General features: G+C 66.6%; 107 protein-coding genes (2 of these 107 only partly in view). 53 read left to right on the forward strand and 54 right to left on the reverse strand.

What is annotated here, in order from left to right; translation table 11 throughout:
* Both HAV18_RS26150 and HAV18_RS26155 read right to left on the reverse strand, forming a co-directional pair.
* Positions 1-240, reverse strand: the start of a protein-coding gene (locus tag HAV18_RS26150; protein WP_166961828.1) for a helix-turn-helix transcriptional regulator. Its footprint begins 327 nt before the window's first position; 240 of the gene's 567 nt are visible here — the first part of the coding sequence; the start codon lies at positions 238-240; its stop codon lies beyond the left edge, outside the window.
* 84 nt (positions 241-324) lie between these two features.
* A complete protein-coding gene (locus tag HAV18_RS26155; RefSeq protein WP_166961831.1) occupies positions 325-963 on the reverse strand; it encodes a hypothetical protein in 639 nt (212 codons plus the stop codon).
* Positions 964-1323: 360 nt separating this feature from the next.
* Here HAV18_RS26155 and HAV18_RS26160 point away from each other — a divergent pair, with 360 nt between their 5' ends.
* The 3 genes from HAV18_RS26160 to HAV18_RS26170 all read left to right on the forward strand — a co-directional run bounded on the left by HAV18_RS26160 (position 1324) and on the right by HAV18_RS26170 (position 4331).
* Positions 1324-2727, forward strand: coding sequence for an HdeD family acid-resistance protein (locus HAV18_RS26160; RefSeq protein ID WP_166961833.1), 1404 nt, complete (start codon positions 1324-1326; stop codon positions 2725-2727).
* Positions 2728-2823: 96 nt separating this feature from the next.
* Entirely contained in the window at positions 2824-3402 is a 579-nt protein-coding gene (locus HAV18_RS26165; RefSeq protein ID WP_166961836.1) for a hypothetical protein, read from the forward strand.
* Between the two features lie 197 nt (positions 3403-3599).
* Positions 3600-4331, forward strand: coding sequence for a ribonuclease T2 (locus HAV18_RS26170; protein ID WP_166961839.1), 732 nt, complete (start codon positions 3600-3602; stop codon positions 4329-4331).
* Between the two features lie 141 nt (positions 4332-4472).
* Here the strand turns inward: HAV18_RS26170 and HAV18_RS26175 are convergent, their stop codons facing one another.
* Together HAV18_RS26175 and HAV18_RS39725 are read right to left on the reverse strand one after the other, a co-directional pair.
* A complete protein-coding gene (locus tag HAV18_RS26175; RefSeq protein ID WP_166961842.1) occupies positions 4473-5108 on the reverse strand; it encodes an isochorismatase family cysteine hydrolase in 636 nt (211 codons plus the stop codon).
* A 59-nt stretch (positions 5109-5167) separates the two neighbouring features.
* Entirely contained in the window at positions 5168-5497 is a 330-nt protein-coding gene (locus HAV18_RS39725; protein ID WP_208102131.1) for a hypothetical protein, read from the reverse strand.
* A 107-nt stretch (positions 5498-5604) separates the two neighbouring features.
* On the opposite strand from HAV18_RS39725, the gene HAV18_RS26185 reads away from it, so the two are divergent.
* Together HAV18_RS26185 and HAV18_RS26190 are read left to right on the forward strand one after the other, a co-directional pair.
* Positions 5605-5991: a VOC family protein gene (locus tag HAV18_RS26185; RefSeq protein WP_166962229.1), complete on the forward strand. Its 387-nt coding sequence runs from the start codon at positions 5605-5607 to the stop codon at positions 5989-5991.
* A gap of 241 nt (positions 5992-6232) precedes the next feature.
* Positions 6233-6742, forward strand: coding sequence for an ATP-binding protein (locus HAV18_RS26190; RefSeq protein ID WP_166961845.1), 510 nt, complete (start codon positions 6233-6235; stop codon positions 6740-6742).
* Between the two features lie 175 nt (positions 6743-6917).
* Here HAV18_RS26190 and HAV18_RS26195 read toward each other — a convergent pair whose 3' ends face one another.
* The 3 genes from HAV18_RS26195 to HAV18_RS26205 form a co-directional block, all read right to left on the reverse strand.
* Positions 6918-7448, reverse strand: coding sequence for a hypothetical protein (locus HAV18_RS26195; protein WP_208102132.1), 531 nt, complete (start codon positions 7446-7448; stop codon positions 6918-6920).
* 222 nt (positions 7449-7670) lie between these two features.
* A complete protein-coding gene (locus HAV18_RS26200; RefSeq protein ID WP_166961848.1) occupies positions 7671-8486 on the reverse strand; it encodes a hypothetical protein in 816 nt (271 codons plus the stop codon).
* A 159-nt stretch (positions 8487-8645) separates the two neighbouring features.
* Positions 8646-9776: a DegT/DnrJ/EryC1/StrS aminotransferase family protein gene (locus HAV18_RS26205; protein ID WP_166961851.1), complete on the reverse strand. Its 1131-nt coding sequence runs from the start codon at positions 9774-9776 to the stop codon at positions 8646-8648.
* 154 nt (positions 9777-9930) lie between these two features.
* Between HAV18_RS26205 and HAV18_RS26210 the strand changes: the two genes are divergently transcribed.
* On the forward strand, positions 9931-10104 hold the full coding sequence (locus HAV18_RS26210; RefSeq protein WP_166961854.1) for a hypothetical protein: 174 nt from the start codon (positions 9931-9933) through the stop codon (positions 10102-10104).
* 229 nt (positions 10105-10333) lie between these two features.
* Here HAV18_RS26210 and HAV18_RS26215 read toward each other — a convergent pair whose 3' ends face one another.
* Entirely contained in the window at positions 10334-11140 is an 807-nt protein-coding gene (locus HAV18_RS26215) for a hypothetical protein (protein WP_166961856.1), read from the reverse strand.
* A 303-nt stretch (positions 11141-11443) separates the two neighbouring features.
* The gene (locus tag HAV18_RS26220; protein WP_166961860.1) at positions 11444-12358 is read right to left on the reverse strand and encodes a glutaminase; all 915 of its coding nucleotides are present in this window, start codon (positions 12356-12358) and stop codon (positions 11444-11446) included.
* Between the two features lie 218 nt (positions 12359-12576).
* Here HAV18_RS26220 and HAV18_RS26225 point away from each other — a divergent pair, with 218 nt between their 5' ends.
* The 3 genes from HAV18_RS26225 to HAV18_RS26235 all read left to right on the forward strand — a co-directional run bounded on the left by HAV18_RS26225 (position 12577) and on the right by HAV18_RS26235 (position 15426).
* Positions 12577-13287 carry a response regulator gene (locus tag HAV18_RS26225; RefSeq protein WP_166961862.1) on the forward strand — a complete coding sequence of 237 codons (711 nt, stop codon included), beginning with the start codon at positions 12577-12579 and terminating at the stop codon, positions 13285-13287.
* Between the two features lie 64 nt (positions 13288-13351).
* Positions 13352-14482: an ATP-binding protein gene (locus tag HAV18_RS26230; RefSeq protein ID WP_166961864.1), complete on the forward strand. Its 1131-nt coding sequence runs from the start codon at positions 13352-13354 to the stop codon at positions 14480-14482.
* Between the two features lie 308 nt (positions 14483-14790).
* Entirely contained in the window at positions 14791-15426 is a 636-nt protein-coding gene (locus HAV18_RS26235) for an FMN-dependent NADH-azoreductase (RefSeq protein WP_166961867.1), read from the forward strand.
* A gap of 57 nt (positions 15427-15483) precedes the next feature.
* Here the strand turns inward: HAV18_RS26235 and HAV18_RS26240 are convergent, their stop codons facing one another.
* Positions 15484-17877, reverse strand: a complete 2394-nt coding sequence (locus HAV18_RS26240) for a patatin-like phospholipase family protein (RefSeq protein ID WP_166961869.1) — start codon at positions 17875-17877, stop codon at positions 15484-15486.
* 271 nt (positions 17878-18148) lie between these two features.
* Here HAV18_RS26240 and HAV18_RS26245 point away from each other — a divergent pair, with 271 nt between their 5' ends.
* The 3 genes from HAV18_RS26245 to HAV18_RS26255 all read left to right on the forward strand — a co-directional run bounded on the left by HAV18_RS26245 (position 18149) and on the right by HAV18_RS26255 (position 20432).
* Complete coding sequence (locus HAV18_RS26245; RefSeq protein WP_166961872.1) at positions 18149-19183, forward strand: rod shape-determining protein; 1035 nt, start codon at positions 18149-18151, stop codon at positions 19181-19183.
* Between the two features lie 259 nt (positions 19184-19442).
* Positions 19443-20102, forward strand: a complete 660-nt coding sequence (locus tag HAV18_RS26250) for a YdcF family protein (RefSeq protein WP_166961874.1) — start codon at positions 19443-19445, stop codon at positions 20100-20102.
* Positions 20103-20267: 165 nt separating this feature from the next.
* Positions 20268-20432, forward strand: a complete 165-nt coding sequence (locus HAV18_RS26255) for a hypothetical protein (protein ID WP_166961877.1) — start codon at positions 20268-20270, stop codon at positions 20430-20432.
* 160 nt (positions 20433-20592) lie between these two features.
* Here the strand turns inward: HAV18_RS26255 and HAV18_RS26260 are convergent, their stop codons facing one another.
* A complete protein-coding gene (locus HAV18_RS26260; RefSeq protein WP_166961413.1) occupies positions 20593-20784 on the reverse strand; it encodes a hypothetical protein in 192 nt (63 codons plus the stop codon).
* On the opposite strand from HAV18_RS26260, the gene HAV18_RS26265 reads away from it, so the two are divergent.
* From HAV18_RS26265 to HAV18_RS26275, 3 genes are all read left to right on the forward strand, one after another.
* Positions 20726-28492, forward strand: a complete 7767-nt coding sequence (locus tag HAV18_RS26265; protein WP_166961879.1) for an autotransporter-associated beta strand repeat-containing protein — start codon at positions 20726-20728, stop codon at positions 28490-28492. The two genes, HAV18_RS26260 and HAV18_RS26265, sit on opposite strands and share 59 nt — an antisense overlap.
* Before the next feature lie 156 nt (positions 28493-28648).
* Entirely contained in the window at positions 28649-30871 is a 2223-nt protein-coding gene (locus HAV18_RS26270) for an amylo-alpha-1,6-glucosidase (RefSeq protein WP_166961881.1), read from the forward strand.
* A 96-nt stretch (positions 30872-30967) separates the two neighbouring features.
* Complete coding sequence (locus HAV18_RS26275) at positions 30968-31219, forward strand: hypothetical protein (protein WP_006482135.1); 252 nt, start codon at positions 30968-30970, stop codon at positions 31217-31219.
* Between the two features lie 498 nt (positions 31220-31717).
* Here the strand turns inward: HAV18_RS26275 and penR are convergent, their stop codons facing one another.
* Entirely contained in the window at positions 31718-32608 is an 891-nt protein-coding gene (gene penR / locus HAV18_RS26280) for a beta-lactamase transcriptional regulator PenR (protein ID WP_166961884.1), read from the reverse strand.
* A gap of 128 nt (positions 32609-32736) precedes the next feature.
* Between penR and blaPEN-bcc the strand changes: the two genes are divergently transcribed.
* Positions 32737-33675, forward strand: a complete 939-nt coding sequence (blaPEN-bcc, locus tag HAV18_RS26285; protein ID WP_166961886.1) for a PEN family class A beta-lactamase, Bcc-type — start codon at positions 32737-32739, stop codon at positions 33673-33675.
* Between the two features lie 479 nt (positions 33676-34154).
* Here the strand turns inward: blaPEN-bcc and HAV18_RS26290 are convergent, their stop codons facing one another.
* The 3 genes from HAV18_RS26290 to HAV18_RS26300 form a co-directional block, all read right to left on the reverse strand.
* Complete coding sequence (locus HAV18_RS26290) at positions 34155-34355, reverse strand: DUF805 domain-containing protein (RefSeq protein WP_166961889.1); 201 nt, start codon at positions 34353-34355, stop codon at positions 34155-34157.
* A 560-nt stretch (positions 34356-34915) separates the two neighbouring features.
* A complete protein-coding gene (locus tag HAV18_RS26295; protein ID WP_166961891.1) occupies positions 34916-35284 on the reverse strand; it encodes an antibiotic biosynthesis monooxygenase in 369 nt (122 codons plus the stop codon).
* A 40-nt stretch (positions 35285-35324) separates the two neighbouring features.
* Positions 35325-35771 carry a MarR family winged helix-turn-helix transcriptional regulator gene (locus HAV18_RS26300; protein WP_166961894.1) on the reverse strand — a complete coding sequence of 149 codons (447 nt, stop codon included), beginning with the start codon at positions 35769-35771 and terminating at the stop codon, positions 35325-35327.
* Positions 35772-35836: 65 nt separating this feature from the next.
* On the opposite strand from HAV18_RS26300, the gene HAV18_RS26305 reads away from it, so the two are divergent.
* Positions 35837-36454, forward strand: coding sequence for a hypothetical protein (locus HAV18_RS26305; RefSeq protein WP_166961896.1), 618 nt, complete (start codon positions 35837-35839; stop codon positions 36452-36454).
* A gap of 193 nt (positions 36455-36647) precedes the next feature.
* Here HAV18_RS26305 and HAV18_RS26310 read toward each other — a convergent pair whose 3' ends face one another.
* Entirely contained in the window at positions 36648-38024 is a 1377-nt protein-coding gene (locus tag HAV18_RS26310; RefSeq protein WP_166961899.1) for an ATP-binding protein, read from the reverse strand.
* Entirely contained in the window at positions 38021-38683 is a 663-nt protein-coding gene (locus HAV18_RS26315; RefSeq protein ID WP_021159887.1) for a response regulator, read from the reverse strand. Before HAV18_RS26315 ends, HAV18_RS26310 begins: the two co-directional genes overlap by 4 nt.
* Positions 38684-38915: 232 nt before the next feature.
* On the opposite strand from HAV18_RS26315, the gene HAV18_RS26320 reads away from it, so the two are divergent.
* The 7 genes from HAV18_RS26320 to HAV18_RS26350 all read left to right on the forward strand — a co-directional run bounded on the left by HAV18_RS26320 (position 38916) and on the right by HAV18_RS26350 (position 45440).
* Positions 38916-39269 (forward strand): YgiW/YdeI family stress tolerance OB fold protein, encoded by a 354-nt coding sequence (locus HAV18_RS26320; protein ID WP_166961901.1) that lies wholly within the window; start codon positions 38916-38918, stop codon positions 39267-39269.
* 55 nt (positions 39270-39324) lie between these two features.
* Entirely contained in the window at positions 39325-40185 is an 861-nt protein-coding gene (locus HAV18_RS26325; RefSeq protein ID WP_166961904.1) for a MurR/RpiR family transcriptional regulator, read from the forward strand.
* A 55-nt stretch (positions 40186-40240) separates the two neighbouring features.
* A complete protein-coding gene (locus tag HAV18_RS26330; RefSeq protein WP_166961906.1) occupies positions 40241-40666 on the forward strand; it encodes an N-acetyltransferase in 426 nt (141 codons plus the stop codon).
* 189 nt (positions 40667-40855) lie between these two features.
* Positions 40856-42523, forward strand: coding sequence for an ankyrin repeat domain-containing protein (locus HAV18_RS26335; protein WP_166961908.1), 1668 nt, complete (start codon positions 40856-40858; stop codon positions 42521-42523).
* 171 nt (positions 42524-42694) lie between these two features.
* Entirely contained in the window at positions 42695-43555 is an 861-nt protein-coding gene (locus HAV18_RS26340; protein ID WP_166961911.1) for an isocitrate lyase/phosphoenolpyruvate mutase family protein, read from the forward strand.
* A gap of 335 nt (positions 43556-43890) precedes the next feature.
* Entirely contained in the window at positions 43891-44157 is a 267-nt protein-coding gene (locus HAV18_RS26345; RefSeq protein ID WP_011354382.1) for a YodC family protein, read from the forward strand.
* Positions 44158-44258: 101 nt separating this feature from the next.
* A complete protein-coding gene (locus tag HAV18_RS26350) occupies positions 44259-45440 on the forward strand; it encodes a cytochrome P450 (protein WP_166961914.1) in 1182 nt (393 codons plus the stop codon).
* Between the two features lie 15 nt (positions 45441-45455).
* On the opposite strand, the gene HAV18_RS26355 is transcribed toward HAV18_RS26350, so the two are convergent.
* Entirely contained in the window at positions 45456-45782 is a 327-nt protein-coding gene (locus tag HAV18_RS26355; protein ID WP_166961917.1) for a superinfection immunity protein, read from the reverse strand.
* Positions 45783-45883: 101 nt separating this feature from the next.
* A complete protein-coding gene (locus HAV18_RS26360; RefSeq protein WP_166961920.1) occupies positions 45884-46303 on the reverse strand; it encodes a rhodanese-like domain-containing protein in 420 nt (139 codons plus the stop codon).
* Positions 46304-46414: 111 nt separating this feature from the next.
* On the opposite strand from HAV18_RS26360, the gene ftrA reads away from it, so the two are divergent.
* Together ftrA and HAV18_RS26370 are read left to right on the forward strand one after the other, a co-directional pair.
* On the forward strand, positions 46415-47389 hold the full coding sequence (ftrA, locus tag HAV18_RS26365; protein ID WP_166961923.1) for a transcriptional regulator FtrA: 975 nt from the start codon (positions 46415-46417) through the stop codon (positions 47387-47389).
* Between the two features lie 91 nt (positions 47390-47480).
* Positions 47481-49907: a DKNYY domain-containing protein gene (locus HAV18_RS26370; protein WP_166961926.1), complete on the forward strand. Its 2427-nt coding sequence runs from the start codon at positions 47481-47483 to the stop codon at positions 49905-49907.
* 201 nt (positions 49908-50108) lie between these two features.
* Here the strand turns inward: HAV18_RS26370 and HAV18_RS26375 are convergent, their stop codons facing one another.
* Positions 50109-52448 carry an Orn/Lys/Arg decarboxylase N-terminal domain-containing protein gene (locus HAV18_RS26375; RefSeq protein ID WP_166961928.1) on the reverse strand — a complete coding sequence of 780 codons (2340 nt, stop codon included), beginning with the start codon at positions 52446-52448 and terminating at the stop codon, positions 50109-50111.
* Between the two features lie 3 nt (positions 52449-52451).
* On the reverse strand, positions 52452-53984 hold the full coding sequence (gene adiC, locus HAV18_RS26380) for an arginine/agmatine antiporter (protein ID WP_166961931.1): 1533 nt from the start codon (positions 53982-53984) through the stop codon (positions 52452-52454).
* A gap of 435 nt (positions 53985-54419) precedes the next feature.
* On the opposite strand from adiC, the gene HAV18_RS26385 reads away from it, so the two are divergent.
* The 5 genes from HAV18_RS26385 (at position 54420) to HAV18_RS26405 (ending at position 59731) form a co-directional block, all read left to right on the forward strand.
* The gene (locus tag HAV18_RS26385) at positions 54420-55490 is read left to right on the forward strand and encodes a nitronate monooxygenase family protein (RefSeq protein ID WP_166961934.1); all 1071 of its coding nucleotides are present in this window, start codon (positions 54420-54422) and stop codon (positions 55488-55490) included.
* An 80-nt stretch (positions 55491-55570) separates the two neighbouring features.
* Positions 55571-57025, forward strand: coding sequence for a M20 family metallopeptidase (locus tag HAV18_RS26390; protein WP_166961937.1), 1455 nt, complete (start codon positions 55571-55573; stop codon positions 57023-57025).
* 40 nt (positions 57026-57065) lie between these two features.
* On the forward strand, positions 57066-58175 hold the full coding sequence (locus tag HAV18_RS26395) for a malate/lactate/ureidoglycolate dehydrogenase (protein WP_166961940.1): 1110 nt from the start codon (positions 57066-57068) through the stop codon (positions 58173-58175).
* Positions 58172-58843 (forward strand): TfoX/Sxy family protein, encoded by a 672-nt coding sequence (locus HAV18_RS26400; RefSeq protein ID WP_166961943.1) that lies wholly within the window; start codon positions 58172-58174, stop codon positions 58841-58843. The genes HAV18_RS26395 and HAV18_RS26400 overlap by 4 nt, the downstream gene beginning before the upstream one ends.
* Positions 58844-59152: 309 nt before the next feature.
* A complete protein-coding gene (locus tag HAV18_RS26405; protein WP_166961946.1) occupies positions 59153-59731 on the forward strand; it encodes an NnrU family protein in 579 nt (192 codons plus the stop codon).
* A 284-nt stretch (positions 59732-60015) separates the two neighbouring features.
* Here HAV18_RS26405 and HAV18_RS26410 read toward each other — a convergent pair whose 3' ends face one another.
* Together HAV18_RS26410 and HAV18_RS26415 are read right to left on the reverse strand one after the other, a co-directional pair.
* Positions 60016-61395 (reverse strand): amino acid permease, encoded by a 1380-nt coding sequence (locus tag HAV18_RS26410; protein WP_166961949.1) that lies wholly within the window; start codon positions 61393-61395, stop codon positions 60016-60018.
* Positions 61396-61686: 291 nt separating this feature from the next.
* Positions 61687-62424: a sulfite exporter TauE/SafE family protein gene (locus tag HAV18_RS26415; RefSeq protein ID WP_166961951.1), complete on the reverse strand. Its 738-nt coding sequence runs from the start codon at positions 62422-62424 to the stop codon at positions 61687-61689.
* Between the two features lie 324 nt (positions 62425-62748).
* On the opposite strand from HAV18_RS26415, the gene HAV18_RS26420 reads away from it, so the two are divergent.
* Entirely contained in the window at positions 62749-63186 is a 438-nt protein-coding gene (locus HAV18_RS26420) for a hypothetical protein (RefSeq protein ID WP_166961953.1), read from the forward strand.
* 150 nt (positions 63187-63336) lie between these two features.
* Here the strand turns inward: HAV18_RS26420 and HAV18_RS26425 are convergent, their stop codons facing one another.
* The 3 genes from HAV18_RS26425 to codB are packed head-to-tail and all read right to left on the reverse strand — an operon-like array spanning position 63337 to position 66651.
* Complete coding sequence (locus HAV18_RS26425) at positions 63337-64011, reverse strand: TetR family transcriptional regulator C-terminal domain-containing protein (protein ID WP_166961955.1); 675 nt, start codon at positions 64009-64011, stop codon at positions 63337-63339.
* Positions 64012-64055: 44 nt separating this feature from the next.
* Complete coding sequence (codA, locus tag HAV18_RS26430) at positions 64056-65309, reverse strand: cytosine deaminase (protein WP_166961958.1); 1254 nt, start codon at positions 65307-65309, stop codon at positions 64056-64058.
* Between the two features lie 46 nt (positions 65310-65355).
* A complete protein-coding gene (gene codB / locus HAV18_RS26435) occupies positions 65356-66651 on the reverse strand; it encodes a cytosine permease (protein WP_166961960.1) in 1296 nt (431 codons plus the stop codon).
* Between the two features lie 555 nt (positions 66652-67206).
* On the opposite strand from codB, the gene HAV18_RS26440 reads away from it, so the two are divergent.
* From HAV18_RS26440 to HAV18_RS26460, 4 genes are all read left to right on the forward strand, one after another.
* Complete coding sequence (locus HAV18_RS26440; RefSeq protein WP_166961963.1) at positions 67207-68898, forward strand: AMP-binding protein; 1692 nt, start codon at positions 67207-67209, stop codon at positions 68896-68898.
* Positions 68899-69382: 484 nt separating this feature from the next.
* Complete coding sequence (locus HAV18_RS26450) at positions 69383-70672, forward strand: FAD-binding oxidoreductase (protein WP_166961966.1); 1290 nt, start codon at positions 69383-69385, stop codon at positions 70670-70672.
* Between the two features lie 17 nt (positions 70673-70689).
* Complete coding sequence (locus tag HAV18_RS26455) at positions 70690-71247, forward strand: helix-turn-helix domain-containing protein (protein ID WP_089427004.1); 558 nt, start codon at positions 70690-70692, stop codon at positions 71245-71247.
* Positions 71248-71399: 152 nt separating this feature from the next.
* Positions 71400-72746, forward strand: a complete 1347-nt coding sequence (locus tag HAV18_RS26460; RefSeq protein ID WP_166961969.1) for a glutamine synthetase family protein — start codon at positions 71400-71402, stop codon at positions 72744-72746.
* A gap of 23 nt (positions 72747-72769) precedes the next feature.
* Here HAV18_RS26460 and HAV18_RS26465 read toward each other — a convergent pair whose 3' ends face one another.
* Complete coding sequence (locus tag HAV18_RS26465) at positions 72770-73948, reverse strand: FAD-dependent oxidoreductase (RefSeq protein WP_166961971.1); 1179 nt, start codon at positions 73946-73948, stop codon at positions 72770-72772.
* Between the two features lie 149 nt (positions 73949-74097).
* On the opposite strand from HAV18_RS26465, the gene HAV18_RS26470 reads away from it, so the two are divergent.
* Positions 74098-75018, forward strand: a complete 921-nt coding sequence (locus HAV18_RS26470) for a LysR family transcriptional regulator (protein ID WP_166962235.1) — start codon at positions 74098-74100, stop codon at positions 75016-75018.
* Between the two features lie 76 nt (positions 75019-75094).
* Here the strand turns inward: HAV18_RS26470 and HAV18_RS26475 are convergent, their stop codons facing one another.
* The 7 genes from HAV18_RS26475 to HAV18_RS26505 form a co-directional block, all read right to left on the reverse strand.
* Entirely contained in the window at positions 75095-76060 is a 966-nt protein-coding gene (locus tag HAV18_RS26475; RefSeq protein ID WP_166961974.1) for a hypothetical protein, read from the reverse strand.
* Entirely contained in the window at positions 76060-76623 is a 564-nt protein-coding gene (locus HAV18_RS26480; RefSeq protein ID WP_166961976.1) for a GNAT family N-acetyltransferase, read from the reverse strand. Before HAV18_RS26480 ends, HAV18_RS26475 begins: the two co-directional genes overlap by 1 nt.
* Before the next feature lie 50 nt (positions 76624-76673).
* Positions 76674-77297 (reverse strand): hypothetical protein, encoded by a 624-nt coding sequence (locus tag HAV18_RS26485; RefSeq protein ID WP_243771768.1) that lies wholly within the window; start codon positions 77295-77297, stop codon positions 76674-76676.
* Between the two features lie 48 nt (positions 77298-77345).
* Positions 77346-77735 carry a lysozyme inhibitor LprI family protein gene (locus HAV18_RS26490; protein ID WP_166961978.1) on the reverse strand — a complete coding sequence of 130 codons (390 nt, stop codon included), beginning with the start codon at positions 77733-77735 and terminating at the stop codon, positions 77346-77348.
* 54 nt (positions 77736-77789) lie between these two features.
* Complete coding sequence (locus HAV18_RS26495; protein ID WP_166961981.1) at positions 77790-78554, reverse strand: N-acetylmuramoyl-L-alanine amidase; 765 nt, start codon at positions 78552-78554, stop codon at positions 77790-77792.
* A gap of 124 nt (positions 78555-78678) precedes the next feature.
* On the reverse strand, positions 78679-80298 hold the full coding sequence (locus HAV18_RS26500; RefSeq protein ID WP_166961984.1) for an NAD(P)/FAD-dependent oxidoreductase: 1620 nt from the start codon (positions 80296-80298) through the stop codon (positions 78679-78681).
* Positions 80298-81812: a polyamine aminopropyltransferase gene (locus HAV18_RS26505; RefSeq protein ID WP_166961987.1), complete on the reverse strand. Its 1515-nt coding sequence runs from the start codon at positions 81810-81812 to the stop codon at positions 80298-80300. The genes HAV18_RS26500 and HAV18_RS26505 overlap by 1 nt, the downstream gene beginning before the upstream one ends.
* Before the next feature lie 121 nt (positions 81813-81933).
* On the opposite strand from HAV18_RS26505, the gene HAV18_RS26510 reads away from it, so the two are divergent.
* The 7 genes from HAV18_RS26510 to HAV18_RS26540 all read left to right on the forward strand — a co-directional run bounded on the left by HAV18_RS26510 (position 81934) and on the right by HAV18_RS26540 (position 86448).
* Complete coding sequence (locus HAV18_RS26510; protein WP_166961990.1) at positions 81934-82320, forward strand: DUF350 domain-containing protein; 387 nt, start codon at positions 81934-81936, stop codon at positions 82318-82320.
* A 27-nt stretch (positions 82321-82347) separates the two neighbouring features.
* Positions 82348-83406 (forward strand): SPFH domain-containing protein, encoded by a 1059-nt coding sequence (locus HAV18_RS26515; RefSeq protein WP_166961993.1) that lies wholly within the window; start codon positions 82348-82350, stop codon positions 83404-83406.
* 9 nt (positions 83407-83415) lie between these two features.
* Entirely contained in the window at positions 83416-84933 is a 1518-nt protein-coding gene (locus HAV18_RS26520; protein ID WP_166961996.1) for a DUF4178 domain-containing protein, read from the forward strand.
* A complete protein-coding gene (locus HAV18_RS26525) occupies positions 84930-85079 on the forward strand; it encodes a hypothetical protein (protein ID WP_155291822.1) in 150 nt (49 codons plus the stop codon). Before HAV18_RS26520 ends, HAV18_RS26525 begins: the two co-directional genes overlap by 4 nt.
* Complete coding sequence (speD, locus tag HAV18_RS26530) at positions 85076-85459, forward strand: adenosylmethionine decarboxylase (RefSeq protein WP_166961999.1); 384 nt, start codon at positions 85076-85078, stop codon at positions 85457-85459. Before HAV18_RS26525 ends, speD begins: the two co-directional genes overlap by 4 nt.
* A gap of 54 nt (positions 85460-85513) precedes the next feature.
* The gene (locus HAV18_RS26535; RefSeq protein WP_243771769.1) at positions 85514-85873 is read left to right on the forward strand and encodes a hypothetical protein; all 360 of its coding nucleotides are present in this window, start codon (positions 85514-85516) and stop codon (positions 85871-85873) included.
* A 167-nt stretch (positions 85874-86040) separates the two neighbouring features.
* Complete coding sequence (locus HAV18_RS26540) at positions 86041-86448, forward strand: RidA family protein (RefSeq protein ID WP_166962006.1); 408 nt, start codon at positions 86041-86043, stop codon at positions 86446-86448.
* A gap of 31 nt (positions 86449-86479) precedes the next feature.
* Here the strand turns inward: HAV18_RS26540 and HAV18_RS26545 are convergent, their stop codons facing one another.
* The 3 genes from HAV18_RS26545 to HAV18_RS26555 form a co-directional block, all read right to left on the reverse strand.
* Positions 86480-87268, reverse strand: coding sequence for a lysozyme inhibitor LprI family protein (locus HAV18_RS26545; protein WP_166962009.1), 789 nt, complete (start codon positions 87266-87268; stop codon positions 86480-86482).
* Positions 87269-87389: 121 nt separating this feature from the next.
* Positions 87390-88277: a DUF4261 domain-containing protein gene (locus tag HAV18_RS26550; RefSeq protein WP_166962012.1), complete on the reverse strand. Its 888-nt coding sequence runs from the start codon at positions 88275-88277 to the stop codon at positions 87390-87392.
* Positions 88278-88491: 214 nt separating this feature from the next.
* Positions 88492-88944: a type II toxin-antitoxin system RatA family toxin gene (locus HAV18_RS26555; protein ID WP_166962015.1), complete on the reverse strand. Its 453-nt coding sequence runs from the start codon at positions 88942-88944 to the stop codon at positions 88492-88494.
* A gap of 181 nt (positions 88945-89125) precedes the next feature.
* Between HAV18_RS26555 and HAV18_RS26560 the strand changes: the two genes are divergently transcribed.
* Both HAV18_RS26560 and HAV18_RS26565 read left to right on the forward strand, forming a co-directional pair.
* A complete protein-coding gene (locus tag HAV18_RS26560; protein ID WP_060229300.1) occupies positions 89126-90166 on the forward strand; it encodes a bifunctional nicotinamide-nucleotide adenylyltransferase/Nudix hydroxylase in 1041 nt (346 codons plus the stop codon).
* A gap of 74 nt (positions 90167-90240) precedes the next feature.
* Positions 90241-91674, forward strand: a complete 1434-nt coding sequence (locus HAV18_RS26565; protein ID WP_166962018.1) for a nicotinate phosphoribosyltransferase — start codon at positions 90241-90243, stop codon at positions 91672-91674.
* A 78-nt stretch (positions 91675-91752) separates the two neighbouring features.
* Here the strand turns inward: HAV18_RS26565 and HAV18_RS26570 are convergent, their stop codons facing one another.
* The 3 genes from HAV18_RS26570 to HAV18_RS26580 form a co-directional block, all read right to left on the reverse strand.
* Positions 91753-92214 (reverse strand): hypothetical protein, encoded by a 462-nt coding sequence (locus HAV18_RS26570; RefSeq protein WP_166962021.1) that lies wholly within the window; start codon positions 92212-92214, stop codon positions 91753-91755.
* A 17-nt stretch (positions 92215-92231) separates the two neighbouring features.
* Entirely contained in the window at positions 92232-92933 is a 702-nt protein-coding gene (locus HAV18_RS26575; protein ID WP_166962025.1) for a M35 family metallo-endopeptidase, read from the reverse strand.
* Positions 92934-93110: 177 nt separating this feature from the next.
* Entirely contained in the window at positions 93111-94589 is a 1479-nt protein-coding gene (locus tag HAV18_RS26580; RefSeq protein WP_166962028.1) for a PLP-dependent aminotransferase family protein, read from the reverse strand.
* A 126-nt stretch (positions 94590-94715) separates the two neighbouring features.
* Here HAV18_RS26580 and HAV18_RS26585 point away from each other — a divergent pair, with 126 nt between their 5' ends.
* Positions 94716-95603, forward strand: coding sequence for a DMT family transporter (locus tag HAV18_RS26585; protein ID WP_166962031.1), 888 nt, complete (start codon positions 94716-94718; stop codon positions 95601-95603).
* Between the two features lie 47 nt (positions 95604-95650).
* Here the strand turns inward: HAV18_RS26585 and HAV18_RS26590 are convergent, their stop codons facing one another.
* From HAV18_RS26590 to lysA, 6 genes are all read right to left on the reverse strand, one after another.
* Positions 95651-95995: a DUF3088 domain-containing protein gene (locus HAV18_RS26590; protein WP_166962034.1), complete on the reverse strand. Its 345-nt coding sequence runs from the start codon at positions 95993-95995 to the stop codon at positions 95651-95653.
* A gap of 76 nt (positions 95996-96071) precedes the next feature.
* Complete coding sequence (gene metC, locus HAV18_RS26595) at positions 96072-97253, reverse strand: cystathionine beta-lyase (protein WP_166962037.1); 1182 nt, start codon at positions 97251-97253, stop codon at positions 96072-96074.
* Between the two features lie 55 nt (positions 97254-97308).
* Positions 97309-98034: an amino acid ABC transporter ATP-binding protein gene (locus HAV18_RS26600; protein WP_166962040.1), complete on the reverse strand. Its 726-nt coding sequence runs from the start codon at positions 98032-98034 to the stop codon at positions 97309-97311.
* Between the two features lie 43 nt (positions 98035-98077).
* Positions 98078-98737: an amino acid ABC transporter permease gene (locus HAV18_RS26605; protein WP_166962042.1), complete on the reverse strand. Its 660-nt coding sequence runs from the start codon at positions 98735-98737 to the stop codon at positions 98078-98080.
* 67 nt (positions 98738-98804) lie between these two features.
* Positions 98805-99605, reverse strand: coding sequence for a transporter substrate-binding domain-containing protein (locus tag HAV18_RS26610; protein WP_166962045.1), 801 nt, complete (start codon positions 99603-99605; stop codon positions 98805-98807).
* Between the two features lie 629 nt (positions 99606-100234).
* On the reverse strand, positions 100235-101473 hold the full coding sequence (gene lysA, locus HAV18_RS26615) for a diaminopimelate decarboxylase (RefSeq protein ID WP_166962048.1): 1239 nt from the start codon (positions 101471-101473) through the stop codon (positions 100235-100237).
* A gap of 109 nt (positions 101474-101582) precedes the next feature.
* On the opposite strand from lysA, the gene HAV18_RS26620 reads away from it, so the two are divergent.
* Both HAV18_RS26620 and HAV18_RS26625 read left to right on the forward strand, forming a co-directional pair.
* Complete coding sequence (locus tag HAV18_RS26620) at positions 101583-102497, forward strand: LysR family transcriptional regulator (protein ID WP_166962050.1); 915 nt, start codon at positions 101583-101585, stop codon at positions 102495-102497.
* A 55-nt stretch (positions 102498-102552) separates the two neighbouring features.
* On the forward strand, positions 102553-103152 hold the full coding sequence (locus HAV18_RS26625) for a GNAT family N-acetyltransferase (RefSeq protein ID WP_166962052.1): 600 nt from the start codon (positions 102553-102555) through the stop codon (positions 103150-103152).
* 134 nt (positions 103153-103286) lie between these two features.
* On the opposite strand, the gene HAV18_RS26630 is transcribed toward HAV18_RS26625, so the two are convergent.
* From HAV18_RS26630 to HAV18_RS26650, 5 genes are all read right to left on the reverse strand, one after another.
* Positions 103287-103856, reverse strand: coding sequence for a DUF4142 domain-containing protein (locus HAV18_RS26630; protein WP_166962055.1), 570 nt, complete (start codon positions 103854-103856; stop codon positions 103287-103289).
* Positions 103857-104293: 437 nt separating this feature from the next.
* Positions 104294-104917, reverse strand: a complete 624-nt coding sequence (locus HAV18_RS26635; protein ID WP_166962057.1) for an HAD hydrolase-like protein — start codon at positions 104915-104917, stop codon at positions 104294-104296.
* 17 nt (positions 104918-104934) lie between these two features.
* Complete coding sequence (locus HAV18_RS26640; RefSeq protein WP_243771770.1) at positions 104935-105765, reverse strand: substrate-binding domain-containing protein; 831 nt, start codon at positions 105763-105765, stop codon at positions 104935-104937.
* Between the two features lie 244 nt (positions 105766-106009).
* Entirely contained in the window at positions 106010-106276 is a 267-nt protein-coding gene (locus HAV18_RS26645; RefSeq protein ID WP_166962060.1) for a Txe/YoeB family addiction module toxin, read from the reverse strand.
* The gene (locus HAV18_RS26650; protein WP_166962063.1) at positions 106273-106533 is read right to left on the reverse strand and encodes a type II toxin-antitoxin system Phd/YefM family antitoxin; all 261 of its coding nucleotides are present in this window, start codon (positions 106531-106533) and stop codon (positions 106273-106275) included. Before HAV18_RS26650 ends, HAV18_RS26645 begins: the two co-directional genes overlap by 4 nt.
* A gap of 225 nt (positions 106534-106758) precedes the next feature.
* Between HAV18_RS26650 and HAV18_RS26655 the strand changes: the two genes are divergently transcribed.
* Entirely contained in the window at positions 106759-107202 is a 444-nt protein-coding gene (locus HAV18_RS26655) for a GNAT family N-acetyltransferase (protein ID WP_166962066.1), read from the forward strand.
* A 56-nt stretch (positions 107203-107258) separates the two neighbouring features.
* The gene (locus HAV18_RS26660) at positions 107259-107477 is read left to right on the forward strand and encodes a DUF1653 domain-containing protein (protein ID WP_166962069.1); all 219 of its coding nucleotides are present in this window, start codon (positions 107259-107261) and stop codon (positions 107475-107477) included.
* Between the two features lie 61 nt (positions 107478-107538).
* On the opposite strand, the gene HAV18_RS26665 is transcribed toward HAV18_RS26660, so the two are convergent.
* The 3 genes from HAV18_RS26665 to HAV18_RS26675 form a co-directional block, all read right to left on the reverse strand.
* On the reverse strand, positions 107539-108750 hold the full coding sequence (locus tag HAV18_RS26665) for a winged helix-turn-helix domain-containing protein (protein WP_166962072.1): 1212 nt from the start codon (positions 108748-108750) through the stop codon (positions 107539-107541).
* 384 nt (positions 108751-109134) lie between these two features.
* Positions 109135-110523 (reverse strand): MFS transporter, encoded by a 1389-nt coding sequence (locus tag HAV18_RS26670; protein ID WP_166962075.1) that lies wholly within the window; start codon positions 110521-110523, stop codon positions 109135-109137.
* A gap of 26 nt (positions 110524-110549) precedes the next feature.
* Positions 110550-111056, reverse strand: coding sequence for a darcynin family protein (locus HAV18_RS26675; protein WP_166962078.1), 507 nt, complete (start codon positions 111054-111056; stop codon positions 110550-110552).
* A gap of 78 nt (positions 111057-111134) precedes the next feature.
* On the opposite strand from HAV18_RS26675, the gene HAV18_RS26680 reads away from it, so the two are divergent.
* Both HAV18_RS26680 and treA read left to right on the forward strand, forming a co-directional pair.
* Positions 111135-111764 carry a TetR/AcrR family transcriptional regulator gene (locus HAV18_RS26680; RefSeq protein ID WP_166962081.1) on the forward strand — a complete coding sequence of 210 codons (630 nt, stop codon included), beginning with the start codon at positions 111135-111137 and terminating at the stop codon, positions 111762-111764.
* Between the two features lie 136 nt (positions 111765-111900).
* Positions 111901-113354 carry the 5' portion of an alpha,alpha-trehalase TreA gene (gene treA, locus HAV18_RS26685; RefSeq protein WP_166962084.1) on the forward strand. 322 nt of this gene lie beyond the right edge of the window, so the window shows 1454 of its 1776 coding nt (coding positions 1-1454); the start codon lies at positions 111901-111903; its stop codon lies beyond the right edge, outside the window.

Below are 113354 nucleotides of genomic sequence, written 5' to 3' on the forward strand. Positions count from 1 at the left end.
GCCCGCGACGAGCCGCGCGAGCGCATGGTCGCCAGCGGAATCGAGGCGCGCGGCGAGCAGCCGCTCGGCCGTCACGCGTTCCTCGGGCGACATCTGCTGCAGGCCGGCTTCCCAGCGCGAGATCGTCGATTGCGCCACGCCGAACAGTTCCGCCGCGTGGCTCTGCTTCACGCGGTGCAGCGCCCGCCAGCGCTTGAGCTGCGGGCCGAGCGGCGGCGTGTGTAGCGGTGACGCGGTCATGGCGATGCTCCGGTTGCGGTCGTCGGGTGCGCTCGCGTGCGGCGGTCTGCCGTCACCGGCGCAACGGCGGCGATGAACGTGCCATTACATGATCCTGAGGCCGCCGTTTGCCTCGAGCGCGATGGCCGCGAACGGCACGAGCACGATGCCGCCCAGCACGAGCACGCCGTCGGCGGCCACCGTGATCGGCGTGGCGAGGATCCGCAGGCCCATGCCGACGACGGACGGCGATTCCCTGATGTACACCGAGTACCGCTGGTTGAACGGTTGCGCGGTGCCTTTGTCCTTCTCGGCGAAACCTTCCGTCGAATAGCGCTTGCCGTCGATGTCGCCTTCGAGCACGAGGCCGGCCGGCTCGGCGATGAATCCGTCGGCGCTCGCGGCCTGCCGGGCGTCGTCCGGCGCGTCCTTCGGCAATACGATCCGGTAGTGCCCGGTGATGCTGCCGCCGCGCGCATGAAAGTCGGCAAACGTCGTATGCAGCGATTTCCGGTAGCCGGACAGCAGCACCGGCCGCAATTGCGCCGGCAGATCGAAGATGTAATGGTAGTCCGTGCCGAGGACGACCAGCTTCTTGCCGTCCTGGGTGATCATGAAGCCCGAGACGTATTCGCTGTATGCGTTGTCCTTGTACAGCTTCGGCGTGAAGCAGCCCGACAGCGCGAGGCTGCTCGCGGCCACGCCGGCGGCCAGCAGGCGCCGGCGCGTGATCGATGTTTTCATGGATTGTTGTCCCGTCTGGTGCGGTTCGGCGGCTTGCGCCCTCGGAAGCCGGATTCTCGCGTATCCGCCGCGCGTTGTCGAACGGGAAATCTGCCTGGGCAGCGCTGCCGATCCCGCCGTATCCCGTGCATGCCGGCCCGCCGGGGCCTGCCGACAACGTTTCCGTCACGCTTTCAACCGCCTCCGCCATATCTTATTATTCGGCCAGTGCGGAGGCGTGCCGGCCGCCAACGGTCATGTCGAGGCATGACGCGCCGGTATGAGTTACCGCCTTTCGGCCGGTGCGTCGCACGGCGCACGGTCGAAACGACAGGAAACGCATGGCCAGCGCGTTTCCCGAAAAAATCACGAGAGGGCGCGATGGTACGACTGGTCTTGCTGCTGCTGGGTATCGAATACTTGCGCACCCGCTGGCGCGGGCTGACCGTGCTCGGCTGGGTGTGGGTCGTCGCGGGCGTCGTGATCTTCGTCGATGCGCTCGACGGCGCGCTGCACTTTCCGATCCAGATCTTTGCGTGGCTGTTTCTGATCGAGGGGCTCGCGACGCTCGCGGTGGCCGGCAGCGGCGTCGGCGGGCAGCGCATCCTGCGCTACGTGAAGGGGATCGTGGTCGTGGTGGCAGCCGGGCTCGTGTTCGCCGGGCATCACCACGGCCATTTCCTGCTGTCGATGATCTTCGGCACGCTGTTCCTGATCGACGGGCTGCTGCAGTGCACCGCCGCGTGGATGGTGCGCTATCGCCGCTGGAACGTCGCCTTCGCATGGGGCGTCGTCGAGATCCTGCTGGCGATCTTCTTCTACCAGCCGTACCCGACCCACTACGTGGGCACCGTGCCGTACTGCCTCGGCCTGCTGCTGATGTTCGGCGGGATGCACATGCTGAGCCTCGCCGCACGCGTGCGGCGACTGACGCGCAATCCGGCGTTCGCGACGTCGCCGGCACCGGCGATCGCGCCGGACCTCGACGATGCGCGCGACCTGCCGCATTTCGCCCAATCCGAATGGGACGGCCCGCCGGCCGACGGCGAGCATGCGCTCACCGTGCACGTGTGGACGCCGACCGGCACGTCGAAGGCCGAAGCGCAGCGCTACCCCGTGATCGACCGCTATATCGCGGCGGTGGACGTCAACGGCGTGATCTCGACCGGGCACGCGGCGCTGGAGTCGCCGGAGGGCATCTATATCAGCCTGTATCCGGGCGTCGAAATCGATCGTTCTCCGGACGAATTCACGCGCATCCTGCGTGCAACCCGCGAAAACGACGTGCCGGGCCTGTTTCAGCCCGACTACGCGACCGAGTCGAAGGCGTGGTGCCCGTCGACCGTGCGCGTGCGGATCCGCAACTACGATCCGGCGAAGCTGGACGCCTTCTGGTTGTCGTACCGGCAGAACGTGACGTACAACCTCACGCACCGCAACTGCTCGAGCACCGTGTCGAACGCACTCGAAGCCGCGCTCGACGGCGCGGTGTGGCGGCTGAAGGGCGCGCGTGCCGGGTGGGGCGCGTTCGTGCGGCTGCTGCTCACGCCCGAGCTGTGGGTTGCCGCGCAGATCCGCAAGCGCGCGGTGACGATGGCGTGGACGCCCGGGCTCACGCTCGACTATGCGCGTGCGCTCAGCATGCTGGCCGACCCGCGGCCGTTCGCGTGGTGGAAGGTCGCGCGCTCGGCCGTTAAAGCGATCATGGTGTCGCGCCGAACGTGGCGCGAGCAGGACAACGCGGCGCTGTCGCCGGGCGGATCGGAGGCTGCGTCGTTGAAGTGATCGCGTGCCGCCGGATGAGGGCCCGGCGTCACAGAGGCCGCGATCGTGCGGCCCGGCGATGTTGCCCGCCACAAGAACCCACAGATACAAACAACAATGAACAAGACGAGAGCATTCCGCATCCTGATTCCCGCCGCGCTGGCGTTGACGAGCGCCGGCTTCGCGCAGGCGAGCGCGGACGAAGTGCCGCGCATGAGCAACGACGTGTACCGCACCTCGGTGTCGTTCTGCTCGAACGTCGCGGCTGCCGAGAAGATCGAGTGCCAGGGCGACATGATCGCCGCGGGCAGCCGGATCGTCGCGGCGATCGGCGGCCTGCCGCCGGCCTCCGCCACGTCGATCGACGAAGGCGCGCGCAACAAGCTGCCGGCGGCGGAGCGCAAGGGGCTCGCGCCTGTCGAGCCGGGCGCGATCGACAAGGACGACGACCTCGCCGGTCTCGCGGGCATGGTGCGCCTGTGCGACGTGTATGAATCCGAACCGGCATCGCGCGCGCGGCATCACGCGGCGTTGAAGCAGCAGGCGCCGGATGCGGCACCGCGCGTCGAGGCGTTGCTGGCCGATGCGTCGACGGCGGCGCGCCAGCGCGTCAGCATCGGCGTGTGGCAGATCCTCGCGCTCGAAGGCCCCGCATCGGCCGCGCGCGCGTGCACGCAGCTGGGCGCCGGATCGTGAGCGGCGGCGTGCCGCCGGCATCGCGGCACGCATCGACCGTGTGACGCAGCGCGGCGGCGCGTGCCCGCACCCGCGCCACGGGAAATCATTCGTCCACCTTCACATTCGTGCCATGTTGCGTCGGCAACAATCGCGGGCAGACATTCGACAATCTTGCGGCGCATCCCGCGACCGCAAGCCTTTTCCGAGGAAACGCCATGCTCAAGACGCTCGCCCGCGCCGCTGCCGCACTCGCCGTCGCTTCCGCTTCACTGCACGCCACCGCGCAGACCAGCTACGACTACCTGTTGCTCGCCGCGTCGTGGGAGCCCGGCTTCTGCGCATCGCACGACACGCCCGAATGCACGAACCTCGCCGGCACGTATGCGGCGACGAGCCTGTCGCTGCATGGCCTGTGGCCGAACAACTACGACGGCAACCAGCCGTTCTACTGCGGCGTGCCGCAGAACGATATCGACCTCGACAACGCGCACCAGTGGTGCAGCATGGACGCCTACCCGATCAGCAGCGCGACCCGCAACACGCTGTCGACGTACATGCCGGGCGTTGCGTCGTGCCTCGACAAGCACGAATGGTTCAAGCACGGCACCTGCTCGAACTCGGCGTCGCCCGATGCCTACTGGAACCAGGCGTCCGGCATGATCAGCCGGCTCGGCAATACGTCGTTCAACACGTTCCTGCAGGCGAACGCGGGTAAGACGGTCACGCGCAACCAGTTGCTGTCGGCGTTTGAAGGTGCGTTCGGCAGCAATACGCGCAGCGCGGTGTCGCTGAAGTGCACGAAGACGAATGGCGTCAGCTATTTCACCGAGGCGTGGATCGCGGTGAAGACCACTGCGGCCGCGCAGTTCCCGAGCGCCGCGTCGCTCGTGACGGACGGCAATACGCAGGGCACGTGCCCGACGTCGGGTGTGTATATCGCGAAGTAACGAGGAAGGGGCGGCGCGCGCGCCATCGCGCACGCCGTCGCCCGTTACGCCTTCGACGGGATGCCCGGCCACAGCGGCCGGGCCAGTTCCGGTACGTCGCGCTGCGGCTCGGCTCGTATGCGCATACGCGTACACGTGCGCTTACGCGAGCAGCCGCAACGCGTCCTCGAGCGACAGCACCGTCGTACGCGATTCGAAGGCGGTGGAGAACAGGTGGTCGTGCACCACAGGGTCCGGGTCGTAGCAGCAATCCTTGACCGTATACAGGCGGAAGTCCGCGTCGCTCGCGTGGGCGATCGACGACAGCATCACGCCCGTCGACGCGATGCCGACCATGATCAGCGAATCGACGCCTTGTTCAACCAGACGCGCTTGAAGATCGGTGCCGAAGAACACGCTGGCGCGATGCGCGACGATCAGCGGCTCGTCGGCTTGCCGGCCGAGCTCCGGGCATGAGCCGTCGTTGATGAAGAGGCCGAGCTGCTTGATCCCCTGACCGTTCTTGTTGCGCGGGCTGACTTCCGGATAGCCGGGGCTGAACCGGAGGTTCGCGAACCAGATGCCGATGCCGCTTGCCCGCGCGGCATCGCAGAGCCGGCGCGTATTGGCGAGCAGCCCGGGCGCGACCGTCGGAAAGAGGCCGAGGATGTCGGTCTGGTAATGCATGACGAGCAGCGCCGTGCTTGACGGCACGATGGCGGGAATCGGCGCGGATGGGTTGTCGCCGGGGTTCGTGCGGGGTGTCGTTGCGATATCCGGTGCGTTTTGCCGAGTCATGAGTGAGGGTCTCCGATAGCCCGCGGGGAATTTCAGCGTCCCCGATTTGTACCGGAAAATCAGGTCGGCTGCCGATGCGATTTTCGTAGGGGCATGTTGCCGCGTCGCGCGGCAGTTTTCGTCACAGAGACGCCACGTTTGCGCGCGGCCGCAATATACTGGCGAGCGCTTGATCGACCAACGGTCGGTCGCGGCAGGGCGATGCCGATGCCGATGCCGATGCCGATGCCGATGCCGATGCCGATGCCGATGTCGATGCCGATGCCGATGCCGATGCCGATGCCGATGCCGATGTCGATGCCGATGCCGATGTCGATGTCGATGTCGATGTCGATGCCGATGCCGATGTCGATGTCGATGTCGATGTCGATGTCGATGGTCGGCTGCAACCGTTCGCCGCTGTCGGTTCGCTGTTTTCGAGTGGATCGTGTCCGAAGCGGCAAGGCCCGGCGCGATGCCATTTCATGTCACGTTGCGCCAACACGAGCTACACGTCATGCCAGTTACCGGATTCAATCACTACAATCTGCGGGCGGATCGATCGACACTCGATGTGCTCCGCGATTTCTATGTCGACATCGTCGGCTTGCAGCAAGGGTTTCGTCCGCCGTTCAAGAGCTTCGGGTATTGGTTGTATGCGGGCACGCAGGACGTGCTGCATCTGACGGAAGCGCGGCCGGACGAGTCGCGCCCGTCGAACGTTGCCAATACGTTCGATCACGTTGCGTTTTCCTGCGCGGATGCCCGTGCAATGGAGCGTCACCTGACCGACGCCAACGTGGAATTCACACGCGAGTACGTTCCGCTCACGGGCCAGGTGCAGATTTTCTTCAACGACCCGTGCGGCAACGGCGTCGAGTTGAACTTCGCGCAAGCTGAATGAGTGCGCAGGGCGTTTGCGTTCAAGCGACGCATGCCTCATTGGGTTTGCGTCGGGGCTGATCGTTTCGGAAGACCGATCGCTTCGCCATTTTCGGCGGCGGCTCGAATCCGGAGTCGATGCGGATGGTCAGACGGCGGCATCGAAATCAATGACATCCGGCGGTCGGGTCGCGCTGCCTCGACAACGCCGGACACAATAACCAGACGCCACTTTGGCGCTCGACTTGGAGGAAGGGGATTTCATGGGAGTGGTACATATCGTTTTTGGGCCGCAAGGTGCCGGAAAGTCGACTTACGCGCGTACGCTCGCAGCCTCGTCCGGCGCGACGCGTTTCTCGATCGATGAGTGGATGGCACAGCTGTACGGGCCGGATCTTCCGGAACCGCTTCAATTGAGCTGGCTCATGGAGCGAGTGCAGCGCTGCGAGAGTCAAATCTGGCGCACTGCCGAGCAGATCGCGAAAAATGGCGGGAACGTCATTCTCGATCTCGGTTTCATGAAGGCGCGAAATCGTTCGGCGTTTGCCGATCGAGCCAGGGACGCCGGTATTGCGAGTGAACTGCACTTTGTCACCGCACCGCATGACATCCGCCGCGGCCGTGTTCTGACGAGGAATTCAGAAAAGGGCGAGACGTTTTCGTTCGAGGTTTCGCCTGCGATGTTCGACTTCATGGAAAAGGAATTCGAAGCGCCGACGTCGCTCGAACTCGCATCGGCAACCGTGTTCGATTCTCATGTTCCGGCTGCGTGATCGTGTGATCGGGTTGGCGCTTGATTGTCGGCACAGTTAGTGGGGCGGCAGGAGCTGGAGCGCTCGGCTCCTGCGCTTGAAGGCGGTGCTTGAGTTTTCGAGTGCCCGATTCACGGAAGGTCGGCAGTTCGATCGTATTGCAGAACGTTTGCGATGGTGCCGACGATCATCTCCGCTAGTGCACCAGATCACAATGAATCTGCAGGCTTTCCGTTGCGTTGCGGTGAATCTGAAACCCGTGCTGCATCAGCGCGGCCTGGATCTGCGCGAGGGCCGACGCACATCGCCGCACGCGGCGCCGCTGCCAGAAAGGTGGCGTGAATACGCCCAGCGGCAACATTCGGACGCGGCGACCGTTCAGGCTGAATGAAACGTCGATATGCGTTCCGTCGACATCGTGTCCGTTGCTGCCGAAAATATCGGCCAGTTCGTCGCGGCGGGCGGGGTAGAGCAGGCGGAACGCGCCGATTCCCAGCGCGCGAAACTGACGACGGGCAAAACCGAGGCCGGACGCTCGCGGCTCGTAGCCGCGCGTCAGGATCAGGCTGATCCCGGCGGGCAACGCGGACTGGATCGCCTGCAGTTTGCCCAAGACGCGGGCTTCCACGTGGACGTGTCGTGCTGGCCAGCGCGGCTGGATCCGTACGCCGGCGTGGATGCCGGGAGTCAGGGTCAGCAGGTTCGAATGCGTGTTCAGGCTATCCATGGGTGCGATGCGGCATAAGAGCGGGCGATTGACGGGCAATGCCCGCATTGAGCATGTCGGTACATGCCGATATCGGTTGGTTGCCGTTGCCTCGGGGCAGTCGTGCGTAGCGCCGATGCGTCGGAAAATCGACCGCCCCGAATAGGTCGTCAACCATTCCGGTGCGAACGTGCTGGCACACCGGCAATATGAACCGACGTGCGAGTACCGCTCACCGATTTCTCAATACGTCCCAAAGAGCCTGAGACTGCCGTCCTGCTCCCTCAATACCGTAATCTCTTTCCCGCGGGGTAGCTCGTAACCACCCACATGTTGATCTACGGCGGAGATACAGGTCAACCGTTCGTATGTGTCGAATTCAAATGCCCCTGCGGCACACTCAATGCCGAAAACTTTCCACGAGTGAGGTAGTTCTCCTGAAATCGAGTCTGCGACGATGCCGTCGAAAGCGAACGCCTTGACGTGGGTTCCAGCAGGGAGATCGAGTTCGTGGTCTTGAAACTCGGAGGCAAGCGTGCAGTCCACTGTGTCCAAATGCTTTTGGTAGTCGAAGGGGGCACGCTCCTTGTGGTGTGTAAATGGGCCGGGTGCACACTCGATCCCGCCGATCGATGCCGGCTTCGCAAGCGTCCCGTAAGCAACGTAACTCGTATTGTCGTCGGAACGAAACACTCCGAAGTCTCCGCTCACGTTCAGCCCCAGAAGCGGCGTGTTCGACGGGACGGTGCCGCTTTTGACCGAATGTGGTGAATACACTTCGAGGACAACCGTCGAGCCAGGCGGAAACGTCATTCCGTCAAATACCGTTGACCGTGTGACGTGGTGGGTGTACCAGGCGCTTATTGCTTGGTCATAGCTGTCAGCAATTGAACGATTGTTGAGAAGTGCGAGAGCCTGCACGAACACCAGACAGCAGAGAAAGACGACGCCGCGTCTCCAGGCCTTATGCGCGCGGACGCTACCGATCAACCCGAAGGCCGCGACGATCAGCGTAAGCGGTATGGTGACGGCAAGCGTCAACAAAAGCAGGATCGCCAAATCCGATATTCCATACAACGCCATTATCGAGTCTCCGTTTGATCAGTTTCCGCCGCGATCCACGTTGAACTGCTGTCGATACCGCCCAGGCATTGGTGTCGGACAGATGTGCCGCGAGCATTGCTTATGCGTCGGGGAGGTAAGGCGGCATGTGAAGCATTAAAGCGTGTGCCAGACCTCGGCTACGGTACGGCAGACGCGATCGACATTTTCCTCAGTCATCCCGACGTGTAGCGGCAAGGTAACAGTCTCGCGTGCGATGCGCTCGGCATTGGGGAACTGGCCTCCGGCATAACCCAGTTTCCGGCCAAGCGAAGTCGTATGAAGCGCCTCGTATGAAACGCCGGACAAGATGCCGCGGCGCTCCAGTTCGTTGCGGAACGCATGGCGGCTGAATCGCGTTGCGGAAAATGGGAACAGCACGCAGAACATGTTCCAGCTTTGCCGCGGTACCGCCCGAGGGGGCAGGACCGCCCCCGCGATTTCCGGAAATTTCTGAAAATATCGCGAAACAAGGGTCTCCCGCTTTTCCAGAAATCCTTCGAGCTGCTGTAGCTGTCGCAGGCCAATGGCCGCCGATACGTCCGACATGTTGAATTTGCCGGCGGCACTTTCCACATCCCGGGTGCCGTCAGGCAAGCGACGTATGCCGTGGAACCGGAGGGCGTCGATGCGTTTCGCTTCCTCCTCCGAATTGACGACAATCGCACCGCCTTCGATGGTCGTCATGTTCTTGTTCGGATGGAAACTGAACGTGGTCACGTCGCCAAAGCTACCGATCGGTCGTCCCTGCCAATGCGAACCCTGGACCAGCGCCGCATCTTCGACGACTCGCAAGCCGTACTTGCTGGCGAGCGCCATAAGCGCATCCATGTCCACGAGAGAGCCGGGGAAGTGCGTCGGCATGATCGCCTTGGTTCGCGCAGTGATCGCGCGCTCCACCTGTTCCAGATCGATCGCGCGCGACTCGAGATCGCAGTCGACAAATGTCGGAACCGCTCCGCATTTGACGATCATGTTCATCGTGGAGAAGAAGCTTTGGGCCGAGGTAATGACCTCGTCGCCGGGACCGACACCACAAATCTGCAATGCCAGCTCAATTGCCGCCGTCGCCGATGTGACAACGCGCGTCGGTCGTCCTCCGAAAGTCGCGGAGAGTGCGTCTTCAAAGGCTTGTGTTTTGGGGCCGCTCGTCAGATGGCGTGACCGAAGCACGTCAGCGACAGCTTCAATGGTGAGCTCATCAAGCTCCGGCTGTGCAAATTTAATGGGAGTGAGGGAATCGGTCATGAATTCGATGAGGATAATGAGCGACGCGTAAGGGCACGCGTCCGCCGTTAATATGCGATGGATTATCGCATCACGGCGTCCATTTTCCTGTCGTCGGCCCTTCAGGCCCACGGTGTAATTGTGGGTAGCAGAATCGCCACGGCGGCGACGAGACATGACGATTGGAGAATCGCTTCGGGTGATGCCTATGTCCGTTGCGGGTCGATTGCCTCCGATGGCCGAATTTCCCATCGAGCGCGCCGGCGCATGCCGATATGAATTGGCCGCTGTTGCGCCAGATGAGATGCGCTTAATTCCGACGCTTCAAAAAATCGACCTTCCCGAATAAGTCGTCCACCACTCCAGTGCCAGCGTGCCGGCACTCCGGCAATACAAACTGACAGGTAATCGCTCCGGGACAGGCTGCACGGGCAAGTGCCGTGACGCATTCGACCACCGCGTTCGGCCAGAAGCTGCCGCTGGCAGGACGAAGAAGCGGTCATATGAGTGGTGACTGTAAGCAGCCGAATTTCTCTGAGGGGATTCCTTCGATGAAAAGGCCGGGCCGCCGACATCTGCTACATAGCTTTCATTGAAAACCGATCGTCATAGGGAAAGTGATCGACGCTATCCTTGGTAACGGTAACAAAACAGCGGTTCGCGAGGAGTTCCATGCGCTCCTTCGGCGACAGTCCTTTTTCGTTGCGCGATTCTGCATGAAGTTCCAAAAGATCAACCGTGCCGTCGACATTAAAGTGGAAGGTGTCGCCCAGGTGGTAATCGCGCCTGAAAGAAGTTCGCCATGATGAGTTGTGCCCCCACCCGTGGGCGAGGTCGTGGTGCGGTCGTGTCTTTCTGCGAAAAGCCCAATAAAGAGTAGAAGCGTCAGCGACCTCTGGGCGCATGACACTGGCGTTTGCAGATAGAGTGACGCCTGCCCGCATCAAGAGAAGAGGACCGAGCATCAGGCATGGCCAGTGATATTTGGCAATTTGAGGTAATTGAGCCGCTTCGGCAGAGCAAGATAGAGCGGCGATCTCGTGATGGAAAGGCGAATATCGATCGGGACGCACGACATCCAAGCCGATGCGTTCGGAGAAGCACACAAGCTCATCCTCCGAGATGGCGGGGCCACGCCACTCAGTTCCATCGGCTCGTCCACTCTGGAAACGAAGCACCAGAAGCTCGAAAACGCGGCTAGCTGCGTAAAGCAACCAGCGTTCGTCGTCGGGTACATTCGGGATAGGCCTACCGCTTCTTAGGCGCATGGATCGGAGCCGTTCGATTTCGGCAGGATTTTCCTCTATCCAAGGAATCAGCACATCGACGAAAGCCGCCTGGCCTTGGTATGCGAGCAGCTCGTCATGAAGGGCTCGAAATGACATATAGAAATACTCGCATCAAGAGGCTCGACGTAATCAGGGCCGCGACAACTCAGAGAACATACCTGGGCGCTGCTTTGCAAGACCGATACTGGACAAAGCTGTCAGCACGGTTGCTACAAACATTGTAGCTGGGGACCGCACGGCCCTATCGCATGAGCGTGGAGGCGCTGAATGACTGCTTTTCGGTCCATTTCTGGAGGGCTGCTTCGGGTCGATTGCCGCCAAATGACGAATTCTCCGTTGAGTGCGCCGATATTCGCCTGCCGCCGTTGCACCAGATGAGGCACGCTCAACTTCGCCCCCTCAAAAAATCGACCGCCCCGAATAAGTCGTCAACCACTCCAGCGCCAGCGTCCCCGCCAACGAGTTCCCGTTCGCATCCAACCCCGGCGCCCACACACAAACGGCCATCTCCCCAGGCAGCACCGCGACGATCCCGCCGCCAACCCCGCTTTTCGCCGGCAACCCGACGCGATACACAAAATCCCCAGCCGCATCATAAGTACCGCAGGTCAGCATCAACGCCGACAGCCGCTTGGCGGAACTCGAATCGACGATCCGCTCGCCGGTCACCGGCGCGACGCCGCCGTTCGCAAGAAACAGCGCCGCGCTGGCAAGCTCGACACAGTTCATCGTGATCGCGCACTGGCGGCAATACGCATCGATCACCGTGTCGGGCGGCATCTGCATGTTGCCGAAGCTCGCCATGAAGTGCGCCATCGCGCGGTTGCGCTCCGCGTGCTGCAGCTCCGACTGCGCGACGCGCGAATCGTAGTCGATGTCGTTCGTGCCGATCATTCGCCGCACGAATTCGACGAGCGCCGTCTCGGCTTTCACGAAACGGCGGCACAGCACGTCGGTGACGACCAGCGCCCCCGCATTGATGAACGGGTTACGCGGCTTGCCGCGCTCGCTCTCGAGCTGGACAAGCGAATTGAAAGCGTTGCCGGACGGCTCGCGGCCGACCCGTTCCCACAGTGCGTCGCCCAGCAGCTGGAACGCGAGCGTGCACGCGAACAGCTTCGAGATGCTCTGGATCGAGAAGCGCTCGTGCGCATCCCCGACCGTGCAAACGTTTCCGTCGAGCGTGACGACGGCCATCCCGAACTTGTCGGCGGGCACTTTCGCGAGCTCGGGAATGTAATCGGCAACCCGCCCCTGGCCGATCCAGGGGGCGAGTTCGGTGTGGATGCGTTCGAGGATCGATTGGTAATTCATCAAGTCAGGCGGGCAGGGCATGGCCCGGATTCAGGCGAGCCCGTATGGAACCGTCCCGGCGCCGATTCGTCAAGCGCGGTCGATATCGCTCCCTTATTTTCAAGACCTCTAAACAGGCAATCGGCTGGCGCAGTATCATGCGGTACGTTTCGGCCGATGGCCGGCGTCCGGCACCGGCCGGCGCCGCCGCGGCCATCCTGATGATCCGACCGCTGCCCATGTCTTTTCGCATCCTGCTCGTCGAAGACGACACCCGCCTGTCCACGCTGATCGCCGGCTACCTGCGCAAGAACGACTATGAAGTCGACACTGTGCTGCATGGCGACGCCGCGGTGCCGGCGATCCTGTCCATTCGTCCCGATCTCGTCATTCTCGACGTGAACCTGCCGGGCAAGGACGGCTTCGAAATCTGCCGGGAGGCGCGCAAGCAGTACGACGGCGTGATCATCATGGTGACGGCCCGCGACGAGCCGTTCGACGAACTGCTCGGCCTGGAATTCGGCGCGGACGACTACGTGCACAAGCCGGTCGAGCCGCGCATCCTGCTCGCACGGATCAAGGCCCAGCTGCGCCGCGCGCCCGCGCGTGCGGCCGAGAGCACCGCGCCGCAGCCCGAGCGCTACGCGTTCGGCAAATTCTCGATCGACCGCACCGACCGCTCGGTCGTGCTTCCCGACGGCAGCACGCCCGACCTGACGTCGGCCGAATTCGACCTGCTGTGGGCGCTCGTGTGCCATGCGGGCGAAGTCGTCAGCCGCGACGACCTGATGCTGCAGTTGCGCGGCGTCGAATTCGACGGCCTCGACCGCACGATCGACGGGCGCATCTCGAAGCTGCGCCGCAAGCTGCGCGACGACGCGAGCAACCCGCAGCGGATCAAGACGATCCGCAGCAAGGGTTATCAATTCAGCAAGCACGCGTGGGAATGACGCGGCCTTCGTGCGACGCCGTCACGTCCCGCGCGGGCAATCCACCTGCCGGCCGGGAGCCGAGATGATCCGACGAACCCGTTCGCACCCCGATGCACCGCCGCTGCCGACGCTGCGCTACGTCAAATGGCGTTGGCTGCATTTCCGCCGCGCCTGGACCGATACGCGAGCCGACCGCATTCCGAGCTGGTCGCGCCTTTATGTGCGCACCTACTTGCATCTGCTCGGCCTCGTGCTGCTGACCGCGCTCGTGCCGGCGCTGGCGCTGTGCGTCGAATTGTCGCCGCAGGTCGTGTGGCATGCGTTCGACTCGCTGCCCGGCGACATCTGGATCGTGCTCGCGTTCGTGTTCGCCGCACCCGCGCTCGCGGCGTACCGGTGGATGCGTCCGGTGTGGTCGGATCTCGTGATGGTGCGCGAGCGCGCGATCGACTTCACGGGCGGGCGCTTCAACACGCGCGCGCGCGAATCGCACAGCGTGATCATCGGCCCGCTCGCACGGACGCTGAATGCGCTCGCGATGCGGATGGAAAGGTTGATCGCCGCGCAGCGCGACCTGACGAACGGCATCTCGCACGAGCTGCGCACGCCGCTCGCGCGCGTGCGTTTCGCACTCGAAATGCTGCGCGAGCCGAGTTCCGCGGCCGAATACCAGAGCGCGCTCGAGAGCATCGCGCAGGACGTGACCGAGCTCGAGGAATTGATCGACATGAGCCTGACGTTCGCGCGGCTCGAATACAGCTCGCTGCAGTCGAACCTCGAGATGACGGCCCCCGTCGCGTGGTTCGAACATCAGGTCAGCGATGCGCAGCTGCTGTATCCGGAGCGCGCGATCGAGTCGCGCATCGCGATCGCGTCGGACCTGCGGGTGAAGATGGACCGGCGGCTGATGTCGTACGCAATGCGAAACCTGTTGCGCAATGCGAGCAAGTACGCGAAGTCGCAGATCGTCGTCGGGATCTCGCTCGTGCACGGCAACATCGGGATCTTCGTCGAGGACGACGGCCCCGGCGTGCCGGAGAGCGAGCGTGAGCGGATCTTCGACGCATTCGTGCGCCTCGACCGCCGCACCGGCGGCTATGGCCTCGGCCTGTCGATCACGCGGCAGGTGCTCCATGCGCACAACGGCCGGATCGCGGTCGTCGATCCGGTCGAACTCGGCGGCGCACGCTTCGAGATCAGCTGGCCGGTCTAGCGATCCGCAACCCGGGCCCCGGGCCTCGACAGCAACCCAACACGACCCAACGACAGCCGCGCGCGCCGGATTCGAGCGCGTCGCCGGCTTTTCACGCCGTACCTTTCCCGTTTCGATGCCTCCCCGCACCGCAATCGCATGACGATTCGTTTGCCGCGCTTGCGCGCTTTGCATTACGATTGCAATTGCAACTATGCGGCGGGTCGAGTCGTGACAGCGGAGTCGGGCGGCCCGCGACGCAGCAGTGAAGTCGGGGCAGCCGCGATGGCGGCCCCCTTGTTCATGCATTCCTGTCCGGGTCATACAACATGCGGCTTTTGAATATCGTGTCTTCTCCCCGCGGCGCGAGGTCGGCGTCGATCGCGGTCGCCAATGCCTTTGTCGATGCGCTCCGGGATTCGGGCGTAACTTCGGGCGTAACGATCGACGTCGATACGCTGAATGTCTGGGAAGAAGACTTGCCGGACTTCGGCAGCGACGCGATTGGCGCGAAGTACAAAGGCGTCGCGAACGCGCCGATGGATGACGCGGAGCAGTCGGTCTGGCGGCGCATCCAGTCGCTCGTGAAGCGCTTTCAGGACGCGGACCGGATCGTCGTAGGCGTGCCGATGTGGAATTTCGGCTATCCGTACAAGCTCAAGCAACTGATCGATCTCGTCAGCCAGCGGAACATGCTGTTCACGTTCGACGGGAAGGCCTACGCCCCGTTGCTGGAGATTCCTCGCGCGCTGGTCATCCATGTTCGCGGACAGAGCCGGGAAACCGGCGCGGGCGCCGACAATCCGGGGTTCCGGCATCAGGCCGACTACCTCGAATTCTGGTTGCGGTTCATTGGCGTGAGCGAGGTCAGGAGCCTGACCGTCGAACACACGTGGGGTGCGCGGGCGAGCGACAGCATCGAGCGGGCGCAAGCCCGGGCGGTCGCGATGGCCGCGGCGTTCTGATCCGGGCGTGCGGCGCGACGGAGTCGCGGATGCCGCCGAAGCGGCACCCGCGCACGCTCAGTAGGTGCGGCCGAGCTGCAGGTAGAAGTTGCGACGGCCGCTGGGCGCGAGCGCCACGCCGATGTAGACGGGCCCGAACGCGGTCGACAGGCTCGTGAAGAACGTATAGCTCTGCTTGAGCGCGCCGCCACCGATCTGCTGCCCGCTCGACCAGACGTTGCCGACTTCCGCGCTGGCACCCACCGACAGCGCCTTGATCGGCGACGCGTTGAACGTCATCAACTGGTTCATATAGGTCACCTGCGCGTACGCGAGCTCGTTGCCGTTCAACTGGTCGGCCGCATACGCGGACAGGTGCTGGAAGCCGCCGAGCGTGAAGTTGAACGCGTTGATCAGGTTGGTGCCACCGATGCTCTTGCCGCCTTCGATCGTCGCGCTGATGCTGTGGCGGCCGAACTGCTGCGCCACCATCGCCTTGCCGTAGATCTCGGTGTAGGGCGCGTTGTTGATGCTGTCGTCGAATTGGTTCGCCGAGCCCCCGTTGCGCGATACCAGCGAGCGCTCGACGCGCAACTCGGTGAAATAGCCCTTGCGCGGGAACAGCGGATCGTCGAGCTGGTCGATGACGAGCCGCGCACGCGCGATCAGCGCCTGCGACGTGAAGCTCGACCACAGCAGCGTCTGGCCGCTGCCGTCGTCGAACGGCAGGTTGTAGGTCGGCGAGCCGTGCCCGGTCACGTACCCGACGCCGATCCGGAAATCGCCGAGCCGCGCGATCGGCAGGCCGAGATCGAGCCCGGCGCGTGCGGTCTGCATCAGGTACTGCGTGATCTTCACGTCGCCGCTGTCGTCGTACAGGTTCGCGTAGCGGCGCTGGTATTCCGCGTAGGGCGACAGATAGACGCCGTAAGCCATCGACAGCGGCTGGCGGAACTCGATGCGCGCCGATTGCAGGTCGCTGCCGATCGTCGTGTCCGCGCGGAATTCGAGCCCCGATTCGGTGAGCCACGGCCGCCGGTAGCCGACGTGCAGGCGGAAGCCGCCCTCGTCGGTCGAACTGCTCGACATGCCGAGCCCGAACAGCAGGAAGTTCGGACCCCAGTATTTCTCGCGCGCGTCGATCTCGAGCACGTTCTCGTCGCCGTGGCTCACGATCTGCTGCGTGACGCTCTCGAAGTTGCCGCCCGTCGTGAGGCCGAGCAGATCCTGGCTGACGGTATTCGGATCGTACGTGTCGCCGGGCTTCACGTGCAGCGCGTTGCTGACGACCCGCTTCGGCACGCCGCCGGAGGTCTTGATGTCGATGCGCGTGATCCGGATCGGCGGCGGCAGCGGCTGTGCGTGCGCAGACCGGTAGGCCTCATATTGTTCCGGCGTGAGCGCGAAGCGCTGCAGTTTCGGCAGCGCCGCGGTCGCGGCGGCCGCGCCGGCGGCGATCGCCTTCTTCGCGTTCTGGAAATCGGTAAACGCGAGCGAGCCGAGATCCGGCGTGAGCAGCACGTCCTGCGCGTCGAGCTGCTTGCGCTGGGCGGTCACGTTCTGGCGGATCAGGATGCCGACCATCTGCTGCATCACGTCGGCGGGCGACGCGAGCGCGTCGAGCGGGCGCAGTTGCGAGCCGATGTCGACCGCGATCACGACGTTCGCACCCATCTGCCGCGCGGTGTCGACGGGCAGGTTGCTGACGAGCCCGCCGTCCACCAGCGCGCGCCCGTTGATCTCGGCCGGCGCGAACAGGCCCGGCATCGCCATGCTCGCGCGGATCGCGAGCGGCAGCGAGCCGTGGTCGAGCACCACCATCTGGCCCGTCTGCAGGTCGGTCGCGACCGCGCGGTACGGGATCGGCAGGCGGTCGAACGGCTGGTTGGTCGGCACGGCGGCCGTCCAGTTCGCGAGCAGCGCCTGCAGCCGGTTGCCCTGCACGAGGCCGACCGGCGCCTTCACGCCTTTCTTGCCGAAGCCGAGCGTCAGCCCGTTGATGTACAGGCGTTCGTCCTCCCGGCTGGTTTGCGGCAGGTCCGCGCGGTCCGTCACGTCGAATGCGATGTCCGCGAGGTCGACCTCCGACAGCCGCTTCTGCATCTCGCCGGCGGCCATGCCGCTCGCATACAGGCCGCCGACCACGGCACCCATGCTGGTGCCCGCAATGCAGTCGATCGGGATGCGGTTGTCCTCCAGCACCTTCAGGACCCCGAGGTGTGCGTAGCCGCGCGCGCCGCCGCCGGACAGCACGAGGCCGATCGACGGGCGGCCTGCCGGGCCGCCGTCGGCCTCGCAGGTGTGCCCGGAAGCGGCGGGCGTGGCCGCCGGCGCGCTGGCGGCGGGTGCCTGGGCGGTAGCGGATTCGGGGGCCGGCAGCGGTTGCGCGGCGACCGTGCAGCACCAGAAGGCGACGAGCGTCGTGCAAAGCGGGCGCACCCGCGCCCAGCGGAAGGAAACGGTCGCTGTCATGGTGGAAATACCTGGCGTGATCGGGCGTCTGAGGCCTGCCGGGAGCAGGCAAGACCGAGAGATTACCGTGTTTTACAGAGGCAATGCGAGAGGCTGTTGCGTAGCCGGATGTGTCCGGAACGGCACATTTGACAATTGCGTCGCGAAAAAATCATCGGAATTGCCTAAAGTATCGGAACGATTTGCCGCTAAGTTTGTGATGGGGCGGCATGGACGCGCGGCGGAAATGCGGCGCGGCTGCCCCGCGCCCGTTCGATTACAAAGGTTTGATATGTCGACACCGCTGTTCGGAAAGTTGTTTGCGCAACCCGTTGCGATCGACCCTGGAACGGCGAGTACGCGGATTTATACGCACGAACGCGGCGTGGTGCTGAACCAGCCGTCGGTCGTCTGCTTCCGCAAGGCCGGCGCGACCGACGCGCGGCCGACGCTCGAGGCCGTCGGCGAGCTCGCGAAGGCGCTGCTTGGCCGCGAACCGGGGCATCTCGAAGCCGTGCGGCCGATGCGGCACGGCGTGATCGCCGATGCGCACGCGGCCGAGCAGATGATCCGCAGCTTCATCGACATGTCGCGCACGCGTTCGCGTTTCGGCCGCCGCGTCGAGGTCACGCTGTGCGTGCCGTCCGATGCGACGGCCGTCGAGCGCCGCGCGCTGCGCGAGGCCGCGTTCGCGGCCGGTGTATCGGAGGTCGAACTGATCGAGGAATCGCTGGCGGCCGGGCTCGGCGCGGGGCTGCCGGTGACCGAGCCGGTCGGCTCGATGGTCGTCGATATCGGCGGCGGGACGACGGAAGTCGCGGTGATCGCGCTTGGCGGCATCGTCTATCGCGAGGCGATTCGCGTCGGCGGCAGCCAGTTCGACGCGGCGATCGTCAACCATGTCCGCAACCTGTATGGCGTGCTGCTCGGCGAGCAGACGGCCGAACACGTGAAGCAGTCGATCGGCTCGGCCACCAGCGCGGTGCCGCGCCGGTCGACGCGCGCGGTCGGGCGCAGTGTCGGCGACGGGCTGCCGCGCTCGATCGAGCTGTCCAACCACGATGTGGCGGACGCGCTGGCCGCGCCGCTCAAGCAGGTGATCGGCGCGGTGAAGTCGGTACTGGAGAATGCGCCGGCCGAACTCGTAACCGACATCGCGAATCGCGGCGTGGTGCTGACGGGCGGCGGCGCGCTGCTCGCGGATCTCGAACGCCTGCTGTACGACGAGACGGGCCTCGTCGCCCGGATCGCCGACGAACCGGCCACCTGCGCGGTGCGCGGCGCCGGCGAGGCGATGGGGCGGCTCGCAATGTGCCCGGTCGACTGATTCGGGCCGTGCCGGGCCGTGCATCGCGGCGCGGCCATTCAGATTCTTTCGATCTCCGTAGATCTCTGTAGACCTCCGCATTGCCTGCCCGCTTCGCCGGGCAAGCGTCTCCTGTCGACTTGCCGGACGGCCGGCTGCCGTTCGGCATGGGTTCGTCGCGTGGACACCCGAACGCGCACCGTGCTAGCGTTACGCGCCCGTGCGGGGCCGGGCAAGCCGATATGCCCGGCGAGCTCGACGACCTGAGAGACCGAAAACCTTGAAAAACCACACCAAACGGGGCTTCCTTGCCCGAACGGGCCGCCTGCTGGCCTTCGTTGCCTGCCTCTGGATCGTCGCAGCCGTTGCGCTCGTCGCGTACGGGATGCGGATGCCGAGCGAGCCGGCTGATGTCGCCGTGATCTTCGGCAACGCGCTCGACGAGACAGGCGCGCCGAAGCCGGTGCTCGCCGCCAGGCTCGATGTCGGCGTGCGCTGCTACCGCACGGGGCAGTGCCCGGCGTTCCTGGTCAGCGGCGCGATCGACGGCCCCGGGCTGAACGAGGCGACCGCGATGCGCGACTATCTCGTGGCGCACGGCGTGCCGGCCGACCGGATCGCCGTCGACGACCAGGGCGACAACACGCTCGCGACTGCGCAGCACACGCTGGCTTACCTGCAGGCGCACGGCCTGTCGCGCGTGCTGATCGTCAGCCAGTACTACCACCTCGCGCGAGCGCGCCTCGCCTTCGAGCGCGTCGGCATCGCGCGGGCGAACATCTCCGCCGCGTATCCGGGCCGTTTCCAGTTGCGCGACGTTTATTCGAGCTGGCGCGAAGTGCCGGCCTACGCGGTGTATGCGGTGCGGTTGTGGGTGAACCCCGATGCGCGGCCCGTCTCGTTCCGGCCGATGCTTTATCTGATGAGCCTGTTTTCGTAAAACGGCCGTCGGTGCGGCGCACGCGATGGCGATCCGGATTGCGTGATTGGTGCAACGCGGAAGTTGACGCGATTGACGTAACGCCTGAAACCCCCGCTTTTATCGGTCGATTAACCGGGCACAGATTATCTGCGTCAGCGATTCGCAAGAAAAAATATAGTGCACATGGAATCCGTGTGGCGCCAATCGTGGCCGTGTATCGGTGTTTTCGCGGATGCGGTGATTCCGGTGTTTTTTGAGAAAAATCAAAAGAGCCGCGCGGGAAACATGCTGGATGCGGTCGGCGAGCATGCCTCGGCGGGTAAAAAATACACGATCCCGGGCCCCTGATCCGATGGGTAAACATCGACTGGAAAATGGCGTGAGTTTGATATAGCCTTGTCTGACAAAAAGCAGGGCAGTAATCAAACCAACCAGAAAGTCGCTGCAGAAAAACAAGGGGCTACCGTCATGTCATTCGACTAGTTTCGCGTTCGCAATCCAGGGCCGATTAAAAATTCATCCACGAATAAGCCGACGTCGCATTGCGACCGCCGGGGCGGATTATTTTGTCCGCGATTTTCTGCTGTTGGCCGCCCGGTGCGGCCGAGATACCAATACCAAAGCCAATAACGAGGGAAAGCATGAATCTTGCGCGTTCGAAAAAAGCCGGCGAGCCGTTTCCGAGACTGCTGTTGCCCACGGGCGTTTTCCTGGCGCTGTCCGGCGCAGGCATTGTTCCCGCCTATGCGACCTGCAGCACGGCAGGCACGACAGTGACCTGTTCCGGGATCGCGAACCCGCTGCAGCCGAGCTATTCGAACGCCGCCAACAACGTGCACGCGACGGTCAACCCCGGCGCGAGCGTCGGCGTACTGCTCGGCGTCGGCGGCACCGCGATGTCGCTGACCGGCAACGGCGTCACGCTGACCAACAACGGCACGATCGACCCGTCCGCACTCGGCTCGGGCCTCGGCGTGCTGTCGAGCGGGGCCGTGGTCGGCAACGCGTCCGCGAGCGCGAACACCACCGTCGTCAACAACGGCACGATGAACGGCTCGACCGGCGTGGCGATCAGCGGCGTGACGGGCATGGCGTTATCGGTCCAGAACGGTACCGGCGGCACGTCGAACATTACAAACACCGGCACGATCGGGTCCAACCCGCTGGTCGGCGCGACCCTCGTCGGCGCGGACGCCCCCGTGGTCACCGCATACGGCGGCGGCACGGTCAACATGAACAACAGCGGCACGATCAACGGCCGTGTATCGTTCGGCTCGAACGGCACGCCCGGGCAGGGCAATACGTTTACCAACTCGGGCACGATCAACGGCAGCGTGTCGTTGGGCGCGAACAGCAACAACACGTTCAATGCCATGACGGGCTCGTCGGTCAACTCGGCGGGCGGCACCGGCAGCGCGTTCAACATCACGGTCGGCCCGAACACGATGAACGTCGCGGCGACGGGCGTCGTCGACGGCGGCGCGGGCGGCAACAACACGCTCAACCTGCAGCAGCAGGGCGGCGGGCCGGCGACCGGCTCGATCAACAGCAGCAACTACATCAATTTCCAGCACCTGGACGTCGGCAGCGGTACGTGGACGCTGAGCGGTGCATCCACCGCGCAGGACGCGACGCTGAGCGGCGGCGTCGCGATCGTCGACAACAACGCGGGGCTAGGGACCGGCACGATCACGGGCAACGGCGGGGCGATCCAGAGCGCCAACTCGGCCGTCAACCTCAACAACAACGTGACGCTCGGCGCGGGCGGTCTCACGGTGCAGGGCGGCAACAATCTCGGGCTGTCCGGCTCGATCAACGGTAGCGGCAGCTTGACGCAGAACGGCACGGGGACGCTGACGCTCAGCGGCGCGAATACCTACTCGGGCGGCACCAACCTCAACAGCGGCGGCATCGTGCTCGGCAACGGCAGCGCGCTCGGCACGGGCACGCTGACCGTCGGCGGGTCAGGCACGCTCGACACCAACACCGGCATGACGGTCGGCAACAACATCGCGATCAACACCGGTGCGACCCTCACGCTGGGCGGCAGCAACAACCTCGCGCTGTCGGGGCAGGTGTCCGGGGCCGGTGGCCTGACCAAGAACGGGGCCGCCACCACGACGCTGACGGGCGCGAACACGTATACGGGTGGCACGACGGTCAATGCGGGCACGCTGGCGTTGGGCGCGGGCGGCTCGCTTGCGGCGACGGGCGCCGTGAACCTCGCCGGTGCGGGCGCCAGCTTCGATATCAGCGCGTCGGGGGCGAACCAGACGGTCGGCGCGCTGAGCGGCGTGGCCGGCACGACCGTCGCGCTCGGCGGCAACACGCTGACGATGGGCGATGCGACGAACCAGACGTTCGGCGGCACGATCGGCGGCACGGGCGCGATCGTGAAGCAGGGCACCGGCACCGAAACGCTGACCGGTGCGAATACGTACACGGGCGGGACGACGATCGCGGGCGGTACGCTGGCGCTGGGCGCAGGCGGCAGTCTTGCGGCGGGCGGCGCCGTCAACCTGAGCGGCGCGGGCGCCAGCTTCGATATCAGCGCATCGGGTGCGAACCAGACGGTCGGCGCGCTGAGCGGCGTGGCCGGCACGACCGTATCACTCGGCGGCAACGGATTGACGTTTGGCGACGGCACGAACCAGACGTTCGGCGGTTCGATCACCGGTACGGCCGGCGTCACGAAGCAAGGTAGCGGCACCGAAACGCTGACCGGCGCGAACACGTACACCGGCGGTACGACGGTCAACGCGGGCACGCTGGCGATCGGCGCAGGCGGTTCGCTTGCGTCGACGGGCACGGTAAATCTGGCGAATGCGGGCACGACGCTCGACGTCAGCGCGTCGACCACGCCGCAGGCGATCGGCGGTCTCGCGGGCGCGGCTGGCTCGACGGTCAATCTCGGCTCGAAAAACCTGACGCTGGGCGACGCCGGCAATCACACGTTCGGCGGCACGATCGGCGGCACGGGCGCGATCACGAAGTCAGGCACGGGCACGGAGACGCTGACGGGTACGAACACGTACACGGGCGGTACGACGATCGCGGGCGGCACGCTGGCGCTGGGCGCTGGCGGCAGCCTTGCGGCGGGTGGCGCGGTGAACCTGAGCGGCGCTGGCGCAACGTTCGACGTCAGCGGTTCAGGCGCGGCTCAGACGATCGGCGCACTGAGCGGCGTGGCCGGTTCGACGGTTGCGTTGGGCGGCAACGGATTGACGTTCGGCGACGGCACGAATCAGATGTTCGGCGGTGCGATCACGGGTACGGCCAGCGTTACAAAGCAAGGCAGCGGTACCGAAACGCTGACCGGCACGAACACGTACACGGGTGGCACGACGATCGCGAACGGCACGCTTGCGCTGGGCGCGGGCGGCTCGCTCGCGGCGGGCGGTGCCGTGAGCCTCACCGGTACGGGTGCCGGCTTCGACATCAGCGCATCGGGCGCGAACCAGACGGTCGGTGCACTGAGCGGCGTGACCGGTTCGAACATCGCACTCGGCGGCAACACGCTGACCTTCGGCACCGCGACGAACCAGACGTTCGGCGGTTCGATCGCCGGCACGGGTGGGATCGTGAAGCAAGGCACCGGCACCGAAACGTTGACCGGCGCGAATACGTATACGGGTGGCACGACGGTCAACGCGGGCACGCTGGCGATCGGCGCGGGCGGTTCGCTTGCGGCGACGGGCACGGTAAATCTGGCGAATGCGGGTACGACGCTCGACGTCAGCGCGTCGACCACGCCGCAGGCGATCGGCGGACTCTCGGGCGCGGCCGGCTCGGCGGTCAATCTGGGCTCGAAAAACCTGACGCTGGGCGACGCCGGCAATCACACGTTCGGCGGCACGATCGGTGGCACGGGCGCGATCACGAAGTCAGGCACGGGCACGGAGACGCTGACGGGTGCGAACACGTACACGGGCGGGACGACGATCGCGGGCGGCACGCTGGCGCTGGGTGCAGGCGGCTCGCTTGCGACGGGCGGCGCCGTGAGTCTCACCGGGGCGGGTGCCAGCTTCGACATCAGCGGCTCAGGCGCGGCTCAAACGATCGGCGCGCTGAGCGGCGTGGCTGGCGCGACGGTTGCGCTGGGCGGCAACGGATTGACCTTCGGTGACGGGACGAATCAGACGTTCGGCGGCGCGATCACGGGCACGGGCGGAATCACGAAGGCCGGCGCGGGCACGGAAACGCTGACGGGCACGAACACGTACACGGGCGGCACGACGGTCAATGCGGGCACGCTGGCGATCGGCGCGGGCGGGAGCCTGGCATCGACGGGTACGGTGAACCTCGCGAATACGGGCACGGCACTCGACATCAGCGCGGCGGGTGCGCCGCAGACGATCGGCACGCTGACCGGCGCGGCTGGCTCGACCGTGAACCTGGGCGGCAACACGCTGACGGCGGGCGGCAGCGCCAACGGCACGTTTGGCGGGGCGATTACGGGCACGGGCGGTTTCACGAAGGCCGGCACCGGGACCGAGACGCTGACGGGCGCCAATACGTATACGGGTGGCACGACGGTCAACGCGGGCACGCTGGCGATCGGCGCGGGCGGCAGCCTGGCATCGACGGGTACGGTTAACCTCGCGAACACGGGTACGACGCTTGACGTGAGTGGTGCGACCACGCCGCAGGCGATTGGCGCGCTTGCGGGCGCGGCTGGTGCGACAGTCAATCTTGGCGCAAACGGCCTGACGCTCGGTAACGGCGGCGGCAGCGCGACGTTCGGCGGCACGATCGCGGGTACGGGCGGGATCACGAAGGCCGGCGCGGGCACGGAAACGCTGACGGGTGCGAACACGTACACGGGCGGCACGACGGTCGCGGGCGGCACGCTGGCGCTGGGCGCGGGCGGGAGCCTCGCGACGGGCGGCGCGGTGAGCCTGACGGGTACGGGGGCGACGCTCGATCTCAGCGCGGCGAGCACACCACAGACGTTCGGCGCGCTGAGCGGCGTGGGCGGGTCGACGATCGCGTTGGGCGGCAACGGCCTGACGTTCGGTGACGGGACGAATCAGACGTTCGGCGGCGCGATCACGGGCACGGGCGGAATCACGAAGGCCGGCGCGGGTACGGAAACGCTGACGGGCACGAACACGTACACGGGCGGCACGACGGTCAACGCGGGCACGTTGGCGCTCGGCGCGAGCGGCAGCCTGGCGGCGACGGGCGCGGTGAACCTTGCGGGTACGGGCGCGACGCTGGACCTGAGCGCGCTGAACGGCGTCCAGATGATCGGCGCGCTGTCCGGCGTGGGCAACACGACGGTCACGCTCGGCGCGAGCGCGCTGATGCTCGGCAACGGCGGCGGCAGTGCCACCTTCGCCGGCGCGCTGACGGGCAGCGGCTCGCTGACGAAAATCGGCAGCGGCACCGAGACGCTGACAGGCACGAACACCTACACCGGCGGCACCACGATCAATGCCGGCAAGCTGGTGATCGGCGCGGGCGGCAGCCTCGCGGCGACGGGCGCGGTCAACCTGACCACCTCGGGCGCGTCGCTCGACATCGGCGCGTCGGGTACGAACCAGACGATCGGTTCGCTGTCCGGTGTCGGCGGCACGAGCGTCACGCTCGGCGGCGGCACGCTCACGTTCGGCGATAGCTCGAACCAGACCTTCAGCGGCGCGCTCAGCGGCACGGGCGGGATCACGAAGGCGGGCAGCGGCACGGAAACGCTGACCGGCCAGAACACCTACAGCGGCGCGACGACGATCAACGCGGGCAATCTCGTGATCGGCGCGGGCGGCGGGCTGTCCGGCTCGACCACCGTCAATCTCGGCGCGTCGGGCACGGGCTTCACGCTGGGCGCGGGCGCGGGATCGCAGACGATCGGCGGGCTGGCCGGGGTCGCGGGCAGCACGGTGTCGCTGGGCACGAATCCGCTGACGCTGTCCGGCTCGGCGAACACGTCGTTTGCCGGCACGCTCGGCGGCGCAGGCGGGCTCGTGAAGAGCGGCACCGGCACGCAGACGCTGTCGGGCAACAACACCTACACGGGCGGTACGACGGTCACGGGCGGCGCGCTCGTGCTCGGCAGCAACGGCGCGCTCGGCACCGGCGCGCTGACGGTCAGCGCACCGAGCACGATCGACACGACGACTGCGGTGAATCTCGCCAATTCCGTGACGGTGAACGCCAGCACGACGATCGGCGGCTCCGCGAATCTGACGCTGTCGGGCGTGGTGTCGGGCTCGGGCGGATTTGTCAAGAATGGCCAGAGCACGCTGACGCTGAACAACAGCAACACGTTCCAGGGCGGCACGGTGCTGAACAGCGGCTCGCTCGTGATCGGCAACAGCGGCGCACTCGGCACGGGCGGCCTGACGCTGAACGGCGGCAATGTCGCGCTCGGCGGCACCCAGCTGACGCTCGGCGGGCTCAGCGGCGCGAGCGGCGGCACGCTCGACACTGGCACCGGCGGTCTCACGGTCGAGGGCGGCGGTGCCTACGGCGGCACGCTGGCGGGTAACGGCTCGCTGACGAAGAGCGGCAGCAGCACGCTGATCCTGTCCGGCGCGAACAGCTACGCCGGCGGCACGACCATCAGCGCCGGCACGCTGCAGATCGGCAACGGCGGCACGTCGGGCAGCATCGCCGGCAACGTCGCCGATGCCGGCGCACTGGTCTTCAACCGCTCGGACAACCTGTCGTTCGGCGGCGCGATCTCCGGCGCGGGCTCGCTGACGCAGGCCGGCAGCGGTCAACTGACGCTGACGGGCACGAACACGCTGAGCGGCCCGACCACGGTCAGCGCGGGCACGCTCGCCGTCAACGGTTCGCTCGGCCAGTCGACGGTGACCGTGCAGAACGGTGCGACGGTCACGGGCACTGGCACGATCGGCGGCCTCGTGGTGCAGGGCGGCGCGACGGCGGCCGCGTCACAACCGGGCGCGGCGCTGAACGTGGGCGGCAACGTCACGTTCCAGCCGGGTTCGACGTTCCAGGTCGCGGCCACGCCGCAGCAAAGCGGCAGCCTCGCGGCCAGCGGCACGGCGACGCTGAACGGCGGCACCGTGCAGGTGCTCGCGAACCAGAGCGGCTACCAGCCGAGCACGACCTACACGATCGTGACCGCGGCGTCGGGCGTGCAGGGCGCGTTCAGCCAGGTGAATGCGAACTACGCGTTCCTGATGCCGACGCTCAGCTACGACCCGAATCACGTGTACCTGCGACTGGTCCAGAACGGCACGTCGCTGCCGGACGTCGCGACGACGCCCAACCAGCGTTCGGTCGCGACCGCGCTTGGCGGGCTCGGCGCCGGCAACCCGCTGTACGACGCGGTGCTGACGACCGACGCGCCCACCGCACGCCGCGCATACGGGTTGCTCGACGGCGAACTGCAGGCGAGCCTGAAGAGCATGCTGCTGCTCGACAGCCGCTATGTGCGCGACGCGGTGACCGATCGCGTCCGCCAGGGCCTCGCGCCCGGATCGGGCCCGCTTGCCGCGCTGTCGTCGGGCGGCGCCGCGCTGTGCGGCGACAACACGGCCGGCGCGGTCGACCCGACGCTGCCGCCGGAACGCCGGATCGGCTCGCGTGAAGGCTGCTACGGCGGCACGCCTTATCAACCGGTTGTCTGGGGGCAGGCGTTCGGCGGCCGCAGCCGACTCACCGGCGACGGCAACGCGTCGACGATCAACCGCAGCATGACGGGCTTCATCGCCGGTGCCGACATGGCGCTCAACGACAAGTGGCGTGCGGGTCTGGCCGCGGGTGTCACGCACAGCTCGCTCGACAACGACCAGAGTTCGTCGGCGTCGGTGAACAGCTACTACCTGTCGCTGTACGGCGGCGCGCAGTACGGTGCGCTCGGCGTGCGCGGCGGCGCGTCGTACACGTGGTACCGGATCAACAGCGATCGCAATCCGGGCTTCGCGGGCTTCTCGGATCACGATTCGGCCGGCTACGACGCGAATTCGGCGCAGGTGTTCGGGGAAGTCGGCTACGCGCTGCCGGTTGGCCCCGTGGCGATCGAACCGTTCGCGGGCCTCGCGTATGTGAACCTGCATACCGACGGCTATACGGAAACAGGTGGCGCGGCCGCGCTGCGTGCCGGCGGCGAGACGACCCACGTCGGCTTCTCGACCCTCGGTTTGCGCGCGGCGTCGCAACTCGGCTCGATCGCGAGCGGCACGTTCACCGCGCGCGGGACGGTCGGCTGGCGGCATGCGTTCGGCAACGCGAGTCCGTCGTCGTCGTTCACGTTCGCGAACGGCGGCACGTCGTTCCAGGTGTCGGGCGTGCCGATTGCTCGCGACAGCGCCGTGCTCGAGGCCGGTATCGACGCGAACATCACGAAGCGCCTGACGCTCGGCCTCACGTACAGCGGCCAGTACGGCAGCCGCGTGCGTGACAACGCGATCCTCGGCAACATCCTGTGGAAGTTCTGACCGGCACTTGAGATGCCTGTGCGCGATGCCGGGCGGCGATGACAACGTCGCCTGGCGTCGCGTCTTTTTCGTCGCTGCGCACCTCCCCCGTTCTGTCCTATCCTGTGCGAACCACGCGGCGCGCGACGCGCGTTGCGCCTCGACACAGGAGCATCGATGCCGAATCACGCCGAAGCCACGACGACCCAGGCGCCGCAAGTCGCGCCTGCTGCCCCGACCCCAGCGTCGGGCCCCGCATTCATCGCACCCGAAGCCGATCCGCAGGCACTGGCGCGCAACAACCAGTACGTGCTGAAATCCGGCAACGCGTTCGTGGTCGGCGACGCGCTCGGCGACATCGGCGGTCATGACGACGGCCTGTTCGTCGACGACATGCGCGTGCTGTCGAAATGGCGCCTGACGTTCGGCGGCCGCGCGCCGTCGCTGCTGTCGGGCGCGACGAGCGCCGATAACGCGTCGTTCACCGCCCACCTGACGAACCGCCCGCTGCCGCCGCTCGGCGGCCACGAGACGCCCGAGGGCGTGATCCACATCGAGCGGATGCGCGTGCTCGCGGGTGACGTGCTTTACGAAGCGCTGACGCTGACGAACTACGGCTCGAGCGAAGCCGAAGTGCCGCTGTCGGTGTCGTTCGCGGCCGATTTCAAGGACATGTTCGAGGTGCGCGGCACGCAGCGCCCGAAGCGCGGCACCGTGGCGGCGCCGCGCGTCGACGCGGGCGCGGTGCGGCTGCGCTATGACGGCCTCGACAGCGTCGAGCGCAACGTGACCGTGTATTTCTCGCCGGCGCCCGATGCGCTGTCGGTCGATCGTGCCGATTACACGCTGACGATCGCCGCACAGGCATGCGTGTCGATCTACCTGACCGTCGATGCGACGCTCGGCCCGGTGCGTGAAGAGGAGCCGGGATGCGGCCGCGTCGCGCTGCGCACCGCGCTCGTCGGCGTGCACCGCGAAATGCGCGCGCGGCGTGAATCGATGGCGCGCGTGAACACCGGCAATCCGCTGTTCGACGCGTGGCTCGACCGCTCGCTCGCGGATCTCGGGCTGCTCACGACACAGCTCGACACGGGGCCGTACCCGTATGCGGGCATTCCGTGGTTCTCGACGCCGTTCGGCCGCGACGCGGTCATCACGTCGTTGCAGATGCTCTGGCTGCAGCCGGCGCTCGCGCGTGGTGTGCTGCGGTTCCTGGCCGAGCACCAGGCGCGCGAGACCTCCGCGTTCCGCGATGCGGAGCCCGGCAAGATCATGCACGAGTTCCGCCGCAGCGAGATGGCCGCGACGGGCGAGGTGCCGTTCGCGCTGTACTACGGCGGTGTCGATACGACGCCGCTGTTCATCGTGCTCGCGGGCGCGTATGTCGAACGCACCGGCGACGATGCGCTGATCGACGAACTGTGGCCCGCGCTCGAGCGCGCCGCGCAATGGGTGATCGACAAGTGCGACCGCAATCCTTACGGACTGCTCGATTACCAGCGCACGTCGGAGCGTGGTCTGGCGAACCAGGGCTGGAAGGACAGCCACGATTCGGTGTTCCATGCGGACGGCCGCTTTCCGGACGGGCCGATCGCGCTCGTCGAAGTGCAGGCGTATGCGTGCGCGGCGCTCGATGCGATGTCGACGTGCTCGCACCGGCGCGGCCACGCGGCCGACGCCACGCGCTACGCGTTGCGCGCGAAGACGCTGCGCGAGCAGGTCGACGCGCTGTTCTGGATGCCGGAAGGCGATTTCTACGGCATCGCGCTCGACGGTCATGGCGACCTGTGCCGCGTGTTCGCGTCGAACGCGGGCCACCTGCTCGCGTTCGGGCTGCCCGACGCCGAGCGCGGCGCGGCGGTCGCCGGCGTGCTCGGCTCGGCGCTGTTCCAGACGGGCTGGGGCATCCGCACGCTCGCGGCCGGCCAGCCGCGCTTCAACCCGATGGCGTATCACAACGGCTCGGTATGGCCGCACGACAATGCGCTGATTGCACGCGGCCTCGCGCGCTACGGCGACAAGACGGCCGCGGTGAACCTGCTGCGCGCGCTGTTCGAGGCGGCGGTGAGTTTCGAGATGCGCTTGCCCGAGCTGTTCTGCGGGTTCCCGCGCCGGCGCGGCGAGCCGCCGACCGCGTATCCGGTCGCCTGCCTGCCGCAAGCGTGGGCTGCCGGCGCGCCGTTCATGATGCTGCAGGCCTGCCTCGGCGTGAGCATCGATGCGTCGCGCCACGAGGTGCGCGTCGAGCGCCCGACGCTGCCGGAAGGTGTCGACTGGCTGCGGATCGACGCGTTGCACGTCGGTGACGAAACCGTGTCGCTCACCTTCCGCCGCGTCGACGGCCAGGTCGTCGCGTCGGCGGAGCAGCCGGGCCGCGTGAAGGTGGTCGCGGTGCTGTAGTGCGGCGCCGCACGAACGTTGCGCGATGTCGCGCCACGTTCGCGCGACGCGGCATAGAATCGTGACATGACCCTTGAACGATGGCGGAGGTAGACGATGACGACCGACAACCGGCCCGACGACGGCGAGCACAAGCTCGAGAACCTGGAAGCGGCGGTCGACCACCTGCACAAGTCGATCGAATCGCAGAGCATCGCGGTCGGCGCGGCGAAGGGCATCCTGTTCAGCCTGATCGAAACGCTCGGCGCGCTGATCGGCGATCCCGACCTGCCCGAGCACGCGCGCTCGGGTTACGAGGCGCTGCGCGACAAGGCGAGCGAGCTGCGCGGCGGGCTTGACCGGCATTGATGCGCGGATGGCGCCGGCGCTGGCCTTACGGGCTGCACCGGCGCTGCCCGATTCCGCAGACGAAGCACAAAACCCCGTGCGCTCAACGAGTTAGGTGTCCGATGCGCAGGATATCCACAAGCTTGCCAACACAATCTGTGGAGAACCGGCCGGCCCCGGGCCGGGTGTGCGGCGCGTGCCGTGCGAAAGCGCGTGCGCTGCCACGCGGTTGACCGCGCAAGGTCCGCGTAATGAATCCCCTTTTGGATCAGCGTGTTACGCGTCGCATTGGAGGGATATCCACAGGCTTGCCAACATATTCTGTGGATAACTTGCAATCGATTGCGTCGCGACAGTTGAGGATCGGGCCGCCGGGGGACCGGCTCGCGAAGCCCGTGCACACGGGCTGCCCGATGTCTGCGTCGGCGCGCTAATTCGTGCGCGATCAAGGGCTTAGGCCCCGGGTACCCAGGATATCCACATCCTTGCCAACATTTTCTGTGGACAAGCAGGGCCGTGTCATTCGGCCTGCGCCGTGGCGGCCGCTTCGGCCACGATCCAGTCGCGAAAGAGCGTCATTGCCGGCGTGAGCGGCTTCGACTTCAGCGAGGTGAGCCAGTAGCCGCCGGCGCGCACGTCGATGTCGAGCGGCCGTGCGAGCAGCCCGAGCTGCAGTTCGCGCGCGAACATGCACGCCGGCGCGAGTGCGACGCCCGCGCCCTGCATCGCGGCCTCGACCATCAGCCGCGACGAATCGAACACGGGCCCGTTGACCGCCCACGGTGCGAGCTGCGCGGCATCGAACCAGCCGAGCCATTCGTCGGTGCGGTACGAGCGCAGCAGCGTTTCGTTCGCGAGATCGGCCGGTTGCGCGAGGCGCCGTGCGATGTCCGGCGCGCACAGCGCGGTGAGCGGTGCGTCGAGCAGGCGCTCGTTGCGCGTCGCCGGCCAGCTGCCTTCCCCGAAGCGGATCGCGAAGTCGAGGCCCTCGGCGGCGAGATCGACGACGTTGTTGTTGGTCCGCAGCCGCAGTTCGACGAACGGGTGCGTATCGCCGAACTGCTTCAATCGCGGCATTAGCCAGCCTAGGGCAAAGGTGCCGACGACGCCGAGCGTCAGCACCTCGCGGAAGCGCCCGCCGTCGAACTGCTTGAGCACCGTCTCGATGCGGCTGAACGCGTCGCTCAGTACGGGTAGCAGCGCGCGCCCCTCGTCGGTGAGCCCGAGCCCGCGCGGCAGTCGTGTGAACAGCGTGCAGCCGAGCCGCTCCTCGAGCGAGCGCACCTGCTGGCTGACCGCGGCCTGGGTCACGCTCAGCTCAAGGCCGGCGCGCGTGAAGTTCAGGTGGCGCGCCGACGATTCGAACGCGCGCAGGGCATTGAGCGGAAGATGAGGGCGGAGCTTGGTCATAAGAATTTCTTTTGTCAGCGCTCAATTATCGTTGCTTGTCAGGCAACCGTAAAGTCACGATAGTGCTGTCTCGGCGGCCGGCCGTTTTCAACATCGATTCGCCTCCATTCCATCACGAGACAACCGACATGACCTACTCATCGAAACGTCGAACCCTGTTGCTGGCCGTCGCGACGGCGCCGCTGGTTCTCACCGTCACCGCGTGCGCGTCGCGGCAGGCCGCCGCGCCGGACGAGGCAACCGCCGCGGCCGCGGCTGCGGCGGCGGCCGTGGCGCCCGCTGCCGCCGGGCAAATGCTGGCCGAGCTCGAAAGCAGCGTGGGCGGCCGCCTCGGCGTGTGCGCGATCGACATCGCGAGCGGCCGGGTCGTCGAGCATCGCGCGGACGAACGCTTCCCGTTCTGCAGCACGTTCAAGGCGATGCTGAGTGCGGCGGTGCTCGCGCAGAGCGTCGAGCGCCCGGCGTTGCTGCAACAGCGCGTGACATATACCAGGGCCGACCTCGTCAACTATTCGCCGGTGTCGGAGAAGCATGTCGACGAAGGCATGACGGTCGCCGCGCTGTGCGAGGCCGCGATCCAGTACAGCGACAACTCGGCCGCGAACCTGCTGATGAAGCTGCTCGGCGGCCCGTCGGCGGTGACGGCCTACGCGCGCTCGATCGGCGACGACACGTTCAGGCTCGATCGATGGGAGACCGAACTGAATACCGCACTGCCGGGCGATCTGCGCGACACGACGACACCGGCCGCGATGGCCGCGAGCGTGCGCGTGCTGATGCTCGGCGATGCGCTGCCGGCCGCGCAGCGTGCGCAGCTCGTGACGTGGATGCGGGGCAACAAGGTTGGCGACAAGCGGCTCCGTGCGGGCGTGCCGGCCGGGTGGACGGTCGGCGACAAGACGGGCACCGGCGACTACGGGACGACCAACGACGCGGGTGTCGTGTGGTCGCCGTCGCGTGCGCCGATCGCAGTGGCCGTGTACTACACGCAGGCGCGTGCCGATGCGCGCGCGAAGGACGACGTGATCGCATCGGTCGCGCGCATCGTGGTCCAGGCACTCGGTTGAGACGTGCGGTGCGGCGTGCGTGACGCGATGCGCATGCACGCCGTGCCGCACTCGTGACCCGCGCGATCAAACGTTGTGCGATCAACGACTTAGGTCACGCATGCTCAGGATATCCACATGCTTGCCAACAAAAATTGTGGACAAGCCCGTGCGCGGCCGCGCACGGCGTGGCGCGGGCCACCGTGCCGCATTTGAAGCGGGGCGGACAAAGTCTTTCGGATCAAGCGCTTGCCCGTGGTATGCGCAGGCTATCCACACGCTTGCCAACACAATCTGTGGACAAACCGCCTTGCCCGCGCGGAAGGCGGCCCGTCATGTGGCGAGACGGCGTGCGGGCGGCACTTTGCGGGCCGCGTGCCGCATTTGAGGCAGCGCGGACAAAGTCTTTCGGATCAAGCGCTTGGTCGCGGTATGCGCAGGCTATCCACATGCTTGCCAACACAATCTGTGGACAAGCCTGGCGGCCGCGATGGCGATGGTCAGGGCTGCCGATCGTCGACCGTGGGCCAGCGCACGAACGCGAACACCCACAACATGACGAAGTTCAGGACCGGGACGAACATCGTCAGGATCCACCAGCCCGAATGCCCGGTGCGCCGGACGATGCGGACGTACGGATAAATGACGACGGCGACGAGCACGAGTGAGACGACCAACTGCCACGCGGTGAAGTGTTCCATGACCTTCCTCGGAGTGAAGTGTCGGGCGGAGCGGCCGGCCCGTTGAGCCGTCGCGCGGAGCCGGCGATGCGCGGCCGCGTGCGGCTCGCGTGATCTTGACGCGTGGCTGGCGCGAGCGTCAAGGCGAGGGCGGTGCGCGTCTGTCGCACGGGAGCGTCCGCATGCACGCCTGTCCGGGCTGCACGTTGCCGCAACCGTGACGCGGCGCATGAACCGCAGGCCGATCAACGAGTTAGCGCAGCCTTGCGCAGGATATCCACAAGCTTGCCAACAAAATCTGTGGGTAAGTGGCGCAGCGCATGGCTGGCGCGTGTGCGCAGGCTGCGACGTGCGTCGTCGTGGCGTCGTGATGCGAAGTGCGGCGCAGCGGTGTGTACGGCGGCCGTCACCGGGGCCTCGTCTGCATCACGCGTGCCAAAGTCCATCGGATCAAGGGTTTAGCGTTGCGGTGCGCAGGATATCCACAAGCTTGCCAACATTTTCTGTGGAGAAGTCGGGGTGCGCCCGCGACGCACGGGACACCCGCGAATGCCACGTGTTGCCGCGATTCGGGCGTGCACTCACGCAGTGCAGATACCGGCCACGCCGACTTTCTGGAACAGGTGCGGGCTCGCGACGGCGGACGACGGATAGGCCGACAGCTTGGCGACGAACTCGGGATGCGTGAAGGCCGCGCGAAACGCTTCGGTCGATTCCCAGATCGCGTAGTTCAGGTAAGTCGGGCTGTCGCCGAGCGCCCGATGAAGCTGGGTCGAGATGAATCCCGGCTGCTGCTTCATGAATTCGGCATCGTCCTTCCACACGGCGAGAAAGTCCGCTTCGTCGTCGGGAGCCAAAGTGAACACGTTGACGAGGACGACCGGCTCCGCGTCGATGCCGATCTGTTGCTGGATCGGAAAGGCCGGATCCATCGGCTTGAAATGAGGCATGGGAACTCCTTCGGGTAGGGGTGAGGGGGTGATTGAGCGCTCACGTCGGTGCATCGGCGCCATGCGCGCTGGACATCGCTGACAGAACGCGGATCGCCGCGTCCAGGTCAGCCGAACTGAAGTCGCCGGCGATGTCGCGGACATGCCGTTGCCATTGCTCGACCACGGCCTGATACGCCGCATCGCCGCGAGGCGTCAGCGCGTACAAGGGGGAGCGCTTGTGTGCCGGATTGGGTAGCGACTCGACCAGCCCTTCGTCGGTCAGCACGTTGATCTGCTTCAGCACGGCCTGCCGCGTGATGCCCATTGCGTCGGCGATCTGCGGGATGTTCGGGGCAACGGGTGCCATCGCGATCGCGCCCAGTACCTGCCAGCGCGCGCTGGTCAGGCCGTGCGGGCCGGAAAAGGTGTTGCCCCATTCGATCAGCAGGCCGTTCAACCGGAATACGGACAGCGCGACGGCGGTCAACTTCGCGGATTTCGTCATGTTCGATACGCGTGATGAATTGACAACTACTTTACGTATTAGACAACTAGTTGTCAATTAGACGAATGCACGTCACTGAACGGGGCCGGGTAGGTAAACTGGCGACGCGATCCGGCACCGGTAACATTTGCCGCGCCGGATTGCAGGCCAACAATAAGGAACCTGGAGAGAAATCAGTGAGAATGATCTGGAAAACGATCGCCGTGCCGTTGATCGCGGCGGTATGCGGCACGAGTGCATATGCCTGTCAGCCAGCCTACCGTCACACCGAGTATTTCGGCGAGAGCGCCTACCTGAGTGACGAACTTCGCGACAAGGTGATCGACGACATCCGTGCCAATCACTACACGATCATCGAATCGCAAATCGGCTTGCTGTTCTTCCCGATCGTCAGGAAGGGCGACGTGATCTACCTCGGCAACGAGCCGATCGCAACGGGAAAGGACTCGTTCTGGTACCTCGGGCAGGGCTATTACCAGTTGAACGGTCAGCTCTATTACATGGGCGAACGTGTCGGTGCTTTCCCGAGCGGCGGGACTGTCGTCATTCATGTCGAGGATCGCACGCGTCCGCAGCCGGATGACTATCCGAAAGGGCGTATGTATTGCCGCGCGAAGCATCACGCCAGCATTCTCGAAACCTCGACCGGCCTGCGGGTCGAGCAGATCGTTGACGACAATTGAGCGGGGTGGGTTGCGTGGCCGACCGGGCGCGGTGCATCACGCATCGGTTTGCAGCCGCATGGCGCATTTGCCGCGCAGCCCTGACAAACCCTTTCCGATCAATGGCTTGGTGCCGTTAATGGAACGTTGTCCACAAGCTTGCCAACACAATCTGTGGAAAAGCCGCGCGTCGTGAGTCGTGAGTCGCGCGGCGTCAGGCCGGCAGCGGAAAACGCACCGTGACGGTCAGCCCGCGCCCGCCGCGCGTCGTGCCGAGCGCGACCGTCGCGCGATGCTGTTCGGCGATCCGCTTGACGATCGACAGCCCCAGCCCGCTGCCCGACGACGTGACGGCCTGCGCGCCCTCGCCGCGGTAGAAGCGCTCCCACACGTCGGTGCGTTCGCCTTCCGGGATCCCGGGGCCGTCGTCGGCGACTTCGAGCACGGGCGTCGTGCCGTCGATCCGCGCGGACACGTCGACACGCGCGCCGTCGCCCGCATAGCGGATCGCGTTGTCGACGAGGTTGTTCAGCAGCACGCGCAGCGTGTCGGCATTGCCCGAAGTCATCACGGGCGTCGACACGATCGCGCCGAGATCGATCCGGTGCGCGTCGGCGACGCGCGTCCGATCCGATACCACCGACCGGCACAGCGCGGCGAGATCGACGGGCGCCGACGCGGAGGCGGCCGCCTGCGCATCGGGTTCGAGGCGCGCGAGCGTCAGCAACTGCTCGGCGAGGTGGCCGAGGCGCGTCGTGCCGGCATGGATCTGCGCGAGGATGTGCTCGCGTTCCTCGGCGGTCGACGCGCGCCGCAGCAACTGCGACTGGATCGACAAGCCCATGATCGGCGTGCGCAATTCGTGCGCGGCATCGGCGATGAAGTGCCGCTGCAGCGTGAACGAGCGGTCGAGGCGCGCGAGCAGGTCGTTGATCGCTTCGGCGAGCGGACGGACTTCGTTCGGCATCGAGCCGACGTCGACCGGCTCGAGATTGTTCGCATTCCTGCGTTTGAGGCCGGATGCAATCGTGCGCAGCGGCCGCAACCCCGCGCCGATGCCGAACCACAGGCCGATCGCGAGCAGCGGCAGCATCGAGAACACGGGCCACAGCAGGTGCACGGCGATGCCCGCGATCGCTTCCCATCGCGCATGGCGCGCCTGCGCGAGCCGGATCGTCGTGCCGCCGCGTTCGGTCACATAGGTGCGCCAGGGCTGGCCGCCGACGTCGACGCTCGCGATGCCTTTCTGCGCGGGCGGCGGCAGGTTCGAATCGCGGTCGGTCGAATACACGAGCGTGCCGTTGCGCCAGACCTGCAGCAGCACTGCGTCGGGGTCGCTCGCCTCGAAACCGTGCTTGCCGTTGGCGTGGTTGCTGAACGACAGCTCGCCGTTCGGGCCGACGACGATCTGCCTCGACATGCTGCGCATCTGGTCGTCGAGCAGGTCGTCGAGCTCGCGCAACGCGCCCCAGTAGGTGCCGGCACTCGCGACGAGGCCGATCACGCACGCGGCCGGGAGCAGCCACATCAGCAGGCGCCGCCGCAGCGACGCGTTGCGCCAGCGCGCGACGGCTTGTTGCACACGCGTCATGCGCCGTCACCGATCCGGTAGCCGACGCCGCGCACCGTGCGGATCATGTCGTGGCCGAGTTTCTTGCGCAGGTTGTGGATGTGCACCTGCACGGCGTTGCTTTCGATTTCCTCGCCCCAGCTGTACAGCCGCTCCTCGAACTGTTCGCGCGAAATCACCGCGCCGGGGTCGCGCATCAGCTCGTGTAGCAGCACGAACTCCTTCGGCGACAGCGTGACTTCGTCGTCGCCGAGCCAGACAAGGTGCTTGACGGGGTCGAGCCGCAGCGGGCCGATCGCGAGCGTCGTCTGCGCGCGGCCCGCGTGGCGGCGGTTGACCGCGCGGATGCGGGCGAGCAGCTCGTCGAGCTCGAACGGTTTGACGAGATAGTCGTCCGCGCCGCTGTCGAGGCCCGCGATGCGGTCGGGCACGCCGTCGCGCGCGGTGATGATGATCGCGGGCAGGTTTTCGTCGCGGCGGCGCAGCGCGGCGAGCACCGACAGGCCGTCGCGGTTCGGCAGCCCGAGATCGAGCAGCAGCAGGCCGTAGCCGGTCGCGCGCAACGCGAGCGACGCGGCGTCGCCGTCCTTCACCCAGTCGACCGCGAAGCCTTCCTGTTTGAGGCCCTGTTCGAGCCCGCTGCCGATCAGCGGATCGTCCTCGACGAGCAGTACGCGCATGGATTCGTGTCTCTTCAACGGGGCGCTACGGCGCCCGGGGTTCCCATGATAAGCGCGCGTGCCTTAGCGGGAGCTTAAACACGGGCGCCTCGATGCGTTGGCGCACCGGATCGATGCGACCACGCGCCGCTTCGGGTCGATCTTCAGGTTTGCTTAATCTTACGCTCCGTAATCTCGGGCCGTCGCGTTCAAACGGAGCGCGGCACACGACCAAAATCGGAGGAACAAGACCATGAAACACCTGACGAGAATCCTGGCGGTTGCACTCGCCGTGCTGCCTGCCGCCGTTTACGCGGAATACACCGGCCCGTCCACGCTGACCACGACGACCGTGAAGGACCTGCTCGCGAACGGCAAGGACGACCAGCACGTGCAGTTGCAGGGGCGCATCGTCAAGCATGTCGGCGGCGAGGATTACGAATTCGCCGATGCGACGGGCACGATCCGCGTCGAGATCGACCACAAGCTGTGGGCGGCCGGCCAGCCCGTCAACGACAAGAACGACGTGAAGGTGACCGGCGAATTCGAGCGCAAGTGGTCGGGCAGCGTGAAGGTCGACGCCGATCACGTCGAAGTGCTGCGCTGACCGGTGCGCGCGGGGCCGGTGATACCATGGACGACCGGTTCCCGTTCCCACCAAGATGGCCGCCAATTTCGACGAACTCGCGTCCCGGATCCGGGCGCAATTTTCCGAGCTGAGCCCGCAATTCCAGGCGGGCGCTGCCTTCCTGCTCGATCATCCCGACGAAGTCGCCACCTCGTCGATGCGCAAGGTCGCACAGCGCGCGCAGGTGCAGCCCGCGTCGCTCGTGCGGCTCGCGCAGCAATTCGGCTTCCCCGGCTGGAACGAGCTGCGCGACCTGTGCGTCGCGCGTGTGCGCACGCGCCCCGAGCCGCTCACGCAGCGGGCACGCTCGCTCGTGCGGCCCGACGCCAAGGCGTCGCTCGCGCACGACCTGCTCGCCGCGCAACAGCACAACCTGCAGGCCACCGCCGCGCAGAACGAGCACGCGCTCGCCGATGCCGCGAAACTGATCCGTAAGGCGTCGCATGTGCACGTCGCGGGGTTTCGTTCGTGCTACCCGGTCGCGTTCGGCTTCGTGTACGGCTACCGGCTGTTCCGCCCGACCGTGTCGCTGCTCAACGGCGTTGCCGGCTCGCTCGAAATGGAGCTGCGGACGATCGCGAAGCAGAGCGTGACCGTCGTCGTCAGCTTCGCCCCGTATTCGGCGGAAGCGACGCGCGTTGCGCAGGCTGCGAAGGCGCAGGGCAGCCGGATCGTCGCGATCACCGACAGCGCGGTGTCGCCGATCGCGCTGCACGCGGATGCGCAACTGATCTTCACGCACGACAGCCCGTCGTTCTTCCCGTCGCTGGTGGCCGCGCACGCGATGGCCGAAGCGCTGGTCGCGCAATTGCTGGCGCTTGAAGGCAGCGATGCGATCGCCGCGCTCGAGCGCACGGAAGCGGAACTGCACGCGAAGGGCGCTTACGTCGTCTGACGCGGGACGTGCGGCTTCAACCGTTCCTCATTCACGATTCAACCGGACTCGACCGATGACGTTCACATACGAGGTGACCGACGCGGGCGACGCGAACGTTCGCAAGCAGATCGTCGCGCCGCTCATCCGATTCAACGAAAGCCAGGCGGGCCCGAACGACTTCCGTTCGCTGGCCGTGGTCGTGACCGATGGTGAAGGTGCGGTGGTCGGTGGCCTGTGGGGCAGCACCGCGTACGGCTGGCTGCATGTCGACCTGCTCGTGGTGCCGGAGGCCGCGCGCGGCCAGGGCGCGGGCACGCGCATCATGGATCTGGCCGAGGCGGAAGCCGTCGCGCGCGGATGCCACGGCGCGTGGCTCGACACGTTCGACTTCCAGGCGCGGCCGTTCTACGAGAAACGCGGCTATGTCCGCTTCGGCGAGCTGCCGGACTATCCGGTCGGGCACACGCGCATTTTCCTGACGAAGCGGCTCGCGGGCTGAGCACCGCCGCATGGAACGGCACGGTTGACGAGGTCGCCGGCCGTCGCCTAGGATACCGGTCAGCGATGCAGGTCGCTTCCGGGTCCGCGGAAAGGGTTGAACCCACCTGTCGCAGCAAATCGAGTCTTCCTCCTGTCCTTTGTGCTGGCGGTATTGCGGACCTTCGGCCATAACTGCACGAGGATTCGCATGAAAAAGCTGCCTCCCAAGGCCAATTCCGATCATCTGAAAAAGCAGGCCAAGGCATTGTTGCGCCTGTACCGGCAGGGTGACGCCGATGCCGTCGCGCGCTTTGTCCGGTTTCTCCCCGCCGCCGCGAACCGCACACACGACGAAGCGCTCGCGCTCGGGCTCCGGTTGCACGACGCGCAGTCCTGCATTGCGCGCGAGTACGGTTTCGCATCCTGGGCCGATCTCGGCGCATTCGTCGAAACGCATGCGCTTGCGGGGCAACAGCGGTCGCAGTTGATCCGGCGCTGGCTCGACCTCGCGTACGGCGGCGACGTGACCGGCGGTTTCGACGCGGCCCGGCCGCGCGTCGCCGCGCAACTGCTGCTCGACCGGCCCGATCTCATTACAGGCGATCCGACCGTCGCATGCGCGGCCGGCGACCTCGACGCCGTGAAGGCGGCGCTGGCCGCCGATCCCGGATGGATCGCGCGTGCCGGCGGCGTGCTGAAGCTGCCGCCGCTGGTCGCCGTCACGCATTCGCGGCTCGGGCAGATTCCCGAGTTTGCCGCCAGGCTGCGCGCCTGCGCGCGTCATCTGCTCGATGCCGGCGCCGATCCGAACCAGCGGATCGGCAACCGGTTTCCGCCGGCCTCGCTCGCCGCGCCCGACGAAGCGGGGCCGCTGTCGGCGCTGTACGGCGCCGCGGGCGTCAATCGCGATCCGGCTCTCACCGCGATGCTGCTGGAAGCCGGCGCCGACCCGAACGACGGCGAATCGCTGTATCACTCGTTGGAAAATCCGGCCTGTACGCGCCTGTTGCTCGAACACGGCGCGCGGGTGGGCGGGACGAATGCGTTGCGGCGCGCATTCGACATGCGCGACGCGGACGCGCTCGAACTGCTGCTCGCGCATGGCGGCGACCCGAACGAGCCGCCCGGCGCGGGGCTCGCGCAGACCTGGGGCGCGCCGTTGTTGCGGGCGATCGGCGTGCGCTGCTCGGCGCGTCACGTCGCCGCGCTGCTGGCGGCCGGCGCCGATCCCGGCGCGCGGACCCCGGCTGGTGTCAGTGCGTACCGGCTGGCGATGCAGACCGGGCTGCCCGATGTCGCGGCGTTGTTGCGTGGGGCGGGCGCGGATGAGACGCTCGACGCGGAGGACGCGTTCGTGGCGGCCTGCGCGCGCGCCGATGCCGACGATGCACGGCGCATCCAGGCGCGGCATCCCGAACTGCCCCGCGCGCTGCCCGGCGAGCGGCTGCGGCTGCTGCCGGATGCCGCCGCATGGGGTTCGGGCGACGCGGTGAAGGTCATGGTCGAACTGGGCTGGCCGATCGCGGCGCGGGGCGGCGACTGGGACGCGAGCGCGCTGAATCACGCGGTGTTTCGCGGCGATGCGGGCTTGCTGGCGTTCCTGCTCGCGCACGGCGCGAGCTGGCGCGACATGCACGGGTTCGGGAGCGACGCGCTCGGCACCTTGTCCTGGGCATCCGTCAACGAACCGGAGCATGTCGGTGCTGCCGACTGGGAGGCTTGCGCGCGGGTGCTGCTCGCGCACGGCGTGCCGCAAGCCGCGCGGGATCCGTCGAATCCAGACGGCGTGCTGATCGACGGTCGTGCGATGCGTTTCTCCGAAGCCGTCACCGACGTGCTGCTCGGCATCGACGGCGGGCCACCCGCAGCACCGTGACCGCGGGCCGGCAACGGACGGGCGGCGGCGCCGGCCCGCTCGTTGCCGGCTGCCGGTGCGGAATCGGCGCACCGGGTTTTTCCTGTCGCGCGGCGACATTTTGGTGAACGCTGAAACGTCGTGTGCACGACCGGCGTAAGCTCAGCCGTCAACTTCCTCCTGGAGCCCGCGATGACCCGTTCCGATCTTCAAGCCCGCCAAGCCGAAGCCTTCCGCGCACTGCACGCACGAGCCGGCGCCTTCATCATCCCGAACCCGTGGGACGCCGGCACCGCGCGCCTGCTCGCGATGGCCGGCTTCGAGGCGCTCGCGACCACGAGCGCCGGCTACGCGTTTTCGAAAGGCCGGCCCGACTATGCGATCGACCGCGACGAGATGCTCGATCACATCGCCGAGATCGCCGCCGCGGGCGGCCTGCCCGTGAGCGCCGATCTCGAGAACGGCTTCGGCGATTCGCCCGACACGGTGGCCGAGACGATCCGGCTCGCGGCCGAGGCCGGCGCGGTCGGCGGCTCGATCGAGGATGCGACGGGCCGCGCCGACGCGCCGATCTACGCGCGCGAAGCGGCGATCGAGCGCATCGCGGCGGCCGTCGACGCGGCGCGCGCACTGCCGTTTCCGTTCACGCTGACCGCACGCTGCGAAAACTACCTGCACGGCCGCCACGACCTCGCCGACACGATCGCGCGGCTCGTCGCCTATCGCGACGCGGGCGCCGACGTGCTGTATGCGCCGGGCATCACCGATGCGGACGAAATCGCGGCGGTGACGCGGGCGGTCGGCGCTCCGGTGAACGTCGTGATGGGGCTGCAGGGCGGGTTACTGAGCCTCGATGCGCTGGCGGCGCTCGGCGTGAAGCGCGTGAGTGTCGGCGGCGCACTGGCGCGGGCCGCGCTCGGCGCGTTCCTGCGCGCCGCGCAGGAGATGGCGCAGGACGGCACGTTTACGTTTACGCAAGCTGCCGTGCCCGGGCGCGATATCAACCGCTGGTTTGCGTCGCCGGATAATTCACCGGTTTTATTCGAGGAATGAGCGTAATTAAATCGTGGGATCGTTCCCAGTTGAAATTTTAATTGACAATAATCAACCGATTCCGCGTCAGAATTAAACGTCGGTGACGACGCAAAATACATCGTCTATTCTCCGCATTCCGCCCGATCGCCCGGGTCCGGCGCGCAAGCTGCGCCGGTTCGGGTGACCGGTGCCCGCCACGCGCGTCGATGCCGCGCATTGTTGCATTTTCCCGGTCAGTACATTTTTAAAAAGGGGAGTTGCCGGCCGGATTTTTGATTGATAATCTGCGGCACGTTCGAATGAACGGTTGGTGGGCCGCCGGGAATATCGATATATAAAATGCTGAGAGAGCGATGACGAACCGAGAAAATCAACGCGTCAGGTTTCGAGTCGGCGATGTCGTGACGCTGAAGACGGGCGGGCCGCGCATGACCGTGACCTATGCCGGGCCGGTCGTATTCGACGACGGCGACTGGCTGATCTGCCAGTGGTTCGACGAAAACGGCGAATTCCGGCAGGAAATGTTCCCTCACGACACGGTGGTGCCCGAGCCGCGCGCGATTTCGGCCGGGCGCGTACGCATGCGCATGCAGTCGCATCGCTACCGGTCGGCCGCCTGACATTCACCTGACGTCGCGATGCGGCTGCACGCGGCGCCCGTTCCGCGACATTTCACACCAGCCCGAAACATGCGGAGGCATGCGGCGCCGATACTGTCCGCATGAACCCGACCGATCCCATCGCAGCGGTCACGCACCGCGATCCCTATCCCTACTATGCGACGCTCGTCGACGGGCCGCCGCTCGCGTTCGACGCCACGCTCGGCCTGTGGGTCGCGAGCCGTGCGGCCGCCGTGACGGCCGTGCTCGGCCATCCGGCCTGCCGCGTGCGCCCGCTGGACGCACCCGTGCCACCCGCATTGCGCGGCACGACGGCCGGCGCGCTGTTCGGCGAGCTGGTGCGCATGAACGACGGCGCGTTGCGGCACGACGTGCCGAAGCAGGCGCTGCGCACGGCGTTCGCGCCGATCGACACGGCTGCACTGCATGAGCGTGCCACGCAGCTTGCCGAGCGGCGCTTGCCGGCGCCGGGCGATGCCGGCGCGCTGAACACGTGGTGCATGACGGTGCCCGTCTGCGCGGTAGCCGATCTGCTCGGCTTCGACGAGACGCAGCTCGACGCGATTGCGGCGCAGGTCGTCGACTTTGTCGCGGCGCTGTCGCCGCTGTCCGATGCCGCGGCACTGGCCCGCGCGAGCGACGCCGCGCGGCAGTTGCTCGACCGGATGACGGAGCGCGTCGCGCAGACGCATGCGCACGACGGCACGCTCGTCGCCGCGGTGCAGCAGGCGGCCCGTGCGTCGGGCTGGCAGGCGGGCGGCGCGCTGGTCGCGAATCTCGTCGGGCTGCTGTCGCAGACCTGCGAGGCAACCGCCGCGTGGCTCGGCAATGCGCTGGTGGCGTGGAACGGGGAAACGGGCCCGGAAGCGGGCGCCGCGCGCGTCGTGCCGGACGATGCCGCGCTCGACGCGTTCGTTGCCGAAGTCGGTCGCTTCGATTCGCCGGTGCAGAACACGCGCCGCTTCGTCGCATCGCGCACGACGATCGAAGGCGTGACCGTCGAAGCCGGCGACGCGATCCTCGTCGTGCTCGCCGCGGCGAATCGCGACCCGGCCGTGCATCAGGATCCGCACCGGCTGATGCCCGGCCGCGTAGCCGGGCCGAATTTCGGTTTCGGCACGGGGCCGCATGGCTGCCCGGGCGAGCGGATCGCGCGGGCAGTGACAACGGGGGCGTTCGGCGCGTGGCTGCATGCGGGCGGCGGGCCGCGGCACGACGGGCTCGCGTGGCATTACCGCGCGTCGACCAACGTCAGGATGCCGAAGTTCGACGCAGCGGCGTGAGCGGGAAAGAGGGACTTAACGGCAGCCTTGCTTTTCCGCCCATTGCTCCTGGGCGGCAACGCGGCGCTGCACGCGTTCGACGAGACCGGTCGAAAAGGTCCGCATGCTGACGCCGCGGCGCTTGGCGAGGATCGTCTGCGCGACATCGGCGCGCGGGTTCGGCTGGCAAGCCCAGTACAGCGTCATCAGCCAGCCGATGCCGGTCCACCCGAACAGCGCGTTGAACATCGCGACCGTCAGCTTGTCGTGCCGGCCACGCCGGTCGGCAATGACCGCCGGCAGAAAATAGATCGCGATCGCGGCCACGGAACCGGCCACTTGAATCAGGACTGCGTTCTGCATGTTGCTGCTCCATCCGAACTGCAATGGAGCCGATTGTCGCGCTTTTTCCGTTCGCGTGCAGGCCGTGCTCAGGCAATTGATTGTTGCGATTTTAATGACGATCAACTGGCCTCGGCGTTCGCCGGCTGCACTTCGTTGCTCAGCGCGAAACCTTCGTCGAGCCAGCCCGTCACGCCGCCGATCATCAGCTTGACCGGCCGGCCGAGGCGCGCGAGCTGGATCGCTGCGCGCGCGGCGCCGTTGCAGTGCGGGCCCGCGCAGTAGACGACGAACAGCGTGCCGGCCGGATAGCCGGCGAGCTTGCTCTCGATGATCTTGCGGCGCGGCAGGTTGCGCGCGCCGGGTACGTGGCCGGCGGCGAATTGGTCGGGGCCGCGCACGTCGAGCAGCACGAAATCGGGCGCACCCGACGCGAGCGCGTGGTGCACGTCCCAGCAATCGGTCTCGAATCGCAGCGACGCCTCGAAATGCGCGAGGGCGGCGGGGCTGTCGGCGGCGGGCACGTCGGTGACGTAGGACATGAGCAGGTTCTCCTGAAGGTTGCGCAGAACACGATGGAATGAAGGGCAGTATCGCGGTTTGGCGGCCGTCGCGGCAGTGGCGCGATCGACAAGTTCCGGTAACATCGCGCCATGCACAATCATCTCGTCGTCGCGCTCGCCTACGATCGCCTCTGCACCTTCGAGTTCGGCTGCGTGGTCGAACTGTTCGCGCTCGAACGCCCCGAACTCGGAGTCGACTGGTATCGCTTCGCGGTCTGCGCGAGCGAGCCGGGGCCCGTGCGCGCGGCGGGCGGCATCACGGTCGCCGCGCCTTATCGGCTCGCGACGCTCGATCGCGCCGATACCATCGTGATTCCCGGCTGGCGCGATCCGGACGAACCGCCGCCGGAGCCGTTGCTGAAGAAACTGCGGGCCGCGCATCGCCGCGGCGCACGGCTCTGCTCGATCTGCTCGGGCGTGTTCGTGCTGGCCGCGGCCGGCGTGCTCGACGGCCTCACGGTGACGACCCACTGGCGCTATGCGGAGAAACTGCAGGCGCGTTATCCCGCGCTGCGCGTGAATCCCGATGCGCTTTACGTCGACGAAGGGCAGGTGATCACCTCGGCGGGATCGGCGGCGGGTCTCGACATGCTGCTGCATCTCGTGCGCCGCGATCACGGCGGTGCGATCGCGAACCGGGTCGCGCAGCGTCTCGTGCTGCCGCCGCATCGCGACGGCGGGCAGGCGCAGTTCGTGCCGCGCCCGGTCGCGCCGGGCGGCACCGACCGGCTCGCGAAGCTGATCGACTGGATGCGTGCGCACGCGGCCGAGCCGCACACGCTTGCGTCGCTCGCCGCGCAGGCCGCGATGAGCACGCGCACGCTGCAGCGTCAGTTCGCGGACGCGACGGGAATGTCGCCGCTCGCGTGGCTGATCCGCGAACGCGTGAACGTCGCGAAGGACATGCTCGAAGCGCATCCCGCGCTGTCGCTCGCGCAGGTCGCGGCGCGCGCCGGGTTCGGTTCGGAGGAGTCGCTGCGCCGGCATTTCCGGCGCGTCGCGGCGACGAGCCCGGCCGCGTATCGGCGCGGGATGGATCGTGGCGTAAGATCGCAGGACGCTTGAGCGCCGCGCATCCGCACGGTGGCGGCTTTCGTACCCGGCGGCGTATCGCCTGGCCGGGGCATTCCGGACGAAAGCGGAATAAACCAACAACATGACACTCAGAGAGAACCTCGGATTCGGCTTCATGCGCGATGACGCGCACGTGTATTGCCATGACGGCCCGTTGCGGGACCGCGCCGGCAACCTCATCGAAGGCATCGTGATCGACGGCTTCCGACCGTTGTCCCAGTATCTGGCGACGGACGGCGTGCGTGCCTATGCGTGCACGTTCACGTGGTTGCGCTTCACCGTGCTCGACGTCGACGCCGCGACGTTTCGACGGCTGGACGAATCGCATGCCGTCGACGCGAACCATGTCTACTTCCAGAATCGCAAGCTCGCCGGCGCGTCGCCCGCGCGCTTCCGGTTGCTGAACGATGCATGGGGGCACGACGACCGCTACCTGTATCACTACGGCAAGCGCATGCGCGGTGCGGATCCCGCGACGCTGCGTTGGGTCGGCGCGTATCTGGTCGATGCGCAGCGGGTCTGGTATGGCGGACGGGAGCTCGAAGGCGCCGATGCGGCGAGCTTCGTCAGCGCGGATGAAGTGGCACAGGATCTCGCGACCGACCGGGCGCGGCCGTACCGTTACGGGCACGCGGCCGATCCCGGCTCGCGCGAGAAGTGGGAGCGCGACTGGTCACCGTTTTTTGCCGCGCATCCCGAACTGCAAGGCTACTGGTGGCACACGCTGGCTGGACAGGCTGCCGCAGACACGCCGGCGAAAGAACTTGGCGGCGGGTACCGGGTAGTCGGCAACAAGGTGTACCTGCACGACTTGCCGCTGCTCGAACCGGATGCGGCGACGGTCCGGTGGCTCGGCGACTCGTTCATCGCCGATCGGTCGCGACTCTACTCATACGCGACGTACCACAAGGGCTTTCTCGACGGCGGCCCGCTTCCGGGCGACCCTGCCCGGTGGCGACATCTGGCCGGGCCGTGGTATCAGGCCGGCGACCATTGCTATCGGAAGCAGTGGCGCGGTCATTCGGAAGCCGCGAAGGTCGACGGTGAGACATTCGAAGTCCTGAACGATACCTACGCGAAGGATCGCAATGGCGTGCTGTGCATGCTGGTCCGCAAGCGCGGTATCGACCCCGCCCGGATCGAAGTCGTCGGCGACTACTATCTGCGCGATGGCGCGCGGTTGTTCTATTTCGGCAAGGAAGTGAAGGCCCGGTTCGATGGCGCGACCGCGGAATTCATCGGGCCCGGCTTCCTGCGTGACGGTGAGGGGCGGTTGCTGCACGACAACCAGCCGTATCGGCGCGGTGTCGATGGGGCGACGCTCGCGTTCCTGTCCGAGTATTTCGCACGGGATCGTGCGCGGGTCTACGTCTATTGCAACGGCGCCGAACTCGTGCCGCTGCCGGGCGTCGAGCCGGCCGGCTTTCGCCTCGAACAGCCCGATCTCGGCACGGACGGCCGCCGTCGATATGCCTATCAGGCGTGGCTGGCTGCGTGGCGCGCCCGGAATCGAACGCCGATGCCCGACTACGTGCCGCCGGATTACGTGGCGCCGGAAGCGGGCGCGCAGGCCGAAGCCGCCCCGGTGCATGAATCGGTATCGGCGCATGACGCGTCGCGGTCGCCGCTTGCCGGGGCGGTTGCGGCCCGGCGTGCGTGCGTGCTCGAATGGACGCGCGACGAGACAGGTGACGTGCGCCTGGTCGTGGCCGGAGAAGGATTCTGCGACATCTGGGATCTTGCGCAACGGCGGGTGGTCGCGTCGTTCGAACTGCCGCGTCCGTTCGTGCCGGACGAAGCGGACGCGAGTGCCACGGACAGACTGCGCAACGTGCCGGTGAGCGCATCGGCCGATGCGGCGCTGTCGACGCTGATCGTCGCGTACTGGGACAACACGGCGCTCTACCGGGTCGACGCCGCGAGCGGTACGGCTAACGTGTGCTGGCGCGCCGAAGGCCCGTACGACGATCTGGAACGGGTCCATCTGTCTCCCGACGCGCGCGAAGCGTGGGTGCGCATCCGCAACCGGCTCTATCGCGTGCCGCTCGCCGACGGCGGCACGCTCGACGTGCTCGATTACGACATGGCCGACCTGCGTTTCCAGGATGCGCCGTTCGCGGTGAGCGCGGGCCGGCATCGCCGCGCATTCGCCCGCGATGCGGCGCTGACGGTGCGCACGGATGGCGAAGCCGATTGCGAATTGCCGGGGGCGGACAATGGCTTCCCTTGCGCGTTTTCCGACGACGGTGCTCGCGTGCTGGCGCGCGACGCGAAATTCGTGTTGCGTGAGTTCGATGTCGGCAGCGGCAGGCGGCTCGCGTTGCATCGTGGCGGCTGGTGCGAGCGCAAGTGGTTCAAGAGCCAGGCCGGCTGGATCGGCGGGCGCCCCGTGTTTGTCGGCCTGCCGATGGGCGGGCGGGGCGAGGTCGACATCTGGGATGTGCTCGACAACCGGCTGCTGTTTCGCATCGAGGCCGCCGCACGCGTGCCCGAGCCGGACGCGGGCTGACACGGTCGCAACGCTGCGGTCGGTCGTTCGCGGGAAGAACGCCGGGAGATTCCGCAACCGATGCGCGCAGCCGACGCGATCGCGCCGCGGTACGGCGAATGCATCGGCCCACCCGACGACGCCGGTGCAGCGCAGGCGGCCGGTTACCGGAAACCGGCCGCCTGAACTGAACGGCCGCGTGCCACCGCGGCCGGTGCAGGCTCACCGCGTGTTGGTATCGCGCGTCTTCTGCTTGATGCACGCGATCCGGTACACGCCATCCTCGACCTCGACGCCGTGCGTGTCGTGCGTGAAGCCGGGGAAGCGCAGGTCGTACTGCTCGAGCGCCTTCAGGTAGCCGAGCAGCGGGCCGTCAGCGGGCCCCGCGTTCTCGCCGGGCATCAGCAGCGGAATGCCGGGCGGGTAGGGCACGACGCCGGTCGCGACGGTGCGGCCTTCCATTTCCGACAGCTCCAGCATCTCGATGTCGTTGTGCACGAGATGCTCGAAGGCCTCGGCCGGGCTGTAGTCGGGCTTCGGCAGCGTCGAGAAGCCGCGCGACATCATCTCGGTCGTCTTCAGGTCGCTCATCGCGCTGAACATCAGGTCGCACAGGTCGCGCAGGCCGAGTTTGCCGTAGCGTTCCGGATAGCGCGCGACGAGTTCGGGCAGCGCCTGTTCGAGCGGCGCGTTCGCATCGTAGTCGCGCTTGAAGTCGAGCAGCGTGTTGACGAGCGTGCCCCACTTGCCCTTCGTCACGCCGAGCGAGAACAGGAACAGGATCGTGAAGTCGGTCGTCTTCTCGACGACAATCCCGTGCCGGTCGAGATACGCGGTGACGACCGTTGCCGGAACGCCGACCGGCATCAGCCCGCCGTGCGATGCGACGCCCGGCGTGACGATCGACACCTTGATCGGGTCGAGCATGCAGTAGTCGTCCTCGATATCGCCGAAGCCGTGCCACGTGTCGCCCGGATGCAGTACCCAGCACGACGGGTCGGTGGCGAGCAGCGTCTCGTCCGCTTCGTGGAAGCGCACGCGGCGACCCGTCTTGCGATCGACGACGCTGTCGGGCTGCCAGCCATTGAAGAACCAGTCGTTGTTCTCCGCGCATTCCGTATGCAGGCGCGCCAGCATCTGGCGGAACGCGACGGCCTCGCGGATCGCGTCGGTCGTCAGCGCCTCGCCGCCGGGGCCGTCCATCATCGCGGCGCTCACGTCGTTCGACGCGATGATCGCGTAGTTCGGCGACGTCGACGCATGCATCATGTACGCCTCGTTGAAGCGCGCGTGCTCGATCGGGTTGCGGCCGTCGCGGACGTGGATGAACGACGCCTGCGACAGCGCGGCGAGCAGCTTGTGCGTCGATTGCGTCGCGAACACGGTCGGCTTGCTCGCGTCGTGTTGCGACGGATCGCCGTGCATCGCGTGACGGTCGCGGTAGATCGGGTTGAAGCGCGCATAGCCGTACCACGCCTCGTCGAAATGCAATCGATCGACGCTCTGGCCGAGCAGTTCCTCGACGCGCGCGACGTTGTAGCAGAGGCCGTCGTACGTCGAGTTCGTGATCAGCGCGTGCACGGGCGTCGGGTCGATGCCGTCGCGGCCGCGCACGAGCGGGTTCGCGTCGATCGCAAGCCGCACGGCGGCGGCCGTCAGCCGCTCGGGCATGATCGGCCCGATGATCCCGTAGTGGTTGCGCGACGGCACCAGGTAGGTCGGAATCGCGCCGGACATCGTCATCGCGTGCTCGGCCGACTTGTGGCAATTGCGATCGCACAGCGCGACCTGGTTGCGCGTGACGCTGGCCATCAGGATCACGCGGTTCGACATCGACGAGCCGTTCGTCACGTGATACGTGCGATGCGCGCCGAACACGCGCGCCGCGTAGCGTTCGCTTTCGCCGATCGGGCCCGAGTGGTCGAGCAGCGAGCCGAGTTCGCCGACCGAGATCGACAGGTCCGAGCGGAACAGCGCTTCGCCGAAGAATTCGAAGTACGCGCGGCCGACCGGCGATTTCAGGAACGCGGTGCCACCCGTGTGGCCGGGCGTATGCCACGAATACTCGTACACGCGCGAGAACTTCGCGAGCGCGCGGAACATCGGCGGCAGCACGGTTTCGCGGTAGCGTTCGATCGCGGCGACGATCCGGCCGCCGATGAACGCGGTGGTGTCCTCCAGCATCCAGATGAAGTCGTCGGCCTTTCGCATCGCGTCGACGGGAATCGCGGACGCGCTCGCGCGGCTCGCGAGCAGGAACACCGGCACGGTCGCGTTGCGCGCGCGCATCGCGTCGAGCACGGCCTGCGCGGGCGCGTGGCCGGCATCGTTGCCGAGTTCCCAGTTGAGCAGCAGGCACTGGATCGCCGGATCGGCGGCGACGACCGCGCAGGCATCGTCGGCGGACGTCGCGATCACGACGTCGACGAGCCGGGTGCGCAGCTCCTCGGCAAGCGCCGTCGCGGCACGCCCGGTGGCCGTGCGTTCATCGATGTCGTGCTGCACGAGCAGCGCCTTCATGCCGAGGCGGCGGAAGGCCGGTTGGGTCAAGGAAGCGGTCATGTGTCATTCCCCCGTTTGTTGGGTTGCCTGGACGCTCGCGGCTACGGCCGGCGAGCGCGCGTGAAGGGTGTCGGCCTGGTGACGGCCCACGGAAATCCAGAAGGTCGCGACGAGCGCGGCGATGGTCACGGCGAGCGCGAGATAGCGCACCCAGCGCGGCGAGCGGCCGCCCGGGTGGATGTGGGTTTCCTCGATCTCGCGCTGGCGGTTGATCGACAGCTCGTAGAAGACGATCGTTGCGACGACGAAGATCAGCGACCAGCGCGTCTGCTGGCCGTCGGAGCCGACCATCGCCCACAGCGCGTAGACGGCGCCGATCAGGCCGACGATCGTGTAGAACGTGAACTGGTGCGACGGCATCTTGCCGTAGCCGAGCACCTTGATGGCGATGCACGAGTAGATGTACGGCAGGAGCGTCATGATCACGGCGATCGACGCGATCTTGCCGAACTGCTCGCTGGCGCTCGGCGACATCGTCGCGAGCACCTGCACCGACATGATCAGCGCGACGATCGCGAGGCCCGCCGACGGCACGTTCTTCGAGTTGACGCGCGCGAACACGCCGGCGAACAGGCCGTCGTCGGCCGCGGCCTTCGCGGTCTGGCCGACCAGCAGCGTCCAGCCCGCGAGCGAGCCGAGGCAGCCGAGCGCCGCGCACAGCGCGACCGCGTTCGCGGCCGTATTGCCGAGCGCGAGGCGCGCGGCATCCGCGAACGGTGCGCTCGACGCGAGCAGCGCCTTGTTCGGGATCATCCCCATGATCACGGTCGAGCTGAGCACGTAGCAGACTGCGGCGAGCACCACGCCGCCGACGGTCGCGATCGGCACGTTGCGCGACGGGTTCTCGACGACGCCGGCCGATACCGACGCACTCTCGACACCGATGAACGCCCACAACGTGAAGTTCAGCGTCGCGCCGATCGCGCTGAAGCTGTTGGTGCCCGACACGTTCCAGCCGGCGAAATACACATCCTTGCTGAACCAGAACCAGCCAAACACGGCCATGCCGAGGATCGGCACCAGCGCGAAGATCGTCGTGACCGACTGCACGCGGCCGACGACGTTCGGCCCGAGGATGTTCGCGTACGTGAACAGCCAGATCACGAAGATCTGCGCGAGCGCGAACACGAGCGGGTCCTTCAGTACCGGGAAGAAATGCGTGAGATAGCCGAGGCCGGCGACCGCGAGGCCGACGTTGCCGAGCACGTTCGCGAGCCAGTAGATCAGGTTGGTCTGGTAGCCCATGTACGGGCCGAACGACTTGCGCGCATACGCGTACGGGCCGCCGGCGGCCGGGTCGATCGCGGCGAGCTTCGCGAACACGAGCGCGAGCGACACGGCGCCGACGACGGTGATCAGCCAGCCGAAGATCGCGATGCCGCCGGTGGCGGCGAGGTTCGCGGGCAGCATGAAGACGCCGGAGCCCATCATGTTGCCCGCGACCATCAGCGTGGCGGGAATGACGCCGATTTTCGGCGCGGAAACCGCGGCCGGTGTGGCGGCGGAGCGGGAGGAGGACGAGCTGGCATCGGACATGCGACGCTCCTTGAGAAAACGTGTTGCGGTTGAGGTGGCGCGGTGTGGCGCCGGTCGACGATTCCGGTGCGGCTCGTCGTTTTAATTGACGTGGTCATGTTATCGCTTGGGTGATTTTTAATACGGGTAAACGCTGGTATTTAATAACTTGAATATTGATGAATGTCATTGAACCCGGTGAATCGGCGTTTGAACCCTGGTTCGGGTGGCACGTGCGGCAAGGCTGGGGCGCGTTTTTGCCGGTCTCGATCCTGGCAGGTGAGAACACGCCGCCGAAGCGCCGATGGATAATCGTTTTTCCGAAACGGTTAAATCGGGTTGTGATGTAAATGGCGTCGCAATCGGAGTTTGGATTTGTCGGTTATTATCGAGCGCATTATTAAATGCGCGCCGCCGGCGCGCGTGACCACCGCTTCTTCTCCCAGGACGATTCCGATGACGACGCTGCCTTCCCGTTTGCCGCTGATCCAGGCCCCGATGGTCGGTTCGCTGAGCCCGCTCGCGATCGCCGTGTGCGAAGCCGGCGGTCTCGGCTCGCTCGCCTGCGCGGCACTTGGCCCGCAGCAACTGCGCGACGAGATCGCGGCGATCCGGGTGCGCACGCCCGCAGCGTTCAACGTGAACTTCTTCTGCCATACGCCGCCGGCGCCCGATGCCGCGGTCGACGCGCGCTGGCGCGCGGCGCTCGCCGGCTACTACGCGCAAGCCGGGCTCGATCCGGCCGGCGTGAAGGGCGGCCCCGGCCGCGCGCCGTTCGACGATGCGATGTGCGCGGTCGTCGAGGAGTTGCGGCCGGCCGTCGTGAGCTTTCACTTCGGGCTCCCGGACGACACGCTGCTCGACCGCGTGCGGCGCACGGGTGCGCAGGTCGTGTCGTCCGCGACGACCGTCGAGGAAGCGCGCTGGCTGGATGCGCGCGGCGTCGACGCGATCGTTGCGCAGGGCGCGGAGGCCGGCGGCCATCGCGGGATGTTCCTGACCGACGACATCCATGCGCAACCGGGCCTGTTCGCGTTGCTGCCGCAGATCGTCGACGCGGTGCGCGCGCCGGTGATCGCGGCCGGCGCGATCGCCGACGGGCGCGGCATCGCGGCCGCGTTCGCGCTGGGCGCGCGCGCGGTGCAGATCGGCACGGGTTACCTGCTGACGCCGCAGGCCGGCCGCTCGGCGCAGCATCGCGCGGCGGTGCGTGCCGCGCGCGACGACGGCACGCGCATGACCAACCTGTACACGGGCCGCCCCGCGCGCGGGCTGCTGACGCGCTTCATGCGCGAACAGGGGCCGATGAGCGCGCTCGCACCGGCGTTTCCGCTCGCGACGGCCGCGGTCGATCCGCTGCGCGGCGCGTTCGAGCGGCAGGGCCGCGACGACTTCTCGCTGCTGTGGTCGGGCGAGGCCGCGGCGCTCGCGCGTGAAGAGGATGCGGGCGAGCTGACGCAACGCCTGTGGCGCGACGCGCTGGCGTGCGCGGCGGGGCTGCGCGACGCGTTTCCGCAGGCGGTCTGATCGACCGGGAAGGGGGCGCCGGCGCGGGATCATCGGCGTATCATCTGGGTTTTCGTCAGCCCGATCCAGGCACCCCCACCATGACTTCCGTCGACACTACCCCCGTCCTCGACCATGACAAGCTCGTTACCTTCATCGAGCGCAAGTGGAACGATGAAATCCTCCACGCACTGACCGACTACATCGCGATCCCCGCGAAGAGCCCCGCATTCGACCCCGACTGGGCGAAGCGCGGCTATCTCGAGCGCGTTGTCACCGATGCCGCGCAGTGGGCCGAGCGGCAGCCTGTGAAGGGCCTGAAGCTCGAGATCGTGCGCCTGCCGGGCCGCACGCCGGTGATCTTCTTCGAATCGCCCGCCACACGTTCGGGCAGCACCGACACGATCCTGCTGTACGGCCACCTCGACAAGCAGCCCGAATTCGACGGCTGGCGCGCGGATCTCGGCCCGTGGACGCCGAAGTACGAGAACGGCAAGCTGTACGGCCGCGGCGGCGCCGACGACGGTTATGCGATCTACGCGAGCCTCGCCGCGCTCGGTGCGCTCGACGAACAGGGCATCGAGCGGCCGCGTTGCGTCGGCCTGATCGAGACCTGCGAGGAATCGGGCAGCTACGACCTGCTGCCGTACGTCGACGCGCTGCGCGACCGGCTCGGCCAGGTGTCGCTCGTCGTGTGCCTCGATTCGGGCGCCGGCAACTACGACCAGATGTGGCTCACCACGTCGCTGCGCGGGCTGGTGTCCGGCGACCTGCAGGTCGAGGTGCTCGAGGAAGGCGTGCACTCGGGCGTGTTCGGCGGCATCGCGCCGTCGAGCTTCCGCGTGATGCGCCAGCTGTTCGAGCGCCTCGAAGATGCGAAGAACGGCAATCTGCTGCCGGGCGTGTTCCACTGCGAGATTCCCGACAGCCGCGTGCGCGAAGCGGCCGCGGCCGCCTCGATTCTCGGCGACGCCGTGTGGAAGGGGCTGCCGTGGGCCTGCGGCGCGGACGGCAAGCCGGTGCTGCCGACCACGACCGATCCGCGCGAGGCGCTGCTGAATTCGACGTGGCGGCCGTCGCTGTCGGTCACCGGCGCGGCCGGTATGCCGGCGCTTGCCGATGCGGGCAACGTGCTGCGTCCGCGCACCGCGTTCAAGCTGTCGCTGCGCCTGCCGCCGCTCGTCGATGCCGCGCAGGCCGTGCAGCAGCTGAAGGAATTGCTCGAACTCGATCCGCCGTACAACGCGAAGGTCACGTTCAAGCCGGACGCGGGCGCCGCGACCGGCTGGGCGGCGCCCGATCTCGCGCCGTGGCTCGCATCGTCGCTCGACGCCGCGTCGCGCCGCCACTTCGGCGCGGACTGCGCATACATGGGCCTCGGCGGCACGATCCCGCTGATGAACGTGCTGCAGGAAGGTTTCCCGTCCGCCCAGTTCATGGTGTGCGGTGTGCTCGGGCCGAAGTCGAACGCGCACGGCCCGAACGAGTTCCTGCACGTGCCGTATGCGAAGAAGCTGACGGCGGCGGTCGCGGACGTGATCGCGACCGCGCGTTGAGTGTCACGACTGCCCGACCCGACCTGACGGAACCTCGCCGATGACCGCACTGCCGACGCCCGATACCGAACCGCTGCGCATGCGCGCCGAACCGCTGCATGCATTCGTCGCGGCGCTCTGGGAACGGGCCGGCAGCAGCGAGCGGGAGGCAAGGCTCGTTGCCGATCACCTGGTCGGCGCGAATCTCGCGGGCCACGATTCGCACGGGATCGGGATGATCCCGAACTACGTCGCGTCGTGGCGGGAAGGGCAGTTGCAACTGAACGGGCACGCGTCGATCGTCCGCGACGGCGGTGCGGTGCTGACGATCGACGGCGGGCGCGGCTTCGGCCAGGTGATCGCGTTCGAGGCGATGGTCGAAGGGATCGAGCGTGCGCGGCGCATGGGCATCTGCGCGATCGGGCTGCGCGACGTGCATCATCTCGGCCGCATCGGGCACTGGGCCGAGCAGTGCGCGCGCGCGGGGCTCGTGTCGTTCCATTTCGTCAACGTGCCGGGCGACCTGCTGGTCGCGCCGCTGCACGGCGCCGATCCGCGTTTCGGCACGAATCCGTTCTGCGCCGCGTATCCGCGTGCGGGCAGGCCGCTGCTGCTGCTCGATTTCGCGACGAGCGCGATCGCGTACGGCAAGACGCGCGTCGCGTACAACCAGGGCAAGCGCGTGCCGGCCGGGTCGCTGATCGACCATCGCGGCCAGCCGACCGACGATCCGGCCGTGATGCACGAGCAGCCGTTCGGTGCGCTGCTGCCGTTCGGGCTGCACAAGGGGTACGCGCTGGCAGCGATGTGCGAGATTTTCGGTGGTGCGCTCGTCGGCGGGCATACGACTTATGGCGACACGCTGCAGAAGACGAGCGCGATCGTCAACGGGATGCTGTCGGTGCTGATCGATCCGAAAGCGTTCGATGCGGCCGATGCAGAGCGTGAAGCCGATGCGTTCGTCGCATGGGCCAAGGCGTCGCCGCAGGCCGGCGATGCGCCGGTGCAGGTGCCTGGCGAGCCGGAAGAGGCGAGCCGCGCGGCGCGCGGTGCCGGCGGTATTCCGGTCGACCGGGCGACGTGGCGGCAGATTCGCGAGAGCGCGGCGGCGGTCGGCTTCGACGACGCGGCGCTCGACGCGTGGACGCAGCGCTGCACGGAGCGCGCATGAGCTGGCAGTCGGAGAAGGCGCACGGCGAGGAGATCGCGTATCAGCTCGCGCCGCTCGGCAAGGTCGAGGTCACGCGGTTCTTCAGCGGGGCGGCGATGCGGCTCGATGGCGTGATGTTCGGCTTCATGTCGCGCGGGTCGCTGTTCCTGCGAGTCGACGACGTGAACCGTTCGGCGTTCGTCGCGGCGGGGATGGGGGGGTTCTCGTATGTGAGGCCCACGCGTACCGTCACGCTCGAGGGCTACTACGAAACACCGGCCGACGTGCTCGAGGATGCGGGCGCGCTGTTCGACTGGTGCCGCAGCGCGTATCGCGCGGCGTTGCTGGCGGGGCCGCCGAAGCGCAAGGCGCGGGCGGCGGCGAAACCGGTGGCGGAAGTGAAACCGGCGGCGGAAGTGAAACCGGCGGCGAAATCGGCGGCGAAGCGAGCGGCGAAACGGGCGGCGAAGCCTGCGGCGAAACCGGCAGCGAAACTGGCGGCGAAACCGGCAACGAAACCGGCAACGAAACCGGCAACGAAACCGGTGGCGAAACCGGTGGCGAAATCGGTAGCGAAGCGAGCAGCGAAACCGGCAGCGAAGCCTGCGGCGAAACCGGTAGCGAAGCGAGCAGCGAAACCGGCAGCGAAACCAGCAGCAAAACCACCGGCGAAGCGCAAGCAAGCTTGATACCGATCGAGCGAAGCGACAGCTTCGCGAATTTCGCTTTCCTTTCTTTCGATCTCGAATGTGTCGGGGCGATTCGCGCGGCGCGTGGTTGGTGCCCGGCGGCGCATCGGCACAGGTGCGCAAAAACATCCGGCTTGCCGCACCGCACATCCCCCGTGCTTCACAACGGCGGCCCCGGCGTTTATGATCGGCGCGGGTTGCACCCGTGTCTGGCGTGACCCGCACCGGCCTCGCCGCCGGCCCCGCGAACGGCGCATCGTACGCCGCGCGGGACGCTTCCCCACCCATCATTCCAGACGGAGACAACCGATGCTCGTCCTGATTCTCGGTTTAGCGATCTTCCTCGGTGTGCACTCGATCCGGATCGTCGCGGACGGCTGGCGGTCGGCGACGATCGAGCGAATCGGCGAGAAAGGCTGGAAGGCCCCCTATTCGATCGCATCGATCATCGGCTTCGTGTTGATCATCTGGGGTTACGGCATGGCGCGCCAGGGCGCGACGCTGCTGTGGGTGTCGCCCGTCGGTGTGCGCCACCTCACCGGCATGCTGACCGCGATCGCGTTCGTGCTGATCGCCGCCTCCTACGTGCCCGGCAACCGCATCAAGACGCTCGTCGGCCATCCGATGGTGGCCGGCGTGGCGGTATGGGCAATCGCGCACCTGCTCGCGAACGGCACGCTGCATGCCGTCGTGCTGTTCGGGGCCTTCTTCGTCTGGTCGCTCGTCGATTTCGTCGTGTGGCGCGCGCGTGACCGTCGCGAAGGCGTTCGCTATCCGGCGGGCAGGCTGTCGGGTGACGTCGTGGCGATCGTGGCCGGGCTCGTCGTGTGGGCCGTCTTCGCACTGTTCCTGCACGGCTGGCTGATCGGCGTGCGGCCGTTCGGCTGAGCAGTCAAGCCGCTGAGCGGCCAAGCAGCCAGCGGCCAAGCAGCCAGCAGCCAGCAGCCAGCGGCCAGCGGCCAGCGGCCAGCAGCCAAGCAGCCAAGCAGCCAAGCAGCCAAGCAGCCAAGCAGCCAAGCAGCCAAGCAGCCAAGCAGCCAAGCAGCCAAGCAGCCAAGCAGCCAAGCAGCCAAGCAGCCAAGCAGCCAAGCAGCCAAGCAACCAAGCGACCAAGCGACCAAGCGACTAAGCGGCGGCAGGCCCGTCAGCCGCCCGCCCTTCGAAGGCAACGGTCAGCGCAGCTTCGCGCCTGCCGTGTCGCCGAGTTGCGCCGGTTTGCGGCGCAGGAAATACGCCGCGACGATCGCGAGCGCCGTCGATACCGTGAACCAGAACTGGAAGCGCGAATCCGGGTTGAACGCCTGCGACCCGAGCACCGCGACGAGCGCCAGCAGCGCGACCCAGTTCGACACCGGATAGAACCACGCGCGGAACGCCGCCGGGTCGCGTTGCTCGTGCTTCGTCTGCCGGCGCATCGCGAAGTGCGCGACGATGATGAAGATCCACACGATCATCACGAACGCGCCGCTGCTCTTCGCGAGCATCAGGAACAGGTCGCCGCCGCTCACGAAGTGAATGCCGAGGATCGACACGCAGATCGCGAGGCACAGCACGAGCGCGTTCATCGGCACGCCTTTCGCGTTCGTGCGGCCGAACATCGCGGGCGCGTGACCGCGCTGGCTGAGCGAGAACAGCATGCGCGAGTTCGAGAACAGGAACGAGTTCATCACCGACATGAACGACACGAACAGCACGATCTTCATCGCGACGGCCGCGCCCGTGAAGCCCGCCATGCCGAACAGCGACACGTACGGCGATTTCAGGTTGGCCTTGTCCGTCCATGGCATGCACAGGATCAGGATCGACACCGAGCCGACGTAGAACACCATCACGCGCACGATCACGCTCTTGATCGCGCGGATCACGTTCTTGCTCGGGTTTTCGGATTCCCCTGCCGCCACAGCGGCGATTTCGCTGCCGCCGAGCGAGAAGATCACGACCATCACGCCGGCGAGCACCGGCGAAATGCCGTTCGGCATGAAGCCGCCGTGATCCGTGAGGTTCACGAGTCCGGGCGCCGGAATGCGCGGCTGGAAGCCGAGCAGGATCGATGCGCCGAGCGCCATGAACACGATGATTGTCGCGACCTTCGCGAACGACAGCCAGTATTCGGCTTCGCCGAACGAGCGCACCGAATACGCGTTGCTCGCGATCAGCGTGACGAGCATGAACAGTGCACCGCCCCAGATCGGCAGCCACGGCAGGAAATCGTTGAGGATCGCGCCGAGCAGGATCGCCTCGACGGTGATCGTCATCATCGACTTGAACCAGTACAGCCAGCCGACCGCGAAGCCGGCCCATTCGCCGAGATAGCTGCTCGCGTAGGTGGAGAACGAGCCGCTGTCGGGATTGCGGGATGCCATTTCGCCGAGCATGAACATGACCAGCGTGACGATCACGCCACCGATCAGGTACGACAGGATCGCCGCCGGGCCGGCGGTCGAGATGATGGCGCCGGAGCCGACGAACAGGCCCGCGCCGATCACGCCGCCAAGCGCGATCATCGTGATGTGCCGTTGCTTGAGGCTTTGCCTCAACGAGTTGTCCTGCATCTCCTACCTCTAGTTATTGTTGGCCGGGAACGCATCGGGCGGCGCGGCGGCAACGTTCTGCCGCCGCATGGGGCGCCGATGTCGAGGGAGCGTGTGTGACGCGATGTGCCGGGCCGCCGGCGGTGAGTCGGAATGGCGGCCGCGAAGTGCCGGTCGGTGCCCGCGAGAGGGCGATGACGACGGCAACCCCGGATTGTGGGCGGACACCGCCGTCACGGCAAACGAGATATGCGAAAGACGTCTTGCGGTTTGCTCATCAATTGCCGCCGCGAAAGCGGCGGCGAGCGTGGGTCAGATCGGTTTGACGAACAACCCGACGGTCAGCACCGCGCCGATGCAGACGATCCCGATGCGCAGCACGCGTTCGTTCACGCGATGCAGCGCCCACGTGCCGACAAGCCCGCCGACGATCGCGCCGCCGCCGAGCGCGAGCGCCTTGCCCCAGTGCAGGTGCGGCGACGTCAGGAACAGCACGACGGCCGATGCGTTCATCACGCCCGCGAGCGCGTTCTTCGTCGACATCGCGTGACGCGGCGACAGGCCCGCCATCGTCAGCACGGCCATCATCAGGAAGCCGAGCCCGCCGCCGAAGTAGCCGCCGTAGATCGCGATCATGAATTGCGAGAACGCGGCGGGGACAGTGCCGAGGTGGGCCGTGCCTTCGCTCGGCTTGCGGAAGAAGCTGCCCCACGCGAACACGACCGTCGCGAACAGCACGAGCCACGGCACGAGGCGCGAGAAGATCGATGAAGGGGTTTTCAGCAACAGCAGCCCGCCGAGCGCGCCGCCGACGACGCTGATCACGAACATCGCGCGAAACGACAGCTTGCCGACGCCGCGCACCATGTTGCGGCTCGCCCAGCCGGTCGTGACCTGCGCGGGAAACAGCGCGACCGTCGACGTGATGTTCGCCGCGAGCGGCGACATGCCCGACACGATCAGCGCGGGCAGCGTGACGAACGAGCCGCCGCCGGCGAGGGTGTTCTGCAGTCCGGCCCACAGGCCGGCGAGGATGACGAGAGCGAGCATGGGTGCGGGAACGGGGAGGTGGCTGGAGGCTCGCTTGCCGGAAGCGGGCAGGCGCGGCGGACGCTCGATGGTAATGCAGGATCGCGGAATGCAGGGAGTTCAGCGCGATGCGGTGTATGTCGCGTTGTGTCGATGCGATCTTGCGCGGCCCGTCGATGGCTGCCGCGCTGATTGCAATCCTGGCGGCGAGCCCCGAACGACGCATGTCCGGTCACGTGGGAGATAGGTATGGAAAGGCCGGATTTAACGCTTCATTACGATAGGCTTTCCTGAAAGGTGCTAAATTCGCCCATCGATATCTCGAAATGCAGTGAGGACAGACAGATGCTGAAGAAATTCGCCGGAATGGCAGTGATGGTCGGCGCAATGGTGGCGGTCTCGGCGCCTGCCGTTGCAGGTGACACGAACAACGCACTGGGCGGCGCGCTCGGCGGTGTCGCGGGCGCGGCGGTGGGTCACGCTGTCGGCGGGAGCACGGGCGCCGTTATCGGCGGGGCGGTGGGCGGCGGCGCAGGCGGCGCGGTAACGTCGAACAAGCGCGAACGCACGGGCGCCATCGTCGGCGGCGCACTGGGCGGCGGCGCAGGCACCGCGGCGGGCAACGCGATGGGCGGTACGGCGGGCGGCCTCGTCGGCGCAGCCGTGGGCGGCGGCGCGGGTGCGGCGCTGGGCGGCCACGTGTCGCGCAACAACTCGCGCTCCGACGATCATTACCACGGCAACAAGCACAAGAAAAAGAAGCGCTACAAGCACAACGACTGACCGGCGGTTCCCGGGCGTACTGGCGTGAAGCGAGCGGCGAGTCCAATGGCAACGAAGCGTGCATCGTTGCGACTTCATCCCGCATTGCCCCGGCTTCCGCTGATGGCGCCCGGTTGCGCTGCATGAGCGGCAACCGAGGCGGTTGATCGGTCAAGCCGCCGTTCCGTTTTCGGTGATCAGCGCCCTGAGCACCAGATCCGAGATCGTGCGATAGGCCGCATCGAAATCGTCGTTCCCCAGCGCGCGCTTGCCGAGCACCAGCAGCATCTGCGACGCGAAATCCGCATACGACTGCGTCGCTGCCCAGATCAGGAAGAACAGGTGCTCGGCATCGACCTGCCTGACCTTGCCTTCGTCGATCCAGCGTTCGAGCACCCGGATGTCGTCGCGCAGCACCGGGATCAGTTGCTTGCGGATCTCCTTTCCGTAAGTCTTCGCGCCGCCGATGATCTCCAGCGCGAACACCCGCGATCCGTGCGGGCGGTTTCTGGAGAATTCGAGTTTGGCGCGGATATAGGCCGACATCGCTTCCGCCGGCTCGCGGTCGGGCGCCGCAAACTCCCGCATCCTGCCTAGCCAGTCCCGCAAGACGTCGTCCAGCACGCGTTGGTAGAGCGCCAGCTTCGTCGGGAAGTAGTACATCAGGTTCTGCTTCGACAAGCCGGCGGCCGCCGCGATCGCCGCAACGGAGCTCCCCTCGAATCCATACGTGGAAAACGCTTCCTCGGCGGCGGCGAGAATGGCCGCCTCGAGGGTGTCGCGCAGCGCTTCCCGGCGGCCGGGAGGCCGGGCGGGCGGTTCTGCAGTCGGCCCGGACGGGTTCATCGCTCGATCCTCCACCGGCACGTCGGGCCGGAGCCGCCGCCCGCTCAACGCGCGGTCGCTGCGGGGTAGGTGATGTGTTCCGGCGCGCGTTGCATGATGACCTTCCCGCCGCGCAGCGACGTACGTACCCTGGCCTGCTTGCGAATCACTTCATAGTCGCAATCGGCGTCGAGGATCAGCAGATTGGCCGGCCGCCCGACGGCGATGCCGTACCGGTCGCCGAGGGACATCGCATTCGCGCTGTGCTCGGTGACGAAATCGAGGCAGCGCTGCAGGTCTTCGTAACCGAGCATGTGGCACACGTGCAGGCCGACGTCGAGAATGCGCAGGATGTTGCCGTTGCCGACCGGATACCACGGGTCCTTGATCGAGTCCTGTCCGAAGCACACGTTGATGCCGGCACGGTCGAGCTCCGCCACACGCGTGATGCCGCGCCGTTTCGGATAGGTGTCGAAACGCCCCTGCAGGTGGATGCTTTCGGTCGGACACGAAATGAAATGAATCTCCGAGCGCTTCAGCAGCCGGAACAGCTTCGAGCAATAGGCGTTGTCGTACGAGCCCATCGCCGTCGTGTGGCTCGCGGTGACGCGCTTGCCCATCCCGCGTACCCGCGCTTCCTCGGCGAGCACTTCCAGGAAGCGCGATTGCGGATCGTCGGTTTCGTCGCAATGGACATCGACGAGGCAGCCCGTGCGCTCCGCGAGATCCATCAGGAACTTGATGGAGCTCACGCCCTGGTCGCGCGTGTTCTCGAAATGCGGGATGCCGCCGACGACGTCGGCGCCCATGTCGATCGCGCGTTCCATCAACGCGCGGCCGTTGTCGAACGATTCGATGCCTTCCTGCGGAAACGCGACGATCTGCAGGTCGATGAGATCGCGCGCCTCTTCCCTGACTTCGAGCATCGCCTTCAACGCGGCGAGCGTGGGATCGGTGACGTCCACGTGCGTGCGCACGTGCTGGATGCCGTTGTCGCGCAGCATCCCGATCGTCGTGTGTGCGCGGGCTTTCGTATCGTCGTGCGTGATCGTGGCCTTGCGCTGGCCCCATCGCTCGATGCCTTCGAACAGCGTGCCGCTCATGTTCCATTCGGGGTCGCCGGCGGTCAGCGTGGCGTCGAGATGGATATGCGGCTCGACCAGCGGCGGGATGACGAGGTTGCTGCCGGCATCGATGACGTCGTTCCCTTGCGGCGTCAGCGGCGACGGCTGGAGGTCGATCGCGCGGATCGTGTCCGCATCGAGGTCGATCGTGAAGAGGCCGCTACGGCCGCGCAAGCTGGCGTTGATGATTTTCATGTGGGTTCCTGTCGTTCGAGTGGGGCCGGGAGGGCGCGCAGCGGAATCATTCGCCCTGGACGGACGGTTCGCGCGAGAACGCGCGGGCAACCTGCAGCAGCACGATGTAGGCGGCGGCGGACGCCGCGATGCCGACGATCGGCGCGATCCACGGTGACGTGTAGGCGAGTATCGCACCGATCGCATAGGCGGCCAGGCCGACCAGGTTGAAGCGCGGCAGGCGGGCGGTGGCGAGCGACGGGTAGGCGCCGCGATGGCGGTACCAGTAGTCCGCCATGATCACGCCGCCGACGGGCGGAATGATCGAGCCGAGCAGCACGAGGAACGGAATCAGCAGTTCGTACATCCCGCCGACCGCGAGCACGATGCCGATCGCCGCGCCCACGAGGACGAGCGTGCGGCGCCGTTCGGTGCGCAGCAGGTGGCAGCCGGCGGCCGCCACGTTGTACATCGTCGGCCCCTGGATGGTCCAGAGATTCAGGCACAGCATCACGACCGCCGCGATCGACAGGCCCTGCAGCATCATCACCTCGACGATGTCGGCCTGCTGATAGACGATCGCGCAGTACGCGCCCGCGATGATCATCAGGCCGTTGCCGAAGAAGAACCCGATCATGCTGGCCGACACGGCGCTGCGTGCGCTGCGGGCGAGGCGCGTCCAGTTGGTCGCCTGCGTGGCGCCGCTCGCGAAGGTGCCGATGACCATCGTCACCGCGGCCGAGAACGGCATCGGATGAGACGGCACGACGTGCCTGAGACCGGCCCACCCGCCGATATCGCGGGTGGCGATCCACATCGACGTCATCAGCAGTACGAACATCAACGGCACGGAGACGCGCGACAGCACGTCCATGCCGCGATAGCCGATGATGGCCGTGATCGAGAATCCGAAGCCGAACAGGATCATCAACGGCGTGGTCACCGACGCGGGCCAGCCCAGCAGCTTGACCAGCACGATGGCGACCGTCGCGGTGCCCCACGCGTACCAGCCGAGCTCCGCGAAGCCGAGCAGGAAATCGGACAGCTTGCTGCCGACTTCGCCGAAGCAGAAGCGCCCCATCAGCACCGCATTCAGGCCGCTGCGCGCGGCGATCAGCGCGAGCGATGCCGCGTAGGCGGCGAGCAGCAGGTTACCGATCACGGCGATCCGGATCATGCTGACGACGTCGAAGGCGACGCCGATCTTGCCGCCGGCGAACATCGTCCCGGTGAAGAACGTGAAGCTCAGCAACACCATCGTGATGGACAGAAAGCCGGTGCGTTTCTCGAGCGGGACTTCGCTCAGCGCGAATTCACCGTGGTTCGACTCGGCTGTCGGGCGTGCATCCTGGTTCGTGGACATCTTGTCTCCCGTGAGCGATCGGGTTGGGTCTGAAAGGGTTGGCGGGGCCGTGCATGGGCAGAGAACGTGCTGTTTCTCTTTCTGTTTCAGCGCGTCATTCTCTCTGGCCAAAATTTTTACAAGCGTAAAAATTCAGGCCGGGTGGCACGCAGGAAAAATGACCGACCGGTGCAGGCCGCCCGTGACGCGTCATAGGCGGGCCGATCGGTCGGCAGATTCGCGATGTTTCATCGGCGTAACACTTCTTGCGGTTTCGCCACGCGCGCCGCGGCAAGGCATTTGTCCGGGCCGTTGCCGGACGGCCGTTCGACGGCATTGGTACGCGATTTGCGTTCGATACTGACGCCGCGCGCCGCGTCGGATGCTCCGTGCCGTTTCCATCCTGATTGCGCCCGCATTCTCGGCCGGGGCCCCGCTCGATCGCGGCATGCCATCCCGACCGGCCGGCCGGGACGATATGGGCCGCGCGCGAATGGCGACCTGTCGTGCGCAGGCCGCTGTTCGGTCGATCCAGACGATCGGCGCGAATCATGAAGCCCGTGAGCGAGGTCTTCGATGATCATTCCGGACAATGCGACCCTGCTGGACCGCTTCGCCAAATGGGAAGCCGAGCGGCGCGACGACGTGTATCTCACCCAGCCCTATCCGGACGGCACCGTCGTCGACTACACGTGGGGAACGGTCGGCGATCAGGCGCGACGCGGGGCCGCTTACCTCGTGTCGCTCGGTCTTCCCGCAGGCAGCCGCATCGCGCTGCTCGGCAAGAACAGCGCGCACTGGATCATGGCCGATCTCGCGATCATGCTCGCCGGCATGGTCAGCGTGCCGTTGTATCCGACCTTCAGTGCGGAATCCGTGCGGTACGTGCTGGATCACAGCGACGCGAAACTGCTGATTCTCGGCAAGCTCGACGGTGTCAGCGACAACTGGCCGAACATCCGCGCGCAACTCCCGCTCGACCTGCCGATGCTCGGCTTGCCGCTTGCGCCGCACGACGCGTTTCCGCAATGGGAAGAGGTTGCGGCGCAGCATGCGCCGCTCGTCGCCGTGCGACGGCCGCCAGGCGACGAACTGTGCACGATCATCTATACGTCGGGCTCGACCGGCGAGCCGAAAGGCGTGATGCACTCGCACGCCAGCATGGCCATGCTGTTCCTGACGATCCAGCATATCGAGGCGTTCAACCTCACGTCGGACGAGCGCGGATTTTCCTACCTGCCGCTGGCGCACCTGGCCGAGCGTGCCGTCGTCGAAGCTGCGTCGCTCGCGTTCGGGTATCGGGTGTTCTTTGCGAATTCGCTGGCGACGTTCACCGACGACGTGAAGCGCGCAAGGCCGACGATCTTCCTGTCGGTGCCGCGGCTGTGGAACAAGTTCCACCAGCGCATCGGCGAAAAGATCCCCGGCCCGATGCAGGCGAGCCTGTTTGCGCTGCCATGGGTCGGCGCGCGGATCAAGGGCAGGATTCTGCGCGAGCTCGGGCTCGATCGGGCGCGCATCGTGGTGACCGGAACGGCGCCGATGCCCGGGCATCTGATGCGCTGGTATCGCGGTCTCGGACTGGAACTGCTCGACGGCTACGGGATGAGCGAATGCGGACTGCTCCACTTGAACCGTCCGGGGCATGTGCGTGCCGGTACGGTCGGTCAACCGTACGCCGGCGTCGAGGCGCGCATTGCCGGGAATGGCGAGATTGAAATCAGGAGCGCCGGGCAGATGCTCGGCTACTACCGGCAGCCCGAGCTGACCGCAGCGCTGACCACGCCGGACGGATTCTTTCGCACGGGCGACGTCGGCAGGATCGATGCCGACGGCTTCCTCACGATCACCGGGCGGGTCAAGGACATCTTCAAGACTGCCAAAGGAAAGTACGTCGCCCCCCAGCCGATCGAGCAGAAACTGCTCGGCCTGCGAGGCGTCGACGCCGCTTGCGTGGCGGGCGCGGGTTGCGCGATGCCTTTCGCGCTGCTGCAGCTTTCCCCCGAGACGTGCGCGTCGATCGCGGCAGGTACGTTCGATCGAACGGTGCTGACCGGCGAGATTGCTGCGCTGCGCGAACGCATCAACGACGTCGTCGAACACCATGAACGGCTCCAGTATGTCGTCGTGGTCAAGGAAGCATGGACCGTCGAGAACGCGATGCTGACGCCGACACTGAAGATCCGGCGAAGCGCAATCGAGGCGCACTACATGCCGCACGCCGGGCAGTGGGAAACGCTGGGGCAGGCGGTGGTCTGGGAGAACTGACACGGTTCGGCTTCGTCCCTGGCTGCGACCGGGAGATCGGGCGCGACGATGCGGTGGCGCGGACAGGCGCGGCCGTCGGCGGCAAGGTGCTCGTCGGCGGGGCGGACATGCTGTGTGCCTCCGGCAAGCCTGACGCCGCGGGCGAGGGCGCTTTTCGAGCCGATGTTTCCGGCTTCCGCACCATCGGCAAGGCCGGTGCGTGCGGCCGGTGACTGGCCGGCCGGGCTTTCCGTCAACGGCGATCGAGGATGGAAGCCCGAACCCACCCGACCTGGAGCGCCATCGATCTTGACGGCCTTCACGAAAATCCATTTCCGCGATGGCTGAGTCTGCCCGGGCCGCGAATCCTCAGCTAACTCGACTGACCAACGGCACAGCTTCGATTCATCAGATCAATACGTCGCTTTTCCGTCCGCTTGCCCTCGTGAAATTGGCATGCTAGTTTTTCATGAAATTCATTGGCGTAAATTTCACGGGAGTCCGCATGTTCGTGCAGTCCGACCGTCACGTCGCAAGCTACTACGCCGGCACCTACCCGGCGCCGATCCCGCATCGTCCGGAGCTGGACGAGCGCATCGACGCCGATGTGCTGGTTGTCGGCGCGGGTTTCAGCGGACTGCACACGGCGTTGCGTCTCGCGCTCGCCGGCAAGCGCGTCGTCATGCTGGAGGCGAGCCGCGTCGCGTGGGCCGCATCGGGCCGCAACGGCGGGCAGGCGCTGCTCGGCTGGTCGTGCGACATGCAGCCGCTCGAGGATTCGCTCGGCCGTGACGGCGCGCGCCTGCTGTGGGACAGCATGCGCTGGGCCGCGGCCGAGGTGCGCGAATTGCCCGCGCGGCACGGTTTCGATATCGACTACCGGCCCGGCAGCCTGTGGGCGGCGGTGCGGCCGCGGCGCGTCGCGATGCTCGCGCAGGCGCGCGACGAAGCGGCCGAGCGCTGGGGCTACGACCGGCTGCGCGTGATCGAGCGGGCCGACATGCCGGAATGGATCGGTGGCTCGCGCTATCTCGCGGCGCTTCACGACCCCGAGGCCGGCCACCTGAACCCGTTGAAGCTCGCGCTCGGCCTCGCGCAGACGATCGAACGCACGGGCGGCCGCATCTTCGAGCAGAGCCGCGTGCTCGACTGCCGCGAAACGGCGGGCGGCCACATTGCCCGCACGGCGCGCGGCGAAGTGCGCGCCGATGTGCTCGTGCTGGCCTGCAACGCGTATGTCGACCGGCTCGATCGCGACCTCGCGCGCCGGCTGCTGCCGGTCGGCACGTACCAGGTCGCGACCGCGCCGCTTGCGCCCGACGTCGCGCGTTCGCTGCTGCCGCAGAACAGTTGCGTGATCGACAACCAGTTCGTGCCCGACTATTTCCGCCTGAGCCCCGACAACCGGCTGTTGTTCGGCGGCGGCTGCACGTATCTCGGCGGCATTCCGGCCGATATCGCGGCGGCCACGCGCCCGCACCTCGAACGCGTGTTTCCGCAACTGGCCGGCGTGCCGCTCGATTACGCGTGGGGCGGCCATATCGACATCAGCATGCGTCGCACGCCGGACATCGGCCGCCACGGGCAGCGTTTCTGGCTGCAGGGCTTCTCGGGGCACGGCGTGCTGCCGACGCTCGCGGGCGCGCGTGCGGTGGCCGACGCGGTGCTCGGCGACGAACGCCTGCTCGCGCAGTACCAGCGCATCCGCAATCCGCGCTTCCCCGGCGGCGACCGGCTCGCCGCGCCGCTGGAAGCGATCGGCAAGGCCTGGTACCGTTTGCGCGATACCGTCTGACTGCACCGGAACCCACCATGAATGAACAGGAAGAGATAGAAAGCCTGGCGATCCTGATCCGCGACCTGCGCAAGCATCGCAAGGTCACGCTCAACGATCTCGCGGAACGGATCGGCCGCTCGGTCGGTTTTCTGTCGCAGGTCGAGCGCGGGCTGTCGCGCCCGACGGTGGCGGATCTCACCGCGATCGGCGAGGCGCTCGGCGTGCCGACCACCTATTTCTACAGCCTGAGCAAGCCGCGCAGCGTGCCGTGGGTCACGCGGCCCGACGAGCGGCGCACCGTGTACTACGCGGCCGGCATTACCGACATCCTCGTGTCGCCGAACATGCGCTCGCGCTTCTCGATCCTCGAGAGCCATCTGGCGCCGGGCGCGAGCAGCGGCGAGCGGCCCGTCGACGACAGCGACGAGCAGGGCGGTTTCGTGCTCGAAGGAGAACTGACGATATGGGTCGACGGCGACGACACACCCGTCACGCTCGGCCCGAACGACGCATTCCAGCTTCCCGCGCACAAGCGGTTCCGTTACGCCAACCTGACCGACGCGCCGACGCGCGTGATCTGGGTTTTCACCTGAGTTGTCGGCGGGGCGGGCGGTCGGGGGAGAAGCCGCGCCGGGGTTGTTGTTTGCAGTCCTGATCTGTAAGCGGCATGCGATGTCGTGCGTGCCGCATGAGTCCGGTTCGCCGCGCTGCGGCACCTTCATACAAGACATGGAAAGGATGAGACATGGCTGACGTCGTTCCCGCGCTGGTCGATGAAGTCCGCGCATTCCGGCAGGCGCACCCCGAGATCCGTTATGTCGACCTGATCTGCCTCGACCTGCCCGGGCATTTCTACGGCAAGCGCTACCCGATCGACGCGCTCGAAAAGGTGGCGGCTGGTTCGCTGCTGAAGCTGCCGCAAAACTGCATCCTGCTCGGCACCCAGGGCGGCCTCTACAAGATCGGCGACTACTGCTTCAACGACGGCGACCCGGACGCGCCGCGCCGGCTGATTCCCGGCACGCTGAAGCCCGTGCGCTGGGAGCGGCAGCCGCTCGCGCAGATGTTGATCAGCTCCGACGGTACCGACGCACCGATCGAGTTCGAGCCGCGCGAGGTGCTCGCGCGCGTGCTGCGGCGTTTCGCGGCGCGGGGCATCCGGCCCGTCGTCGCATTCGAGCTCGAGTTCTACCTGTTCGCCGCGCAGCTCGCGGAAGGGATGCCGCAGTATCCGCGCGACCGCCTGAGCGACGACCGCGACGATCAGCCGAACATGCATATCGAACGCCTGTCGCGCTTCTCCGACGTGCTGCACGAGATGGTCGAGGCCGCGTGCGAGCAGGGCGTCGATGCGACGGTGATCACGGCCGAGCTCGGTCCCGGCCAGTTCGAGATCAATTTCGGTCACACCGACGATGCGTTGCGCGCGGCCGACTGGTCGGCGCTGTTCTGCCGCAGCACGCGCGGTGTCGCGTTGCAGCACGGCTATCGCGCGAGCTTCATGGGCAAGCCGTACCTGCATGCGCCGGGCAGCGGGATGCACGTGCACGTGAGCCTGTACGACGATGCAGGGCGCAACCTGCTCGCGGCGGACGGGCAGCGGCCGCTGCGGCACGCGGTGGCCGGATGCCTCGCGGTGCTGCCGCACTGCATGCCCGTGTTCGCGCCGAATCACAACGCGTTCCGGCGTTACGGATCGATGGTGAACGCGGCGAGCCGCGCGAGCTGGGGCTTCGAGGATCGCGATGCGTGCATCCGGATTCCCGAGTCGGATGCGCGCAACCTGCGGATCGAGCACCGGCTCGCGAGTGCGGACGCGAACCCGTATCTGGTACTCGCGGCGATTCTCACCGGGATGGAGCACGGGCTCGACGCGAAGCTCGAGCCGATCGCGCCGCTCAACGAGGATCGTGGCAGCGGGATCGATTTCCCGAAGGAGATGCTGTCGGCCGTCGCGGCAATGCAGGATCATCCAGCCGTGCGCGAAGGGCTCGGCAGCGAGTTCGTGATGGTGTATTGCGAGAACAAGCGGCAGGAAGAGCTGGATTTTCGCAATGAAATCGGCGCGCGGGAGTATCGGTGGTTTTTGTAAGCGGATGCCGCCGCTCGCGCGTCTTATCGTCCGCGCACCTGCGCCATCGGCAGGTGCGCGCCCCACGCGTTCGTCAGGGCCTCGATTTCCGCTAACGGATCGATCTGTTGTCGAGCGCTTTCGTTCACGCCGTCGCCGAATAGCAGGTGCGCGAAATCGCGCGCACGCTCGGTGATGGCCGCGGTTTTCGGGCGGCGCAGCATCGTGAAGGACGCAAGCGCTGCATCGAGGTCGCTGTCGTTGCCTGCTCCGTGCTCGTCGAGACAACGGGCAAGATGCCAAGCATCCTCGAGCGCCTGGCAAGCGCCTTGTCCGGAGGTCGGTAGCGGTGCGTGCGCAGCGTCGCCGATCATCAGCACGTTGCCGCGGTGCCACACGTCGACCGGATCGAGATCGTGCACGCGGATCTTCGCGATCGTGTCCGACGGTGTCGCACGTATCACGTTCACGACGGGTGCCGGCCACGTAGCGAAGCGCTGTTCCAGCATCGCTGCCGGATCGCTTTCCGTCTCCTCGCCCGGATCGGTTTCGGGCCATGCCGCCGCCCAGTACATCCGATGCCGGTCCAGCGCGACGATGCCGAAACGCTCGCGCACGCCCCAGTAGTCGAATATCGACGCCTCGTCGACCAGCGGCGCATCGCTCTGCGCGATACCGATCCAGTTGACGAATCCCTGGTAGACGGGTGTGTTGTGGCCGACCACGTAGCGTCGCGCAACGGAGTTCATGCGGCCGTCAGCGCCGATCACGAGATCGGGCGCGATCTCCGTGCCGTTGTCGAAGCGAACGACGGCGCGGCCGTCCGTTCCGGTTTCGATGGCCGTCGCACCGTGGCCGAAGCGGACGTCGATACCGCGCGCGGCGAGGTGCCGTGCCAGCACGGCCTGCAGGTCGCGCCGCAGGATCGAATACGTCGGGAAACCCATGCGGCGGTCGAGTTCGCGGATATCTGTGACCTTCAGCGGGGTGCCGTGCCGGTCGATGCGCCGCATCGCATGCAGGTGGCCGCCAGCCTCGACGATGTCCGGCAGCAGGCCGAGTTGTGCGAGCACGAAGCCGGCATTCGGCCACAGCACGACGCCTGCGCCCATCGTTGATTCCGACGGCCGGCGTTCGTACAACCGGATCCGGTGGCCGCGCCCGGCGAGTGCGAGTGCGGTGCTCATGCCGGCAACACCGGCGCCCAGAATGGCGATTTCCATCATGCTCCTTCCATGTGTCGTGCGTGCGCTCGCCGGGTCGCGGGTTCGCGCATCGGCGTCGCATTGACGGGATGAGCATCGTAAATTATGGTCTCTGGCGGGATAAGCCGTGAAAATCGGCACGCTTTGATACCTCAAATGGGCTAATGATGCGGAGCAAGCTGGATCTGAACGCGGTGCGTGTGTTCGTGTCGGTCGTCGACGAAGGCAGCTTTGCCGGCGCCGCGCGCGTGCTCGCGATGCCGGGTTCCAACGTGAGTCGTCATGTGGCGCAACTGGAGTCGAGGCTCGGCGTGCGCCTGCTCGAGCGCAGCACGCGACACCTGCGCATGACCGAGGCCGGGCGTTTGCTGCACGAGCGCGCGCGACCGATGCTCGATGCGCTGACGCAGGCCGAGTTCGAACTGACCTCGCAGCAGACGGAACTGCGCGGTGTGCTGAAGCTCTGCGTGCCCGGCGAAATCGGGCCGCGCATGCTCGGGCCGATCGTCGCGGAATTCGCGAGCCGCCATCCGCGTGTCGAAATCGATTGCGATACGAGCCTCGCAGGCGTCTCGACGTTGCGCGACGATATCGACCTGTCGATCATCGTCAATCGCGGCAAGCTGGATGACAGTGCATTCGTCGTCAGGCCGCTCGTGAGCTTGCCGAGCGTTGTCGTGGCCGCGCCGTCGCTGATCGAACGCACGGGCATGCCGACTCGGACGGAGCAGCTCAGGCAATTGCCGTGCATCACGACCTTGAGCACGCTGAAGGGGCAGCCGTGGCAGTTTGCCGACGGCGACGGGCGGATTCACAGGATTCCGGTCGCGAGCCGGTATCGCGTCAACAGCGGCGAGATGGCGGGGCTGGCGGCCGTGAACGGGATCGGCTTCGCGATTCTCGTCGAACGCGGGTGCGCGGCCGAGCTGGCCGCCGGGCGGCTCGTGCGCGTGCCGCTGGAGATGACGCCTGCGCCGCTGGAACTGCATGCCGCTTATGCGAGCCGGAATTCGGTCAATGCGAAGATCCGCGAGTTGTTGCAGATGATGCAGGCGCGGCTGGCGGATTGGGGGACGAGCCTTTCGTGACGATGGTGACGCCGTCTTGGCGCGCGATGCGCAATGGAGCGACAGATGCCGGTTCGTTCGCTCGCCCGGTGTTTCGTTATCCAGACCGGTTGCTCGCGCCGAAGAGGGAATAGAACCGGTACGGCAGATCGCCCAGTTCGCTTTCGACGTGATCGTGCCGGCCAAGCGACTGAATCCAATCGAGGAACGTGGCTTCGGTCATCAACGATCGCAACGTGTCGACGGCTGCGTCGCGATTCGCGAGAGGGATGAAATCACGGGGCGTGGCGCCGCGGTCGGTGGCGCCGGTCAAGTAGCGCGATCCCTGCCAGTCGATGCGCGGATAGTCGCTGCGGCTGAATTCGGACGGCTGCCGGACACGGCCGCAGAGCATCTCGTTCGCCCCGACGAACCAGATCATCAGCTGCGCGCGCCAGAGCGGATCGTCGATGGCGAGGACCGATATGAGCCAGGGGCGAATCTCGGGCGTTTCCAGGTATTTGACGCAAAGGAACATCGATGACGAGAATTTTCCGCTCGCATTGAACCAGCCTCCGGTGCCGGATTGCCGGTCGTGATGCCGGTTGAAGCACGCTGCCGTATCGAGTGCGCCCGATGGCCAGCATTCGGGTTCCATCAGGCTTTGTCCGAGCGTGTCGAGCACATCGCGGCGATACCCGTGATAGGGTTCAGGCGAGACGCGATCGGGATGCTGCGAAACGAACGCGGTGATCAGCCATTCCAGCAGTGCAGGGTGTTGCCCTTCGTGGCAGCGTGGCGTCAGTTGCGCCAGCAGGTAGTGATACCACTGCCACCACTCGTCGCGGGGGCCGAACGAGGTCGTGCCGATGACGATTTCTTCGAGCGGTGTGTCCAGTTGCGCGATGTCGATCGACTGGAGGTCGTCCTGCAACTCAGCGAATAGCCGTCGCGAATCGCCCATGAACCACGCCTCGCCCATCGGCGTTTTCGGGCGCGGAAACGCCGCGAGCAGTCTCGCCGATGCCGAAGCGGATCGCCCGGCTCCGGGAATCCAGCGAAACGGGGTGGGCCGGGTCGGCATCACGATGCTGCCGGCTTGCCGTGCGTCGCGCCCGGTAGCGCACGCCAATAACGCACCTCTTCGATCGGTGTCCCGTCGATCTCGAACGTCTTGATGTCCTCTTCGGCGACGAAGCCTTCGCGTTCGTAGAACGCCCTGGCCCGACGGTTCTTGATCAATACCCAAAGCGACACCCACGTATGGCCCAGGTCGTGCAACGACCGGCATGCATGGTCGACCAGCGCTGCGCCGATCCCCTGGCCGCAATGCGACGGGTGCAGATAGATCGCTTCGATTTCTCCCCACGTACGATCCTTGTCGGTGTCGCGTGTCGGGCCATAAGCGATCCAGCCTGCCGGTGCGTTGTCAGCGACCGTGACCGCAAGTGCGACGCGCGGCCGTCCGGCGTCGAGCGCATAGCGCCACGCGGCCGTGCGCTTGTCGACCGACAGGCCGGCGAGGAATGCCGCCGGCATGATGTCCGTGTAGGTCGCCTGCCACGATGCAACGTGGATGTCGGCGATGACTGGCGCATCGGCAGATGTGGCGGCGCGGATGTCGATCGTCGTTGTGTTCGGTGTCATGCGTGCCTCGCCAGATCGTGTGCCGCTTGCCGCGTTGCTACCCGCGGGATTCATTGTGCCGGATCCAGACTGCCGTCGACGGCGAAACGGTAGCCAAGATCCACTTGCGACGCGTCGCCCGGCGCGTGGGTGCTCTTCAGCACGAACTCGAACGCGGGCTCGAACCAGCCGTTGCGCGGCACTTCGCCACCGAGGATTTCGACGTCGTACCAGCCGTTATCGATTTCAATCATGGGCCTGCCCGGTTCGCGATAGCGTGCAAGCAGCGCGTTCACCGTTTCGTCGTTGAAGCGTTCGAGAATGCGCCACGTGTAAAGCATCACCGAACGGTGTTCGACGCGCAGCACGTACCCGCCGCGCCGATGCTGCAGGCGGCTGCCGGCCTTCAGCAGTTCGGGTGTGCCGTCGTCCAGCGTGAAGATGACCGTATACGGATGGTTTTCGATACCGGCCAGCGGAATGACGACGCCTTCGAGCACGGCGTTGTCGCCGCTGTCGCCGGTCGTGAACTCGGCCGCGACGTTGTCCGACAGCCTATGGGTTTCCTTGTAGCGCTTCAGCAGCAGAAGATCGCCGACGAGGAAATAGTCGATCAGGTCGTTGAGGACTTCGGAGAATTCATGCCGCATCGCCGCTCCTTTCGCGGTGCCGAGGCGCAGGGATTGCAAGCGCATGAAGCGCCGCGTCGCGAAACGCTCCGCGGCGCGGCGCGCGTGAAGCCCTTAGTCGCCGAGCTTCGACGCCACGCAACCGGTGCTCGTGCACTCGCGTTCACGCTCGCGCAGGAACGACAGGCGCGACTGCGTCATGTCGGTCGCGCACTGGAGATCCACAAGGTAGCCGTTGTTGCGCGTCTCGCTGCACTGGGCATCGCGTTGCTTCAACCACGCGAGCTGGCCGGCCTTCAGCGTCGCCTGCTGATCGCTGCTCAGTTGCTTGCGCAGGCGGCCGTACTCGTCGTTGAGGTCACGGTCGGTTTGAGAGAACTGCGTGCTGCTGCAGTACACCTGGTCGAATGCGCTGTGCGGCTTCGCACAGCCGGCCGCGTGTGCGGCGAACGGAACGGCAAGCGCGAGCAGCGCGCAGGATGCGAGCAGATTCTTTGTTTTCATGGTGATGCTCCTGACTGGGTGAAAACCGTTGGGCCCTGTGGGCCTTTGCATCGACTATTGCGGCACCGTGCACGCGTCGATCCCGCCCGCGATCGCAGTGGACAGTTTCTGGATCGTCTCGCGACGCGCCAGCCGTGCTTCCTCGTCCGGGTTGACGATCACGCCGGCCTCGACGAGCACGGCCGGAATCGGCGCGGTGCGCAGCACGACGAGATCGTCGAAGCGGTGGATGCCGAGTTGCGGGTCGATCAGCGGGCGGTTCTCGCCACGGATCGGCTGCGCGTGATACAGCGACGGCCGCTCGCCGGCCGCGACCAGCCGCTCGGCGATCGCCTTCGCGCAACGCAGGCTTTCCGCATAGTGCGGATTGCGTTCCGACACGAACACCGAGAAGCCGCGGAATTCGCGCTGGCGGCCCGCGTCGATGAACTGCTGCTGCATCGAGTCGTGATGGATCGACACGAACAGGTTCGCGTCGGGCGCTTGCGTCGAACGCTGGTCGAGCGCGATCTCGCGGCCGTCGGCCGACGTGCGCAGCACGCGGTCGCCATGCGCGACGAGCTTTTCGGCGACCGCCGCGGACAGATCGAGGTTGTACAGGTATTCGACGCGGCCGCTCGCGCCGGTGGAGCCCGGGTGAGCCGGCGTATGGCCGGTGTCGACGACGACGTAGCGCCCGGAGGCGGGCGTGGTGCCGGGGGTGGCCGCGGTGTCGGCCGCATGCAGCGCCAGCGGCGCGCCGATCAGCGGGGCGCAGGCAAGCACGCGCGCGGCGGCGCGCACGAGCGGGCGAAGGCGTCGGAGGGTTCGGTTCGTCATTGTTGTTGTCGAGGAGGGCATACGGCGCGTCGGACCGCGCGGCACCGTCGGCCTGCTCAATGCAGTCGGAATGTCGCGCGATTATAGCGGGTGGCGGCGGCGCCGCAATGACGGATGACGGCCGTCAGGCCAGCACGCGCCGGGCCGCGAGCATGCCCCAGTACGACGCTTCCTCGAACAGCGACAGCCCGGACAGGTCCGCATGCGCGAACACGACGGGGCCGTCGGCATCGCGCAGCGCGAGCAGCCCCGGCCGGCTCAGGAAGCCGACGTCGGGCGTCGCCATCGCGTGACCGCGCACGGTGATCTCGAGCGCGGTCGCGTGTTTCCACAGGCCGCGTCCGTAGACGGCCTGCAGGTCGATCGCCGCCTGTTCGCGCAACGCTTCGGGGCTGGCCTGCGCAAGCCAGCGGCGCGTGTCGTCCGGTGCTTGCGTGCTCAACGCCTGGTACGCGGAAAACACCGAGCGCGTCGGCGGCGACATCCGGATCAGCTGGTGCGTCGACACGACGTAGCCGAGCCCCGTGCCATCGTAGACGACGTTGTCCCACGCAAGCGGCACGCCCGCTTCCTCGGCCGGCATGCCGTCGAGCAGGAAGTTGGACACGAGCCACGGCGCGCGCGGCGGCAGGTCGCGCGCGGGGTCGAAGCCGAACGCGGAAAGCTGCGGAAACACGTGCGCCGCGACGAACAGCGGCATGGCACAAACAGCGCGCCGCGCCTTCAGCGTGAACGTCGACAGCGTGCCGTCGTCGCCGATGCGCGCGCACAGCACGTCGACGCCGCCCGCGCGTTCGGTTGCGCGCACCGCGAAACCGTCGCGCGACCACGCGTTCGAGCCGGTGCGCGCGGTGATCGACGCACTCAGCTTCGTCACCATCGTGTGCAGCCCGTCGGGCCAGGTCAGCACCGCGCCGTCGCTCGCATCGCCTGCGTGGCCGCCGCGCGACGAGAAATAGTGCAGGCCGGCCCACGCGGACACGTGCTCGTACCCGGCGCCATAGTCGTCGCGGCAGCAATAGTTCAGGTACCAGTGCAGCGCTTTCGCGGTGTAGCCCTCGTCGAGCAGCCACTGGCGGAACGAGCGCCGGTCGAGCGCACGCCAGCGCGGGTCGCGCGACGATTCGGCGATCGGGATGCAGAACACCTTGCGGCCATCGGCGCCGCGTGCGGTGCGCAGCCCGTCCGTGTACGCGAAGAAGCGTGCCTGTTGCGCGAGCTCGTCGGTGCCGAGGCCGGCCGTCGGCACGATGCCGTCCTGCCACTGCCCGGCGATGAAGAGCCGTTCGTCGGGCGCATGGACGAGCACGCGCTCGTCGTACACGGGTTTTGTGGAGAACGGCGCAGCTTCGATTACGCCGAGATCGGCGAGCATGTCGCGCAGATGCGTGGATTCGAGCGACGGCAGCGGCAGGTAATGCGCACCTTTCGGATAACCGAGATCGCCGAAGCGGCCGCCGGCCGCATTGCCGCCGAATTCGGGGCCCGCGAGCACCGTGAAGCGCGTGTGTCCCGCGCGCGCCAGTTGCCATGCGCACGACAGCCCGGCGGCACCCGCGCCGAGGATCGCGACGTCGGTTTCGATCGTGCCGGAAGGCGGCGGCAGCGCGGCGTGGTCGCGCAGCGCATGGCCTTCGCGCATGCCGGGGTAGCCGACGCGCGGCGTCGTCTCGATCCAGCCGGTGCGCCCGCAGGCGGCGAGCGACGCGGCCGCCGACGCGACGAGGAACGTGCGGCGGTCCATCAGCGCAGCACGTGTTTCCAGTCGTCGTCGAAGCGGCGCACGAGCGGCTGGTCGTTGAGTTCGTTCGGCGACATCGGCAGCGCCGGCATGTCGGCCGGGAAGTGGAACATTTCGACGGCCGTCTGCGCGTCGAGCCAGCGGGTGGGCACCGAGTAGTGCGTCGGTACCGTGAAGTCGCGGCGCTTGCCGGCGATCACGAAGCCCCAGTCGCCGAACGACGGCACGTAGCAGTGGTACGGCCACGTGTTGAGCCCCGCTTCGTGCAGCGTCGCGATGATGGTCCAGTAGGCGTGCGGCGCGAAATACGGCGACGTCGACTGGATCACCGCATAACCGTTCTCCGACAGGTGGCGCGCGAGCAGCCGGAACACGGGTACCGAATACAGCCGGCCGAGCCCGAAGTTGGTCGGGTCGGGGAAGTCGACGACGATCGCGTCGTACACATCGGCGTTCGATTCGAGCCAGCGCACCGCGTCGTCGTTGATCACGTGCACGCGCGGGTCCTTCAGCGAGCCCTGGTTCAGCTTGACGAGCGGGGCGGAGGTCGAGAACAGCTTCGTCATCGCGGGATCGAGATCGACGAGCGTGATCTGTTCGAGGTTGCGGTGCTTCAGCAGTTCACGCACCGCGAGGCCGTCGCCGCCGCCGAGCACGAGCACGCGCTTCGCCCACGGCAGCGCCTCGATCGTCGGGTGGATCAGCGCTTCGTGATAGCGATGTTCGTCGCGCGACGAGAACTGCAGGTTGCCGTTCAGGTACAGCCGCATGTCGTCGTGCCACTGCGTGAGCACGATGCGCTGGTACGGTGTCGTCTCCGAATAGATCGTCTCGTCGCCGTACACGCCATGTTCGGCCCAGTGCGTGATGCGGTCCGACAGCGCGAAGCCGGCGACGAGCAGCCCGATCACGAGCGATGCGCGCATCAGCTTGCCGCGCACGTTGCGGATCTCGTCGCGGAACAGGTGCGTCGTCCACAGCGCGACGAAGGCGTTCAGGAGCCCGAACAGGAAGCTGGTGCGCAGCAGGCCGAGCCGCGGCGCGAGCACGAGCGGGAAGATCAGCGACACCGCGAGCGAGCCGAGATAGTCGAAGGTCAGCACTTCGCTGACGGTATGGCGGAACGCCTGGCGCCGCTGCTGGAACGCGCGCATCACGAGCGGGATCTCCATCCCGATCAGCATGCCGAGCGCGAGCACGAGCGCGTAGAGCGCCGCGCGGAACGGTGCGGCGAGCCACGCGAACACCGCGAACAGCAGCGCGGCCGACACGCCGCCGAGCAGCCCGACGAGCAGCTCGATATCGACGAAGCGGTCGAGCACGTCGTCATCCTCGACGAACTTCGCGAGCCACGAGCCGATCCCCATCGCGAACAGGTAGCAGCCGATCACCGACGAGAACTGCAGGATCGAATCGCCGAGCAGGTAGCTGGACAGTGCGCTGCTGATCAGTTCGTAGCCGAGCCCGCACGACGCGAGCACGAGGATCGACAGGACGAGCGCACGCTTATGCAGCATGGTGCATCCGTTGTGCAGCGGTCGGCAATGTGGATATACTGGCGCGGAATTTTGTCCGGTGGCCCTGCGCGGGCCGGCCGGCGACGGGGCGGCGAACCGAGCACGAAATCCGAGGGAAAGAATGAATAGTGCCTATCTTTATGCGGTTCATTTACTGTCGGCGTTCGTGCTGCTTCTTGTGTTCGCGGCAGTGTACCTGAAGGTCACCCCGTTCGACGAACTGGCGCTGATCCGCGACGGCAACGCGGCCGCGACGCTGTCGTTCAGCGGTGCGCTGGTCGGCTTCTGCCTGACGCTCGCGTCCAGCATCGCGCACAATTCCACGCTCGGCGAGGTCGTGATCTGGGCCGTCGGCGCGATGGTCGTGCAACTGATCACCTATGCGGCGCTGACGCGCCTGATGCCCGGCATGAACCATGCGATCGAGGATCGCAACGTCGCGATGGGCGGCCTGATGGGCACCGCGTCGCTCGTCGTCGGCATCATCAATGCCGCCTGCCTGACCTGACGCCCCACGCGTTTCGAGGAGACCGACATGAGTCTGGGATCGTTTATCCGCAAGCAGTTCGTCGACGTCCTGCAATGGACGGAAGACACCGATGGCGTGCTGGCCTGGCGCTATCCGATGGAAGACATGGAAATCCGGTACGGCGGCAAGCTGACCGTGCGCGAAACGCAGGTCGCGATCTTCGTCAATGAAGGCAAGGTGGCCGACCTCTTCCAGCCGGGGCTGTACACGCTGGAAACGAACACGCTGCCGGTGCTCACGTACCTGAAGAACTGGGACAAACTCTTTCAGTCGCCTTTCAAGTCGGACGTCTATTTCTTCAGCACGCGGCTGCAACTCGGCCGCCGCTGGGGGACCGCCCAGCCGGTGACGATCCGCGACCGGGAATTCGGCTTCGTGCAGGTGCGCGCGTTCGGCATCTACTCATACCGGATCGTCGACGCGGGCGCATTCCATCGCGAAGTCAGCGGCACGCGCGCGCAGTACACGGTCGACGATCTCGAACAGCAGTTGCGCAACCTGGTCGTCACCGCGATGAGCACGACGTTCGGCTCGTCCGACGTGCCGTTCGTCGACATGGCCGCGAACCAGTCGCTGCTGTCGCAGCGCATCGCCGACGCGCTGGTGCCGGTGTTTACGCGCTACGGCCTCGCGCTCGACGCATTCGCGGTCGAGAGCGTGTCGCTGCCGGCAGAGCTGCAGAAGGCGCTCGACCTGCGGATCGGCGCGGGGATGGCCGGCGATCTCGCACGCGCCACGCAATACCAGACCGCGCAGGCGATTCCGCTCGCCGCGCAGAACCCGGGCGGCATCGCAGGCGTCGGCGCGGGGCTCGCCGCGGGCGCGGTGATCGGGCAGGCGATGGCCGGCCAGATCGCGGGCGCCGCTCAACCGGCGCCCGCCGCACCGCCCGCGCCCGCTGCACCGCCCGCGCCCGCTGCGGCGCCCGTGGCGGCTGCGCCGGCGGAAGGCACCGATTACGTGCAGCGGCTCGAACAGTTGAAGGCGCTGTTCGACAAGGGCCTCGTGACCGAAGACGAATATTCGCGCGCGAAGGCCGAGATCCTCGCGAAGCTCACCCGGTAAGCGTCGCGCATGTTCAGTACCTCGTGCCCCCAGTGCGGCGCGCCGGTCGAGTTTCGCTCGGCGGCGGCGGTGATGGCCGTCTGCGCGTTCTGCCGCAGCACGCTGCTCAAGCGCGGGACCGACGTCGAACGTATCGGCGAACTGGCCACGGTGCTCGACGATGCGTCGCCGATCCAGATCGGCACCGCCGGGCGCTACGGCAAGCGTGCGTTCACGGTGCTCGGGCGCATCCAGTTGACCTACGACGCCGGTGCGTGGAGCGAGTGGTATGTCGTGTTCGACGACGGCACGTTCGGCTGGCTGTCGGATGCGTCGGGCCAGTACGCGGTCACGGTGCGCGAGCCCGACGATGCGTCCGGCGGCGCGTGGCCTGCGTTCGGCACCCTGGAGCCGGGCATGCGGATCGACCACGGCGGCCGCGCGTTTCTCGTGTCCGACGTGCGCACCGCGCGCTGCACGGGCGGCGACGGCGAGCTGCCGTTTCGCGTCGATGCCGGCTGGGAGGCGCGCGTCGTCGACCTGCGGACCGGCAACGCATTCGCGACGTACGACTATTCCGACGCCGATTCGAACGGCGGGAGTCCGGCCGTCTATACGGGCGAAGCGCTGGCGTTCGATGCGCTCGCGTTCACCGGGCTGCGCGATACCGAACACGATACGCGCGAGAAGCGCGGCACGGAGATGGTGCCGTTCGCGTGCCCGAGCTGCGGCGCGCCGCTGTCGTATGCGCCGAACGTGGCCGACTACGTGGTGTGCGGCAGTTGTCATGCGGGCGTGCAGTGTACGGCCGAGCAGCAGACCGTGTTCGCGGCGCAGCGCAAGCTCGAAGCGGTGAAGGGGGCGCTGGAGCTCGGCGCGATCGGCACGTTCGACGGCGTGAAGTACACGGTGATCGGGATGATGCGTTGCCGCGTGCCGGGCGACGAAGAGACGTGGGACGAATACCTGCTGCTGAACCCGAAGCGCGGTTTCCTGTGGCTCGTGCAGAGCGAAGGGCGCTGGGAGCGCGTGCAGGTGCTCGACCAGTGGCCGACGATCGGCAGCGAGTCCGACGTGACCGACGGCGGCAAGACCTACCGTCTGCGCGAGGAATACGACTCGGAGGTCGTCTACGTCGTCGGTGCGTTCAACTGGCGCGTGCAGGTCGGCGATCGCACGTCGATCATCGACTATGGCTGGCAGAAGGACAAGCTGACGCGCGAGCGCAGCGACGCGGAGATCGTCTGGTCGCGTGCGCAGCCGCTGTCGGGCAGCACACTCGCCGAACGCTTCGGCACGCCCGCGCTCGCGACGGCCGCGGCTGCGGCGGCAACGGGTGCCGCTGCGTCGACGGGCCTGTTCGGCCGGAAAGGCCCGCACAGTTTCGCGCCGCTGCCGCTCGTGTTCAGCGCGCTGCTCGTGATCCTGAACATGGGCTCGCTGTTCTCGTTCAGCGGCCGCTCCGTGTATGTGCTGGTCGGCCTGCTGGTGCTGTGGTTGCCTGAATGGCTGTGGAAGAGTTTTGCGTCGGACGGGGGCAACGCGTGATCCGGTACATCCTCTACGGCATCTACGGCCTGATCGTCGTCACGCTGTTCAGCTGCGCATCGATCGGCGGCAGCGGTTCGGGCGGCAGCGGCTGGGGCAGTTCGTCGGCCCGCAGCGGCTACTCGTCGTACGGGTCGCACAAATGACCGCGCGCGACGGGATCGCGCCACCGCGCGCGACGTTCGGCTCGCACGTGCTGGCCGACCTGGCCGGCATCGACGCGGCGTTGCTGCGCGACGCCGCACAGCTCGAGACGCTGCTCACCGAAGCGGCGCAGCAGGCCGGCGCGCGCGTGATCGGCGCGCATTTCCATCATTTCGGCGGCGAGCATGGCGTGACGGGCGTCGTGCTGCTCGCCGAATCGCACATCACGATCCACACATGGCCCGAGCATCGCTTCGCCGCCGTCGACGCGTTCATGTGCGGCGCGGCACGTGCGGCCGAGGCGGTCGATGCGATTGCCGCTGCGCTTGGCACGCAGGCGCAAGTCCGGCAGCAGGTTGCGCGCGGCGGCGCGGCGACGTGAGCGGGCGTTTTTACTTCCTTTACCGATATGCGTATCAGCATCCGATTCATCGCGTTGCTCGGCTCGGCGCTGCTCGCCGGTAACGCGGCCGCCGATGTGCCGCCGAAGCCGCCCGGGCCGGTCGTGATGGTCCACTTCGATTACTACGAGAAGGACAACGCGCGCCTTCATGCGCTGGAGCAACGGCTGGATAGTGCGGTGAAGCAGGCGGGGGCCGGCGAGCTGGGCGAGACCGAACTGCATCGCGACGGCAACGATGGTTATCTGTACCTGTATGGCGCCAGCGCCGACCGGTTGTATGCTGTGGCGCGCCCGATCCTGAAATCGTCAGGATGGCTGACCGGTATGGAGGTGACGTTGCGCCGCGAGTCGGGCGCGGAGACGTTTTCGATGGGCCGGCCCGGCGTACGATGACGCGCCGGCGCCCAAATGCCGCAGATCGGGCCGGAATGTAGGCTGCTACCATTCCGGGCGCGTCGGCGGGCAGGCCCTTGCGCCTGCAATCGTCATCCGCGGCGGGTGCGTCGTCCGCACCGACGAGATTGCGGTGAAGCCGTGTGTCAGCGCCAGGGAGTGTGTCGATGATCGATCGTGAAGTGATTGTCCCGCCGACGATGCAGCGCGTCGTCGAGCGTGCGGGTTATGCGCCGGCCGTGCGGGTCGGTGCGACCGTTTACTGTGCCGGGCAGGTTGGGCGCACATCGGATCTCGACGTGATTGCCGATCCCGAGGCGCAGTTTCTCGCCTGCTGGGACAACCTGCGCGAGGTGCTGGAGGCGGCCGGCTGCACGTTCGACGACGTGGTCGACATGACGACGTACCACGTCGAATTGAGCCGGCACATGGCGATCTTCCGAGACGTGAAGAACCGAGTGTTTCCGCGCGGGACATGTGCGTGGACCGCGATCGGCGTAGCCGAACTCGCGCATCCTGGCCTGCTCGCGGAAATCAAGTGCGTGGCGATCCGGCGGGACGCACCGGCGGCTTGAGCGTTCGCCGCCGCGCAGGCCACCGTTCCCGCTAACGGTCGAACCGGAACGTCGACACGCTGTGCAACGTCGCGTCGTCGGTGCCGACGATGCCCTGCGTCCCCGCGACGGCCGAGCGCTTGCCGTTGCTCAGCACGGCCCAGTAGCATTCGCCGGCGGCTGCGTGAAAGCCGGTTTCCGGATCGCTGATGCCGCACGTGATCGTCGCGCGCATGCCGCGCCAGCCCGGGCCTGAGAAGCGCTCGACGTCCTGCGGGATGCCGGGGCCGTAAGACGCCACCCATTTGCCGTCGTCCTGCTTCACGAATCCCGCTTCCTTCTCCGCGACCGGCTCCAGCGCGCCGTCGACGATCTCGAACGAAATGAAGCTGCTGCTGTAGGTCATGTTGCGGCCGACGATCGCGACGCAATGGTCGCTGCCGCCTTCCGGGCATGGCTTCTTCACCTGCCGGTTCGCGAGGTATTCGAACGAGATGCCGAGCGCCGGGTCGCGATAGGTTTTCCAGCCTGCGTGCTTTACCTGCTTCAGCGCTGCCGTGCGGTCGTGGTACGCGGTGGCGATGCAGGCGGCGTCGGCGCAGGTATTGCGCTGCGTGAGCCATGCGCGTTGCGACCGGATCACGGCCTGCTGGTCGGCGGCGATGCCGACTGCATCGTAGTAGGCGTTCGACAATGCGCTATCGGCCGACACGAGTGCCTTGTCGGCACAGATCAGGCGCTCGATGCGCGTCTTCGCACGCGTGCAGTCGATGCTGTCGGCATGGGCCGACAACGAGAGGCCGATGGCGGCCAGCGTGAGACCAAGGCGGATGCCGAACACGGATGGCTCCTCAGCGGGGTCGAGCGGCGGCTGTCACGCCGCCGTCAGGCGACGCAGCGGCGCACGCGGTTCGCGAAGCCTTGAACCCGTGCGCCGTGCAGCAAGATGCGACGGGGTGAAATCAGCGATTGATTTCGTCCGCCGAGATCAGCTCGGCCACCAGCACCGGCGCCGGCCCCTGCAGGTAGTACTCGTGCTCGAGCGGTTCACGCAGCTTCATGAACGTTTCCGCGCCGATCTGCATCGTTTCGCCCGCATGCATGCGCGCGCCGCTTTCCAGCAGGTAATGCATCACGTTGTTGAAAATGCCCGAATAGCGCTCGCCTTCGTGATGACCTTCCGCGAGCGCGGCGAAATCGGGCAGGCCGAACACGTCGGCGCCATAGGTGCGCATCCACACGCCTTCGACGCCTTCGACTTCGTACTTCACGAAGCCGCAGAAGAACAGGTTCAGCGGGATATCCCGCAGCACTTCGAGGCTTTCCTCGCCGAGTTCCTTCGCATTGAAGACACCGGCCGGCAGCGACGTGTGCGCGTGCTCGTTCAGCACCGCGAGGCCGTTCTGTTCGGCCAGCGCGCCGGCGACGGCCGCCAGGGCGACATACTGGTCGAGCGGATTCGCTTCGTGCCCGGCGTAGTAGAGGATCACGTGGCTGCGGCTCGCGCGCACCTGCTGTTTCAGGTCCTGCCCGTAGTGGGCGGGCGCGACACACGCTTCCAGCGCATCGGACGGATAGGGCGCATCGAAGCCGACGAGCCGGACGACGTGGTTGCCCCAGCCGGCGAGCCCGAATACCTGCTCAAGCGTCGGCTCGGTTTCGACGCGCGCCTGCTTCATGCTCGGGTGGTACGCGCGCAGCGCGGCCGTCAGCGCAGCGATATCGACCTGCAGCGGGCCGTCGAAGACGACCGTCACGCTCAGCGGATGCTCGACGTCGGGTGCCGCCACCAGCGCGACGGGGTTTTCGGGTTCTTCCTTGCGGCCAAAGAATCGGGATATCAGGCTCATTGGATGATGTTCGTGTCGAAGCCGTTTCAGGGAGGAGTGCCCCGTTCTCTCGGTCGGGGCTTGCCGTCAGGGTGACGGCCGCCCGTAGTTTCCCCGGGTTCGGCGAATCTGGCAAATGCGCGGTGAAGGCCTGGCGGCGGCGCGATGGCGCGTGCGAACGCATCCGGGAAGCGGTGGCGCAGACACGCCGGGCCGTGCGGCCCGCGGTTGCCGGTCAGCGTGGCAGTGCTTCGGCTTCGGCCCAGCGCTTGAACGAATCGAGACGCCGGCGGGTCTGCACGAGATAGAACGCGCCGATCAGCGGTTCGAGCAGCCAGCGCAGCCAGGCCGGCTGGACGCGGAAGTTGTAGGTGAATTTCACCTCGGTCGTGCCGGGCGTGTGCTCGGTGAAGTTCCAGCTGCCGCTGAAGCGTTCGAGTACTTTCGGCCCGTCGACCATTTCGACGGCGGCGACCTGCGGCGGGCGGTACGAGATGTAGCGCGACACCATCGTCGCGCCCGACTGGCTGCGGCAGAACGCGTCGACGCCGACGTCGGCCGTCATGCCGTCGAGCAGATAGGCGTCGGTGAGGAAGCTGTCCCACACGAGCCGCCGCGCGTAATCCTGCGACCACGTGAAGAGGCGTCTGCGATCGACGCCGACGGTCCGGCTGACTGAGATCCTCATGATGGCGGGCGCAATGGCGCGGATTGGGATGAAATCGAGTGTACCCCGCCAATGCCGAGTATTTCTTCAGACTTGGTCAAGTCGAGCATGGACTCGATTGACGTCCTCCGGGAATTCCCCTAGGATTCACTCCAACCCTTCGGGAAAGACCCGAAGCGTTTCAATCTCTTGAGGGAGCCTCATGAGTACGCAACAGAACCGGCGCTTCGACGCGCTCGTTTTCATTGGTCGTTTCCAGCCCCCGCATCGTGGTCACCTGAACGTGCTGAAGTCGGCACTGAGCCGGGCCGAGCGCGTGTGCGTGCTGATCGGGTCGACCGACAAGCCCCGCACCATCAAGGATCCGTTCTCGTTCGACGAGCGCCGCCAGATGCTGGCTTCGCTGTTCGACGCGTCCGAGCGCGACCGCGTGACGATCGCGCCGCTGCAGGATTCGACCTACAACGACGGCGACTGGGTGCGCTGGGTGCAGGACGCCGTCGCGTCCGCGCTCGGCGACGTCGCGCAGCGCAAGGTCGGGCTGATCGGCCACGAGAAGGATGCCACGTCGTATTACCTGCGGATGTTCCCGCAATGGGAGCTTGTCGACGTCGACGCGACGGAAGACATTTCCGCCACCGAGATCCGTGACCAGTATTTCGCCGAACGCCCCAACAGCTTCGTGCAGTGGGCCGTGCCGGAACCCGTGTTCGGCTGGCTCGAGCGGTTCCGCACGCAGCCGGAATTCGCGCAGCTGAAGTCGGAAGCCGAATTCATCGCCGCGTATCGCAAGGCGTGGGCGGCCGCCCCGTATCCCGTCACGTTCGTGACGGTCGACGCGGTGGTCGTGCACTCGGGCCATATCCTGCTCGTGCGCCGCCGCAGCGAACCGGGCCGCGGCCTGTGGGCGCTGCCGGGCGGGTTCGTGAACCAGGACGAGCGGCTCGATGCGGCCTGCATTCGCGAACTGCGCGAGGAAACCGGCCTGAAGCTGCCGGAGCCCGTGCTACGCGGCTCGATCAAGGATCGCCAGGTGTTCGATCACCCGACGCGCTCGCTGCGCGGCCGCACGATCACGCACGCGTGCCTGTTCAACTTCCCGACCGGCGAGCTGCCGCGCGTGAAGGGCAGCGACGACGCCGACAAGGCGCGCTGGGTGCCGCTGAACGAATTCGCGCAGATGCGCAACGTGATGTTCGAGGATCATTTCGACATCGCGTATCACTTCCTGGGGAAGCTGTGATCCGCTGATTCCCCGCATTCCGGTCCGCCGCGACAGACGCGGCGGCACGTCAACGGCCTAGAGGAGCTCTAGCCATGCAAAACGATCTCGGCGGCTTTGCCGCGGTTCTCGCCAATCCGATCCTCAACACGGATTCGTACAAGGCTTCCCACTTCCTGCAATATCCGCCCGACGCGCAGGCGATGTTTTCGTACGTCGAATCGCGCGGCGGCCGCTACGACCGAACGGTGTTCTTCGGACTGCAGATGTTGCTGAAAGAATATCTGTGCAAACCCGTCACGCACGCGATGATCGACGAAGCGCGCGATTTCTTCACGGTGCACGGCGAGCCGTTCAACGAAGCGGGGTGGCGCCATATCGTCGAGCGCTACGACGGCTACCTGCCGGTGAAGATCCGCGCGGTGCCGGAGGGTTCGGTCGTGCCGGTGCACAACGTGCTGATGACGGTCGAATGCGACGACCCGCAGGTGTTCTGGCTCGCGTCGTATCTCGAGACGATGCTGCTGCGCGTCTGGTACCCGGTGACGGTCGCGACGCGCAGCTGGCACCTGCGGCAGACGATCCGCCGTTTTCTCGAAAAAACTGACGACGATCTCGCACAACTGCCGTTCAAGCTGCACGACTTCGGCGCACGCGGCGTATCGAGCGCGGAGTCGGCTGCGATCGGCGGTGCCGCGCACCTCGTGAACTTCATGGGCTCGGATACGGTGCTCGGCGTGCTGGCCGCGAACCGCTTCTATCGCGAGCCGATGGCCGCGTATTCGGTGCCGGCGGCCGAGCACAGTACGATCACCTCGTGGGGGCGCGAACACGAAGCCGATGCGTACCGGAACATGATTCGCCGCTTTGGTCTGCCCGGTGCGATCGTGTCGGTCGTGTCGGACTCCTACGATCTGTTCGCCGCACTCGATCTGTGGGGCGGCGAGCTTCGGCAGGCCGTGCTCGATTCGGGCGCGACGCTGGTCGTGCGTCCCGATTCGGGCGACCCCGTGACGATCGTGCTGCAGACCGTGCGTGCGCTCGACGCGTCGTTCGGCTCGACCGTGAACGGCAAGGGGCGGCGCGTGTTGAATCGCGTGCGCGTGATCCAGGGCGACGGCGTCGACGAGCTGTCGATCGACGCGATTCTTTCCGCACTCGACGACGCGGGCTATGCGGCCGGCAACGTCGTGTTCGGCATGGGCGGGGCGCTGTTGCAGCAGGTGAACCGCGATACGCAGCGCTTCGCGATGAAGTGCTCGGCGATCCGGCGCGGCGGCGTGTGGCACGACGTCCGCAAGGATCCGGTCACCGATCAGGGCAAGCGCTCGAAGAAGGGGCGGCTCACGCTGCTGCGCAACTACCGCACCGGCGAGTATCGGACGACGACGCTGCCGGTCGCGTGGGACGACCGGATGCTGGAAGGCGAATGGGAGGAGGCGCTCGAAACGGTGTTCGATACGGGGCGCCTGCTCGTCGATACGTCGTTTGCCGAGGTGCGGGCGAGGGCGCACGCGGGGGAGGTGTGACGTAGAGAGCGGGGCGGGGCGACGCGTTTGCGTCGCCCCGGCACTGGCGAGATTCGGTGGCGGCGTCGTCGAAGGCGGTCAGGGGCGACGGATGGCTCTGGATGTTGGCGTGATGCGAGGATCGTCGCAAAGGTGCCGGCATCCGTCGCTACACTGCGGAACCAGCGTCAGTCCGATCTGAAGATAACCCTCGTAGCCGGCGCTGTCTTTCGGATACGGTTTCGAGATCATGTGTGTGTCCGACCATATGTTCTCATCCTTGATGCCGAGCTGCGCGAGGTATTCCCTCAGACTGGCCGCTCGACGCAGCGCAAGCGCTTGTGGGTCCTTTTCACCGATATACGCACCGGCTGAGATGATGCCGCGAATGTCCGCATCAGGCCACTGACGGGCACGGATAACCATTTCCGCAATCCTGACTCGATCCTCATTCGGAATATCGGAAGAGTTGAGCGGGACACTGTCCAGCATGTCTTCGGAAACGGTACATGCCGCGAGCGGCGGCGAAAATGCCACGCATAACCCGAGTGCGATGCTCATCAGATGCACGAGAGATCTCACCACAGGACCCTGTCGTCAAAGAATGAAATATAGCAAGCGAGGCTGTCGGCGTTATTGATCGCCAGATCCCGATGATCTCGCGCCCAGTATTTCAGGCCAGTCCCGAATCCGTAGATTTCGTCATTCGAGTCGAAGGTATCGACGTAGTGCGTACACTCGTGAATCAGGACCTTCAACTTGCAATTGGAAGAGAGTCGAGCGTCGGGAAGCGTGCAGAAGTGTGGATAGATTGCGATGATTCGCTTGTCCGAATCGGGTTTGCATACGGAGGCATCGGTGATTCCGTTGTCGGGAAATACGGTGCACGTGATGTTTCGCTGTGTCTGTTCGTCCCACCGGATGACATTTTCCGGTTGCAATTCCTGCATGACGCGCAGTAGCTTGGGCAACCCGGTCCGCAGGTGGTGTCGAATGACCTCATCGGAGCGCCCGAACCAGGCCTGGACGCGTTCCTGTTCTCCTTGCTCCCAATGTGTAATACCGTGAATCCGATCCTGAATCAATGGAATCGCCGCGTCACGCAACCGCACGATCAGTTTCCGGAATGCCTTGTTCGACATGTTCTCGCAGATCGGCGTCAGGTCGAGGTCGATTACATGAACTGATCCTGGCACCGTGTTCGTGTAGGTGGCTCCAATGAGAACCCATTCGTCATCCTCATTTTCGGTAGTGTCGTGTGAATTCAGAATCCCGTTCATTGGCTCGATAGATCCCGGTAACAAAGTTTGGAAACTATCGGTTGTCGGGAGTGCGATCGTCTATGGGATGAGTACGATTCTGCGAACCATCGACAACGAGCGCGGAAGATGACGCCGTGGGCGAAGGAAGGGCTGATTGCGGAACCATTCGATTAGCTTTTGTGCTTCCGCCCGTCCTTACGGCTCACCGGCCAGCACGCGCCCGTCCGCATCGTCGCGGGTATCCGTGCGCTCCGCCGCCCGCGCCGCCTCCATCGCCCGCGCCAGCGCATCGAACACCGCCGGCCCCTTGCAGCGCGACACGTTGAAGCGCAGGTACGATGTCGCGCTGTGCGACGCACTGAACACGTTGCCGGGCGCGAGCACCACGTCGTGGTCCAGCGCATGGCGCGCGACACGCGCGGCGTCGAGCCCGTCGGGCAACTCCGCCCACACGAACAGGCCGCCGCGCGGCTCCGTCCAGATGCCGAGCCCCGCGCGTGCGAGGCGCCGGATCGTCTCGCCCATTGCGTCCGCGAGACGCGCGCGCAGGCTGTCGAGATGGCGCCGGTAGGTGCCGTCGATGAGCAGCCGGTGCACGACGTTGGCGCCGATCTGCGCATTGCCGAACGACGTCGCGAGCTTCAGGTCGACGAGCGCCTCGATCCATTCCGGGCGCGCGGCGACGTAACCGCAGCGGATCGCGGCCGACAATGTCTTCGAGAAGCTGCCGATCGACACGACGCGCGACAGCCCGTCGAAGGCCGCGAGGCGCGGCGCGGGCGTGCTCTCGAAATCCGCGAAGATATCGTCCTCGACGATCAGCAGGCCGTGCTCGGCCGCAAGCGTCAGCAGCCGGTGCGCGACGGGCGGCGCGAGCGTTGCGCCGGTCGGGTTGTGCAGCGCCGAGTTGGTGATATACAGGCGCGGCCGGTGCTCGGCAAGCACCTGTTCGAAGCGTGCGAGGTCGGGCCCGTTCGGCGTGTACGGGACGCTGACGATCCGCGCGCGATGCGCGCGCAGCAGCGCCTGGAAGTTGAAGTAGCACGGATCGTCGAGCACGACCGTATCGCCCGGCTCCAGCAGCAGGCGGCACACGAGGTCGAGCGCGTGCGTGCCGCCGTCGGTCAGCATGATCTGCGCGGGTTCCGCGTGGACGCCGTGCTGCGCGAGCCGCCAGGCGAGCTGCTGGCGCAGCGCGGGCAGGCCGAGCGGCGTCGCGTAGTCGGTCAGCGCGTCGGATTCGTCGCGCGACACGGCGCGCAGCGCGCGGCGCAGGCTTTCATCAGGCAGCCACGACGACGGCAGCCATCCGCAGCCGGGTTTCACGGACGTCGGCGCGGCCTCGAGCGACTGGCGCGACAGCCACAGGGGATCGAGCTCGCGATCGAGACGCGGGCCGAGATCGGCCAGCGCGAGCGGCGGCGCGTGCCCCGACACGTAGAAGCCCGAGCCGCGCCTTGCGACGAGTACACCTTCGCTCGCGAGCCGCTCGTACGCATCGACGACCGTCGATTTCGACACGCCCAGCCCGTCGGCCATCATCCGGATCGACGGTACACGCGCGCCGGGCATCAGCGCGCGGCTCGCGATCCGGGCGCGCAAGGTGTCCATCACGGTTTCCACGCGCGTGCGCGACGGGGCGGGTGGAACGGGAAGCGGGGCGGAATGGCTCATGGCGAAGGATGAACTGTACGGCCGGTTGTTCAGTACAGTTTGTCGGAATTGTATTGGGCTGTAGCTTACGCGCTTTTCATGGGCGGCGGATCATCGGTGATCCACTTTCCCCGTTCAGGATTTCCCGTGCAAAAGACGACCGACGGATGGCTCAGCGGCCTGCTGGGCGTGATCATCTTCAGTGGCTCGCTGCCCGCGACGCGTGTCGCGGTGCAGGGGCTCGACCCGCTGTTCCTCACGTTCGCGCGCGCGACGATCGCCGGCGCACTCGGCCTGCTGCTGCTCGTCGTGTTGAAGCAGAGGCGGCCGACGCGAGCGGAGGCCGTGTCGCTGGCCATCGTCGCGCTCGGGGTCGTCGTCGGTTTTCCGTTGCTGACGGCGCTCGCGCTGAAGCATGTGACGTCCGCGCACGCGATCGTGTTCGTCGGGCTGCTGCCGCTCGCGACCGCGCTGTTCGGCGTGTGGCGCGGCGGCGAGCGGCCGCGGCTGCCGTTCTGGATCTTCTCGGTCGTCGGCAGCTGTGCGGTGGCCGCGTTCGCGTTGCGCAACGGCGGCCAGGCGTCGGTGGTCGGCGATGCGCTGATGCTGGCCGCGATCGTCGCATGCGGGCTGGGCTACGCGGAAGGCGCGCGCCTGTCGCGCCAGCTCGGCGGGTGGCAGGTGATCTCGTGGGCGCTCGTGCTGTCGCTGCCGCTGATGCTGCCGCTCACGTGGCTCACCTGGCCCGCGTCGTTCGACGGCGTCGATGCCGCCGCGCTGTGGGGGCTCGCATACGTGTCGCTGTTCAGCATGCTGATCGGCTTCGTGTTCTGGTATCGCGGGCTCGCGCTTGGCGGGATCGCGGGCGTCGGCCAGTTGCAGCTGCTGCAGCCGTTCTTCGGCTTGCTGCTGGCGGCCGGGCTGCTGCACGAGACGGTGCCGCCGTCGATGGTCGTGGTGACGCTCGTCGTGGTCGGCTGCGTGGCGGGCGCGAAGTACTTCTCGAAAATGGCGCCGGTGCAGCGCGCGGGGTGACGCGTGAACCGCTCCGTGCCGTCGTCCGACGGCACGGAGCGGTGTGCTTACGCGACGTGCGCGACGTCGTATTGCGAAGACAGGTACCGCCGGATCTCGGCAGGCGAATCGATGAAGCGCCGGCCGTTGTGTTCGCGAATCGCGAGCGTGTCGTCGTTAGGCGTTGGTCCGTCGCCGAGCACGAGCACGGGCGCCGACTGGTTGTCCGTGCCGATCAGCGCGACGATCGGCTGGCGCGGCCGCGGCGCGTCGATGTATTCGACGTCGACGGCGTCGCGCAGCTGCGGGTAGAAGCTCAGCAACCCTTCGACCGAAACAGAATCCCCGCAGTAGAACGGACCTTCGGAGTCCTTGAAAAAACCCGGGCGGAGAATGAACAGCGTGTCTTTCATGATTGTCTCGCTATGAGAGTGGGATGAACGTCGAAGAAAACGTGATGCGGGGCGGCGTGCGTTACGCCGACGGATGTCAGGCTTCCGCGAGCGCGGCGGCGCGCATCCTGGCGAAACCGGCAGCAAGGTCGGCGATCATGTCGTCGGGATGCTCGAGCCCCGCGTGAATCCGCAGCAGCGGGCCGGCCGCCGCCCATTGCGTCGCGGTACGGTGGCGCGACGGATTGGACGGGATGATCAGGCTTTCGAAGCCGCCCCAGCTATACCCCATGCCGAAGCACGTCATCCCGTCGAGCAGCGCGCGCACGGCATCGTCGGGCTGCGGATGCAGCACGATGCCGAACAGCCCGCACGCGCCGGTGAAGTCGCGCTTCCAGAGCGCATGACCGGGATCGGCCGGCGACGCCGGATACAGGATCCGGGCGACTTCGGGCTGTTTCGCGAGCCATTCGGTCAGCGCGTGGGCGTTGCGCTGGTGCCGCTCGAGGCGGACTGACAGCGTGCGCAAGCCGCGTAGCGCGAGATACGCGTCGTCGCCGCTGACGGTCATCCCGAGTTGCCGGTAGAAGCGCGTGATCTTCGGCGCGAGCGCCTCGGTCGTCAGGATCGCGCCCATCAGCACGTCGGAGTGTCCGGCGATGTATTTGGTGGCAGCGTGAATCGACACGTCAACGCCATGCGAAAACGACCGGAAATTCAGCGGCGTGCCCCACGTGTTGTCGAGCAGCACGACCGCGCCATGCCGGTGCGCGACGCGGCTGATGGCCGGGATGTCCTGCACTTCGAAGGTCAGCGAACCGGGCGATTCGGCAAATACCGCGCGTGTGTTCGGTCGCATCAGCGAGGCGATGCCTGCGCCGATCGCCGGATCGTAGTATGTCGTCTCGATGCCGAGACGCGCGAGCGTCTCGTCGCAGAACGAGCGGGTCGGGTCGTACACGGAATCGGCCATCAGCAGATGGTCGCCGGGATTCAGCACCGCGAGCAGCGCGGTCGTGATCGCGCTGAGGCCGCTCGGCGTCAGCAGCGCGGCGTGCGCGCCTTCGAGGCGTGCGAGTGCCTTCTCGAGCGCGCGCGTGGTCGGGCTGCCGTGACGCCCGTACGCGAGCGGCGTGCCGCGTACGGCGTCGAGCGCATCGGTGCCGTGAAACAGCAGCGTCGACTGGCGGTACACGGGCGGGTTCACGGGCGAACCGGGCTGGCCGTGCGAGCGGCCTTCGTGGGCGAGAACGGTGTCGGTCGAATGCGGGTGGGTCAAGATAGTGTCCTTTGAGGGGCAATCAATCAATCGAAGCGCGGCAGCCGCCACGCGCTCAATGCAGGATCTTGTCGAGGAAGTCGCGTGCGCGTTCGGAGCGCGGTGCGGCGAAAAACCGGTCGCTGGCCGCGTCCTCGACCACCGCGCCCTGGTCCATGAAGATCACGCGATGCGCGACCTTCCGCGCAAAGCCCATTTCATGCGTGACGCACACCATCGTCATCCCGTCGCGCGCGAGCTCGACCATAACGTCGAGCACCTCGTTGATCATCTCGGGATCGAGCGCGGAGGTCGGCTCGTCGAACAGCATCGCGACCGGGTTCATCGACAGCGCGCGTGCGATCGCGACGCGCTGCTGCTGCCCGCCGGACAACTGCCCCGGATACTTGTGCGCATGCGCCTTCAGGCCGACGCGATCGAGCAGCTTCATGCCGTTCTCGACGGCCTCGTCCTTGCGGCGGCCGAGCACCTTGATCTGCGCGAGCGTCAGGTTCTCGGTGATCGACAGGTGCGGAAACAGCTCGAAGTGCTGGAATACCATGCCGACGCGGGCGCGCAATTGCGCGAGTTTCGCAGCGGGATCGCCGAGCCGCGTGCCGTCGACGGTGATGCTGCCTTTCTGGAACGGCTCGAGACCGTTGATCGTCTTGATGAGGGTCGACTTGCCCGAGCCCGACGGCCCGCACACGACGACCACTTCGCCCTTCGAGACTGCCGCGCTGCATGCCGAAAGCACCTGGTGCTTGCCATACCATTTCGATACGTTGTCGAGCGTAATCATGTTCTGTCCGTCGTTGAGTGTCGTGTGAATGACCGGCACGCGTTCAATGCGTGGACGGCAGTGCGAGGCGCGTCTCGACGCGGCCCTGAAGCCGCGTGAGCAGCGTGCTCAGCACCCAGTAGATCGCGGCGGCAGCGAGGTAGAGCGGCAGCGGCTGGAACGTCGCGGCGATCACTTCCTGCGTCGAGCGCAGCAATTCGGTGACGGTGATGACCGAGACCAGCGACGTATCCTTGATCAGGCTGATCAGCGTGTTGCCGAGGCTCGGCACCGCGAGCCGCAGTGCTTGCGGGCACACGATGTAGCGCAGCGTCTGCACGTGCGTGAGGCCGAGGCTGTGCGCGGCCGCCCATTGCCCGCGGCCGATGCCGAGGATCGCGCCGCGCATGCTTTCAGACAGGTAGGCGCCAGCATTGAGCGTCAGCGTGAAGATGCCGGCTGTCGTGGGGTCGAGCGTGATGCCGAGATCGGGCAGCCCGTAGTAGACGACGAACATCTGCACGAGCAGCGGCGTGCCGCGCATCAGGCTCACATAGCCCTGCGCGAGCGCGGCCGCAGGCCGGTTGCTGCCGATGCGCATGATCGCGATCACGAGCCCGACGACGAGGCCGAGCGCCATCGACGCCACGGCGAACTTCAGCGTGAGCATCGCACCCTTCACCATCACGGGCAGGGTATGAACGACCAGTTCGAGTGCTTCCATCACGTGTCTCCTGATTATGTGCGGGCCGGCCCGCGCGTTCGTGCGCGCGGGCGTGCGGCAGGCTGCGTTATTGCGTCACCGGCTTGCTCGTATCCGTGCCGAACCACTGCATCGAGAGCTTCTTCAGCGTGCCGTCCTGCTGCAGCGAAGCGACCGCATCGTCGATCGCCTTCGCGAACTTCGGATTGCCCTTGCGGAACGGAATGCCCATCCGGTCCTCGCCGCCCGCGAGCACGGAGCCGGGGCGCAGCGGCAGGTGTGAGTTCTTGATCAGGTAGCTGAGCATCAGGCGGTCGTTGACCGCCGCGTCGATCCGGCCCGCCGCGAGGTCGCGCAGGTTCTCCGGCGTGCCCGGATAGACCTGCAGGTCGATTGCGGGCACCGTCTTGACGAGGTCGACGTAGTTGCTGCCCATCGTCACACCGACTTTTTTGCCCTTCAGTTCGTCGAGCGACTTGAACGCACGCGTATCGTTCTGCCGTTGCAGCAGCTGTGCGGACGAATACACATAAGGTGCGCTGAAGTCGAGCGCCTGCTGGCGCGACGGCGTAATCGCGACCTGGTTGACGATCACGTCGAACTTGCCGGCTTGCAGGCCGGCGAGGATCCCGCTCCATTCGGTTGTGACGAACTGCGGCTTCACACCGAGGCGCGCGGCGACCGCTTTCGCGACGTCGACGTCGAAGCCTTCGAGCTGGCCGTCGGCGTTGCGGTAGTCGAACGGCGGGTAGGTGCCTTCCAGCGCGATCTTCAGTACACCGGATTGCTTGACGGTGTCGAGCAGGTCGGCCGCATGCGCGGTCGCGGCCACGATGCAGAGGAGGGCGGCCGCGATGCCTTGCTTGAGCGTCGGGTTGAAGTGCTTCATGGTTGTCTCCGTGGTTGTTGTCGAAAATTCAGGGTGTGCGAAGCCGCGGCGACGGGCGGCGTCGCCGTGGGCTGAAAATCGGTGCGGCGGGTGGCGGCGCGAATCGAGCGCCGCCGTGCTTGATGGCGTGCGTTACGGCATGCGTTCGCGCGCGACGGTGGCGCGCGGATGAGGGCGTGAGCAGTGCGAGCGGCCGCCGAGTGACGCGTGAGCTGACCGCGCGGCATGCATGTCGAATGTGTTCCGGTGCGCGGCGAAGAGTTCAAACATGGTGTTCATGATTGCCCGTACGGCTTTGCGAGAGGAGTGGACCGGGTGCATCGTCGATGCGCATCCGGTGACACGAATGCTGAGCGACTGAGGGCAATCTTAGGTTTGTCAAAAAGGAATGTGTTTCCAAAGATGCACGCACTTTCTGCGCGCCGTGGAATGTTTTTCTCTGCATGCGGAAGGTGGCGCAAGCGATCTGCTGCGGTTGCGCGTGATGCGAAGCATCGGGTGCTACGGTGCGACTGTGCGGTTGCTCCGCATCGCGAACGGGTGAGCCGGCGGCACACCGAAAAAGCAAAACGGCCAGGCTGCCGGTAGCGGCAAGCCTGGCCGTTGGCCTTCGTCTCGACGAAAGCGCGTTACTCGAACGTTTCGAGCGCGAGCAATTCGTCGATCGTCTGCCGGCGGCGGATCAGCCGCGGCGTGCCGCCGTCGACGAGCACTTCCGGCGCGAGCGGCCGGCTGTTGTAGTTCGAGGACATCGACGCGCCGTACGCGCCCGCGTCGTGCAGGAACAGCAGGTCGCCGATCTGCGGCTGCGCCAGCTTGCGGTGCGTGACCACGCCGCCCGCGTCCTGCGTGAACACGTCGCCCGATTCGCACAGCGGCCCCGCGATCGCGAGATCGACCAGCGGCCGGCCGGCAGGCACCGCGCCATCGTGCGCGTGCACCGACACCGCGTGGTAGCTGCCGTACATCGACGGGCGCATCAGGTCGTTGAAGCCCGCGTCGATCAGCACGAAATCGTGCTTCGGCCGGCGGTTGACGGCCTGCACTTCGGTGACGAGCGTGCCGGCTTCGGCGACGAGGAAACGGCCCGGTTCGATCTCGATGCGCACCGGGTGGCCGAGGTGCCGTTCGATTCGCTTGCGCGCGGCGTCCCACTGGCTGAAGTAGTGTCCGACGTCGACGCGCGGCTCGCCGTCGCGATACGGGATCGACAGGCCGCCGCCGGCGGAGATCGCGTCGATGTCATGGCCGAGCGACGTGACGAGATCGACCATCGCATCGCACACCTGCGACAGGTGGCCGTAGTCGACGCCCGAACCGATATGCATGTGGATGCCGACCAGCTTCAGCCCGTACTGGCGCACGATCTCGATCGCGCGCGGCACATCGTCGATCCAGATGCCGTGCTTGCTCTGCGGGCCGCCGGTGTTGGTCTTGTTGCTGTGGCCGTGGCCGAAACCGGGGTTGACGCGCAGCCACACGCGGTGGCCGGGCGCGTGCTCGCCGATGCGCGCGAGCATGTCGAGCGAACCGGCGTTGACGGTCACGCCGTGCTTCAGCACGGCCGCGAGTGTCGGGCGGTCGATCAGGTCGGCCGTGAACACGACGCCTTCCGGTTCGCCTGCCGGACTGAATCCGGCCGCGAGGCTGCGCTCGATCTCGCCGAGCGACACGGCATCGACGCACGCGCCTTCTTCGCGCATCAGCTTCAGGATATGGAGGTTCGAGTTCGCCTTCTGCGCATAACGGATCACGTCGAACTGACGCAGTTGGGCGATGCGGTCGCGGATGACGTCGGCGTCGTACACCCACAGCGGGGTGCCGTATTGCTGCGCGAGCGTCGCGAGCTGGCGGGAATCGAGGGACATGGCGGATGAATCGGGTCGAATGAACGGATAACGTGAATGATGCGCCTGATTGGCTATGCAGTAAAATGCCTGTTTATCGATATTCGATTCATATCCGATATAGAAGATCATGCTCACGCACCGCCATATCGAGGTTTTTCGGGCGCTGATGGTCACCGGCAACACGACGCGCGCGGCCGAGATGCTCTATACGTCGCAGCCGACGATCAGCCGCGAGCTCGCGCGCATGGAGCAGGTCGTCGGCTTCGCGCTGTTCGAGCGCACGCACGGCCGGTTGCGGCCGACGATGGCCGCGCTCACGCTGTTCGACGACGTGCGGCTCGCGTATGTGGGGCTTGAACGCGTCGCGGCGACGGCCGCGCGCCTGCGCGAGTTTCGCGACGGGCAGCTGTCGGTGATCGCGCTGCCGGCGTTCTCGCACGCGATTCTGCCCGGCGCGGCCCGCCGATTTCACGACGCGCATGCGGGCGTCAGCCTATCGGTCGAAACGCAGGAATCGCCGATGCTCGAAGAGTGGCTGACCGCGCAGCGGTACGACCTCGGGCTGACCGAGCACGACGTCGCGCCGGCCGGCACCGTGCTCACGCCGCTGCTCGAAGTCGACGAAGTATGCGTGCTGCCTGATGGCCATCCGCTGCTCGCGCAGGACGCGATCGATCTGCTGGATCTCGCCGATCGCCCGTTCGTGAGCCTGTCGCTGAACGATCCGTACCGCATCCTGATCGACGAGGCGTTCGCGCAGCTCGGCGTGGCGCCGCGCTCGGTCGTCGACACGCCGTCGGCCGTGTCGGTGTGCGCGTTCGTGCGGCAGGGGCTCGGCGCGGCGATCGTCAATCCGCTGACCGCGCTCGATTTCGTCGGGCGCGACCTGCACGTGCGGCCGCTTACACGCTCGTTTCCATACCGCGTCAGCGTGATCGTGCCCGAGCACCGGCCGAAGAACCTGCTCGTCGATGCGTTCGCCGATGCACTGCGCGGCGAGGCGAAGGCGATCCGCAGCCGGCTGGCCGCGCTCCTCGGCTGACGCGCCGTATGATGGATGTCTTGCCGCCATCGTCCTCACTTTCGGGAACCTCGTCATGACCGACGCTTCACCTTCCCTCGAACAACCCACGCTCACCGGCGAACGTATCGAACTGCGGCCGCTCGCAGTATCCGACCGGCAGGCGCTGCTGGATGCCGCGGACGACGGCCAGTTGTGGAACCTGAAGGTCACGGCCGTGCCGGGCGCGGAGACGATCGATGCTTATATCGATACCGCATTGCAGGGCCGTGCGGCCGGCACCGTGATGCCGTTTGCGATCGTCGATCGCGTGTCGGGTCGCGTGATCGGCAGCACGCGTTTCTGGAAGATCGATCGCAGGAACCGCAAGCTCGAGATCGGCCATACGTGGCTGAGCGAATCGGCGCAGCGCACGCGCGCGAATACCGAAGCGAAATGGTTGCTGCTGGGCTATGCGTTCGACGTGCTGCACTGCGTGCGCGTGCAGTTCACGACCGACGAGCTGAACGAGAAATCGCGCGCGGCGATTCTGCGGCTCGGTGCGAAGCAGGAAGGCATCGTGCGGCACGAACGGATCATGCCGGATGGCCGCAAGCGCAATTCGGTGCGCTACAGCATCATCGACGACGAATGGCCGGAGGTGCGTGCGCAGTTGGCGGCGAAGCTCGCGACGTAACGCGTAGCGCATGACGTGCTGCGCGTGTTTGCGCGCTGGGTCATGCAGTCAGATGTGCATCGCGCCGCCGCAACAGCGCGGCGCGACGACAGGGCAAGCCGTGCGCCGCGCACGGTGCGCGGCGCTGCATCGCGTTACTGCGCGGATGCGAGGTGATGACGCTCGGCGAGCTTCTGCGCGTCCGCGTAGTGCTTCTGCAGGATCGGCAGCGACTGGCGTGCGACTTCCTTCAGCTTCGTGTCGCGGCCCGATGCGATTTCGGCCTGGAATGCCGAGATGGCCTTCTGCTGGCCGGCGAGCGCGACCTGCTCGATATACGCCTTGTCGAACTCGGCGCCGCGCAGGCTCTTGATGCTGTCCAGTGCGGCCGTGTCGGGGTCGTTGGCCGGCACGTCGACGCCGCGCGGGCTGGCTGCGCGCATCGCCTGGATGATCTTTTCATCGTCGGTCGACACGCGTTGCGCGAACGCCTTGACCTGGCTGTCCGACGTGCGCGAATCGGCGATGCGCGCCGCGTCGTGCTGCGTCGACACCGTTTTCGTGCCGTCCGTGATGAAGGCCTGGTCGGCTTCGTGGATGCGCGTCGCGGCGGCGGCCGGTGCGGCGGGTGCCGGTTGTGCGGTTTGCGCGGTCGCCGTCACGGCGACGAGAAGCAGGCCAGCGGCAGACAAAGCAAGGCGCGAGACTTGGGGAAAGCGGTTCATGGGACTTCCTTTCGATCGGGGCTCTGGTTGAAAAACGGATCACGTGATCCGTCGCTGTGCGAGAGACCGGGCGCGCCCGGGCCGGATTCGACCGCCGCTCTGCCGCGGCGCCGGTCGAGGTGTTTCCCGGCCCGACTGATTCTAGGAGAGCGATCCCGTAGCAGGTGCAACCGCGCTGTGGTTTGTGTAACGGTTGGTAAGACGAATCGATGAGCGAGCTTGGCGACAGGTATTGCATACCTGTTGCGTGCGAGGCGGCGGCAATTTTTGCGCGCATGCGGCGTGCGGGATGCACGTGTGTGTCATCTGCCAGTCATCGTTGTGTTGCGGTGCTGGGCGAGGTTGTGCGCGTCGAGCGTCGAGCATCGAGCGGAGAAGCGGAGAGCGGAGAGCGGAGAGCGGAGAAGCGAGCCGGCCGCACGATGCGCTCGAATACGTCACACGCGATCGAGCAATGCGTCGAGACGCGGCAGCAACGGTGTCGCGCAATGTGCCTGCAACGCGTCCGGCGCGGTGTAGCCCCATGCGACGCCCTGGAACGCGATGCGCGCGCGTCGTGCCGCGTCGGCGTCGCGGATTTCGTCGCCGACGTACAGCACTTCGTCGTTGCGCACGCCGGCTTCATGAACGAGTGCGCGCAGGCGACGTGCCTTGCCGAACAGCGGAATGCCACACGCGAAATGTTCGACACGGCTGCTGGCGCGCGGGCCGAGTCGGTCGCGCACGATCTCCTCGGTATTCGACGTGGCGATCGCGATGCGGATGCCGCGTGCGGCGAGCGCGTCGAACGTTTCGCCGACGCCGGGGAACAGTGCCACCTGCGCGACGCGCGGCCGCATCAGGCGACGCATGTCGATGGTCACGCGCGGCACTTTCCACATCGGCACGTCGAGCGCGCGAATGATGTCGCGCGCCGACATGCCGCGCAGCGCCGGGCGCAGTTCGGGCGTGGCGTCGCGAAAGCCGTGCATGCGCGACGCTTCCGACAGCGCCGCAAGAAAACTGTCGAGCGAATCGGCGAGCGTGCCGTCGAAGTCGAATGCGATGAGGCGGTAGGGCATGAAGCGGCGGGGCGGGTTTATTGGGCAGGCGACATTGTCACCGAATCGAGTCCGGTTGCCCGCACGATCGGTTGCGCTTGCGGTGACGCGAGATAGTCGAGCAGCTTCTTCGCCTCTTCCGGATGATCTGCGCCGACCGGAATGCCGCCCGCGAAACGCGTGACCGACTGCACGGATTCGGGCACCTTGCCCGCATACGTGACGCCCGGCACCGGCAGCAGCTCGCTGACCTGCTGGAAGCCGATCTCGTAGTCGCCGTTCGCGACGACCGACGCAACCGGAATGCGCGGCACCATCGTCGCCTTGGGCTTCACCTCGGCATCGACGCCGAGCTTCCGGAACATTTCCTTCTCGATGTACACGCCGCTCGCGCTGTCCGAATATGCGACGGACTTCGCGTGCAGCAGCACGTCCCTCAACCGGTCGACGGTGCCGATGTCGGGCTTCGGCGCGCCGGCGCGCACGACCATGCCGATCCGCGAATCGGCGAGCTCGACGCGCGATGCCGGGATCACCTTGCCTTCCTTGATCAGCCGGTCGAGCGCGTAGCCGACCATGATCAGCACGTCGGCCTTCTCGCCGTTCGCGAGGCGGTTCGGAATCGCTTCCTTCGACTGGCCCATCGACGGGCCGGAGATCGTGTCGAGCGTGTCGCCGGAGGCGGCCGTGAAGCCGGGGCCGAGCTGCTTGTACGCGGCCGTGAAGCCGCCGGAGATCATCACGCGCAGTTCGGTCGCTGCGGCCGGCAGCGTGACGGACGCGAGCGCGGCGGCGGCGAGCCAGAACGTGGCGCGGCGCACGAGGCGATGGCGGGTGGCATGGGCGCTGAGTGCGGCTCGGTTGCGCATCGGGGTGTCTCATTCCAGTCTGTCGTGGTCGGTGTGCGCGGTCGATTGCGATCGGTTCGCACGGGCTACATGATCCACCGAAATTCGGGGGCGGGTAAGCGGGCGCGCGCAATGTGCGTTTGCGGTGTGTCGATATCCGGCGGCGAGCACGCGAGTGTCGCGTGATGTGCCCGCGTTGCCGAACGGTGCGGGCGCGTGACGTGTTGCAAGGCCGACAAGGCGTTGCTGGTAGGGGGAGGCCGTACTACGCGTAGTGGTAGCGGCAGGACACGATGCTGAGTTGAAGGTCGTCAGCCTCGTAGACCATACGGTTCGTGTCGTCGATGCGCCGCGACCAGAAACCCGAGAGATTGGCCTTTAGCGGTTCGGGCTTGCCGATGCCCTCGAACGGCGTTCGCTGGGCTTCACGAATGAGCTGGTTGATGCGCCTGAGCGTCTTGCGATCCTGCCCTTGCCAGTAGACATAGTCGTCCCGCGCGTCGGAAGTAAAGAGCACGCGGCGTACGCTCATTCGTCATCCTCGGCGAGCTTCTGCTCTTTCGCCTTGCCCTTGCGCAGTTGCGCAATCGAGCGTTCGAGATGGGCGACATTGGCCGGCGAGCGCAGCAAGTGAACCGTCTCCATCAGGCTGTCGTAGTAGTCCTGCGACATGATGACGGCGTTCGGCGCATCGCGGCGCGTGATGAGCGTCACGTCCGCGTCGTCGACGACCTGATCGATGACGGTCTTCAGATTGCCGCGGGCATCCGAAAAATGAATCGTGCGCATGATGTGCCTCACTTGTACATATAGTGGTACAAGTATAGCGCCGTTGAAAAATATGTACGGTTTGTCGTACAAGTTCAATGATGACCGTTCGTAGTCGCACGACACCATTCGGCAAGACGCCGCGTCAGCGTTCAGCCGCAGTGGATCGGCGGTGTCCCTTGTCCCCCGCCGCGCTGCGCGGTATCGTCGACGTTTCGCTGTCCACCACCCCGACCGGAGACCGACGTGCCCGCTGCCACCCCCGCCACGCTGAGATTTTCCACCGACAAGCGCGAACTCGACATCGACGCGATCTACGACTTCCTGCATCGCGACGCGTACTGGTCGCTGGGCATTCCGCGCGACGTGGTAGAGAAGGCGATCGAGGGCTCGCTGTGCTTCGGCGCATATGTGGGCGACCGGCTCGTCGGCTTCGCGCGGCTCGTCACCGATCACGCGACGTTCGCGTACCTGTGCGACGTGTTCGTGCTGCCGGCGGAACGCGGCAACGGCTACGGCCGCGCGCTGATCGACCACGTGTTCGCGCAGGAGATGGTGCAGGGCCTGCGCCGCATCATGCTCGTGACGTCCGATGCGCACGAGCTGTACCGGCCGGTCGGCTTCGGGGCGTCCGCGAATCCCGAGCGGGTGATGGAGATCCGTCGTCCGGACATCTACGCAAAACGCTGACGCCCGGCGCAGCGCATACAATACGCGCTTTTCGTTTTTGCCAAGAGAAGCACACCATGACTGAACAGGAAGCCGAACAGCTCGCGACGCATCGCCATTACAAGGGCGGGCTGTATCGCTACATCGGCGTTGCCCGCCATTCCGAAACCGAGGAATCGGTGGTCGCGTACGAGCATCTGTGGCCGCATGAGCGCGGGCTGTGGGTGCGGCCGGAAGCGATGTTCAACGGCAACCTCGAAGACGGCACGCCGCGCTTCCGCAAGCTGCGCGACTGATCCGCGGCCGGCCGCGTGAGCCGGCCTTGCAAGCCGGCTGCGCGAGCCGAACGGGTGGGTGTCAGGCAGCGGCCAGCGCCTTCACCAGCTCCGCCGGTGCCTGCCTGACCGTGACTTCCGGCGTGCCGTGCCATGCCGCGAGTTTCTTCACCGCCTTCGCGACATCGGCTGCGAGCCCCGTGCCGAAGCGCACACCCGGCTCGACATGCACGGCCTTCAGTTCGAACGTGCGGAGCGTGCGATGCGCCTTCGCGTCGACGCGCCCGACCAGCCGGCCGCGATGCAGCACGGGCAGGCAGAAATAGCCATAACGCCGCTTGTGCTCAGGCGTATAGCATTCGATCGTGTAATCGAAACCGAACAGCGCCGATGCACGCCGCCGGTCCCAGACGACCGGGTCGAACGGCGACAGCAGCGTCGTGACCGTCGAGCGTAGCGTGTCGGCCCCGGCGGCCGGCAGCAACGCTTCGAGCGAGCGATGCACGTAGGCCGGCTCCTTCCAGTCGTCGATCGCCACCGGGATCAGGTCGCCCGCGTCGGCGAGCTGCTCGAGCTCCGCGCGGTACGAACGGCGCGGCAGCCGATAGTAGTCGGCCACCCAGTCCGCGCGCACGACGCCGAGCGCGCGGCACGTGTAGTCGAGCAGCGCGGGCAGCACGGCGTTGCGCGGCGGCAGGTCGCGCGTGTCGTCCCAGTCGGGCAGCACGCGCTCGCGCACGTCGTACACGCGCTGGAAATTGCGGCGTTCCGACACCATCAGGTCGCCCGTCGTGAACAGCACTTCCAGGTGGCGCTTCTCGGGTTTGCGATCCCACCAGCCGTTGCCCTTCACGCCATCCTCGCGGGCGAAATCCGCCGACTTCACCGGGCCTTCTTCACGAATCCGCGCGAGCAGCCGGTCGATGTCGGGACGATTCTGCTCATGCCACTCGGCCGCGTATTTCCAGCCCATCCCCGACGGATCGAGCATCTTGTAGCGCATCAGGCCGAACTGCTCGACCGGCAGGAAGCATGCTTCGTGCGACCAGTATTCGAACAGGCGCGCCTCGGCGAGATGCTCGTCGAGCCACTGCGGCGAGAACTCGCCGAGACGGCTGAACAGCACGAGATACGGGCTGCGCGCGACGACGTGGATGGTATCGATCTGAAGCTGCGCCATCCGGCGGATCGTGTCGAGCACGTCGGATTTGGTCGCCTTGCGGCGGGGCGGTGTCAGCAGGCCCTGCGCGGCGAGATGCAGTGCGCGGGCGGCGGCGGGCGAGAGCGTAAGCATCGGAAGGGCGGCGGGGAGTGATGGTCGGGAACCACTTTAGCGCGAAAGCGGCGCGCGCGTGCGACGTGCCGATGCACCGTGTCTGACAATGGTTGACAGAAGCGTTTCGCAAGTTTCCCTATAGTGCACTGCATGGCGCGACGAAATATGCGCGCAGCGATTCCGCTTCCGACGCACATATGTCCATGGCACGCACGAAGCGAATCCGGGATTCTCAACCCCCATCGGGAGACCCGGAGCCCTGAGCGGACATCCATGCGGCTGTGCACCGGCCCCGTGTGGATGTCCGCTGATTTTTTTTGTTTTTTCCGGTTTGCTTCGCGCGCGGCTTTCCCTTCCGCCCGTTCCGCCCCTTTCGTTTGTTCCCGCTCGTCTGCCTGATTTCTATTGCCGCTTGCCGCGCGCGACTTCGTCGCCGGCGCCGGGCGGCAGCCGCCGCGTGATCGGAATCGATGCGAACGAGCACAGCCCGACCACGACGAACGCGGGCCAGAAATCCGACCACACCATCTTCTGATGACCCTGCAGCCAGTGCGAAATGTGCAGCACGAGGCCGGCCACCGTCACGCCCAGGCCGAGCGACATCTGCTGCACGACGCTGCCGAGGCTGGTCGCGCGGCCGGCGTCGCGCGGCGAGATGTCCGCGTAGATCATCGAGTTCAGGCTCGTGAACTGCAGCGCGGGGAAGATGCCGCCGACGAGCACGATCAGCCAGATCGCCCAGGTCGCCATGCCGGGATGGAACACGCCGTACGCGGCGATCGCGAGCCCCGCGAATGCCGCGTTGTAGATCAGTACCGTGCGGAAGCCGAAGCGGCGCAGCGTATGGGTGGCCGTCGAGCGGCTCATCGCGCCGCCGAACGCGGACGCGCACGTGATGAGCCCCGAATGGAACGCGCTCATGCCGAGCCCTTCCTGCAGCGCGAGCGGCAGCAGGAACGGCACCGCGCCGAGGCCGATGCGGAACAGCGACCCGCCGACGACGCTCGCGTGATACGTCGGGATCTTGAGGAAGCTGAGGTCGAGCACCGGGCGCTCCTTGCGGCGCGCGTACGGCACGTAGAGCGCGAGCAGGACGGTGCCGGTCACGCACATGATGACGGCGTTCGAGCGCGACGTGAGCGCCCCGTCGATCAGCGTGAGGCCCATCAGCAGCAGCGCGGCGCCGCTGGCCGACAGCAGGAAGCCGAACCAGTCGAGCGGGCCCGGATCGGGCTCGTGCGTGTTCGCGATGTGCTTGCTCGCGAGATAGATCCCGTAGATGCCGATCGGCACGTTGATGAAGAAGATCATCCGCCAGTGCAGGTAGGTCGTGATGAAGCCGCCGACGAGCGGCCCGACCGTGGGCCCGAACAGCGCGGGAATCGCGAGGTAGTTCATCGCACGCACGAGATCCGAGCGCGGCACGGCGCGGAAGATGATGATGCGGCCGACAGGCACCATCATCGCGCCGCCGACGCCCTGGATGAAGCGCGCGAAGGTGAGCACGCCGAGGGAATTGGATGCCGCGCACATCAGCGAGCCGACGACGAAGATGCCGATCGCGGTGCGGAACACGGAGCGCGCGCTGAAGCGGTCGGCCAGCCAGCCGCAGATCGGGATGAACACGCCGAGCCCGACCACGTAGGCCGTGATCGCAATGTTCAGCGTGACGGGGCTGTGCCCGAAGTCCCTCGCCATCGCGGGCAGGGCGGTGACGATGATGTTCGCGTCGACGCTTTCCATGAACAACGCACAGGCAACGATGAGCGGTGCTAGAAAGACGGGCGACATGGGCTGGGCGCGCGGTAAAGACGCCATTATGCCCACAATGTGACCGTTGAGTCACGTACGACAACAGTTGTTCCGCATGTTGCAACAGTCGTCTTTTTTCGCGGGCGGCGCGGAAAGAACGACTGCGCACACGCGGCGCATGCATCGCGTTTGCGTGCCGCGTGTGCGCGGGCGGTGGACGGCGCGATGTCGCCGTCGTTGGACGCACCGGCGCTCTCGACACCCGGCAGGATCTCGACGATGTCGAAGTGGCGATGCCGGAACGGTGTCTCGCGAAGCGCGTCGGTCGTGAGGTTCGCGAGTTCGCATGCGTGGTGATCCTCCGCGTCCCGATTACACCCGTCGGTCACGCGTGCCGAGTAGAAGGGGGTGTCGCGGAAGCGCGGCGACACGCGTTCGCCGTGAGTGTCGATGATCGGCGCGATGTGTTCGGGCGGCAGGCGCAAGCGTTCCGGTACGGGGAAGCCGCGCAATTCGGTACGCATCTTCAAGCGCAACAACACGGTTAGCAGGGCCGCAGTTTGCCGGGGCATGCGGATTCCTTTTGACGGAGCGGAAGGGCGTTTCTAGAATATGAGCGTTTGCTCATATCCGAAACTAGCATCCCGGCCATGTCCGAATCATCCCCGCGAATTCCGCTGTCGCCCCGCAAGGCGCCGCGACAGCGCCGCTCGGTGGCCACCGTCGACGCGATCGTCGAGGCCGCTGCCCGCATCCTGGAGCGCGACGGCTTCGACGGTTACACGACGAACGCGGTCGCGGCACTGGCCGGCGTGAGCATCGGTTCGCTCTATCAATACTTCCCGAATCGTGATGCACTGACGGCCGCGCTCGTCGAGCGCGAGAGTGCGCATCTGCTCGACGACGTCGACCGGGCCGCCGCGTTGGCGTCGTGCGACGACGTGCTGCGCGCACTCGTGCGCGCGGCCGTTGCGCACCAGATGCGCCGTCCCGTGCTCGCGCGGCTGATCGATTTCGAGGAGGCGCGGCTGCCGCTCGGCGCGCGCACCGCACGTGTCGCGGATCGCATCCACGCGATGCTGCTGCATGCGCTCGGGCTGCGCGATGCACCGCGCGTCGCTGCGCTCGAAGTTGTCGCGCATGATCTGCTCGCGATCGTGAAGGGAATTGTCGATGCGGCGGGCGCGCGCGGCGAGACCGATGCGGATGCGCTCGACGCGCGTGCGTGGCGGGCCGTACGCGGTTATCTGCGCGAGTCGCGTGAATCGAAACTTGCTTGATGCGCACGTTTCGTGCGACAGTCGGACCCACTCGCAGCACAAAACGACGCGTATCGATCGAGGGCCATCGAGACGAGCGCGCGCGCGAACGAGACCTCGTGCCGACCCACTCACCATCGAAAGGAGGGGACACGTCATGACGTCACGTCGTGCCGCATCGATCGCATCTCGCTTCTCAACCGGCTTCTCAGTCCGCTTCCCGACCCGTTTCTCAGCCCGTCTCTCGCTCCGTCGTTCGTTGCCGCTCGGGCCACCCGCGCCGCGTCTTCGCTGGGCCGCCGCACTGGCCGTCGCGTATCTTGCCGTTGCCGGCTGCGCCGCGCAGGCCGACAACGCGAACCGCGCCGCCCCGCAGGCGGTCGATCAGTCGGCCGCGCCCGCTACGGCCACGATTGCCGGCCCCGTGTCGGGCACGTTGCTGCCGCCGCCGAGCCAGCTCTACGGCGACCTGTTCGTCGCGGTGCAGACCGCGCAGATCTATCCCGACCAGAAGACCTTCGTCGACGCGACGCCCGACAGCGATCCCGCGACGATCGTGCAGTTGTATCAGCAACAGAAATCGCAGCCGGGCTTCTCGCTGAAGACGTTCGTCGGCCAGCATTTCACGCCGCCCCCGGAAGGCGGCGTGACGCCGCCGCCGAACCAGACGCTGCGCCAGCACATCGACTGGCTGTGGCCGCAGCTCACGCGGTCGAGCGCGACGGTGCCGCCGTACAGTTCGCTGATCCCGCTGCCGAAGCCGTATGTCGTGCCGGGTGGCCGCTTCCGCGAAGGCTACTACTGGGATACCTATTTCACGATGCTCGGGCTGCAGGCGTCGGGCCGCGAGGATCTCGTCGACGACATGCTCGACAACTTCGCTCACCTGATCGACACGATCGGGCACATCCCGAACGGCAACCGCACGTACTACGCGAGCCGCTCGCAGCCGCCGTTCTTCGCGTACATGGTCACGCTTGCCGCGCAGGCAGAAGGCGACAAGGTCTACCAGAAGTACCTGCCGGAACTGCGCAAGGAGCATGCGTACTGGATGCAGGGCGAAACCACGACGCCACGCGGGCAGGCCGCGCGCCATGTGGTCGCGATGCCCGACGGCGCGGTGCTGAACCGCTACTGGGATGCGAGCGATACGCCGCGCGACGAGTCGTATCTCGAGGACGTGACGACCGCGAAGTCGGTGCCGGGGCGTCCGGCGAACGAGGTCTACCGCGACCTGCGCGCGGGCGCCGAAAGCGGCTGGGACTACAGCTCGCGCTGGTTCGGCGACGGCAAGACGCTCGCGACGATCCGCACGACGTCGATCGTGCCGGTCGACCTGAACAGCCTGATGTTCCATCTCGAGACGACGATCGTGAAGGGCTGCACGGTCACGCGCGACGTGGCATGCGTGACCGATTTTTCCGGGCGCGCGGCGCGGCGTGCGGCCGCGATCAACCGTTATCTGTGGAACCGTCGCGGCTACTACGGCGACTACGACTGGCAGTTGCGCAAGCCGCGCGACGCCGTGACGGCCGCCGCGCTGTATCCGTTGTTCGCGGGCGTTGCGTGGCCCGAGCGCGCGAAGGCGACCGCGCGCGAGGTGCGCAAGAC

The sequence above is a fragment of the Burkholderia sp. D-99 genome, from assembly GCF_011605345.1.
GTDB lineage: Bacteria > Pseudomonadota > Gammaproteobacteria > Burkholderiales > Burkholderiaceae > Burkholderia.

Bases quoted from the DNA above. Each gene is read 5' to 3' on its own strand.
- HAV18_RS26155 (WP_166961831.1), bottom strand. From the start codon at position 963: ATGAAAACATCGATCACGCGCCGGCGCCTGCTGGCCGCCGGCGTGGCC.
- HAV18_RS26160 (WP_166961833.1), top strand. From the start codon at position 1,324: ATGGTACGACTGGTCTTGCTGCTGCTGGGTATCGAATACTTGCGCACC.
- HAV18_RS26165 (WP_166961836.1), top strand. From the start codon at position 2,824: ATGAACAAGACGAGAGCATTCCGCATCCTGATTCCCGCCGCGCTGGCG.
- HAV18_RS26170 (WP_166961839.1), top strand. From the start codon at position 3,600: ATGCTCAAGACGCTCGCCCGCGCCGCTGCCGCACTCGCCGTCGCTTCC.
- HAV18_RS26175 (WP_166961842.1), bottom strand. From the start codon at position 5,108: ATGACTCGGCAAAACGCACCGGATATCGCAACGACACCCCGCACGAAC.
- HAV18_RS26185 (WP_166962229.1), top strand. From the start codon at position 5,605: ATGCCAGTTACCGGATTCAATCACTACAATCTGCGGGCGGATCGATCG.
- HAV18_RS26190 (WP_166961845.1), top strand. From the start codon at position 6,233: ATGGGAGTGGTACATATCGTTTTTGGGCCGCAAGGTGCCGGAAAGTCG.
- HAV18_RS26195 (WP_208102132.1), bottom strand. From the start codon at position 7,448: ATGGATAGCCTGAACACGCATTCGAACCTGCTGACCCTGACTCCCGGC.
- HAV18_RS26205 (WP_166961851.1), bottom strand. From the start codon at position 9,776: ATGACCGATTCCCTCACTCCCATTAAATTTGCACAGCCGGAGCTTGAT.
- HAV18_RS26210 (WP_166961854.1), top strand. From the start codon at position 9,931: ATGACGATTGGAGAATCGCTTCGGGTGATGCCTATGTCCGTTGCGGGT.
- HAV18_RS26215 (WP_166961856.1), bottom strand. From the start codon at position 11,140: ATGTCATTTCGAGCCCTTCATGACGAGCTGCTCGCATACCAAGGCCAG.
- HAV18_RS26220 (WP_166961860.1), bottom strand. From the start codon at position 12,358: ATGAATTACCAATCGATCCTCGAACGCATCCACACCGAACTCGCCCCC.
- HAV18_RS26225 (WP_166961862.1), top strand. From the start codon at position 12,577: ATGTCTTTTCGCATCCTGCTCGTCGAAGACGACACCCGCCTGTCCACG.
- HAV18_RS26230 (WP_166961864.1), top strand. From the start codon at position 13,352: ATGATCCGACGAACCCGTTCGCACCCCGATGCACCGCCGCTGCCGACG.
- HAV18_RS26235 (WP_166961867.1), top strand. From the start codon at position 14,791: ATGCGGCTTTTGAATATCGTGTCTTCTCCCCGCGGCGCGAGGTCGGCG.
- HAV18_RS26240 (WP_166961869.1), bottom strand. From the start codon at position 17,877: ATGACAGCGACCGTTTCCTTCCGCTGGGCGCGGGTGCGCCCGCTTTGC.
- HAV18_RS26245 (WP_166961872.1), top strand. From the start codon at position 18,149: ATGTCGACACCGCTGTTCGGAAAGTTGTTTGCGCAACCCGTTGCGATC.
- HAV18_RS26255 (WP_166961877.1), top strand. From the start codon at position 20,268: ATGGAATCCGTGTGGCGCCAATCGTGGCCGTGTATCGGTGTTTTCGCG.
- HAV18_RS26265 (WP_166961879.1), top strand. From the start codon at position 20,726: ATGAATCTTGCGCGTTCGAAAAAAGCCGGCGAGCCGTTTCCGAGACTG.
- HAV18_RS26270 (WP_166961881.1), top strand. From the start codon at position 28,649: ATGCCGAATCACGCCGAAGCCACGACGACCCAGGCGCCGCAAGTCGCG.
- HAV18_RS26275 (WP_006482135.1), top strand. From the start codon at position 30,968: ATGACGACCGACAACCGGCCCGACGACGGCGAGCACAAGCTCGAGAAC.
- penR (WP_166961884.1), bottom strand. From the start codon at position 32,608: ATGACCAAGCTCCGCCCTCATCTTCCGCTCAATGCCCTGCGCGCGTTC.
- blaPEN-bcc (WP_166961886.1), top strand. From the start codon at position 32,737: ATGACCTACTCATCGAAACGTCGAACCCTGTTGCTGGCCGTCGCGACG.
- HAV18_RS26290 (WP_166961889.1), bottom strand. From the start codon at position 34,355: ATGGAACACTTCACCGCGTGGCAGTTGGTCGTCTCACTCGTGCTCGTC.
- HAV18_RS26295 (WP_166961891.1), bottom strand. From the start codon at position 35,284: ATGCCTCATTTCAAGCCGATGGATCCGGCCTTTCCGATCCAGCAACAG.
- HAV18_RS26300 (WP_166961894.1), bottom strand. From the start codon at position 35,771: ATGACGAAATCCGCGAAGTTGACCGCCGTCGCGCTGTCCGTATTCCGG.
- HAV18_RS26305 (WP_166961896.1), top strand. From the start codon at position 35,837: ATGCACGTCACTGAACGGGGCCGGGTAGGTAAACTGGCGACGCGATCC.
- HAV18_RS26310 (WP_166961899.1), bottom strand. From the start codon at position 38,024: ATGACGCGTGTGCAACAAGCCGTCGCGCGCTGGCGCAACGCGTCGCTG.
- HAV18_RS26315 (WP_021159887.1), bottom strand. From the start codon at position 38,683: ATGCGCGTACTGCTCGTCGAGGACGATCCGCTGATCGGCAGCGGGCTC.
- HAV18_RS26320 (WP_166961901.1), top strand. From the start codon at position 38,916: ATGAAACACCTGACGAGAATCCTGGCGGTTGCACTCGCCGTGCTGCCT.
- HAV18_RS26325 (WP_166961904.1), top strand. From the start codon at position 39,325: ATGGCCGCCAATTTCGACGAACTCGCGTCCCGGATCCGGGCGCAATTT.
- HAV18_RS26330 (WP_166961906.1), top strand. From the start codon at position 40,241: ATGACGTTCACATACGAGGTGACCGACGCGGGCGACGCGAACGTTCGC.
- HAV18_RS26335 (WP_166961908.1), top strand. From the start codon at position 40,856: ATGAAAAAGCTGCCTCCCAAGGCCAATTCCGATCATCTGAAAAAGCAG.
- HAV18_RS26340 (WP_166961911.1), top strand. From the start codon at position 42,695: ATGACCCGTTCCGATCTTCAAGCCCGCCAAGCCGAAGCCTTCCGCGCA.
- HAV18_RS26345 (WP_011354382.1), top strand. From the start codon at position 43,891: ATGACGAACCGAGAAAATCAACGCGTCAGGTTTCGAGTCGGCGATGTC.
- HAV18_RS26350 (WP_166961914.1), top strand. From the start codon at position 44,259: ATGAACCCGACCGATCCCATCGCAGCGGTCACGCACCGCGATCCCTAT.
- HAV18_RS26355 (WP_166961917.1), bottom strand. From the start codon at position 45,782: ATGCAGAACGCAGTCCTGATTCAAGTGGCCGGTTCCGTGGCCGCGATC.
- HAV18_RS26360 (WP_166961920.1), bottom strand. From the start codon at position 46,303: ATGTCCTACGTCACCGACGTGCCCGCCGCCGACAGCCCCGCCGCCCTC.
- ftrA (WP_166961923.1), top strand. From the start codon at position 46,415: ATGCACAATCATCTCGTCGTCGCGCTCGCCTACGATCGCCTCTGCACC.
- HAV18_RS26370 (WP_166961926.1), top strand. From the start codon at position 47,481: ATGACACTCAGAGAGAACCTCGGATTCGGCTTCATGCGCGATGACGCG.
- HAV18_RS26375 (WP_166961928.1), bottom strand. From the start codon at position 52,448: ATGACCGCTTCCTTGACCCAACCGGCCTTCCGCCGCCTCGGCATGAAG.
- adiC (WP_166961931.1), bottom strand. From the start codon at position 53,984: ATGTCCGATGCCAGCTCGTCCTCCTCCCGCTCCGCCGCCACACCGGCC.
- HAV18_RS26385 (WP_166961934.1), top strand. From the start codon at position 54,420: ATGACGACGCTGCCTTCCCGTTTGCCGCTGATCCAGGCCCCGATGGTC.
- HAV18_RS26390 (WP_166961937.1), top strand. From the start codon at position 55,571: ATGACTTCCGTCGACACTACCCCCGTCCTCGACCATGACAAGCTCGTT.
- HAV18_RS26395 (WP_166961940.1), top strand. From the start codon at position 57,066: ATGACCGCACTGCCGACGCCCGATACCGAACCGCTGCGCATGCGCGCC.
- HAV18_RS26400 (WP_166961943.1), top strand. From the start codon at position 58,172: ATGAGCTGGCAGTCGGAGAAGGCGCACGGCGAGGAGATCGCGTATCAG.
- HAV18_RS26405 (WP_166961946.1), top strand. From the start codon at position 59,153: ATGCTCGTCCTGATTCTCGGTTTAGCGATCTTCCTCGGTGTGCACTCG.
- HAV18_RS26410 (WP_166961949.1), bottom strand. From the start codon at position 61,395: ATGCAGGACAACTCGTTGAGGCAAAGCCTCAAGCAACGGCACATCACG.
- HAV18_RS26415 (WP_166961951.1), bottom strand. From the start codon at position 62,424: ATGCTCGCTCTCGTCATCCTCGCCGGCCTGTGGGCCGGACTGCAGAAC.
- HAV18_RS26420 (WP_166961953.1), top strand. From the start codon at position 62,749: ATGCTGAAGAAATTCGCCGGAATGGCAGTGATGGTCGGCGCAATGGTG.
- HAV18_RS26425 (WP_166961955.1), bottom strand. From the start codon at position 64,011: ATGAACCCGTCCGGGCCGACTGCAGAACCGCCCGCCCGGCCTCCCGGC.
- codA (WP_166961958.1), bottom strand. From the start codon at position 65,309: ATGAAAATCATCAACGCCAGCTTGCGCGGCCGTAGCGGCCTCTTCACG.
- codB (WP_166961960.1), bottom strand. From the start codon at position 66,651: ATGTCCACGAACCAGGATGCACGCCCGACAGCCGAGTCGAACCACGGT.
- HAV18_RS26440 (WP_166961963.1), top strand. From the start codon at position 67,207: ATGATCATTCCGGACAATGCGACCCTGCTGGACCGCTTCGCCAAATGG.
- HAV18_RS26450 (WP_166961966.1), top strand. From the start codon at position 69,383: ATGTTCGTGCAGTCCGACCGTCACGTCGCAAGCTACTACGCCGGCACC.
- HAV18_RS26455 (WP_089427004.1), top strand. From the start codon at position 70,690: ATGAATGAACAGGAAGAGATAGAAAGCCTGGCGATCCTGATCCGCGAC.
- HAV18_RS26460 (WP_166961969.1), top strand. From the start codon at position 71,400: ATGGCTGACGTCGTTCCCGCGCTGGTCGATGAAGTCCGCGCATTCCGG.
- HAV18_RS26465 (WP_166961971.1), bottom strand. From the start codon at position 73,948: ATGGAAATCGCCATTCTGGGCGCCGGTGTTGCCGGCATGAGCACCGCA.
- HAV18_RS26470 (WP_166962235.1), top strand. From the start codon at position 74,098: ATGCGGAGCAAGCTGGATCTGAACGCGGTGCGTGTGTTCGTGTCGGTC.
- HAV18_RS26475 (WP_166961974.1), bottom strand. From the start codon at position 76,060: ATGCCGACCCGGCCCACCCCGTTTCGCTGGATTCCCGGAGCCGGGCGA.
- HAV18_RS26480 (WP_166961976.1), bottom strand. From the start codon at position 76,623: ATGACACCGAACACAACGACGATCGACATCCGCGCCGCCACATCTGCC.
- HAV18_RS26485 (WP_243771768.1), bottom strand. From the start codon at position 77,297: ATGCGCTTGCAATCCCTGCGCCTCGGCACCGCGAAAGGAGCGGCGATG.
- HAV18_RS26490 (WP_166961978.1), bottom strand. From the start codon at position 77,735: ATGAAAACAAAGAATCTGCTCGCATCCTGCGCGCTGCTCGCGCTTGCC.
- HAV18_RS26495 (WP_166961981.1), bottom strand. From the start codon at position 78,554: ATGACGAACCGAACCCTCCGACGCCTTCGCCCGCTCGTGCGCGCCGCC.
- HAV18_RS26500 (WP_166961984.1), bottom strand. From the start codon at position 80,298: ATGGACCGCCGCACGTTCCTCGTCGCGTCGGCGGCCGCGTCGCTCGCC.
- HAV18_RS26505 (WP_166961987.1), bottom strand. From the start codon at position 81,812: ATGCTGCATAAGCGTGCGCTCGTCCTGTCGATCCTCGTGCTCGCGTCG.
- HAV18_RS26510 (WP_166961990.1), top strand. From the start codon at position 81,934: ATGAATAGTGCCTATCTTTATGCGGTTCATTTACTGTCGGCGTTCGTG.
- HAV18_RS26515 (WP_166961993.1), top strand. From the start codon at position 82,348: ATGAGTCTGGGATCGTTTATCCGCAAGCAGTTCGTCGACGTCCTGCAA.
- HAV18_RS26520 (WP_166961996.1), top strand. From the start codon at position 83,416: ATGTTCAGTACCTCGTGCCCCCAGTGCGGCGCGCCGGTCGAGTTTCGC.
- speD (WP_166961999.1), top strand. From the start codon at position 85,076: ATGACCGCGCGCGACGGGATCGCGCCACCGCGCGCGACGTTCGGCTCG.
- HAV18_RS26540 (WP_166962006.1), top strand. From the start codon at position 86,041: ATGATCGATCGTGAAGTGATTGTCCCGCCGACGATGCAGCGCGTCGTC.
- HAV18_RS26550 (WP_166962012.1), bottom strand. From the start codon at position 88,277: ATGAGCCTGATATCCCGATTCTTTGGCCGCAAGGAAGAACCCGAAAAC.
- HAV18_RS26555 (WP_166962015.1), bottom strand. From the start codon at position 88,944: ATGAGGATCTCAGTCAGCCGGACCGTCGGCGTCGATCGCAGACGCCTC.
- HAV18_RS26560 (WP_060229300.1), top strand. From the start codon at position 89,126: ATGAGTACGCAACAGAACCGGCGCTTCGACGCGCTCGTTTTCATTGGT.
- HAV18_RS26565 (WP_166962018.1), top strand. From the start codon at position 90,241: ATGCAAAACGATCTCGGCGGCTTTGCCGCGGTTCTCGCCAATCCGATC.
- HAV18_RS26570 (WP_166962021.1), bottom strand. From the start codon at position 92,214: ATGAGCATCGCACTCGGGTTATGCGTGGCATTTTCGCCGCCGCTCGCG.
- HAV18_RS26575 (WP_166962025.1), bottom strand. From the start codon at position 92,933: ATGAACGGGATTCTGAATTCACACGACACTACCGAAAATGAGGATGAC.
- HAV18_RS26580 (WP_166962028.1), bottom strand. From the start codon at position 94,589: ATGAGCCATTCCGCCCCGCTTCCCGTTCCACCCGCCCCGTCGCGCACG.
- HAV18_RS26590 (WP_166962034.1), bottom strand. From the start codon at position 95,995: ATGAAAGACACGCTGTTCATTCTCCGCCCGGGTTTTTTCAAGGACTCC.
- HAV18_RS26600 (WP_166962040.1), bottom strand. From the start codon at position 98,034: ATGATTACGCTCGACAACGTATCGAAATGGTATGGCAAGCACCAGGTG.
- HAV18_RS26605 (WP_166962042.1), bottom strand. From the start codon at position 98,737: ATGGAAGCACTCGAACTGGTCGTTCATACCCTGCCCGTGATGGTGAAG.
- HAV18_RS26610 (WP_166962045.1), bottom strand. From the start codon at position 99,605: ATGAAGCACTTCAACCCGACGCTCAAGCAAGGCATCGCGGCCGCCCTC.
- lysA (WP_166962048.1), bottom strand. From the start codon at position 101,473: ATGTCCCTCGATTCCCGCCAGCTCGCGACGCTCGCGCAGCAATACGGC.
- HAV18_RS26620 (WP_166962050.1), top strand. From the start codon at position 101,583: ATGCTCACGCACCGCCATATCGAGGTTTTTCGGGCGCTGATGGTCACC.
- HAV18_RS26625 (WP_166962052.1), top strand. From the start codon at position 102,553: ATGACCGACGCTTCACCTTCCCTCGAACAACCCACGCTCACCGGCGAA.
- HAV18_RS26630 (WP_166962055.1), bottom strand. From the start codon at position 103,856: ATGAACCGCTTTCCCCAAGTCTCGCGCCTTGCTTTGTCTGCCGCTGGC.
- HAV18_RS26635 (WP_166962057.1), bottom strand. From the start codon at position 104,917: ATGCCCTACCGCCTCATCGCATTCGACTTCGACGGCACGCTCGCCGAT.
- HAV18_RS26640 (WP_243771770.1), bottom strand. From the start codon at position 105,765: ATGCGCAACCGAGCCGCACTCAGCGCCCATGCCACCCGCCATCGCCTC.
- HAV18_RS26645 (WP_166962060.1), bottom strand. From the start codon at position 106,276: ATGAGCGTACGCCGCGTGCTCTTTACTTCCGACGCGCGGGACGACTAT.
- HAV18_RS26650 (WP_166962063.1), bottom strand. From the start codon at position 106,533: ATGCGCACGATTCATTTTTCGGATGCCCGCGGCAATCTGAAGACCGTC.
- HAV18_RS26660 (WP_166962069.1), top strand. From the start codon at position 107,259: ATGACTGAACAGGAAGCCGAACAGCTCGCGACGCATCGCCATTACAAG.
- HAV18_RS26665 (WP_166962072.1), bottom strand. From the start codon at position 108,750: ATGCTTACGCTCTCGCCCGCCGCCGCCCGCGCACTGCATCTCGCCGCG.
- HAV18_RS26670 (WP_166962075.1), bottom strand. From the start codon at position 110,523: ATGTCGCCCGTCTTTCTAGCACCGCTCATCGTTGCCTGTGCGTTGTTC.
- HAV18_RS26675 (WP_166962078.1), bottom strand. From the start codon at position 111,056: ATGCCCCGGCAAACTGCGGCCCTGCTAACCGTGTTGTTGCGCTTGAAG.
- HAV18_RS26680 (WP_166962081.1), top strand. From the start codon at position 111,135: ATGTCCGAATCATCCCCGCGAATTCCGCTGTCGCCCCGCAAGGCGCCG.